The following is a 102,489-nucleotide window of genomic DNA, read 5'->3' as shown; positions in this document are numbered from 1 at the left end:
CTCCCGGCCCTGAAGGACCGGGCTTCCTCCGGTGGTCTAGGTGAGGGGCGCGTGGTCCGGGGAGGGCTCGGCATGGGCGACGTCGAGCGGCTGAACAAGACGCTGGCGGCCGAGCACGCGGCGCTGTACGCCTACGGCCTGGTCGCGGCGCGCGTCACGGGAGCCGTGCGGGCGAGGATGGCCGCCGCCTTCGAGGCGCACCGGGCGCGGCGTGACCAGCTGCGTTCCATGATCGCCGCGCGTGGCGGGAAGCCGGTGGAGACCGAGGCGTCCTACCGGCTGCCCGCGACGCCCTCCACGGCCGGGCAGGCGATCGCCGTGGCCGCGCAGGTCGAGGACGGCGTCGCGGCCGCCTACCTCGAATTGGTCGCCGCCGACGACGCGGAGCTGCGCCGCTATGCCGCGCTGGCCGTGCAGGAGGCCGTCACGAGGGCGTACGGCCTGCGCCGCCGGGTGGAGGCGTTCCCGGGTCTGGCGGGCGTCCTGCCTACGCCCACGACGACCGGCTGAGGCGCCGGGAACCCGACATAACGCCCACTCGTTGCCGTGACATGGGCTGGCACTACAGGAAGACCATCAAGGTCGGACCGTTCCGCATCCACCTGACGCCCCGCGGCGTCGGCCACAGCATCGGCGGCCGGAAGCTGCACCTGACCACCACTCCCGACGGCCGGCGGCACGTGACCGTGCGCCTGCCGGGCGGGTTCCACCTCAGCAAGACTATCGGCGGGCGGCGCAAGCACTATTACTGATCCGATTTGTGGGCAGTTGCCGGGTCATGGGACTCAGTTATCGCAAGTCGATCAAGTTAGGCCCGTTCCGCATCAACCTGTCCAACCGCGGGGTGGGTCACAGCTACGGAAACCGTCTGTTCCGCGTCACCAACCACCCCGACGGCCGCCGCACCGTCTCGGTGAACCTTCCGGGCAACTTCACCTGGCGAAAGACGACGAAGCGGAAGTAGGGCGCGCCGCCGTCCATGCGTGTCGCCACACGGGCGCGATGGCGGCAGGGCGCACGGGCGGGCGGAAACGCCCGCCCTGGCGGCCCCCACTGCCCTTTCCCGCCGTCCCGGCTCAGGCCCGAGGGGTTGAGGGACTTATGGCCGCTTTTGGGCGAGAGGGCTTCGCGACCGCGGTGAGGTGAGGCGCCAACGCGCCGTCCGCGTCAAGCGTGGCGGCAGGCCACCACCAGGACGACAAATCCGCCTCCGAGTGGCAGACGTCCTGAAAGGACAGGCCCACCCCGGGAGGTGACTCGCCATCGAAAAGGACGGACTCGCCGGGGGGCGGCAGGCCCATCCGTGGAGGACAGGGCCGCCCCACGTGGTGATTCGCCCGCCCTGGGGTGGCGGTGGGCCCCCCAGGAAGAGTCTCGGACGACGGCCGGGTGAAGGCGGCCGAGGCGAGGCGGCGCAGACGAGGCGGCGCAGGCGAGGGGCCGAGGACCGCAGGCGAGGACCTCAGACGAGGGCGGCCACCCGGTCCACGGCCTCGGCCAGCGGGATCTCCTCCTTGGTCCCCGAGGCGCGGTCGCGCAGCTCCACGACGCCCTGGGTGAGTCCCCGGCCGACGACCAGGATGGTCGGCACGCCCAGCAGCTCGGCGTCCTTGAACTTCACGCCCGGCGACACGCCGGGACGGTCGTCGACGAGGACCCGGACGCCGCGCGCCTCCATCTCCCTGGCCAGGTCGAGCGCGACGTCGACCTGATTGTCCTTGCCCGTGCCGACGATGTGGACGTCCGCGGGCGCCACCTCGCGCGGCCAGACCAGGCCGAGCTCGTCGTGCCACTGCTCGGCGATGACCGCCACCGCCCGGGAGACGCCGATGCCGTAGGAGCCCATGGTGATCCGGATGGGCTTGCCGTCGGGGCCGAGCGCGTCGAGCTGGGCGGCGTCGGCGTACTTGCGTCCGAGCTGGAAGATGTGGCCGATCTCGATGCCGCGGTCGATGGACAGCGCAGAGCCGCAGCGCGGGCAGGCGTCGCCGGCGCGCACCTCGGCGGCCTCGATCGTGCCGTCGGGAACGAAGTCGCGCCCGGCGACCACGTTGGCCGCGTGCTTGCCGGGCTCGTTGGCGCCGGTGACCCACGAGGTGCCCGTGACGACGCGCGGGTCCACGAGGTACTTGACGCCCAGGTCGCGCAGCGCCTGCGGGCCGATGTAGCCGCGCACGAGCCCCGGGTGCCTGGCGAAGTCCTCGGCCTCGAAGATGGCCGGCTCGCCGGGGGCGAGGGAGGCCTCCAGGCGCTTGAAGTCGACCTCGCGGTCGCCGGGCACGCCGATGACGAGCACCTCGGCCTTGTCGGAGCCGGGCGTGGTGACCTTGACCACGATGTTCTTGAGCGTGTCGGCCGCGGTGATGGCCATGCCGTGGTGCCGGTTGACGTGGTCGACCAGCGTCTCGATGGTGGGCGTGTCGGGGGTGTCGAGCACCTGCATCGCAGGCAGCCCGTCCACGGGCCGGGCGGGCGGCGCGGGCGTGACGACCGCCTCGGCGTTGGCGGCGTAGCCGCAGCTGTGGCAGGCCACGAAGGTGTCCTCGCCGGTCGGCGTGGGGGCCAGGAACTCCTCGGAGGCCGAGCCGCCCATGGCGCCGGAGGTGGCGAAGCAGATCCGGTAGCGGATGCCCAGCCGGTCGAAGGTCTTGATGTAGGCCTCGCGGTGCAGCTCGTAGGAGCGCTTGAGGCCGTCGTCGTCGAGGTCGAAGGAGTAGGAGTCCTTCATGAGGAACTCCCGGCCGCGCAGGATGCCGGCGCGGGGCCGGGCCTCGTCCCGGTACTTCGTCTGGATCTGGTAGAGGATGACCGGGTAGTCCTTGTAGGAGGTGTACTCCCCCTTCACCATGTCGGTGAAGAGCTCCTCGTGGGTCGGGCCGAGCATGTAGTCGGCGCCCCTGCGGTCCTTCAGGCGGAACAGCGTGTCGCCGTACTCCGTCCAGCGCCCGGTGGCCTCGTAGAACTCGCGGGGCAGCAGCGCCGGGAACAGCACCTCCTGGGCGCCCATCCGGTCCATCTCCTCGCGCACGATCCTGGTCACGTTCTCCAGGACGATCTTGCCCAGGGGCAGCCAGGAGTAGATGCCGGGCGCGACGCGGCGGATGTATCCGGCCCTGACCAGCAGCTTGTGGCTCGGCACTTCCGCGTCCGCCGGGTCGTCCCGCAGGGTGCGAAGGAACAAGGACGACATACGCAGCAACACGGCCACTCCCTGCGGTTCGGTTCGGATGGATGGGTGAAGGACTACAGGCTATCGACTCCCCGGGCCGCCCGCCTCGCGTTGCGCCGACCGCCGGCCCGGCGGGCTCACCGGAGCACGAGGAGCACGAGGAGGGCGAACGACCCGGCGAGGGCGGCCGTCACGGCCAGCGCGCGCAGCACGCCCATCCCGTGCCTCCTGCGCAGCAGGATCACCCCGGCGGCGGTCAGGACGCCCACGACGAGCGCGGGCCAGGGCCAGAAGCCGCGCTCGTACGCCACGAGGCCGGGCGTCGCCCGGTCGATCACGTCGCCGAGCAGCACCGCGCCGACCAGGCCCGCCGCCGCGTCACCCCACGCGCCGGCCCGCCGCGCGAGGTTCGCGAGCAACCCGACGATCACCAGCTGCAGGAGCAGCAGGTTGAGCCCGCGGGCGTCGTCGCCGACCAGCTCGAAGCCGGGGTGGCCCTGGATCGCTCCAACGGCCATGCTCGTCACGATGCTGGAGGCGCCGGCCAGGAACGCCGTCAGCAGCGCCCAGGGGATGCCGCTGGCCGTCGCGCCCACGGCCACGGCCAGCCCGAGCACGGCGTACGGATCGTAGACGGCGGACAGGGGGCCGGGCAGGGCCGTGACGAGCCCGCCGACGGCCAGTCCACCGAGGAAGGCCGTCAACACGTGCCGCTCGATGCCGCGTTGCCTGCGGTCGTACTCGAGGTAGTCGGCGTAGTTGGCTGGCGTCTGCTGCATCGCTCTACCCGGCCATCAAAATCCCCCAAAAGCGACAGACCACGCATCAGTATAAGTGGACTTACACAAAAAGTAAATTTGGGTCAACCCTAAGTTACTAAAGCAAACGCTTGGCTAAGATGCTCGCGTGACCCACGCCGACCTCCGCGCGACCGTCCGCTCGTACCTGTCCGCCCGCCCCGCCGCCTCCTGGCGCGCCTTCGCGGGCGACCTCGGCGCCGCCGGGCTCACCGTTCCCGAGCAGTACGGCGGAGCCGCCTGCGGCCTGGAGGAGGTCGCGGTCGTCGCCGAGGAGCTGGGCCGGGCGCTGTCGCCCCACCCGTTCCTGCAGACCTTCCTCGCCGTGGAGGCGCTCAAGCACGGCGGCTCGGCCGAGGCGACGGCCCGGCTGCTGCCCGAGCTGGCCGAGGGCGCGCGAAGCGCCACGGTGGTGTTCCCCGGCCCGCTGCGGCTGGAGGGCGGGCGGCTGTCCGGGGTGGCGCGGCACGTGCTCGACGGCGAGCTGGTCCTGGCCTACGCCGGGGGCCGGCTGGTCGAGGCGGCGCCCACGCGACGCGTGCCGTACCGGACCATGGACGAGAGCCGGCCGCTGAGCGAGCTGACCTTCGAGCGGGTCCCCGTCCGGCATGTGGGCACGGGGACGGTCTGGGAACACGTCCGCGACCTGGGGGTCATCGCGCTGGCCGCCGAGCAGGTGGGCGGTGCGGCGCGGTGCCTGGAGACCGCCACGGCCTACGCCAAGGTGCGCGTGCAGTTCGGGCGGCCGATCGGGGCGTTCCAGGCCGTCAAGCACAAGCTGGCCGACGTGTTCGTGGCGGTGGAGGCGGCCAGGTCGGCCGCGCTGGCGGCGGCGGCCGACCCGTCGGCGCGCACGGCGGCCGTCGCCGGGTCGTTCTGCACCGAGGCCTACCTGACGGCGGCGGGCGAGAGCATCCAGGTCCACGGCGGGATCGGGGTGACCTGGGAGCACGAGGCGCACCGCTACTTCAAGCGCGCCACCTCCGACGCCCAGCTGTTCTGCCCGCCGCAGGAGCACCGGACACGGCTCCTGCAGTACCTCTAATAACGGCACCTTTGACGGCACCTCTAGCCACCCAGCAGCTCCTCCCAGGCGCGCCGGGCGCCGGCCGGCCGCGAGGTGTCCAGCGCCTCGGCGAGCCGCCAGAAGTTCTGCCTGACGCGCAGCCGCTCCCTGCCCATGGGGTCGATCGCGCGCAGCTCGACGCGCACGCCCATGACGTCCAGCACCGCCGAGGCGGCGCCGGCCGGGCTCATCGGCGTGACGAGGTCGCCGTCGTTGTCGGGATCGTGGTCGGGGTCGCGCACCCGCTCCACCAGCAGCGCCGCGACCTCCGAGGCGGAGGGGCCGTCCCGCCACTCCAGGTGCCAGCTGTGATCGGCGCCGCGCCACCAGGTCAAGTCCCGGCAGGACTCGAGGACCTCGGCCTCGGTCGCCAGCGCCGCCATCACCCGGCCGAACGCCTCGTACCTGCGCGCGCTCGCCAACGCCGCCTCGTCGCCCGGCGGCCGTCCCTGGCGCAATCCCCTCATGTCAGGGAGCGTGCCATCTTTCGGCCGTCTCAGCGCGTGCTTTCGCTTCACGATCATCCACTCTCGTCGGCCGCCGTACTTCCCCGCAACCCCGCGGGCTGATACGCTCCCAAGCGAGCGCTTGCTCACACAGTTCTTTCCGTACGGCGGGACACCGGCAACCCTGACGAACGGCGGCCAGCCACCACGCGAGGGGCGCGGCCCGGCCTGGACTGAGGAGCGGTGAGGGCGCCCAAGCGCCCTCACCGCGACGAGGGAAGGCCGGGCCTTCCCGGCGCCCCTCGCACGGAGCGCCGAAGGCGCGACCAAAGAAGCACGGAGGCACCTATGCGGATCAGCCTGGGATACGAGCTGGAGGTGCGGGGGCGTACCCGGGAAGTCGAGCAACAGGCGTTCAGGAACGTGATGGACCAGGTCGTCCTCGGCGACCGCCTGGGCTACGACACCGCGTGGTTCGTCGAGCACCACTTCACCAGGGGCTTTTCCCACTCCTCCGCCCCCGACCTGGTGCTCGCCGCGATCTCCCAGCGCACCACGCGCATCCACCTGGGCCTGGGCGTGGTGCTGCTGCCGTTCCAGTCCCCGATCCGCACGGCCGAGCGCGTGGCCACCCTGGACGTGATCAGCGGAGGCCGGGTGGAGTTCGGCACGGGGCGCGGCGCCTCCCCTCTGGAGTACCAGGCCTTCCAGCGGCCGTTCGAGAAGTCGCGGCAGATCTGGGAGGACTCGCTGGAGGCGGTGCTGGCCATCTGGGAGGCCGACGGCGAGCCGATCACCAGGTCCAACGAGTTCTTCGAGATCCCCGACGTGGCCGTCTACCCCCGCCCGGTGCAGCGCCCGCATCCGCCGGTCTGGGTGGCCTCGACGTCCCTGGAGGGCTACCTGGCCGCCGCCAGGCACGGCTACAACCTGCTCGGCATGACCATGCTCAAGGGCATCGACGACGTGGCCGCCGACATCGCCAGATACCGGGAGTGCCTGGCCGACAGCGGCTTCGACCCCGCCGGCCGCCGCGTCGCGCTGATGATCCCCTGGTTCGTGGCGCCCACCCGGGACGAGGCCAACGCGATCGCCGCCGACGCCGTGCTGTGGTACATCCGCCGCCAGGTCAACCTCGTCACCCCGCCCGACTACTACGACGCCCGCCACGCCACCCACCGGGTCCTGGGCCAGCTGGCCGCCGGTATGCCGCCCGAGGAGGCGATGGCCACGCTCCGCGAGCACCTCATGGTCGTGGTCGACGACGTGGAGGGCTCGCGCAAGGCCGTGGCGCGCATCGCCGAGGCGGGCGCGACGGACCTCATCCTCCAGGCGCAGGTGGGCGGGCTGGCGCACGAGCACGTGTGCGACTCGATGACCCGCTTCATGGCCGAGGTGATGAAGTGACCTGGCTGACCCGCGACGACCTGGGGGCGGCCGGCCGTACCGCCACCGGCCTGCTGCTCGTCTCCCCCGACGGCGCGTCGGCGCTGCCTCTCACAGCGCATGACCGGGAACTGACCGGCGCGGCGCTGCGGGCGGCCGGGGTCGGGCCCGGCGACCGGGTGGCGGTCGCGCTGGCCGAGCCGGCGGGCGCGCTGTGGGCCGAGGCGGCCGCCGGCGTGGCGGGGGCCGCCGCCTCCGTCGGGCCGCGCGGCCGCATGCGCCTGCATCACCTGCTGACCACGCTGCGCGCCACGACGCTGGTGGCGACCCCGACCGGGGCCATGGACTTCCTCGCCCGGCTGCACCTGGAGTTCCTGCTCGATCCGCTGGACCTGGGGCTGCGGCACATCGTGGTGACGGGCGAGATCGCCTCCAGGGGCACGCTCGGGCACCTGGCCTCGGAGTTCGACGCGCAGGTCACCGAGGTGTTCGCCGGCCCGTTCACCGGAGGGGCGCTGGCGTGGCGGCGGGCCGAGGAGGAGCCCTTCGCCCCGCTGGCCGAGGGCGTGCTGGGGCTGGGCGCCCTGGACAAGGACGAGGCCGTCGAGCGCGGACCGGGCGAGGTGGTGGTCACCGTGCCGGAGGCGGGCGTGGTGCGCACCGGGTACGTGGTGCGCGACGTGGCGCCCGTCCACACCGTGGGCGACCACCTGCTGGTGCGCGGCGTGTGGCTGTCCCTCGGCCGGCTGGACAGGGCCCTGGCCAAGATCGACGGGGTGTCCGCCTGGACGCTGTCGGTCAGCAGGCAGGGCACGCTCGACCTGGCGACGCTGGCCGTGGCGTTCAACCGGGACAGCCTCGTGCGCAACCCGATGTGGAAGGCGCGCATCGAGCAGGCGGTCCAGGCCGTCACGCCGGTCAAGGTGGCCGTCGAGGTGGCTCCCGAGGTGGTGGAGACGCGCGCCCCGGGGGCGGTGAACGACCTGCGCGGCCAGCACCTGGGCCGCGACCGCGCGCTCGTGAATCTCTAGGGGGTGCTCGTGGAGCCGGTGCCCGCCTGGGGGACGATCCCCCGCATGCTGCGCGACCTGGCGGAACGCCATCCCGGCGCCGTCGTGGTGTCCGACGGCGCGACCACGCTCACGCTGGCCGCGTTGCGCGCGCGGGCCGCCGAGGTGGCGCGCGGGCTGATCTCCCTGGGCGTACGGCGGGGCGACCGCGTGGCGCTGTGGGGGGTCAACGACGTGTCCTGGGTGGTCAACGCGTTCGGCGCCTGGGACGCGGGGGCGGTCGTCGTGCCGCTGTCGGCCCGCTACAAGGGCATGGAGGCCGAGGCGCTGCTGGCCAAGACCGGGGCCGAGGTGCTGCTCGCCGGCACGGAGCTCGCCGGGCTGCTGGAGCGGCGGCCACGGCACGTCGTGACGCCCCGGGGCGTCGGGGAGCTCGTCGAGCGCGGCCGGGCCGTACCCCGGCAGGAGGGCGAGGAGCGCGCGGCGGCGGTGCGGCCGGAGGACCTGTGTGAGCTGATGTCCACCTCCGGCACCACCGGCACGCCCAAGGCCGTCATGCTCGACCACGCCCAGGTGCTGCGCGGGTACTGGGACTGGGCCGAGGTCGTCACGCTCGGCGAGGGCGACCGGTATCCGGTGATCGCGCCGTTCGCCCACGGGTTCGGGCTCAACGCCGGGCTGCTGGCCTGCGTGATGAGGCGCGCGACCATGATGCCGGTGCCCGCGTTCAGCCCCGACGGCGTCGTCCGGCTCATCGAGTCGTGGCGCGCGAGCATCCTGGCGGGCCCGCCGGCCCTGTTCGCCAGGCTGCTGGACGAGCTGGAGCGGGGACCGCGCGACTTCTCCTCCCTCCGCGTGGCCGTCTGCGGCGCGGCGGCCGTGCCGGCGGCCCTGGTGCGGCGGCTGCTGGACCGCGTCGGCGTGGAACGGATGATCAACGCCTACGGGCTGATGGAGGGCACCGTCGTGTCCATGACGAGGGCCGGGGACCCGGTGCCGGTGATCGCCTCCACCACGGGCCGGCCCATGCCCGGCATCGAGGTCAGGATCGTCGACGACGACGGCGAGGAGGTGGCGCCCGGCGAGATCGGGGAGATCCTGGAGCGCGGCTACGGCGTCATGCGCGGGTACTGGGGCGAGCCCGAGCGGACCGCCGAGGTGGTCGACGCCGGCGGCTGGTTGCACACCGGGGACGTCGGCTACCTCGACGACCGGGGCAACCTCGCGATCGTGGACCGCAAGAAGGAGCTCTACATCGTCAACGGCTTCAACGTCTCCCCCGCCGAGGTGGAGTCGCTGCTGCTGCGCGAGGGCTCGCTGGCCCAGGCGGCCGTGGTGGGCGTCCCGGACGAGCGGGCGGGCGAGTGCGGGTGGGCCTTCGTGGTGCCCCGGCCCGGCTGCCGCGTGGACCCCGAGGCGCTGATCGCGTGGGCCCGGGCGAACATGTCCTCCCACAAGGTGCCCAGGCGCGTGGTCGTCGTGGACGCGCTCCCGGTCAACGCCAACGGCAAGGTGGACAAGATCGAGCTGCGCGCGCGGGTAGGGTTGGCGCCCCAGGGGTAAGAAAATGGGACGCGCCTACCCTCCGGAGCCGCCATGCTGCGCCTGCTCGCCGGAGAGGCCGCACGCAGGTTCGGGGCGCGCGCGGCGGTCGTCTCCGGCGCAACGTGCCTGACCTACGCCCAGCTCGACCGGTTGTCCGACGAGGTCGCCGCCGGACTCGCCCACCGCGGGATCCGCATCGGCGACGTCGTGGCGCTCATCCTGCCGGACGGGCCGGAGTTCGTCGTCTGCTACCTGGCCGCCGCCAAGATCGGCGCGATCACGGCGGGCATCGGCACCGACCGGCCGCAGCTGCTGGCCAAGCTCGACCCGGCCATCGTGGTCACCGTGCCGGGCGTGCTGCCGCCGCTGGCCGGCGTGGACGTGGTCGTGCTGCACCCGGGTGACGACCTGCGGATGGGCGGGCTGCGCCGCGCCGAGCCGCCACCCCCGCCCTTCCCTCCCGACCCCGACCGGCACGTCGTGATCACCTTCACCTCGGGCACGACCGGCCCGCCCAAGGGCGTCCTGTTCGGCGACAGGCAGCTGGAGGCCATCCGCGCGCACGGCGCGGGCGCCCGCTGGGGCGTCGGCGACGCGCGGCTGGTGACGCATCCCTTCTGGCACATGGCCTTCGCCACGCGGCTGCCGGTGTTCCTGCAGACCGGCCGCACCAGCCACATCCTGCCCCGCTGGGACGCCGAGGCGGCCGTGCGGATGATGCGCGAGCGGGAGCTGCGGGTGCTGCAGGGCACGCCGCGCCAGCTGGCCGAGATCCTCAAGACGGGAGCCGCCCTGCCCGCGCTGACCCTGGCGCTCTCCAGCGGCGCGCCCGCCCCGCCGGAGCTGGTGCGGGCGCTGCGGGAGAAGTACGGCGTGCCGGTGTGCAACCGCTACATCTGCACCGAGGCCGGGCTCGGGCTGGGCACCCGGCCGGAGGACCCGCCGGAGGACGCCGAGCAGACCGTCGGCCGGCCTCGCGCGGGCGTGGACGTCTCCATCCGCGACACCGGCGGGCGGATCCTGGAGGCGGAGGAGGAAGGGGAGGTGCTGCTGCGGTCCCGCGCCGTGATGAGCGGGTATATCGAGAAATCTCTGGATCGGTGGGTGTTTGCCCGGGATGGGTTCGTCAGGACCGGCGACCGGGGATATATCGACAGCAGCGGCCGGTTGCATCTGGTGGGACGAGTCGCCAAGGAGGGCCCGTGACGTTACGAGTGGCGGTGGTCGGCTCGGGTCCTGCCGGGATCTACGCTGCCGAGGCGCTGGTCAAGCAGTGCCCCGAGCCGGTGAGTGTCGACGTACTCGAACGGCTGCCCACGCCGTACGGGCTGGTCAGGTACGGCGTGGCGCCGGATCACACCTCGATCAAGTCCATCGCCAACTACCTGCGCAAGGTGCTGGAGCTGCCCGAGATCCGCTTCCTGGGCGGCCTGGCGCTGGGCGAGCACGTGTCCGTGGCGGACCTGCTGGCCTGCTACGACGCGGTCGTGTACTGCACGGGCGCGATGGTCGACCGGCGGATGGGCATCCCCGGCGAGGACCTGCCGGGCAGCGTCGCGGCCACCGACTTCGTCAACTGGTACTGCGGCCACCCCGACGTCTCCGCCGACCGCTTCACGCTCGACAGCACGGAAGTGGCCGTGATCGGCGTCGGCAACGTGGCCGTGGACGTGGTGCGCGTCCTGGCCAAGACGGCCGAGGAGCTGCGCTCCACCGACGTCCCGCCCGAGGTGCTGGAACGGCTGGCGCAGTCCCAGGTGAAGGTCATCCACATGATCGGCCGCCGGGGTCCCCAGCACGCCAAGTTCACCCTCAAGGAACTGCGCGAGCTGGGCGAGCTGGCCAACGCCGACGTGTGCGTGCGCCCCGAGGAGGCCGTGGTGCTCGGCGGCGACTACCCGCGCCAGGTCCGCGGCAACATCGAGGTGCTGCGGTCGTGGGCCGCCCGCGCTCCCGTCGGCCGCCCGCGCCGCCTGGACGTCCGCTTCTGGCTGCGCCCGGTGGAGGTCCTCGGCGCCGACCGGGTGGAGGGCATCCGGCTGGAGCGCACCCGGCTGGACGAGGACGGCAGGGTGGTCGGCACCGGCGAGTTCGAGACGTTGCCGGTGGGCATGGTCCTGCGCTCGGTCGGCTACCAGAGCGTGCCGCTGCCCGGCGTGCCGTTCGACGAGCGCACCAAGACCGTCCCGCACGAGCAGGGCAGGGTGCTCGGGCGCGAGCGGGAGTACGTGGCCGGGTGGCTCAAGCGCGGCCCCACCGGGGTGATCGGCACCAACAAGTCGGACGCGGCTGAGACCGTGCGCACGCTGCTGGCCGACCTGGCCGGCCGGGAGCCGGTCGAGCGCCCGCCGCTGGACGACCTGCTGAAGGCCCGCGGCGTCGAGCCGGTCGGCTACGCCGACTGGCTGGCCATCGAGGCGGCCGAGGCGGAGCTGGCCAGGAGGCTGGGCCGCGGCGAGCGGGTCAAGCTGGCGGGGCTGGAGGCGATGCTGGCCGCCTGCGGGCGGCGACCGCGATGACGGCCACGCCCAGCAGCAGGACCAGGGTGGTGGCCACGCCGCCCTCCGGGCCGAACATGCCGCCGGTCACCGCGTCCGGGCCGGTCTCCCTCAGGTCGAGGACGGCCAGCGTGCCGGTCGGCTGACCGCTGACCGGGAAGCCGAACAGGCTGCCCTGCGCCCAGTTCCACACCGCGTGCCACAGGCACACGCCCCACAGCGCGCCGTCGTAGAGCGCGTAGAGGCCGAGCAGCACGCCGACGAGGACCAGGTTGACGACGCTGAGCGGCGTGACGTCCGGGTTGAGCAGGTGAAGCGCCGCGAACAGCAGCGCCGACGCGGCGACCCCCGCCGGGGCGCCCCACTGCGCGCCCACGACCGGCAGGACGAAGCCGCGCGCCAGGATCTCCTCGGTCGAGCTCTGCAGGATCCAGCCCACGAGGACCAGCAGCGCCGTTCCCGCGGCGGCCCAGCCCTGCGGGCGGTCCTCCCTGACCACGTAGCCGAGGGCGGCCAGCAGCAGCGTCACCGCCCCGAAGGCGGCCAGGCCGGTCAGCGCGCCCCTGGCCGCCTTGGCCGCCGCCCGGTGGCGCGTGAACCCGAGCGTGGCGAAGCCGCGCCCCTCGTAGGCCGCCACCCACGCCCACACCAGCAGCGCGATCGGCACGAAGCCGACGATCAGCGTGGTCAGCTGCCGCCAGACCGGGTCGGCGGGGCTGAGGAGCGCCAGGACGATGGCGGCGAACAGCTGCCCCACGAAGACCGCCATGAGGGCCACGAGCAGGGCGAGCAGGGGGTGCGTGCGGTTGCGCCCCGACCGGGCGAGGGCGAGCAGCGGGTTGTCGGCGCCGAGCATGGTCACGCCGGGCAGCGTAGCCGCTGCGCCGTACGGCGGGCATGCGGGGCGCGGACGGCCTGTGACGAGCCCCGTGAGGGGCGCCGTGATGGGCGCCGTGAGGGGCGCCGTGAGACGATCGCGGGATGCGCCTCACGCTCTCCGACGTCGGCACGCTGCCGCCGCCGGCGCCGCAGCCCGCCCCGCGCGGCCGGCAGCCGGTGCACACGGTGTACGTGCCCGCCGACCGCTTCACCGCCGGCACCGTCTCGCACTGGGGCCAGGAGGCCCTGGCACTGGTCAAGGCGCACCTGCCCGGCCCCGAGGAGCTGGCGGCGGTCTTCGGGGTGCCCGTGGAACCGGCGCAGGCCGTCCACCCCCGCGTCGTGGCCAAGCTGGCCGCCGAGCCGGTGGAGGACCTGCGCATCGACTTCGAGGACGGGTACGGCAGGCGGCCCGGCGAGGAGGAGGACCGCCACGTGGTCGCGGCGGCCGAGGCGGTCGGGCGCATGCACGAGGCGGGGACGCTCCCGCGCCGGTGGGGGCTGCGGGTGAAGTCGTTCGCCGACGACGCCGCGCGGTCGGTGCGCACGCTGGACGGGTTCCTGACCGAGCTCGGCACGCCGCCGCCCGGCTTCACCGTGACCTTCCCCAAGGTGCTGGAGGAGTCCTACGTCCACCGGTTCGCCGAGCTGCTCGGCCGGCTGGGCCCGGACCTGCGGTTCGAGTTGCAGGTGGAGGATCCGCGGACGCTGACGTTCCTGCGCGGCGACCTGTGCGAGCGGCTGTCGGCGGCGCACTTCGGAGTGTTCGACTACACGGCGGCGCTGGGGCTGCCGCCGCACGAGCAGCGGCTGGACCACCCGGCGTGCGACCACGCACGGCACGTCATGCAGACGGCCTTCGCGCACACCCCGGTGGAGCTGTCCGACGGGTCGCTGGCGGCCGCTCCCGCCTCCGGCCGCGCCGAGGACGTGCACGCGCTGTGGGCGCGGCACGCCTCCCTGGTGAGGCACTCCCTCGCCCACGGCTTCTACCAGGGCTGGGACATGCATCCCTCGCACCTGGTGAGCCGGTTCGCCACCGTCTACGCCTTCCACCTGGCCACCTATGACGAGTACGCGGCGAGGGTGCGGGCCTGGGAGGAGCAGCGGCAGGTGGGCGGGGTGATGGACGAGCCCGCGACCGTCAGGACGCTGGCGGCGGCGTTGCGCAGGGCGGACTCGGCGCTGGGACGCTGACGGTCAAGGGCGGCCGGGGCGGCCGCCTCGCCCGCGTCAGGCCGGGGGCGGCCCGCTCACAGGCGGTCGACGATCGAGCGCCATTCGGCGACGAGGCCGGGGTCGACCGGCTCCTGCCAGGAGGGCCGGACGGCGCTGCCGACGTGGAAGGCGCGGATCCCGAGCGCGAGCAGCACGGGGACGTGGGCGGGGCGCAGGCCCCCGCCGGCGAGGATGAGCGAGGCGTCCCCGGCTTCGGCCCGCGCCCTGAGCACCGGCAGGCCGTGGGCGACGCCCTCCGGCGAACCGGAGGTCAGCACCGTGGCCAGGTTGGGCAGCAGCCGGACGGCGCGCCACGCGGCCTGGACGTCGGCCGCGTGGTCGACCGCCCGGTGGAAGGTCCAGGGCAGCGGCGAGGCGGCGTGGATGAGCGCCTCGGTGGCGGCCAGGTCCACGGCGCCCTGCTCGTCGAGGAAGCCGAAGACGAACCCGGCCGCGCCCGCCTCGGCCAGTTCCTTCACATCGCGCCGCAGCGACTCCAGCGCCTCGGCGTCGGCGGTGAAGCCGGCGCCGGCGCGGACCATGACCATCTGCGGCAGCGCGCACTCGGCGGCGATGGCGGCGACCGTCTCGGGCGAGGGCGTGAGCCCGTCGGCCGACATGTCCGCCACGACCTCCAGCCGGTCGGCGCCTCCCCGTTCCGCGGCCACGGCGTCGCGCACGTCCAGCGCGATGACCTCAAGCAAGGAACCCATGGGGCAAAAGTATCGTCACGTCTGCCCCCTTCCGGTGGGGAAGGGGGCATTTGACGCTTCTTGACACCCGGGGTCAGGCGCCCACGAGCTCCTCGGCGGTCAGGTCGCGGAACAGGCCGTCGCGGCCGGTCCGGTAGCCCGCCGGCCGCTGGAACAGCGCGCCGGAGGCGCGGTGGGGCAGGTCGACGGTGCGCACGTGGGTGAAGCCGCGCCGCCGGTAGTAGTCCTGCAGCCGGGGGTTGTCCTTGGCGCAGTCGAGCCTGAGCCAGTCCCGCCCGGCGTCCCCCACGCTCGCGCCGGCCCAGTCCAGCAGGGCGTCGCCGAGCCCGGTCCCCGCGTACGCGCGGCTGACCGCGAGCTTGTGGACGTACAGCGCCGACCACGGCCGGTCCGCCGGGGTCCAGAACTCCGGATCGGCGTGAGCGTCCAGGGCGATGGTGGCCACCGGCCCCGCCCACTCCAGCTCGCCGGCCTCCAGCACGTACAGGACGCGCTCCCGGATGAGCGGTTCGATGCGGTCGGCGCCGAAGCCGCCGCGCGGCCACTGCCTCACTCCCCGCGAGTGCAGCCACTCGGCGGTGTCGGCGAGGAGGGCGAGGACTCCCGGCAGGTCGGCGCGTACGGCCCGGCGCAGGGTGAGCGGGTGAAGGAGGGTGTTCGAGTGCATAAGCCATCCCTTCGTTGCGGTGGGTGTGCGCGTGAACACCGAACGTGTTCACGTGATGGCATAAAGCTGTTATCCGGATATATATGGATAAATCGAATTTTCGGGAGTATGGCACTACCCCCCACCCCACGAGGCAAGTCCTAAAAGGCTCGCAGGGCACCGGCCGGAGCGATCACCCCCAAGCGAGCCCGGCCGCCGCGACGCCGGTCAACGACCGTCGAGCTCGTATCTGATCAAGTGCTTGTCGGCGGGAAGCACCGACACCGCGACACGGACCGGCGTGTCCGCGCTGTCGTACCCGACGCGCACGTGAACGAGCACGGGCGTGCCGGGATCGAGCCTGAGCCGCTCGGCTTCCTGCTGGGTGGGCATCCGGCTCCAGATGTCGTCCACCACGCGGACCTGCTTGTGCCCGAGCTCTTCCAGCACCCGGTTGGCCCCGCGCTTGATGTCGCCGGGCCCCTCGATCTCCGAGCCGGCCACCAGCGAGCGGGGGAAGTAGGAGTCGTTGGTGTTGTACGGCTGGCCGTCGACGAAGCGCAGCCGTTCGCGCACCACGGCGACGTCGTCCTCGCCGAGCTCCAGCCGGCTGGCGATCTCGTCCTCGGGGCGGACGATCCTGACCGTGATCTCCTGGCTGAAGGTCCGGCCCTCGGCGTGGACGGCGGTGGCGAAGGCCTCCTGCCGCTGTCCGGCGGGCTGGCGCAGCTCGCGCTGCGGGTGCATCAGCAGGGCCCGGCGCTCGCGGACGTGGCTGCCGCGCTTGGGGGAGCGGGTGATGAGCCCCTCGTTGACGAGCTCGGCGAGTGCCAGCCTGATGGTGTTGCGGCTGACGCCGTACCTGTCCTGGAGTTCCGCCTCGGTCGGTAACGGGTCGCCGGGCTGGAGGCGGCCGGAGTAGATGGCCTGTCGAAGCTCCGTGGCCACCTGCTGATACAACACCGACCTAGGCACTACCACCCCTTTTGTTCCAACAATTTAGACGATCTGGTTCTAGCAAGCCACAACCCCTTGACCCGGTGGCATTGACAGCCGCATCATCCATTCGTTGGTACAAATCCATCCAATGGCCGGTAAGGGGGTGAGGGTCTGGTGCTACCGGTCACCGCGGGCACGCCACGCCTGCCTTGGCACGATCCCCGCGAGGCAACACGTTTACTGCGTTACGCGCTGCATCGCCAGGGGTTCACCCACACCTACCAAAGCAACGGCAAGGGCATGTCCGTGTTGTCGGTTCTCACCGAGGTGACCGTGTGGTGCAAGGACGGATCGTTCGTCTGGACCCACGAGGGCGCCACCTTCACCCACCCAGGCGACGATCCGGTCGGCGCGGCCGAGCGCATCGCCGGGCACTTCCCGCGCCGGCAAGAGCACCAGGAGGATCACTCCCCCACAGCCTCCGTGCGCGAGCACCCGGGCTAGGACTCCTTCCCTCGCCGGAGTCCTCGCTCGACGCGCACGGGGAAGGAGGCGCGTCCTGGCGGGTCCCCCACGCCCGCCAGGACGCGCTTTCCGTTCCCTGGCTCTTCCCTCACTCCATCGGCGCCCAGTCCACCAGCGTGCGATCCGCCCCCTGAGAGAAGATCGCGCGCACGAGCTCACCCGCGCGCGGCTCGCGACCGGCCAGCCAGCGCCCGTACATCGCGCACTCGCGCGCCGCCGCCAGCCGGACGCGGACGACGGTCCCCGGACCCGCCCCGCCGAACGCCCGGTGGCTGACGATCCAGCTCTCCACCTCGGCCACCGGCTCGACCGCGCGCCATCGCCAGCCCTCGGTCCGGCACGCCGGGCAGAACGCCCGCGCAGGGAAGCGCGGCGTGCCGCAGGCCGCGCACTCCTGCACGGCGAGCTCCCCGCCCGCCACCCGCTCCCACCACTCGCGCGAGTCCCGGTCCACGCGGCCTCCCCTCCGTCGTCCCCTCCGTGCGCTCAGCCCCGCCGCAGGATCAGGGCCGAGGTGGCGGGCAGCACGTACCCGGGCTGGGCGGTCGACAGCGCGACCTCGGCCCCGGCGACCTGCCGGTCCCCGGCCTCCCCCCGCAGCTGCGAGACCGCCTCGGCGATGTGGTTGATGCCGTGCACGTAGCCCTCCGACAGGAACCCGCCGTGCGTGTTGACCGGCGGCCCCTCGCCCGAGGCGACGTACGGCCCGCCCTCCCCCTTGGCGCAGAAGCCGTAGTCCTCCAGCTGGACGAGGACCGAGTAGGTGAAGCAGTCGTACAGCTGGGCCACATCGACGTCGGCCGGGCCGAGCCCGGCCATGCCGTACAGCCGGGGGGCGAGCCGCGCGGCGGCGGTCTCGGTGGTGTCCATGTGCCCGCCGGACAGGAACGACGCCCCGCCGCCCCACGCGGCGGCGGAGATCAGGACCGGGGTACGGCGGAGCGACGCGGTCCGCTCGGCGGTCGTGACGACGAGCGCGCAGGCGCCGTCGGTCTCCAGGCAGCAGTCCAGCAGGCGGAACGGCTCGGCGATCCACGGGCTGGCGCGGTAGTCGTCGAGCGTGATCGGCGTGCGCATCCGCGCCCGCGGGTTCTTGACCGCGAAGGCGCGCTGGCGGACCGCGATCTGCCCGAAATGCTCCTCCTTGGTGCCGTACTTCAGCATGTGCAGCCGGGCCTCCATGGCGAAGTGCTGCAGCGGGGCGGCCAGGCCGTACGGGACCTGGTACTGCGCCTCGGGACCGGCCGAGGCCGCCTGGCCCATGCGGAACTCCGACCTGGCGTTGATGGCGCGGTAGCAGACGACCGTCTCGGCCATCCCCGCCGCCACGGCGAGCACGGCCTGGGCGACGACCGCGTGGGAGACGCTGCCGCCGCCGAACTGGTCCAGGTGCCAGGACGGGTCGTGGATGCCGAGCGCGGGGCCCACCACGCCGGGCGCCACCGAGTCGCCCACCCGGTGGGTCGCCAGGCCGTCGACGTCGCCGGCCGTCAGGCCCGCGTCCTCCAGCGCCGCCAGGACGGCACGGCAGGCCAGGGTGAGCGTGCTGACCCCGGAGTCCTTGCTGAACTCGGTGTATCCCACGCCGGCGATCGCCGCGCGGTCGCGGAGCGGGGAAACAAGCAAGCGCTTGGCCACAAGCTCACGCTAGGCGCTTGACACGTTTCCGGCAACCCGCCTACGGTCCAAGCAAGCGCTTGGTATGATTCGGAGGAGGAGGTGGAGGATGCGAGCCAACGGCCATCTCGACGGCCGGGTCCCCGGCGCCCTCGGCGGGCTGGACGACGGGCTGGGCGATGGGCTGGGCGATGGGCTGGATGGCCGGCGCTTCAGGTCGGTGCTGAGCCGGTTCGCCACCGGCGTGGTCGCCATCACGGCGCTCGACCCCGCCACGGGCCGCCCGTGCGGCCTGGCCGCCAACTCCTTCACCTCCGTCTCCCTCGACCCGCCGCTGGTGGCCTTCTGCGTCGCCTACACCAGCACCAGCTGGCCGCGCGTGCGGCGGGCCGAGGTCGTCACGGTCAACGTCCTGGCCGCCGGCCAGCAGCAGGTCTGCGCCCAGCTCGCGGCCAGGGGCGGCGACAAGTTCGCCGGGCTGACCTGGACCGTCTCCCCCGGCGGCAACCCCGTGCTCGACGGCGCGCTGGCCTGGATCGACTGCGCCATCGAGGCCGAGCACCCGGCCGGCGACCACGTCATCGTCGTGGCCCGCGTGCGGCAGCTGGACACCCACGCCGACGGCGGCCCCCTCGTCTTCTTCCGCGGCCTGTACGGAAGCTTCAGCGGAGCCGTCTGATGGGGCTGCGCGAGGAGGCCCGCGCCTGGCTGGAGGAGGCGCTCAGCGGCGAGTTCGCGCACGCCCGCGGCCTGGGCGGGCCCGGGCGCGAGCATGAGGGTTTCGAGGTGCGCCGGGCGTGGGAGCGCCACCTGGGCAAGGCGGGCTGGACGTGCCTGGGCTGGCCGGTCGAGTACGGCGGGCGCGCCGCCTCCCTGGCCGACCAGGTCGCCTTCCACGAGGAGTACGCCAGGGCCGACGCCCCGGCCCGGGTGGGCCACATCGGCGAGAACCTGCTGGGCCCGACCCTCCTCGACCACGGCACCGAGGAGCAGCGGCGCCGCTTCCTGCCGCCGATCCAGCGCGGGGAGGAGCTGTGGTGCCAGGGCTACTCCGAGCCGGAGGCCGGATCGGACCTGGCCAACGTCCAGACCCGGGCGGTGCTCGACGGCTCGGACTGGGTGGTCACCGGCCAGAAGGTGTGGACGTCCCTGGCGCACGTCGCCGACTGGATCTTCGTGCTGTGCCGTACCGAACCGGGATCCACCCGGCACCGCGGCCTGTCCTACCTCCTGGTGCCGATGGACCGGCCGGGCGTCGAGGTGCGGCCGATCGTCCAGCTGACGGGCACCTCGGAGTTCAACGAGGTGTTCTTCGACGGCGCGCGCACCGACGCCGCCAACATCGTGGGCGCCCCGGGCGAGGGCTGGAAGATCGCCATGGCCACGCTCGGCTACGAGCGCGGCGTGTCCACCCTCGGCCAGCAGATCGGCTTCCGGCGGGAGCTGGACAAGGTGGTCGCGAAGGCCCGCGAGACCGGCGCCTTCGAGGATCCCGTGCTGCGCGACCGGCTGGTCCGCTCGTGGCTGGAGCTGGAGATCATGCGCTACACCGCCCTGCGCGACCCGCAGTCGCCCATCACCAAGCTCTACTGGTCGGAGTGGCATCGCAGGCTCGGCGAGCTGGCGCAGGCGGTGCAGGGCAAGGCCGGGCTGGTGGCCGAAGGCGGCGAGCTGAACGAGCTGCAGCGGCTGTACCTGTTCAGCCGCGCGGACACCATCTACGCCGGATCCAGCGAGATCCAGCGCACCCTCATCGCCGAGCGGGTGCTGGGGTTGCCGAAGTGAGGTCCCACGGCCTGCTGGAGGGCAAGACCGTGCTGGTCACGGCCGCGGCCGGGGCGGGCATCGGCTACGCCACGGCCCGGCGCTGCGCCGAGGAGGGCGCCACCGTCGCCATCGCCGACCGCCACGAGCGCCGCCTGGCCGAGGCGGCCTCCTCGCTGAAGGAGCTCACCGGGGCCGAGCCGCTGGCCGTACCGTGCGACGTCACCTCCGAGGAGCAGGTGCAGGCCATGATCCAGGCGGTGACCGGCGCCTGCGGCCGGCTGGACGTGCTGGTCAACAACGCCGGCCTCGGCGGCACGGCGGATCTGGTCGACATGACCGACGAGCAGTGGCACGCCGTGCTGGACGTCACGCTGACCGGCACCATGCGCTGCACCCGGGCGGCGCTGCGCGCGATGATCCCCCGGCGCTCCGGCGTGATCGTCAACAACGCCTCGGTCGTCGGCTGGCGCGCCCAGCGCGGGCAGGCCCACTACGCCGCCGCCAAGGCCGGGGTGATGGCGCTGACCAGGTGCGCGGCGATGGAGGCCGCGCCGTACGGGATCAGGGTCAACGCCGTGGCGCCCTCGCTGGCGATGCACCCCTTCCTGGAGAAGGTCACCTCCCCCGAGCTGCTGGCCGAGCTGACGGCCAGGGAGGCGTTCGGGCGGGCGGCCGAGCCATGGGAGGTGGCCAACGTCATCGTCTTCCTGGCCGGCGACTACTCCGGCTACATGACGGGCGAGGTGGTGTCGGTCTCCAGCCAGCACCCGTGACAGGCACGCCCGCGCGGCCTACGGTGAGTCATGAGCGACCGTGAGTCGTATGTGCTGGACGTGCTGATGACGGAGTTCGGCGACTCCATCAGGCGCGATCCGGCCGCCTTCGGGCGCAAGTTCAGGAAGATGGCCGCCTCGCCGTTCGCCTTCTACCGCGGCAGCGCGTGCCTGTTCTACGCCGACATGACCGGGCCGTACGCCGACGACGCCTTCACCGACGAGCGGACCCGCCGGGTGTGGATCCACGGCGACCTGCACGCCGAGAACTTCGGCACCTACATGAACGCCTCCGGCGTGCTGGTGTTCAACGTCAACGACTTCGACGAGGCGTACGTCGGCCCCTACATCTGGGACCTGCGGCGCCTGGCGGCCAGCGTCGCGCTGATCGGGTACGCCAAGGCCCTGTCGGACGCCGCCATCTCCGGGCTGGTCGGCCAGTTCGCCCGGGCGTACCTGGCCGAGCTGGCCGGCATCGCCGCGGGCGGGGACGACGCGATCGGCTCGCTCACGCTGGAGACCACCACGGGCGTGCTGCACCGGGTGCTGCAGACCGCGCGGCTGCGCACGAGGGTGGCCATGCTCGACGTCGAGACCGCCGTCCACGGCTACGACCGGCGGTTCGCGGCCGTCGAGGGCCGCGAGCGGGTCTCCCCCGAGACCCGCGAGGAGGTGCTGGCCGCGTTCGAGGCGTACCTGCGCACGCTGCCCACCCCCTCCAGCCCGGTGGAGCACACGGTCAAGGACGTGGCGCTGCGCAAGGGCGTCGGCATCGGCTCTGCCGGGCTGCCCTCCTACAACCTGCTGCTCGAAGGCCACACGCAGGCGCTGGAGAACGACGTCATCCTCTACATGAAGCAGGCGCAGGTCCCCGCGGTGGCCAGGCACATCGCCGACGAGCGGGTGAGCGGCTACTTCCTGCACCAGGGGCACCGCACCGCCGAGTCGCAGCGCGCCCTGCAGGCCTACGCCGACCCATGGCTGGGATACACCACGCTGGACGGGGTAGGGCAGCTGGTGGCCGAGGTCTCACCGTACTCCGCCGACCTGGACTGGGACGAGGTCAACGAGCCCGAGGAGCTCACCTCGATCATGCGGGACCTCGGCAGGGCCGTGGCGCGCATGCACTCGGTCGCCGACGACGAGTCCAGCCACGACCTGGTGGACTTCTCCACCGAGGAGGCGATCGTGGCCGTCATCGGGCCGGACCGGGAGGGATTCGCCGAGACCCTGGTCGGCTTCGCGCACCGCTACGGCGACCAGGCCCGGCGGGACCACCGGCTGTTCGTCGACCTGTTCAGGAACGGGCGCGTGCCCGGGCTGTGAGCGAGGCCGATGCTGACGTTCCGCTTCGAGGACCGCGGCCGGCTCGCGGGGGTCCGCCTCTACCAGGAGGTGGGGCTGGAGGAGGTCGACTTCCGGCCCGTGCCCGGCGGCTGGGAGCTGACCGTGCCGCGCCCCGCCGTGCACCGCATGGAGTACCTCTTCGAGCTGCTGCACCGCGACGGCCGCCGGGAGACCGTGCTCGACCCCGGCAACCCGCGCCGGGTCGCGGGCGTGTTCGGCGACAAGAGCGTCATCGAGTTCCCCGAGTACTCCCCGCCCGGCTGGCTCACCGCGCCGGTCGCGCCCGGCGAGTACGCCACCGACCTGCCGGGCGTCACGCTGTGGGCGCCCGCGGACGGCTCCGGCGCCCTGCCGCTGCTGCTGGTCCACGACGGGCCCGAGTACGACGCCCTGGCCTGCCTGACCCGCTACCTGGCCGCGGGCCTGGAGGGCGGCTGGCTGCCGCCGGTGCGGGCCGGGCTGCTGCATCCCGGCGACCGCAACGCCACCTACTCGGCCGACGACAGCTACGCCGACTCCCTGGCGGCGCTGACCGCGAAGATCCCCGCCACGGTCCGGGTCGGCATGGGCACCAGCCTGGGCGCGCTGGCCATGCTCCACGCCCACCGCCGCCACCCCCGGCTGGTCGACGCGCTGTTCCTGCAGTCGGGCAGCTACTTCCACCCGCGCTTCGACTCCCACGAGCGGCGATTCCCCGGCTACGAGCCGATCGTCGCCTTCGTCCGCTCGGTCCTGGAAGGTACGGCACATCGGCCGGTCCCGACGGTCATGACCTGCGGCGCGATCGAGGAGAACATCCACAACAACCGCCTCATGGCCGCCGCCCTGCGTGCGCAGGGATACCCGGTGACATTCCGGGAAGTGCCAGATGTGCACAACTACACCGGATGGCGGGACGCCTTCCACCCCCACCTGACGCGGCTGCTGCGGGAGGTGTGCCCATGACCTCGGGAACGCGCGCCGATGAGACGTGACCTGGCCGACGGCCTGCTCGCCTACGGGCACTGGGGACGCCCCATGCTGGTCTTCCCCAGCGAGCAGGGCCACGCGGGCGACTTCGAGGCCAACGGCATGCTCGCCGCCGTCTCCGACCTGGTCGAGGCGGGCCGCGTCAAGATCTACTGCGTGCCCAGCAACGACGCCGCCAGCTGGTCCAACCGGCACATCCCGCTGGAGGAGCGGGCGAAGGCCCACGAGCCCTACGAGCGGTGGATCCTGGAGCGGGTCGTCCCGGCCGTCCACGCCGACTGCGGCGGGCCCCAGGAGATCATCGCCTTCGGCTGCAGCCTCGGCGCCTTCCACGCCGCCAACTTCGCGCTCAAGCGGGCCGACCTGTTCCCCCTGGCCATCTGCCTGTCGGGCACCTACGACCCGTCCCAGTGGCACGGCTGGGGCGAGCGGGGCGAGTCGGCGTACTTCAACAACCCTCTGGACTACGTTCCCCACCTGCACGGCGACCACCTGGAGTGGCTGCGCGGGCGGGTCAGCCTCCTGCTGGTCTGCGGCCAGGGCCAGTGGGAGGACACCACCGGGGCGCTGGAGAGCACCCGGCGCCTGGCCGCGCTCCTGGCCGAGAAGGGCATCCGGTACGAGCTGGACCTGTGGGGACACGACGTGCCGCACGACTGGCCGTCCTGGCGGGCCCAGCTCGCTCACCACCTGCGGAGATTCGTTTGACGTCCTCCCCCTCGTGAATGAGGGGGATTCCAACCCGTCAGCTCTACGTCGAGAGGAGGACAGGTTGAGGTTCGCGGTGCACCGGCCCGCCATCGCATGGCCCTTCCCGCGCAGACACGGCACGCCCTGCCGCCAGCTCGATGTTCCTGGCCGCGTTCACATCAGCATGTGCGGCGTAGCCGCAGGACCGGCAGGCGAAGACGGCTTGGCTCTTGCGCGCCTTCGCATCCACGATCCCGCACGCCGAGCACCGCTGACTCGTGAAACGCGGGCTGACCTTGACCACCCGTCCGGGTGCCTTGTGCTCCAGCCGGGCCACCAGCAGGCCCCACCCGGACGCAAGGATGCCCCGGTTCAACCCGGCCTTGGCCACAACGTTCCGGCCGGGCACCTCCACGCTGCCGCGCGCCGACCGGGTCATGCCCCGAATGTTGAGATCCTCGACGGCGATCACGTCGAAGCGACGGGCCAGATCGGTGCTGGTCTTCTCCACCCAGTCCTTTCGCCGGTCGGCCTCCCGCGCCCGCAGCCGGGCGATCGCGAGTTTGACCTTGGCGCGACGGCGGGAGCCGTGCCTGGCCCGAGACAGCTTGCGCTGCAACATGCACAGCCGCTTGGCCTCGGCGGGGCGCAGGCCGGGAGCGTGCAGCAGCTCGCCGGTGGACAGGGTGGCGGAGACGGCCACCCCGCGGTCCACGCCGACGCTCTGGCCGTTACCGGGAGCTGGGGTCGGCTCCGGCACGGCGGCGAAGGCGACATGCCAACGCCCCGCCCGGTCACGGGTGACACGGTAGGACTTCACCCCGTCCGGGATGGGGCGCGACCAGCGCAACCGCACCCACCCCACCTTCGGGATCCTCACCTCGCCCACCTGGCGCGACAGGCGACGCACATCCCACTGCCGTCCCCGCACCCCGACGATGCGGAACCCCTCGTGCCGCCCGGCCTTGCGCCAGCTCGGCCTGCCGTGTGTCCCGTTGAAGAAGTCGGCCATGGCCTGGGCGAAGTCCCGCAGCGCCTGCTGCTGCACGGTGTGCGACCCGGCGGCCAGCCAGGCGAACGCCGCACGCGCCTCGGTCAGCTGACGCGACTGCTCGGCGTAGCCCGGCGCGCCGGCGCGTCCCGGCCGCCAATGGCTGTGCTGCTCCACCGCCAGATTCCACACAAACCTGGCGTGCGCGCAGTGCTCCAGCAACGCCGCCTCTTGGGCAGGCGTCGGCTGAAGACGGAACCGGGGCACGCGATCAACCTAGCCAATCACACCGACAATTCCGAGGGAGGGAGGGGCGTGCTTCTCCGTCTGAAGGCGGAGAAGCACGCCCCAGAGATTCGATGACATACCTGGTCGGGTTGCTGCTGGGCACGGAAGAGGACTGGCCCACCGCGTTCGAGACGATCGTGCGGCGCGGGGTGCCGGAGTTCGAGGTGGAGCGCGTCACGATCGAGCCGTTCAACCTGCGCGCCAAGCCGCGGCACGACGTGGTGATCGACCGGCTCGCGTACTGGTACTACCACCCGCGCGAGTGGCTGAAGAAGATCGCCATGATGGACGACGTCTACGTCCTCAACAGCCCCTTCACCTTCCAGGCCATGGAGAAGCACACCGCCTACTGCGCGATGATGCGGCTCGGGCTCAAGGTGCCCGACACGGTGCTGGTGCCGTACAAGAACCCGCTCGACAACGCGCGGTACGCCTACACGGCGGCCCGCTACAACCGGCCCTTCGACCTGGACGCGATCGCCGAGTCCCTGGGCTACCCGCTGATCATGAAGCCCTACGACGGCGGGGCCTGGCGCGGGGTCTCCCTGGTGCGCACGCCCGAGGAGCTGCACGCCGCCTACGACGCCAGCGGCGAGATGCTCATGCACCTGCAGAAGGCGGTCGAGGACTACGACGCCTTCGCCCGGTCGCTGTCGATCGGCGCGGAGACCATGGTCATGAAGTTCCAGCCCGAGCAGCCCATGCACTCCCGCTACGCCGTCGACCACTCCTTCCTGTCGCCCGAGGTCGGCGAGGAGGTGGTGACCATCTCGCGGCTGGTCAACGCCTTCTTCCGGTGGGAGTTCAACTCGTGCGAGTCGCTGGTCAAGGGCTCGGACGTGCACCCGATCGACTACGCCAACGCCTGTCCCGACGTGGCGCTCACCAGCCTGCACTACTACTTCCCGTGGGCGATCAAGACGCTGGTCAAGTGGGTCGTGTTCTGCGCGGAGAGCGGGCGGCGGCCGCGCATCGACCTGGACACGCGCGAGTACTTCGCGGTCGAGGGATCCTACGGCGAGCGCCTCGCGGCCTACCGGAAGCTGGCCGACGACTACTTCGAGGTCGACCGGTACCACGAGTTCTGCGCGACGCGGCTGCCGCACCTGGACGAGGTGGTGCTGGAGTGGGTGGCCGGGCCGGACTTCGACCGGCTGCTCGTGGACACCGTGCGGGCCACCTATCCCCCGCACGAGCACGAGCGCTTCGTGGCTCACTTCCGCGGGCTGCTGGCGCTGTGGGTGAAGGATCAGGGCTGACCAGGCTGGAAACCGACCGGTTGGTATGGCATGCTGCCTGGGCATGAGCCTGTTCTCCGTGGAAGGCAAGACCGTCGTCGTCACCGGCGGCTCGCGTGGCATCGGCCGGATGATCGCCCAGGGGTTCGCCGACGGCGGCGCCACCGTCTTCATCTCCGCCCGCAAGGCGCACGAGGTCGCTCGGGCCGCCGAGGAGCTGGGCTGCGTCGGCGTGCCCGCCGACCTGTCCACCGCCGCCGGGATCGACACCCTGCTGGACGAGCTGCCCGAGCAAGTGGACGTCCTGGTCAACAACGCCGGGGCGACGTGGGGAGCGCCGCTGGAGGACTTCCCCGAGCACGCCTTCGACAAGCTCTGGAACATCAACGTCAAGGGCGTGTTCTACCTGACCACGAAGCTGCTGCCGCGGCTGCGCAAGTCGGCGACGCCCGAGGACCCGGCACGGGTCATCAACATCGGCTCGGTGGACGGCATCCGCGTGCCGTCGATCGAGAACTACCCCTACTCGGCCTCCAAGGCGGGGGTGCACATGCTCACCCGCCACCTCGCCAGGCAGCTGGCCGGCGAGCACATCACCGTCAACGCCATCGCGCCGGGCCCCTTCGAGTCGAAGATGATGGCCTTCGCCCTGGACGACCCGGAGGCGCGGCGGATGGTGGCGGCGAGCGTGCCGCTGGGCAGGATCGGCCGCCCCGACGACATGGCCGGGGCGGCGATCTTCCTGGCCTCCCGTGCCGGCGCCTACCTGACCGGCGCGGTGATCCCGGTGGACGGCGGCATCACGGCCTGACCGGGAAGTTCGCGCGCAGGACGGTACGCGGGTCGCGGGCCTGCTTGACCTCGCGCAACCGCGCGAGCGTGCCCGGCGCGAAGGCCTGCGCGGCGCTCTCCCCTGCGGCCAGGAAGGTGTACGGCTTGCGCCCCGACACCGCCCCGCCCAGCGCGGCCACCAGCTCGGCCTGCCGGGCCGCCACCGCGGGCGCCAGGGGCGGGATGCCCAGGCCGAACAGGTTGAGCAGGTACGGCTCGGCCACCGGATCGGCGGCGCCCGTGCCGGGCTCGGCCAGAGCGCCGCCGAGGTGGCGGAGCTGGACGCTGATGAGCGGGTCGATCGGCCCGTCCAGCAGCGTGTCGAGCGTGGCGTCGTCCAGGCCGGTCAGCAGCTCGACGCGGGAGGCGACCGGGCTGGGGTCGACCGGCTCGGCGGCGATGTCGCCCAGGTCGGCCACGGCGATCACGCCGCGCGTGTCGGCGACCGCGCCGTCGATCTTGTCCAGCCGGGACAGCAGCGCCCTGCCCTCCTCGGGCTCGCCCAGGTAGGCGACGTTGATCACGACCATCGGGGGCGCCTGGGGGGCCTCCACGCGGCTGACCCACAGCGACAGCTCGGGCGGCGCCTCCTCGGTCAGGTGCCTGAAGGCCTCCACCACCTCGCGCGTCCTGTCACCCGGCCAGGCGACGCGCCCGCCGTACACGACCGGCGCGGGGTAGAGGCCGATCTCGACGGTGGTGACGACCGCGTAGTCGCCGCCCCCGCCGCGCAGGGCCCAGAACAGGTCGGGGTCGGACTCGGCCGTCACGCGGACCTCGCGGCCGTCGGCGTCCACGGCTTCGAACGCGCGGACGCTGTCGGCGGCCCAGCCGTACCGGCGGCCGAACCAGCTCAGCCCGCCGCCGAGCGTGTAGCCGACGACGCTCACGGCCGGGGTGCTGCCGGCCAGGCCGGTCAGCCCGTGGGCGCCGGCCTCGGCCTGGACGCGCCCCCACATGACGCCCGCGCCGACGCGGGCGACGCACCGGCCGGGGTCGACCTCCAGGGCGTCCAGGCGGGCGGTGCGCAGCAGGATCACGCCCTCGGTGTCGCCGGGGGCGCCGTGGCCGCTCGGCTGGGCGGCGACGGTCAGGCCGGCGTCGCGGGCGAAGCGGACCAGGGCGGCCACGTCGGCGGCGTCGGCGGCCTCGACCACGGCCGCCACGGGCTGGGCGACTGAGAGGTTCCACGGCTTGGCGGCCTGGTCGAACCCGTCGTCGCCGGGGAGCAGGACGCGGCCGGTGACGGCGGTGCGCAGATCGGTGAAGGGCATCAGAATTCCTCGCATGGTGAATTTAGCGGGCCAGCTGAGGCCCGCCTCGGCTGTCTCGGCTTTCTCGGAAGGGTGCTACCAGGCCGCGCCGGCGACCTGCCGGGTGGCGGCGTTGAGCCGGTTCCACAGGTTGACGGTGGCGATCGCCATGATGAGCGCGGCGAGCTCCTGCTCGCTGTAGTGGTCGGCGGCCTCGTCCCAGACCTCGTCGCCGACCGTGCCGCCGTCGGCCAGCCTCGTGACGGCCTCGGCCAGGGCGAGGGCGGCGCGCTCGGCGTCGGTGAAGTACGGCGCCTCGCGCCAGGCGGCCACGGCGAACAGCCGCTCGTCGCTCTCGCCTTCCTTGCGCAGGTCCTTGGCGTGCATGTCGACGCACACGCTGCAACCGTTGATCTGGCTGGCGCGCAGCAGCACCAGGTCCAGCGTCGCCTTCGGCACCCCGGCCTGCCTCATGGCCTTGTCCAGGCCCATCAGCGCCTGCATCGCGCCGGGCAGGACCAGGGCGGGGTTGTTCATCCGGGCTTGCATCGTCTTCTCCCCTCAGAGCGGTTCGTCACCGACATGACGGATCCCGAGGGAGAAGTGTGACCGCGCTAGATCAGCTCGCTGAGCGCGCGGGCGAAGTCGCCGGCCGCGGCGCCCTCGCGCAGGTACAGGTAGGGCTCGGTCAGCTCCAGCTCGATGACCGCGGGCGTGCCGTCGGGTAGCCGGACCAGGTCGACGCGGGCGTAGAGAAGGGCTCGGGGGATGGCGGCAAGCACCTTCTCGGCCAGCTCGACCTGGTCCGGGGCTGGGTCGCGCAACTGCGCCAGTCGGTTGTCCCGCTTGGTCTCGCCGTGGGCCAGCATGGGCGTGCGGCGGACGGTGTGGCTCAGGCGTCCGTTGAAGTACAGCAGTGAGGTCTCGCCCTCGTCCTCCACCATGGCCAGGTACGGCTGGACCATGGGGGTGCGCCCGGACGCCTCCAGCCGGGCGGCGTGCGCGGCGGCGGCCTGCCGGTCGGCGGTGCGGACGGTGTCGCGGGCGCCGGCGGAGACGGTGGGCTTGACGACGTACTCGGGCCAGTCGGGCAGATCGGTGCTCGACCAGTGGGTGGGGACGATGGGGACCTCGAGGGTCCGCAGGTAGGTCTTGTCGGTGTTGGCGGCGATGACGTCGGCGGGGTTCAGCAGGCGCGTGACGGCGGAGACGCGCCGGGTCCAGTCGAGGAACTCCTCACGCCGGTCCACGTAGTCCCACGTCGAGCGCACCACGACGGCGTCGAAGGCGCTCCAGTCGGCGTCGGGGTCGTCCCAGCGCACGGCCCGGCCTTCGATGCCGACCTCGCCCCAGGCCTCGATCGCGAGCTCCTTCTCGTCGTCAGGACCCTCATAAGTCGCATAAGCACATAGAGTCACACATTCGATGATATTTCCCGCTTCTTTACCCGCTCCCCGCGCACCCGCTCCGGGAGTCAGGGGCTGGACGGCTCCGGCCCCTTTGGCTCGGGTTGACCTCGAAGGCCGAAGTCAAAGCGATCATATAACTGACAGTCACTAAATGGCAGCTCTCAGTAATAAGAACTTTCTTCGGTCGAGACACTGTCACAACATGTCAGCGATATGCGCTTACCGTCCCCGCATGATCTATGAGCTTCGTCAGTACACCCTGCGGCCCGGGGTGCGCGACGCCTTCGTCGAGCTCTTCGAGCGCGAGATGATCGACGGCCAGGAGGAGGCGGGGATCTCGGTCCCGGGGGTCTTCGTCGACGTCGATCGGCCGGACATGTTCGTGTGGATGCGGAAATTTCCTGACATGGAGTCCCGCCGCCTCGCCCTCGAAGCCTTCTACTTCCACAGCCCGGTCTGGAGGGCCCACCGCGACGAGGCGAACTCCATGATGATCGACTCCGACGACGTCCTCCTCCTCCACCCGGTGCAGGACCCGTCCGAGCACCCGGCCGGGCACCCGGCCGAGGCCGCGCCGCCGTACCGCCACGAGTTCTCCGGCTCCGCGGACCGCCACGCGCTCTACGTGGCCACCGTCTGCCCCGTCAAGCCGGGCTTCCCCGCCGCCCAGGCGGCACGCGAACTCGGCGCCGTCGCGGCCTTCGAGACCGAGCACGCCGAGAACACCTTCCCCAGGCTGCCGGTCAGGGCCGGCGAGAACGTCTTCGTGTGGTTCGCCCTCTTCGAGCGAGCCGCCGGCGAGGATCCGGCGATGCCCACCGGCCCGGCGATGCCCGGCCTCGGCGACTGGCTCACCGCTCCCCCGCAGCGGCTGCGCCTGGCCCCCACGCCTCGATCGGCCCTGCGGTGACCGGCCCGTTCGCCCCGCCGTACCACCTGGCGGTCTTCGTGAGCCGCCGCACGGGCGAGGACGCCGAGGGGTACGGCGAGACCGCGCGCCTCATGCTGGAGCTGGCCGCCGGGCAACCGGGATACCTGGGCGTGGACTCGGTCCGGGGCGCCGACGGCCTCGGGATCACGGTGGCGTACTGGCGCGATGAGGAGTCGCTGGTCGCCTGGCGTGAGCACGCTCAGCACGCGGTGGCCAGGCGGACCGGGCGGGAGAGGTGGTACGAGGAGTTCGTGGTCCACGTGGCGAGGGTCGAGCGGGCCTACGGGTTCACGCGCGAACCGTAGACCGGCTCGGGCTCGGGCGCGTGCTCGATCAGCTCGGCCACGGCCCCGCCCACCTCGGCCGGGTCCCAGCGCGAGCCCCGCTCGACGCGCGGGCCGTGCCGCCAGCCGGTGGCCAGCGAGATGACGCCGCCCTCCACCTCGAAGACGCGGCCGGTCACGTGCCCGGACGCCGCCGAGCCGAGCCACACGACGAGCGGCGCGACGTTCGCCGGGTCCATCGCGTCGAACCCCTCGCCGGGAGCGGCCATGGCCTCGGCGAAGACCTCCTCGGTCATGCGGGTGCGCGCGGCGGGGGCGATGGCGTTGACGGTGACGCCGTAGCGGCCCAGCTCGGCGGCGGCCACCAGGGTGAGCGCCGCGATCCCGGCCTTGGCGGCGGCGTAGTTGCCCTGGCCGACGCTGCCCATGAGCCCGGCTCCCGAGGAGGTGTTGATCACCCTGGCGGCGACCGGCCCGCCGCTCTTGGCCTGCTCCCGCCAGTGCCGGGCCGCGTGGCGCAGCGGGAGGAAGTGGCCCTTGAGGTGGACTCTGATCACCTCGTCCCACTCCTGCTCGGTCATGGATACCAGCATCCGGTCGCGGAGGAACCCGGCGTTGTTCACCAGCACGTCGAGCCTGCCGTACGCGCTGAGAGCGGTCTTCACCAGGCGGGCGGCGCCGTCCCAGTCGGCGACGTCGTCGCAGTTGGCCACCGCGTCTCCGCCCATGGCCCGGATCTCCTCGACCGTCCCCAGGGCGGGCTCGCCCGACCTGCCCGAGCCGGTGCGGCCGGTGCCCAGGTCGTTGACGACCACCCTGGCGCCCTGCCGGGCGAACTCCAGGGCGTGCGCCCTGCCGATGCCGCGCCCGGCTCCCGTGACGATGACCACTCGCCCGTCGCAGATTCCCACGCGAACCTCCCGATGAGGATCATGTCGTGTCCGGGCCCGGCGGCGCCACAGCGTGCCGCCAGGCGGGCGTCTCGCCGCCGCCGTGCAGCAGGATCTGCGCGCCCGTGACGTAGGCGGCGCCCGCCAGCCACAGGCAGGCGTCGGCGACGTCCTCGGGCAGGGCCAGCCGCCCGGCCGGGACGGTCGCGCGCACCCGTTCGGCCGATCCGCCGTAGTGCTCCAGCGCGTCGGGCGTCTCGGCCAGGCCCACGACGACGGTGTTCACCCGCACGTCCGGCGCCCACTCGGCGGCCAGGCAGGCGGCCAGGTGGTGCAGGCCCGCCTTGGCCGCGCCGTACGCCGACGTGCCGGGCGACGGGCGCGTGCCGCTCGTGCTGCCGATCATGACGATCGAGCCGCGTGAGGCGGCCAGCAGCGGATGGGCCGCGCGGGACAGCAGCAGGGGCGCGACCAGGTTGAGCTCGACGACGCGCGCGTGCAGGCGGGGCGAGGCGGCGGCAAGGGGGGCGTACGGCGAGCCGCCCGCGTTGTTGACCAGCACGTCGAGCCGGTCGAGCGCGCCCACGAGCCGCTCGACGTCGGCCGGGTCGCGCACGTCGGCCTGGACGAAGCGGCCCGCGGCCGCGCCGGGCTCCTTGCGGGCGCAGACGACCACCTCGGCCCCGGCCTCGGCGAAGCCGCGGGCGATCCCCGCGCCGATGCCCCGGGTGCCGCCGGTCACGAGGACGACCTTGCCGGTGAAGTCGTAACGCGCGCTCACGGATGCTACCGTACCAAGCAAGCGTTAGGTAAACCATGGGAGCGGGATGGGAATCGAGCTGACACCCGGGCCGATCGCCGAGATCGTCATGGACGTGCCGCCGGTGAACGCGCTGACCGTGCGCGGCTGGCACGACCTGGCGCGAGCCGTACGGCAGGCGGGCGAGGACCCCGCGACGCGCGTCGTGGTCCTGCGCGGCGAGGGCCGGGGGTTCAACGCCGGGGTGGACATCAAGGAGATGCAGTCAGATCGCGGGCACGCCGTCCTGGTCGGCGCGAACCGCGGGTGCTTCGCGGCGTTCGCGGCGGTCTACGAGTGCGAGGTGCCGGTGATCGCGGCCGTGCACGGGCACTGCCTGGGCGGCGGCGTGGGCCTGGCGGGCAACGCGGACATCGTGGTGGCCGGCGACGACGCCTACTTCGGCCTGCCGGAGGTGGACAGGGGCGCCCTGGGCGCGGCCACGCACCTGGCCCGGCTCGTCCCCCAGCACCTCATGCGCGCCATGGTCTACACCTGCCGCAACGTCACCGCCCAGGAACTGCACGCCTTCGGCTCGGTGCTGCGGGTCACCTCCAAAGACAAGCTGCGCGAGGCGGCGTTCGAGGTGGCCGCGCAGATCGCGGGCAAGGACCCCTACGTCATCCGCCGCGCCAAGGAGTCGCTCAACGGCATCGACCCGGTGGACGTCAGGCGCAGCTACCGCTTCGAGCAGGGCTTCACCTTCGAGCTCAACCTCATGGGCAAGGGCGAGGAGCACAGGAGGCGGTTCGGGTGAGCCGGGCGGGCAAGGTCATGCCGGTCGAGGAGGTCGTCGCCGGGCTNGCGGCAAAAGCCGATGGCGCTGATCGGCGGCATCCTCCGCTCGCCGCTGAAGGACCTGACGGTCATCTCGTACGGCGGGCCGGACGTGGGGCTGCTGTGCGCGGCCGGCAAGGTGCGCCGGGTGGTCGCCCCGTTCGTGACGCTCGACACGATCCCGCTGGAGCCGCACTTCCGCAGGGCCAGGCAGGAGGGGCTGGTCGAGCTCACCGAGTACGACGAGGGCATGTTCATGTTCGGGCTGCTGGCGGCGGCGCACCGGCTGCCCTTCCTGCCCACGCGGGCCGGGCTCGGGTCCGACGTGATGCGGATCAACCCGGGCCTGCGCACGGTGCGCTCGCCGTACACCGACGAGGAGCTCGTCGCGGTGCCCGCGCTGGCCATGGACGTCGCGCTCGTCCACCTCAACCGGGCCGACGCGCGCGGCAACGCCCAGTACCTCGGCCCCGACCCCTACTTCGACGACCTCTACGCCAAGGCCGCCGCCAGGACTTACGTCTCGTGCGAGCGCATCGTGGACACCGCGGAGCTGCTGAAGGAGGGGCCGTTGCAGTCGTTGCTGATCAGCCGGTCGATGGTGACCGGCGTGGTGGAGGCGCCCGGCGGGGCGTGGTTCACCGGCTGCGAGCCGGACTACGGCAGGGACGAGGCGCTCCAGCGCCGCTACGCCACCGTCCCCTGGCAGGAGTTCGTCGATGAGCAGGGCTGACGTGTGCGTGGTCGCCCTGGCGGAGGCGTTCAGGGGCGACGGCGAGATCCTCGCGGCCGGGGTCGGCGGGCCGATCACCATGCTGGCGGCCCGCCTGGCGCGGCTGACGTTCGAGCCCGACCTGCTGACCAGCGACGGCACGTGCCTGCTGACCGGCGACGTCCCGCCCCTGGGCGCGGCGCCCGAGGTCGTCGAGGGCTGGCTGCCCTTCCGCGAGCACCTGTGGCTCGTGCTCAACGGCCGCCGCCACGTCATGCTCGGGGCCTCGCAGATCGACCGGTACGGCAACACCAACATCTCGTGCATCGGCGACTGGGCCCGGCCGACCTCACAGCTGCTCGGCGTGCGCGGCGCGCCGGGGAACACGCTGTGTGACCCCACCAGCTACTGGATCCCGCGGCACTCGCCGCGCGTGTTCGTGGAGAAGGTGGACCTCGTCAGCGGCCTGGGCACCGACCGGGGCGCCTTCGACCTGCGGCGGGTGGTGACGAACCTGGCGGTGCTGGACTTCGGCGGCCCCGGCCGGTCGATGCGGCTGGTGTCGGTGCATCCGGGGGTGAGCGTGGCGGAGGTACGGCAGGCGACCGGGTTCCCGCTGGCCATACCGGAGGCGGTGCCCGAGACGCGGCAGCCGGCGGGCGAGGAGCTGGAGGCGCTGGCGCGGCTGGACCCCGGCGGGCTGCGCGAGCGTGAGGTGCCGGGATGAGGACGGCGAGATGAGGACGGCGGCATGAAGACGGCACTGACGGAGCTGGTGGGGTGCCGCCACCCGATCGTGCAGACGGGGATGGGGTACGTCGCGGGGGCGCGGCTGGCCGCCGCCACCTCGGCCGCGGGCGGGCTGGGGATCATCGCGGCGGCGACCATGTCGGTCGGGCAGATGACGGCGGCCATCCGGGAGGTGAGGGAGCGCACCGGCGCGCCGTTCGGGGTGAACATCCGCTCCGATGCCGACGACGCCGCCGAGCGCGTGGAGGTCATGATCCGGGAGGGGGTGCGGGTGGCGTCCTTCGCCCTCGCGCCGCGGCGGGAGCTGGTCGAGCGGCTGCGCGACGCCGGGGTGGTGACCATCCCGTCGGTGGGGGCGCGCCGGCACGCGGAGAAGGTGGCGGCGTGGGGCGTGGACGCGGTGATCGTCCAGGGCGGGGAGGGCGGCGGGCACACCGGGCCGGTCGCGACCACCGTGCTGCTGCCCGAGGTGGTGGACGCGGTCGACATCCCGGTGATCGCGGCCGGGGGCTTCTTCGACGGGCGCGGGCTGGTGGCGGCGCTGGCGTACGGCGCGGCGGGGATCGCCATGGGGACGCGGTTCCTGCTGACGCGGGACTCGCCGGTGCCCGACGCGGTGAAGAAGGCCTATCTGGCGGCCGGGGAGACCGTGGTGACGACGAAGGTGGACGGGGTGCCCCATCGGGTGCTGCGGACGCCCTTCGTCGACTCGTTGCAGCGGGGCGGTCCGGGGGGCTTCGTGAGGGCGGTACGTAACGCCATGAAATTTCGGCGTATTTCCGGCATGTCCCTCCCGGCCATGCTCCGCGAGGGCCGCCGCATGAAGCACGGCCGCGACCTCGCCTGGGCGCAGGTCCTCCAGGCGGCCAACACCCCGATGCTGCTCAGGGCGGCCATGGTGGACGGCCGCGCCGACCTGGGGGTGATGGCGTCCGGCCAGGTCGTGGGGGTGATCGAGGACCTGCCGTCGTGCGAGGAGCTGATCGGGCGCGTCATGGCCGAGGCGGAGGAGGTGCTCAAGCGGCTGCCGCGGTGAGGGCGCCCCGCCGTACGCGGCCGCTACAGCACCGTGACCCCTGCGACAGGTCCAGCCCCTCGAACTCCATCCGAGGATCCTAGAGGCCTCCGCCGACGGTCTCGGGCGCGTGAACGCCGGTGAGGAGCTCGGCCGCCGCCTGGCCGCAGACGCGGGCCGAGCCGTACGTGGCGATGTGCACCGCGCCGAGGTCGGCGCGCACGGGCAGGCCCATCTCGACGACGACGGCGTCCGGGCGGGCGCACAGGAGGTGGCGGATGGCCTCCAGCTGCCACGGGTACCGGTGCGCGTCCCGCGCGACGATCACCAGGGGGCGGTCGCGGGCGTCGGCGAGGAGGGACTCCAGCAGCGGGCCGTCGGCGGTGCGCAGGCGGGTGACCGTGGTGCCGGGCAGGAGTTTCGTGAGCGGGTCGCCGACGCCCCAGGGGGTGGACTTGTCGATGGCGAGGTTCATCTCGGGGGCCAGCTCGACGACCTGGGGGGCGGCCTTGAGGGGGAGCACCGGGGTGGAGGAGCGGCGGGTGACCCTGAGGGCGCGGCGGGCGGCGAGGAGGCCCAGGTCGTGGTGGCCGTCGTGGTGGCCGTCGTGGTGGCCGTCGTGCTCGGGTGGGGCGCTCGCCGGCGTGGGGCGGCCGCCGATGCGGGAGCCGGGATGAAAGGGCTGGTCACCGTTGCCGGAAGCGCTCCCAGCCAAGGCGGCGTGGAGGTCCGGGATCGGGGTGGCGGTACGGCGGGCGGCGGCGCTCCAGGCGGCGAGGTCGGCGACCCGGCGGGCCGCGTCGGCCAGGCGCTCCTCGGGCAGCCACCCGGCCAGCACGGCGTCCACGATCGCGTCGCGCACCGCGACGGCGGTCGCCTCGTCGGCGTGCTCCCCGCCCACGCAGATCGCGTCCGCGCCGGCCGCGACGGCACGGGCCGCCGCGCCGCCGATGCCGTGGACGCGCGACACGGCGGCCATCTCGATCCCGTCCGTGATGATCATCCCGTCGAAGCCCAGTTCCTCCCGCAGCAGCGAGGTCAGCACGCGGGGGCTCAGCGTCGCCGGCAGCCGGTCGTCGAGCTGGGGGACCAGCAGGTGTCCCGTCATCACCGACCGCACCCCGGCGGCGATGGCGGCGCGGAACGGCGCCAGCGCCGCCTCCAGGTCCTCCCCCACGACCGGCACCCCGTGGTGCGAGTCCACCGACGTGTCGCCGTGGCCGGGGAAGTGCTTGACGCACGCCGCCACCCCCGCCGCCTGCATGCCGCGGACGAACGCCACCGTGTGCCGGGCCACCAGGGCGGGGTCGGCCCCGAAGGAGCGCAGGCCGATGACCGGGTTGTCGGGGTTGGAGTTGACGTCGGCGGAGGGGGCGAAGTCGATGGTCACGCCGGCGGCGGCCAGGTCGTGGCCGAGCCCGCGGGCGATCTGCTCGGTGAGCGCGACGTCGTCCACCACGCCGAGCGCGTACGGCCCGGGCCGGCTGCTGCCGGTGGCCACCTCCAGCCGCGTGACCTCCCCCGACTCCTCGTCCACGCCCACGAGCACCGCCGGGTTCTCGGCGCGCAGGGCGGCGGTCAGCTCGGCCACCTGGGCGGGCCCCGCGATGTTGCGGGAGAACAGCACCACTCCGGCCAGGCCGTCGCCGATGCGGCGCAGCAGCCAGTCGGGGGGTGTCCTGCCTTCGAAGCCGGGGAGCAGGACGGAGTCGGCCAGCCTCTGCAGGCTGCGGTCACGCGTGGGCATGACCCGCAATCTAATAGGAAACTTTCCTATTTGCTAGAGCGATCCTCAAACGTCAGACCGCCGCATTCCCTGGCCCTCCGTGACGAACTCCGCCACGGTCCGGACGGGCGCGCCAGGGCGGTCCACGAAGTCGACCGCGCGGAACGCGAGGCGGAACTCGGTGGCGCTCGCCGTGCCGCTCGCGTAGCCGCGGCGGCCGTCGAAGAACCTGATGTGCGGGTTGGCCCGCAGGACGGCGTCCGCGTCGGTCGCGGGCGGGCGGCTGGAGACCGCGGTCGTGACGAACTCCGAGCCCACGATCGGCGAGCCCGGGTCGAGGAAGTCGGCCTTGAGGTCGCAGGCCCACGTGTTGTGGACGTCGCCGCTGAGCACGACCAGCCCGGGAGCGCGCACGTCGAGGACGCGCCGGCGCTGCTCGGGAAAGCCGTCCCAGGCGTCGGGCCGCAGGCCGGAGCCCGGGATGAGCCTGCGGGCGAAGAACAGCGGCTGGACCAGCACCTTCCACCGCACCGGGCTGGCGCGCAGGCGGGCCAGCAGCCAGTCCTCCTGCGCCTGGCCCAGCATCGACACGCCGGGCACGCGGTACTGGCGTGAATCCAGCACGAGGAAGTCCGCGATCGTGCCGTAGGTGCGCCGCCGGAACATCTGCAGGCTGTGTCCCTCCGGCCGGACGCGCAGCGGCAGGTGCTCGTAGTAGGCCCGGTAGGCGCGGGCGCGGCGGGCGAAGAAGGAGGACGCGCCGGTGTAGTTGTCGGCCACCTCGTGGTCGTCCCAGGTCGGCACCCACGGCGCGGCGGCATGGGCGGCCTGGAGGTCCCTGTCCAGCTTGTAGCGGGCGTAGCGCAGGCGGTATTCGTGCAGGGTGTCGGCCTCGCCGGTCAGGGGCAGCGTGCGCACCGGGTCGGCGGCCTGGCGGGACTCGTAGACGTAGTCGCCGACGAAGAACACGATGTCGGGGCGTTCGGCGGCCAGGTGCCGGTGGGCGGTGTAGTGGCCGTGCTCGAACCGCTGGCAGTTGGCGAGCGCGAAGCGGACGGGCGCGGTGGAGCGCGGGTCGGGGGCGGTGCGGGTACGGCCGGCGGGGCTGAGGTGGCCGCCGCTGCGGAAGCGGTAGAAGTAGTCGGTGCCGGGCCGCAGGCCGTCGACCCTGACGTGGACGCTGAACGCCCACCGGTGCTGGGCCTGCGTGGCGCCCGCCCGCACGATCCGGGCGAAGCGCTCGTCCTCGGCCACCTGCCAGCGGACCTCGACGGGCCGGTCGGGCAGGCCGCCCGGCCGGGCCGGGTCCAGGTGCAGGGGCGAGGGGGCTAATCGGGTCCAGATGATGAGGCTGTCGGGGAACGGTTCCCCCGACGCCACGCCGAGCGTGAATGGGTTGGCCATAACCCGACAATACGGTCAGTGTCTGGCCGCGAGCCGCTTTCCGAGAACACTGTCCAGCGCCAGCGCCCCGCCCCCGGTGAAACCTGCCGCCAGCGTCGCGGCGGCCAGCGCCATCGGCCACTCGATCCCGCCGTCCCTGGCCCAGAAGCCGCTGTCGAGGTGGGCGAAGACGATCGCGCCGATCATGTCGACGGTCAGCAGCACGGCGAAGATCGGCAGCAGGGCGCCCAGGATGAACGCGAGCCCGCCGAGGACCTCCACCACGGCGACGACCGGCGCGGCGAGCCCGGGCAGCGGGATGCCGATCCGCTCGAAGAAGGCGGCGGTCCCCGAGATGCCGCCGGTGAACTTCACCAGGCCGTGGGCCAGGAAGATGACGCCGACCACGAGCCGGGCCAGGAGCAGGGCGACGGGCCTGAGCTGATCGAAGAGCCTGATCTGATCGAGCATGACTCCTCCTTCCCCCTGCTTGTGACCCTAGCAGTCAGAGGCGCTCGACGATGGTCACGTTGGCCTGGCCGCCCCCTTCGCACATGGTCTGCAGGCCGTACCTGCCGCCCGTCCTGTCCAGCTCGGCCAGCAGCGAGGTCGCCAGCCGCGCGCCGGTCGCGCCGAGCGGGTGGCCGAGGGCGATGGCGCCGCCGTTGGGGTTGACCCGGGCGGGGTCCGCGCCGGTCTCCCGCAGCCAGGCCAGCACGACGGACGCGAAGGCCTCGTTGATCTCCACGACGTCGATGTCGTCGATCTTGAGCCCGGCCCTGGCCAGCGCGTGCGCGGTCGCCGGGATGGGCGCGGTGAGCATCATGATCGGGTCGTCGCCGCGCGCCGACAGGTGGTGGACGCGCGCCCGCGGCGTGAGCCCATGGTCCCGTACGGCTCGCGCCGACGCGACCAGCAGGGCGGCGGCGCCGTCGGAGATCTGGGACGCCAGCGCGGCGGTGATGCGCCCGCCCTCGACCAGCGGCTTGAGCGCGGCCATCTTCTCGGCGGAGGTGTCGCGGCGCGGCCCCTCGTCCACCGCCGCCGCCCCGACCGGCGCGATCTCCCCCGCGAAGCGGCCCTCGTCGATGGCGCGCAGCGCCCTGCGGTGCGACTCCAGCGCGTACCGCTCCATCTCGTCTCGTGAAATATCCCATTTCGCGGCGATCTGTTCCGCGGCGGCGAACTGCGAGACCTCCCGCGTGCCGTACCGGCTCTCCCACCCCCGCGAGCCCGCGAACGGCGTCTCGAAGCCGAGCGCCCGCCCGGCGGTCATGGCGTAGGAGATGGGCACCATGCTCATGTTCTGCACGCCGCCCGCCACCACCAGGTCCGCGTGCCCCGACTGCACGGCCTGCGCGGCGAAGTGGAGGGCCTGCTGGGAGGAGCCGCACTGGCGGTCGACGGTGACGCCCGGCACGTGCTCGGGCAGCCCGGCGGCCAGCCAGCACGTGCGCGCGATATCCCCGGCCTGCGGTCCGACGGTGTCGACGCAGCCGAAGACCACGTCCTCCACCGCGCCGGGGTCGACCCCGGTGCGGCGCATGAGCGCAATCAGCACGTGCGCGCCCAGGTCGGCGGGATGGACGCCGGACAGGCCGCCGCCCCGCCGCCCCACGGGGGTCCTGACCGCGTCCACGATGTAGGCCTCGCCCATGGCCGCAGTCTAACAAGCGCTTGGTTCACATCGGAACCGCGCGTGAGCTGCGCGAGTATGTGAACAAGCGATTGTGTCAGGGCCCATAATGGTCTCGTGCCTACCAGAAAGAACACCGGTCCGGCCCCGGCCGCGCGCCGCCAGCGGCCGGCGAGCGGGTCCGCCTCCGAGCGCCGCGAGCACCTCGTCAAGCTCGCCGCCGAGCTGTTCGCGCGCAAGGGATTCCAGGCCACCACCGTACGCGAGATCGCCGACGAGGCGGGGATCCTGTCCGGGAGCCTGTACCACCACTTCGACTCCAAGGAGACGATCGTCGACGAGGTGCTGTCCACCTTCCTCGACGACCTCATCGGGCGCTACCGCGAGGCCATCGCGACCGGCGGCTCGCCGCGTGACGTGCTCTCGGAGATGGTGCGCATCGCGTTCGGCACGCTGGAGCCGCACCGCGCCGCGATCACGGTCATGCAGAACGACTGGAACTACCTGCGCTCCCTGCCCGGCAACCGCTTCGACTACCTCGTCAAGGCCGAGGACGAGGTCGAGCGGATGTGGGTGGAGCAGATCAAGGCCGGCCAGGCGGCCGGGCAGTTCCGCGCCGACGTCGACCCCAAGCTCACCTACCGGATGATCCGCGACACCATCTGGGTGGCCGTGCGCTGGTTCCGCCCGGGCGGCCGGCTCAACACCGCCGGGCTGGCCGAGCACTACATCACCGTGCTGTTCGACGGCCTGGCCACCGGCGAGCGGACCTCGCAGCAGCGGGCATGAGGCTCGTCGAGGCGGTCAGGGAGGCCCTGCGGAAGGCCGCCGATCCCGGCAAGGCCCCCGCCATGCAGGCCTACATGAAGTCCGCCATGCCGTTCCTGGGCGTGCAGGCGGCGCCGCGGCGCGCGGCGCTGCGGAAGGTGTTCGCCGAGCACCGGCTGGGCAGCGCGCCCGAGTGGCGGCGGGCGGTGCTGGAGCTGTGGCGCGAGGCGGAGTTCCGCGAGGAGCGCTATGCCGCCGTGGAATTAACGGGTTTTCGCTACTACCGCGACTACCAGACCCTCTACACGATCCCGATGTACGAGGAGATGATCGTCACGGGCGCGTGGTGGGACCTGGTCGACGAGCTGGCCACGCACCGTGTCGGGGGGCTGCTGGCCGCCTACCCCGAGACGATGCGCCCGCTGATGCTGGAGTGGGCGCACGACTCCGACCTGTGGAAGCGGCGCACCGCGATCCTGTCGCAGAACCGCTTCAAGGAGCGCACCGACAGCGCGCTGCTGTTCGCGTGCATCGAGCCGAGCCTGTCCGACCACGACTTCTTCGCCCGCAAGGCCATCGGCTGGGCCCTGCGCGAGTACGCCAAGGTCGCCCCGCGCGAGGTCGTCCGCTACGTCCAGGCCAAGGGCATCACGGGCCTGAGCCGCCGCGAGGCGCTGAAGAACCTGCCCGTCACCTAGACCGGTCACCTGGTCCACAGGGCGTCCTGGACGGCCTGCACCACGGCCACGAGCTCGGGCGAGACGCGCCCGGCCGCCCACACCACGCCGTAGGCCAGGCGCAGGCCGTCCTCCTCGATCGGCACGAACCGCACGTCGTCCCTGCGCACGGTCCTGGTCAGCAGGGACGGCACGGGCAGCGCCCCCTGCCCGGCCGCCACGAGGTCCAGCGCCGGGCCGAAGTCGTCCAGCTCCTCGGCGACGGTCCGGTGCCGTGCCGCGGCCAGCCGCGCCCACGCGCTGCCGGCCGGGCGGTGGCGGGGCAGCAGCAGGGGCAGGCTGCGCGGGTCGCCCCGGTGCGCGGCGGGCACCGCCAGGTGGTCGACCGTCACGTGGAACCGGGTGGCCGTGGTCAGCCCGGCCGGGGCGGGCAGGCCCAGGATCGCCACCGACACCTCGCCCTCCCGCAGCGCCCGCGCGGCCCCGCCGCGACCGGCTGCCTGCAGGTCCACGGCCACCGCGGGGACGCGGGCGGCCAGGCGCCGGGCGATCCGGGCGGCGAGCGGCCCGGCCAGCGGTGGATAAGCCAGGCGAATAGCCGGGCGGGACAGCCGCGCGGCCTCCTCCTCCAGGGCGCCGACCGCGTCCACCACCCGCACCGCGTGGCCGAGCAGCGCCCTGCCCTGCGGCGTCAGCCGTACGGCACGGGCCGACCGCTCGAACAGCCGGACGCCCAGGGCCTTCTCCAGGCGCGTGACGGCCTGGCTCACCGCGGGCTGCGACATGCCCAGGTCCGCGGCGGCGCGCGAGAAGCCGAGCCGGTCGGCCACCCGGACGAAGCACTGGATCTCGCGCGGCATAAGCAGCATCAATAGATGATGCACGACTTCGGGCGGCGGCGACAGCATGCGTACCCATGGTGAAGAAGCGCACTTTCCCGTCGTCGACCGTGCTGGGATATCCGCGGATCGGGCCGGACCGCGAGCTGAAGCGGGCCCTGGAGGCGTACTGGGCCGGGCGCGTCCCGCGCTCGGAGCTGGAGGAGACCGGGGCACGGCTGCGCGAGCGGACCTGGCGGCGGCTGGCGGAGCTGGGCCTGGAGGGCCTGCCGTCGAACACCTTCTCCCTGTACGACCACGTCCTGGACACGGCGGTGCTGCTCGGCGCGGTGCCCGAGCGCTACCTCGCCGCGCGGGACCCCTACTTCGCGATGGCCCGCGGCACCGACGAGCTCGCGCCGCTGCGCATGACCAAGTGGTTCGACACCAACTACCACTACCTGGTGCCCGAGCTTGGCGAGTCGTTCCACCTGGACGCGAGCAAGCCGCTGGCGGAGGTGCGGCAGGCGCGCGAGCTGGGCCTGGCCACCCGCCCGGTGGTCGTCGGGCCGGTGACGTTCCTGCTGCTGGCCGGGGCGCTGGAGCGGCTGGAGGAGGTGCTCCCCGTCTACGAGGAGCTGCTGGCTGTGCTGGCCGCCGAGGGCGTGGAGTGGGTGCAGCTGGACGAGCCCGCGCTGGTGGCCGACCGCTCCCCCGCCGAGCTGCAGGCCGTGGAGACCGCCTACAAGCGGCTGGGCGCGCCGGCGGATCGTCCGGGGTTGTTCGTGGCCTCGTACTTCGGCGACCTGGGCGAGTCGCTGCCGGTGCTGGCGGGCACGCCGGTCGAGGCGATCGGGGTGGACCTCGTCCGTGGCGCATTTCCCGATATTTCCGGGAAGATCGTGGTCGCCGGGGTGGTGTCCGGGCGCGACGTGTGGCGCACCGACACCGATCGCGCGCTGGGCCTGCTGCGCGCCCTGGAGGCGGGGGCCGAGCAGGTGGTGGTGAGCACCTCCTGCTCGCTGCTGCACGTGCCGTACTCCCTGGAACCCGAGCGGGACCTGGACCCTGCGCTGCGGGCGCGGCTGGCCTTCGCCGAGGAGAAGGTGGCCGAGGTGGTGGAGCTGGCCCGGCTGCTGGCTTCCGGAGCCGGTACGGCCAGCGTTCCGCCCGCCGCCCCCGAGGAGCGCCGCCCGGTGCCGCAGGAACGGCGCAGCCCCTACCCGGTGCGGGCGGCGGCTCAGGCCGAGCACCTGCGGCTGCCGCCGCTGCCGGTCACCACGATCGGCTCCTTCCCGCAGACCGGCGAGCTGCGCGCCGCCCGCGCCGGTCAGGACCCCGAGGCCTACGAGGTCCTGGTCCGCGCCGAGATCGAGCGCGTGATCCGCCTGCAGGAACGGCTCGGCCTGGACGTGCTGGTCCACGGCGAGCCCGAACGCAACGACATGGTGCAGTACTTCGCCGAGCACCTGGACGGCTTCGCGGTCACCAGGCACGGCTGGGTGCAGTCCTACGGCTCCCGCTGCACCCGGCCGCCCATCATCCACGGCGACGTCTCCCGTCGCGGCCCGATCACGGTGCGGTGGGCCGCCTACGCCCAGTCGCTCACCGGCAAGCCGGTCAAGGGCATGCTGACCGGGCCGGTGACGATCGTGGCCTGGTCCTTCCGCCGCGAGGACCTGCCGCTGCGCGATGTGGTCTTCCAGGTCGCCGAGGCCGTCAGGCAGGAGGTGGCGGACCTGGAGGCGGTCGGGATCTCCGTCATCCAGGTGGACGAGCCCGCCCTGCGCGAGCTGCTGCCGCTGCGCCGGGCCGAGCAGGAGCACTACCTGGCCTGGGCCGTGGCCGCCTACCGGCGCGCCACCTCGGGCGCCGCCGACCGCACCCAGATCCACACCCACCTGTGCTACTCCGACGCCGACCAGATCCTGGCCGCCGTCGACGCGCTGGACGCGGACGTGACCTCCATCGAGTCGGCCCGCTCGGGCGGGCGCATCCTCGGCCTGCTCGGCGGCTTCGAGCGCGGCATCGGGCCGGGCGTGTACGACATCCACTCCCCGCGCGTGCCGAGCGTCGAGGAGGTCACCGCGCTGCTGCGCCGGGCGCTGGAGACGCTGCCCGCCGACCGCCTGTGGGTCAACCCCGACTGCGGCCTCAAGACCCGCGCCTACGAGCAGGTCGAGCCCGCCTTGGCCCACCTGGTGGCCGCCGCCGCAGCGCTGCGGCGATGACCAGGTACGGCAGGGCCGCCAGCACGAGCAGCAGCCACATCGGCAGCCACGCGGAGCCCACGCCGATGGCCGCGTAGAGCGCGATGGTCACGACTTCGGTGCCGAACCCCGACAGCGAGGTCACGGTGGCCCGGGTGGCGTCCTCCAGCCGCTCCTGCAGCCGGGTGTCCGCCCAGGCCACGGCCCAGCGGAAGATGCCGAAGGCCGCCGCGAGGAGGACGAAGCCGGCCGGGTGGCGCAGCGCCGCCCCGCCGGCCAGGCACAGCGCGGCCACGGCCAGCAGCGGCCCGGCCCACCTGGTGCCCCGCCCGGCCAGCCAGCCGCCGGCCGCCTCGCCCACGGTGACCACCAGGACGAGCAGCGGCAGCGTCGCGCCGGTGGCGCCGGCGTCGCGGGCCAGCAGCGGCAGGTACTCGTCGCTCGCGGTGAAGCCGTAGACCATGATCGCGACGAGCAGGGCGCGGCGGGTCGCGGGCGCCCGCCGTACCAGATCCATGCCGCTCCGGAGCACCCGCCGGACGGACGGCTCGTCCTCGTCCTCGCCGGGGGCGGAGCGGTGCTCCGGCAGCGTGCGGGCGATGGCGGCGGTCACGAGCGGGACGGCGACGCTGGCCACGCCCAGGGCCGGGTAGCCGCCCGCGGCCAGGACGGGGGCCGCCAGCGCGGTGGCGGCCAGGACGGCCAGCGAGCTCGCCACCTCGCAGCGGCCGATGACGCGGGCGTAGTCGCTCTCGCGGCCGAGCCTGGCCAGCTCCTCATACGCCAGCGCCTGGAAGGAGCCCGAGGCCAGCGCGCCGGCCGCGCCCCACAGCACGAAGCCGGCGGCGAAGGCGGGATAGGACGGCAGGAAGGTCCACAGCGCGTAGCCCGCGCCCTGCAGCAGCGGCGCGATGACCAGCAGCGTGCGCCGGGAGAAGGCGTCGGCCCACGCCCCGGAGGGGATCTCCAGCAGGAAGCCGGTGACCGACCAGATCACCAGCAGGGAGGAGATCTGGCCCGGCGACAGCCCGGCGTCGGCGAACAGCACCGCGTACACCGGGTAGAGCAGGATCAGGTCCTCGAAGAAGGCGTAGCCGTAGAGCTTGGCCGCCAGCCTCGCGCCAGGTCTGGGGGTGGATGCGGATCAATGTCGCCATGTCATGGTTTGGACACTACCAAACCGTGCCGCTGCGCGAACTCCTCGACCGTCATGCCGAACAGCAACTCGTCGTCGAAGCGGCCGCGGGAGTAGCGGGCGCGGCGCCGCCTGCCCTCCTCCGCGAACCCCAGCCGCCGGTGGAGGGCGATGGACGGCTCGTTGGAGGAGTAGACCTGGACGTCGCACTTCTGGAAGCGGCGCTCGCCGAACATGTAGCGGAGCAGCAGGACGACGGCCTCGGCGGCGGCGTCAGCAGCCAGCCCTCGCGCTGGTCGTCGGAGTGCTCGTCGAAGGAGCTGAAGGCCTCCCAGTCACCCAGCTCGGCGCCGCGCAGCCGAACCCGCGTGCCTACCCATGCCGATGTCATGCCCGGCAGCCAACCAGACCCGCCGGGGGCCGCGCGAGCGAGTTATCGCCCGTTCCCGCCGGGCTCGCAGGACGCCTGGCCGGAGTACGCCCGCACCTTGCGGGTGATCCGCTCCAGCGACGCGCCGAGCGCCTCGATCTGCTCGCGCACGCGCTCCTGGTGCTCGCGCAGCAGCCGCAGCCGCTCGTCCTCGGTGCCGCTGCCCTGCCTGACCAGCTCGGCGTAGCGGCGGATCTCGGGCAGCGGCATCCCGGTGGCCCGCAGGTTGACGCACATCGCGAGCCACTCGAGGTCGTCCTCGCCGTACACGCGCCGCCCGCCCGGCCCCCGCCGCACCGGGGTGAGCAGCAGGCCCTCCCGCTCGTAGAACCTGAGCGTGTGGACGCTCAGCCCGGTCCGCTCGGCGACCTGCCCGATGCTCAGCATGCCGCCCACGATAGACGTTGACCTAGAGTCGGCTCTAGATCCTAGGGTGCCGCACATGACCATGCGTTATCGCGCCCTCGGCGGCACCGGCATCGAAGTCAGCGTCCACTGCCTCGGGGCCATGATGTTCGGCGCCGCCGGGAACCCCGACCACGACGAGTGCGTCCGCATCATCCACGCCGCCTTCGACCAGGGCGTCAACTTCGTCGACACGGCCGACATGTACTCCGCCGGCGAGTCCGAGGAGATCGTCGGCAAGGCCCTCCGTGGCCGCCGCGACGACGTCGTGCTCGCCACCAAGGTGCACTTCCCGATGGGTGAGGGTCCCAACAGAGGCGGCAACTCCCGCCGCTGGATCGTCAAGGAGGTGGAGGAGAGCCTGCGCCGCCTGCGCACCGACTGGATCGACCTCTACCAGGTGCACCGGCCCGACCACACCACCGACATCGAGGAGACGCTGTCGGCGCTGAGCGACCTCGTCCACCAGGGCAAGATCCGCGCCTTCGGCTGCTCGGCCTTCCCCGCCGAGGAGATCGTCGAGGCGCACCACGTCTCGGAGCGGCGCGGCCTGCTGCGCTTCCGCACCGACCAGCCGCCCTACAACCTGCTCGCCCGCGGGATCGAGGCCGCCGTGCTGCCGGTCTGCCGGCGGTACGGCATGGGCGTCCTCACCTACAGCCCGCTGGCGTGGGGCTTCCTGAGCGGGAGGTACCGCAAGGGCCGGCCGGTCGACTTGTCCAGCGGACGCCCGGCGATGAGGCCGGATCGCTTCGACCCGGCGATCCCCGCGAACGCCACCAAGTTCGACGCGCTCGAGCAGCTGATCGAACTCGCCTCCGACATCGGCTGCACGCTGCCCGAGCTGGCGGTGGCCTTCCCGGCCGCGCATCCGGCGGTGACCTCCGTGATCATCGGCCCGCGGACCATGGAGCAGTTGGAGTCGCTGCTCAAGGCGGCCTCGCTCGCCCTGGACGACGCGACGCTCGACCGGATCGACGAGATCGTCCCGCCCGGGACCGACCTGTACCGGTCCGACGGCGTGTGGCAGCCGCGCCCCCTGGTGGAGCCCGCGCTGCGGCGCCGCCCGGCCGGCGACAGGGCGGCGGCTACTTGAGCGCCCCGGCGGTGAGCCCGGACTGGATCTGCCGCTGGAAGACCGTGTAGACGACCAGCATGGGCAGGATGGCCAGGGTCAGCGCGGCGAACAGCGCCGCCCAGTCGGCGTCGTAGCCGGCCGCGGTGGAGATCTCCGCGATGCCCTGCGTCAGCACCCACTTGTCCCGCGCCGAGGTCAGCAGCACCAGCGGCAGCTGGTACTGGTTCCACTGGCCGATCACGTTGAAGATCGTGATGCTGACCAGGCCGGGACGGGCCATGGGCAGCATGATCTGGAAGAACACCCGGCTGTGCGAGGCGCCGTCCACGAACGCCGCCTCGGCCACCGCGGTCGGCAGGGTCCTGAAGAACGCGGCCAGGAAGAACACCGTGAACGGCAGCGAGTAGGCGATGTAGACCAGCACCAGACCGCCGTGGGTGTTCAGCCCGATGAACGGCCCGATCAGCGGCAGCGTGCCCATGTTCTGCACGACGAAGAACAGCGGGGTGAGCGCCAGGTAGACCGGGAAGGCCAGGCCGGAGACGAACAGCAGGTAGACGGCGCGGTTGCCGCGGAAGGGGTAGCGGGCCAGCACGTAGGCCGCCATCGAGCCCAGCAGCATCGTGCCGAACGTGCTGAAGAACACGACGATGACGCTGTTGAGCATGTACTGCCCGATGTGGGCCTGCTCCCAGGCGCGGGCGAAGTTGTCCCAGCGCGGCGTGGCCGGCAGGGACCAGGCGTCGCCGAAGATCTCGTCCTCGGTCTTGAAGGAGGCCAGGAACGTCCACAGGATCGGCACGATCACCAGGACGGTCCAGAAGGCGAGCGCGACGTGGCTCAGGACGCCCAGCGGTCCGAGCCGCCGGCGGCGGTCGCGGCGGGCCTGCTTGCGGGACGTGGCGATCGCGGGTGAAGTCGTCGTCGTCACGAGAGCTCGATCCGTTCGCGGCGCGACAGCCTCAGGGAGAGGATCGCGAAGCCGATGGTGAAGAAGAACAGCACCACGCCCATGGCGGAGGCGTAGCCGAACTTGAAGTACTCGAAGGCGTTGCGGTAGATCTCCGCCGCCATGACGGTGGTGGAGAAGTCCGGACCGCCGTGCTCGGCCGTCATCACCCACACGATGGCGAAGATGTCCAGCGCGAGGATGCCGAGGTAGATCCAGGCGACCTGGATCGTGTCCCACAGCAGCGGCAGCGTGACGCGGAAGAACAGCGCGGGCCGCGACGCGCCGTCGATCGCCGCGGCCTCGAACAGGTCGCGCGGGATCGACCCGATGCCGGCCGAGAACAGCACCACGTAGAAGCCGACGGCCTGCCAGACCAGCACCCCGAGGATGGACCACAGCGCCACCCGCGTGTCGGACAGGAACCCGATCGGCTCCATGCCCAGCGAGATGAGGGGCGCGTTGAGCATGCCGCTCTTGTCGGGCCGCAGCACCTGCTGGAACAGCACGGCGACCACGGCGACCGCCAGCACCTGGGGGAAGAAGAAGACCACGCGGTAGACCTTCGACCCCGCGACGCCGCCGCGGTCGCCGCCGGCGTTCAGCAGGAAGGCGAAGAACAGGGCGATCACCAGGACGATGATCGGCAGGAGGACGAGCAGGATGAGGTTGTGGGAGACCGCCTTCCACCAGATGCCGTCGCCGAAGAGCCGCTGGAAGTTCTCCAGCCCCACGAAGCGTGGGGAGGCGTTGACGCCGCGCCAGTCGGTGAGCGCGATGTAGAACGCCTGGACGTATGGTGCTATGACGTAGATCAGGTACAAGGTCACCGGAAGCACCAGGAATCCGGTGATGAACCTCATCCTGCGGTATCTCATCGCTTGAACTTCTTCACCGAGGAGTCGTTCTTGATGGCGTCCGCCTTCTTCTGGATGCGCTCCAGGTAGGCCTCGGGCTTGAGGTTGCCGCTCATCAGCTGCCCGGACGCGGCCTGGACCTCGGTGTGCAGCTCGGCGTACCACTGCCGCCAGCGGAAGTAGACCTTGTTGTCGCCGGCCGCGGTCAGCGCGTCCGCCGCGCTCTTGAGCCCCGGCTTGAGCTGGAGGCCCTCGCCGACCCCGTTGACGACGGTGAGCGTGGAGACCATCTCCATGAACTTGCCCGCGCCCTCCTTCGACAGCATGGCCCGCATGTACTCCAGCCCGGCGCGCGGGTTGGCCGACCTGGCCGAGACCATGTACGGCTCGCCGGGCTGGGAGTGCAGCGTGCCGTACGGCATGGCGTCGGACTCGGTGACCGACGGCCAGGGGAACATCGCGTAGCCGAAGTCGGCGGGCGTGGTGTCCTTCTGCTCGTTCTCCAGCCACGAGCCGCAGGGCAGCAGCGCGACCTGGTACTTGTTGTGCGCGGTCTGCGTCTGGATGTGGTCCAGGCCCGCCGTGCCCTGCATGAGGTACTTGGCGCCCAGCTCGGCGAAGAGCGTGGCGGCCTGCTTCATCGGCTCGACGGTCCAGGCGCCGTCCTCGAGGTTGTCGATGTTCTTCATGATGTCCGCGCCGCCGATCTTGGCGGCGACGGTGAGCAGCGCCTCGTAGATGTAGTACGGGTGCTTGCCCGCGTAGGTGAACGGCGCCATCTTGCCGGACTTCTTGATGTCGTCCATGAGCTTGGTGAACTCGTCCCACGTCTTGGGCGGCTGCCAGCCGTTCTCCTGGAAGACCTTCTGGCTGTACCAGATGCCCCAGACGGTGTTGACGTAGTTGAGCACCCGCGGCGTGCCGTCGTAGCTGCCGATCTCGATGGCGAGGGGGTCGATGGTGTCGCGCACCTTCTTGCTCGGGTCGTCCCAGCTGGGGGCGTCCAGCAGCGGCGTGAGGTCGGCCACCTGCCCGTCGGCCACCAGCGCGCCGAAGTCCATCTGGTTGGCGCCGGAGTTGTTGATGAACTCCGGCGGGTTGCCCCCGGCGAAGCGCGGCTGGAGGGTCTTGGCGACCTCCTTGGTCGCATTGTGCTTGATCTCCAGGTTGGGGTACTTCGCCTTGAGCATCGGCTCGTGGATCTCGCGGGCGTAGGCGTCGCCGAAGCCGCCGTCGAAGATCCATATCTCCAGGGGCTTGTCGGCGGCCACGCCGAGCGGGTTGGCCGCGCTCGTGGCCGCCGCGGTGGCCTGCGGCGCGGGGGTCTGCGCGGGGGTGGCGCACGAGGCCAGCGCGCCCGCGGCCGGGATGAGGGCGGCGGCGCGGAGCAGCTCACGTCGGGACAGGGACATATCACGACCTCCTAATGCGCCCGGCGTAGCGGGCTTCAAGTGCACGATTGTGCTCGTCCCCGCCGGTCACGTTGGCCGACAGGTAGATGGGCGGGGTCTCGCCCAGGGCGATCAGGCGGTCGATGGTCTCGGTGACCGTCATCTGCGCGAGCAGCGCCGAGGTGATCGTGGAGACCGCGCCGTACCTGCCGCCGCCGGGCAGCTCGAGGATGGCGTCGCCGTACGGCGCGCCGTTGTCCAGCACCACGTCGGCCAGGTCGAGCAGCTTCAGGCCGGAGGGGTGCCGCGAGGTCATCTGGGTGCTGTGCCGGATCGAGGTCAGGGCGATCAGGGGGTGGCCGCGGTCCTTGACGATCCTGGCCAGCTCGACGACCGCGCCGTTGACGCCGGAGCTGGAGATGAGCACGAAGGCGTCCTCGGGCGCGACGGGCGCCAGCTCGTAGACGCGGTGGGCCACGTCCGGGTCGCGTTCGAGCTCGGGGGTGAGGATGTCGAGCGAGGCTCCGCCGTACAGGACCAGGTCGCGCGGGGTGAGCCGGTTGCTGGGCACCAGTCCGCCGGCGCGCCCGGCGATCTCCATGGCGATGGCCTCGGAATGCCCGGACCCGAAGGCGTTGACCACGCCGCCGGCCCGCAGGCTGGCGACCAGCAGGCCCGCCGCCTTGCCCACCGCCTCCGCCTGGGACTCGGCGACCTGACGCGCCAGCTCCAGCGCCCTTTCCGCGAACAAGCTAGCCCCTTTCCACTCGGTGGCTCTCCACGGCCCTGATCGTCTGCTTGAAGGCCTCGTTGGTGCGTTCGTAGGTGCGCTGCGCGACCGCGATGTAGACGGCGTCGAGCACGAACAGCTGGGAGTGGACGGCGGCCAGGCCGCCCAGGCGGAAGGTGGTCTCGCGGGAGGCGGTGGTCAGCACCAGGTCGGCCAGTTCCGCCAGCGGCGAGCGGGCGAAGGAGGTGACGGCCACCGTGGTGGCGCCGTGGCCGCCCGCCTCGGCCAGCGACTCCATCACCTCGCGGGTGCGGCCCCGGTGACTGATGCCGATCGCCACGTCGCCCGGGCGCAGCAGGGCCGCCTCCGACAGCGCGACGTGCGCGTCGCCGGTGGACCAGCAGGGCAGGCCGATGCGGCGCAGCCGGCCCTCCAGCATGGCCGCCACGTCACCGCTGGTGGACACGCCTACCAGGAGGACCTTGGAGGCCGCGGTGACCGCGTCGGCGACCTTGGCCACGGTCTCCAGGTCGAGCTGGGCCGCGGTGTCCTGGATCAGGCGGGTGTCGGCGGCGGCCATCACCTGGATGGCCACGTCCAGCGGGTCCTCCGGGCCGATCTCGTGGCCCACGCCGGCGCCCCACCCGGCCTGCGCGGCCCGGCCGGTCTCGGTGGCGAGCATGACCCGCAGGTCGGCGTAGCCGGCGAAGCCGAAGGCCCGGCAGAAGCGCGTCACGGTCGCGGGCGAGCTGCCGGCCCGCTCGGCCAGGGCGATGATCGTGGACCTGGCCGCCTCCGCCGGGTCCTCCAGGATCACCTCGCCCACCCGGCGCAACGCCTCGGGCAGGCTCGGCAGCTCCGTCTCGATCCGGCCGAGCGCGCCCGCGCTCATGGCACGTCCCTCGGGACGCCCCGGCAACCTCTGCGGTGCTGAACCACGGACCCTCCTCGGGGCCGCGAACATTCCTTCCGAATGCTCGATGTTTCGGTGAAAATTATTCTTGCTCCATGGTCGCGTCAAGACCCAGAATCGGACCGTGATGAAAGCGTTCGTCCTCGGCGTGGACGCCGGCTCCACCTCCACCCGGGTCGCGGTGCATGCCCTCGACGGCACGCGGATCGGGTACGGCACGGCCGGCCCGGGCAATCCCACGGCGCACGGCCTGGACAACGCCGTGGCGGCCATCGGCACGGCGTTGGAGGCGGCCCTGTCCGGCGTCGATCCGGCGCAGGTGGCGGCCTCGAGGGCGGGAGTGGCCGGTCACGTGCCCGCGCTGGAGGAGGCGCTCGCCAAGCTGTGGGCGGCCCATGGGGTGCACGTCCCGCCGCGCGTGACCGGGGACGTGACCGTCGCCTTCGCTGCCGGCACCGCCAGCCCCGACGGGTCGCTGCTGCTGTCGGGGACGGGCGCGGTGGCCGCCAGGATCGCGGGCTTCGAGCTCGACACGATCGCCGACGGGCTGGGCTGGCTGCTGGGCGACGCCGGGTCGGGGTTCTGGATCGGCCGCGAGGCCACCAAGGCGGTCGTGCACGCGCTCGATCAGGGCGAGCCGGGCGGCGCGCTCGCGGCGGCGGTGGTCCGCCACTTCCTGGGCGAGGCGGCCGGGGTGTCCGGGCGGGAGCTCGCGCTGCGGATCGTCCGGCTGGTCCAGGCCGAGCCGATGCGGCTGGCCGCCGTCTCGGCGCTGGTCAGCGCGGCCGCGGCGGAGGGCGATCCGGCGGCGGTCCGCGTCGTGGAGGAGGCCGCCGAGCGCCTGGCCGCCACGGTGGCCGTCGTCCACCGCGGCGGGCCCGTCGTGCTGGCGGGCAGCGTGCTGACGAGCGAGTGCCCGGTACGGCGGGCCGTCCTGGACCGGCTGGGCGACCAGGAGGTGGCCGAGGTGGCCACGGCGGCCGACGGCGCCGGAGCGGCGGCCTGGCTGGCCGCACGCGGCCTCCTCGGCCCCGGCGAAGCGGACGCGGCGCACGCGGCCTTCGTGCGGCCGGTCACCCTTTGACGGCACCCGCCGTCGCACAGGCGGTCACCCTTGACGGCACCCGCCGTCGCACAGCCGGTCAGCCTTTGACGGCTCCCGAGGTCATGCCGACGCCGACGCGGCGCTGGAGGAACAGGAACAGCGCCAGCGCGGGCAGCGCGAACAGCGTCGCCGCCGCCATCGTCGCGCCCCAGTCGGTCCCGAAGACGTCGCGGAAGGACGACAGCCAGACCGGCAGCGTCCGGTTGGCCTGGTCCTTGATGATCAGCACGTTGACGAACGCGAACTCGTTCCACGCGGTGATGAAGCCGAACAGCGAGGTCGCCATGAGCCCCGGGGCGAGCAGGGGGAACACGACGCGCCGGAACGCCGCCGCGCGGGTGCAGCCGTCCACCAGCGCGGCCTCCTCCAGGTCGGCGGGGATGGCCTCCAGGAACCCGCGCAGCGTCACGATCGTGAACGGCAGGGTGATCATGAAGTAGACGCCGGTGAGCATGGCCAGCGAGTCCAGCAGCTCGGTGTCGCGGGCGATGACGAACATCGGCACGAGCAGCGCCTCCCACGGCGCCATCTGGGCGGCGAACACCACGACGACGAACGCCCCCCTGCCGCGCCAGCGCAGCCGGGCCACGGCGAAGGCGGCCAGCAGGGCGACGACCAGGGCCAGCACGACGGCTCCGGCGGTGACGAGCAGGCTGTTGGCCCAGAAGCGCCAGAACCCTTCGGCGCTCATCGCGGTGGCGAAGTGCCGGAGCGTGGGATTCGCCGGGATGAACGTGGGCGTCTCGGCCTGGATCTCCTTGGCGGGCTTGAACGCGGTGACGACCATCCAGTAGACGGGGAAGATCGTCACGGCGAAGGCGACGATCGCGGCGGCGTTGAGCGCCCACCTTCTCATCGTCTTCCTCCTCATCGGGCGCCCTCCTGCCTGAGCATGCGCCGCAGGTTGGCGACGAGCGCGACGGCCAGGAGGAGGACGGTCACCATCGCCGCGGCCGAGCCGAGGTCATAGCGGTGCAGGACGCGGGCGACCTTGAAGGCGTAGACCGGCAGCGTCGTGGTGGCGCCGTCGGGCCCGCCCTGGCTGAGGACCCAGATCTGCGGGAAGCACTTGACCACCCAGATGATCTCCAGGGACGTGATGAGGGCGAACAGCGGACGCAGGATCGGGAAGGTGATCCGGCTGAACACCTGCCAGCCGGTACCGCCGTCGATCCTGGCCGACTCGTACAGCTCCGCGGGGATCGTGGTGAGGCCCGCGTAGAGGGTGAGGGCGACGAACGGCACCGACTGCCAGACGACGAGCACGACCAGCACGGCGAACATGGCGACCGGGTCGGCGAACCACGTGAAGCCGCGTGTGCCGAGCAGCCAGTTGACGACGCCGAGCTCGGACTGGAAGAGCCACTGGAAGACCGTCGTGGCGGCGATCACCGGGGTGGCCCAGGCCAGCGCGAGGGCGCTCATCAGCAGCAGGCGCATCCGGCGGCCGAGCCTGACCAGCATCAGGCCCACCGCGGTGCCGAGGACGACGATGAGGACCACGTTGATCGCCGTCCAGACGGCCGTGCGGTTCAGCACCTGCCAGAACTCCTCCTTGGCCAGCAGCTCGCGGTAGTTGTCCAGGCCGACGAACTCGGCGCCGCCGCGGATGGGCTCGCCCATGCGGAAGTGCTGGAAGGACATCAGGGCGGCCTTGAGGAGCGGGTAGAGGAGGAGGAAGACGCCCCCGGCCACGGCTGGGGCGATCAGCAGGTAGGGCCAGAGGGTTGGTCTGGTGGACATGGTTCCTTCCGGGAGACGGCGGGCCGGGGGCGTCGGCGGGTCACGACCCGCTGTTCAGCGTCTCCGTGATCACCTGCGACGCCTTGCGTGCCTCGGTCAGCGGATCGCCCCCGGTCAGCACGGCCGTCATGTACTGCTTGATGACCCCGGTCGCCTCCACGGCCGCCCAGTTGGGCGTGTTCGGCGTCGCCCGGCCGTTGGCGGCGCCGGCCGCCATCGCCGCGGTCCCCTCGTCGCCTGACAGCACCTTCGCCAGCGAGGTCCGGTTGGGCACGAACTGCATGGTCTGCGCCAGCCGCGTCTGGAACGCCTCCCCGGCCAGCGCCTTGACGACCTGGTAGGCCTCCTCGTGGTGCTTGGACGCCGCCGGGATGATCAGATCCGATCCCCCGGTGAAGACCGCGCCCGGCTTGTCAGCCGTCTTCCCCGGAATCGTGAAATATCCGATCTTGTCCTTCATGTCCGGCTCGACCTCCAGCACCCGGGCCGCGATCCCCGGCACCGCGATGATCTGCGCCACCTTGCCCTGCGCGAAGACCTCGTGCTGCGGCGGGTTGGCCTCGTCGGCGTCCTTCGGGCCCTTCCCCAGCGCCTGGAGCTCCTTGTAGAAGGCCATCCCGGCCAGCGCCTGCGGCGTGTCCAGCGCCCCGCGCCACTTGCCCGAGGCCTCGCGCACGGCCAGGTCGCCGCCCTCGTCCCAGACGAACCCCGCGAGCGCGTACCAGGTCTGCCCGGTCAGGTAGATCCCCTGGTCGCCGCCCTTGTTGAGCTTGCGCGTGACCTCGATCCACTCCTCGCGGGTCCTGGGCGGCTCGTCCAGCCCGGCCGCCGCCCACAGGTCCTTGTTGTAGACGACGACCCGGTTGGCCGCGTACCACGGGATCCCGTACTGCCTGCCGTCGACGCGGCCCGGCTCGGCCAGCCCGGGCAGCCAGTCCTGGCCCTGGAGGTCGGCGACCTTGCCGGTGAGGTCGAGCACGCCGCCGCTGGCGGAGTACTGCGCGACCTGGGTGTTGCCCACCTCGATCACGTCGGGGGCGTCGGTGCTGGCCAGGGCGGCGGTGACGCGCTCGCCGATGCCGTCCCACGCCTGGATCTGGATGTCGAGGTCGACTCCGGCGTGCGCGGCCTCGTACTCCTTCTCGAAGCCGGCCAGCAGCTCCTTGGTGGCGCTGCCGTCCATGATCCAGACGGTCAGCTTCGCGGGCGCGGCGGAGGAAGGGCCCTTCTCGGCGGCGGACCCGCACCCGGCCAGGGCGAACACGGCCGCGAGGGCCAAGAGGCGGTGTTTCATGGCGATCTCTTTCCGGGGGTGGTACGGCTCGCGCCGCCCGGGTGGCGGCGCCAGCCGTACGGGAACTAGGGGGTGGGGACGGTGTCCACGAAGGCCGTGCCGGCGGACCGGTAGGCGCCTACCCGGCCGGTCACCTCGGCGGGCGCGACGACCTCGCCCGCGGCGTGGTAGACCCAGTCGACCTGCTGCCGGTAGGTGCGCGGCGTGGTGGAGCCCTGCAGGTCGATGAACCACTGGTTGAACATGATCCACATCGGCGTCTCGGGGTAGTAGATGTCCCCGTGGTCGGCGAAGAGCCGGCCGTCGACGTAGTAGCGGATGCGGCCGCCGGAGACCTGGATCACCAGGTCGTGCCAGCCCGCGAAGCCGGCGCGCTCCTCGGTGTGGACGTTGACGGCCTGCCAGGGGTCGGCCTGGTAGGTCTCCCAGCTGGTGGCGTAGAGGATGTTGGACGGCTCGCCCCAGCCGCCGTTGGGCAGGTACTCGAAGTCGAGCTCGCCGTAGTCGGGGTCCATGTTGTAGCGCAGCGGGGTGATGGTGAAGAACGTCTGGACGACGTGCTCGCCGTCGGGGCCGCTGAGCGGGGCGTCGCTGAAGCGGACGCGGGCGGCGTAGGTGCCCTCGAAGAACTTGCGGTTGGCGGTCGACAGCTCGGTGTGCACGGTCCCGGCGGCGGTGCCGTTCGTCGAGGAGTCCATTTGGAGCAGGCCGTTCGGGAACGACACGGCCGAGGGCGACCAGGTGGCGCCCGGCACGCCCGGCCCGCCGGAGCTGGAGCGCACGGTCCAGCCGCGCTGGGCCAGCCTCGGGTCGCTGGAGGAGGTGTAGGAGAAGTCGTCGAACAGCACGCCGCGCGGCTGGCCGGTCGGGGTCACGGTCGGGCTGGGCGAGGGCGACGGCTCGCCGCCGTCGGGCGGGATGCCCCACACCAGCGTGCCGCCGACGTAGACGGCCACCTTCGTCCAGTCGGCGTAGCTCGTCTGGGCGCCGAAGGAGTAGTCGTCGCTCTGCGTGAAGTTCTGCCAGTCGGCGCGGTGGAAGCGCAGCTGCATGTCACCGGTGTTCGCGCCGGGCGCGAGGCTGCCGGAGGTGAAGCCGACCTCCAGGTACTGCCTGCCGCCGGGCAGCGGGGCGAACCGCCCGGTGATCGTCGAGCAGCCCACCACCGCCCACGAGCAGGCGAAGCGGTAGGTCTCCGTGCCGGTCAGGTAGTAGCGGATCTTGACCTGGGCGAGGGAGACGGGCGCGGTCCCGTCGTTGAAGAGCCGGAACCACGGCTCGGCCTGCGGGGTGGTGGCCCCGGTCGAGCTGTTCCTGTACTGCAGGCGCAGGCCGGGCGCGGCGGCCTCGGCCCGGGCGACGCCGAGCAGCGCCAGGGGCAGGGTGAGCGCCAGCAGGATCTTCCACAGATGTCGGAGCATGGTGCTTCTCCTCGTAGGCATGCCGAAGACGGCGTTGGGGGGTGTTGCGAGGATCAGGCGCCGCGGCGCAGGCGGCCGGCGTAGCGGGCCTCGAGCCGGAGGTTGTGCTCGTCGCCGCCGGGGACGTTGGCCGACAGGTAGACGGGCGGGACGCGCCCGGCCGCCAGCTGGTCGGCCACGACCTGGGCGACCACGAGCTGGACGAGCAGGGCCGAGGTGATGGTCGAGACGGCGCCCACGGCGCCGCCGTCGGGGAGGGGCAGGACGGCGTCGCCGTACGGGGCCCGGTTGTCGAGCACGACGTCGGCGAGGTCGCTCAGCTTGCGTCCGGAGGGGTGCCTGGCCGGCACGGCCGAGCTGTGCGCGCGGGAGGTGATCGCGATCAGGTCGTGACCGCGGTCCTTGACCAGGGTGGCCAGCTCGACGACGACGCCGTTGACGCCCGAGCTGGAGATGACGACGAACAGGTCGGCCTCGTGGACGGGGGCCGCCTGGAGGATCTCGTGCGCGATCGCGGGGTCGCGTTCGAGGTCGTAGCGGTCGAGGATGGCCCGGTCCGCTCCGCCGTACAGGACGATGTCGCGCAGCGCGAGCCGGTTGGTGGGGACCAGGCCGCCGGCGCGTCCGGCGAGCTCCATGGCGACGGCCTCGGAGTGGCCGGATCCGAAGGCCTGGACGATGCCGCCGTTGTCGAGGGCCCGGCCGATCAGCGTGGCGGCCCGCCGGATGGGCTCGGCCTGGGTGCGGGGGATGTCGGCGATCAGGTCGGCGATGTGCCCGGCGTAGGAGTCCGGGCCCCAGGCCTGGTGGGTTAAGTACGGGTCCGTCGTCACTTGTCTCCTTACTTGTCTCCCTCGGGCAGCCGGTGTCCGGCGACGGCCTGGACCGTCAGGTCGAACGCCTGCTTCGTGCGCTCGTAGGTGCGCTGCGCGACCGCGACGTAGACGACGTCCAGGACGAGCAGCTGGGAGTGGATGGCGGCGAAGCCGTCGCCGCGGAAGGTGGTCTCCCGGCCGGCGGTGGTGAGCACGAGCTCGGCCACCTCCGCCAGCGGCGAGCGCGGGTGCGAGGTGACGGCGACGGTGATCGCGCCGTGGCTGCCCGCCTCGGCCAGCACCTCGATGACCTCGCGGGTCCTGCCGCTGTGCGAGATGCCGATGGCCACGTCGCCGTCGGCCAGCAGCGCGGCGTCGGTGAGAGCGCTGTGCGCGTCGGACCTGCTCCAGGTGGGGACGCGGATGCGCTGCAGGCGGTACTCCATCTCCTTGGCGACCGCCGCGCTGCTGGCCACGCCGAACAGCAGCACCCGCGAGGCGCGCGAGATGGCCTGGGCGGCCTTCTCCACGGTGCCCAGGTCCAGCTGGGCGGAGGTCTCCTGGATGAGCCGGATGTCGCTGTTGGACACCACGCCGAGCACGCGCTCCAGCCCGTCGGTCGGCAGGATCTCCTGGCCGATGTCGGTGTCCCAGTGCCGCCGGGCGGCCCGGCCGGTCTCGGCGGCGATCGTGACGCGGAGCTCGGCGTAGCCGCCGAACCCCAGGGCGCGGCAGAACCGGGTGACCGTCGCCGTGGACGTGCCGCTGCGCTCGGCCAGGTCCACGATCGTCAGCCGGGCGGCCTCCGCGGGGTCGTCGAGGATCACCTCGGCCACCTTGCGCAGCGCCTCCGGCATGTCGGGCCGCTCGGCTCCGATCCGGGTCAGCAGATCCATGGGTGAAAATTATGCTCAAGACTTGGCAGCGTCAAGGGTCTAGTTGATAATTTTTGACATGACCTTGGTCTTGGGCGTGGACGCGGGCGGCACGTCCTCCCGCGCCGTGGTGGCGACGCTGTCCGGTGAGGTGGCGGGACGCGGGCGCGCGGGCCCCGGCAATCCCGCGGTGGATCCCCGGCAGGCCGCCGCCAACCTGGGCCGGGCCGTCCGGGAGGCGCTGACCTCGGTGAACCCGCGGGAGGTGAAGGCGGCCAGCGTGGGGCTGGCCGGGCTGACCGCCGCGACGGAGGAGCTGTGGCGGGACTTCCCGGTGCCGCCCCGGGTGGTGGGCGACGTGGCGGTGGCCTTCGCGGCCGGTACGGCTCGGCCGTCCGGCACGGTGCTGATCTCGGGCACGGGCGCGATAGCGGCGAAAATTATTGACCACGAGGTCACGCGAACGGCCGACGGCCACGGCTGGCAGCTCGGCGACGAGGGGTCGGCCTTCTGGATCGGGCGGCGCGCGGCCAGGGCGGTGGTGCGCGGCGCCCGGGGACCGCTGGCCGAGCTGGTGCTGCGCCACCTGGGCGTCCGGACGCCCGAGGAGGTCCCGGCGGCGGTCCAGGCCCGTCCCCCGCTGGCGCTGGCCGAGCTGGCGCCGCTGGTCAGCGCGGCGGTGCCCGACCCCGTGGCCGTCGAAATCGCCGAAGAGGCCGCGGCCCGGCTGGCGCGCACGCTCGCCGAGGTCCACGTTCCGGGGACGCCGGTCGTGCTGGCCGGGAGCGTGCTGACGCGCGAGGGGCCGGTGCGGCGGGCGGTCCTGGACCTGCTCGCCGAGCACCGGCCCGGCACGGCGGGCGACGGCGCGGGGGCCGCCGCCTGGCTGGCGGCGCGCGAGCTGCTGCCGCCGGCCGAGGCGGCGGCCCGCCACGCCCGCTTCACCCGCGAATGCGGCTGGACGAGTGAGTCCTAAGTCGTCTAGCCCGCGTCGTCCGCGGCGCAGCCCCGCAGGACGTAGGCGATGACGTCGTCGAGACCCGTCTCGGCCGCCTCCTCGGGGAGCAGGCCGCGCGCGACGAGGCTGACGTAGCCGTGCAAGGTGGCGAACACCGGCATGCCGATGCGCTCCACCGAGCCCTGGCGCACCTCGCCACGTCGCTGACCGGTGACGATCGGCTCCACGGCCAGCGCCGCCATCTTCTGCCCGGCCGCGACGAGGGCCTCCGACGCGGCGGGGTCGTGCTTGATCGAGTACATGAGGTCCAGCAGCTCGGCGTTGGCCGTGGCGAACTCCACGTAGGCGCGGGCGAGAGCGGCGACCTGGTCGGCGAACGAGTCGCCCGCCCCTTCGATCGCGGCCGACAGGTGCCGGTTGAGACGCTCGAACCCCGCCAGGGCCAGGGCGTCCAGGAGCTCCTGCTTGTCCTTGAAATGCCGACTCGGCGCGGCGTGGCTGACACCGATGTCACGGGCCAGCTCCCGCAGTGACAGCGCGCCCGGGCCCTTCTCGCGCAACGTCTGCTCGGCCCGTGTCAGCAGCGCGGCACGCAGGTCTCCGTGGTGGTAACGACGAGTCCGCATGTCAGCCAGCCTATCGCTCATGTAATCGATGCCAACATTGTAGTCATTGACAACATTGTTGGCATTGTCTACATTGAGGACATGCCCAAGACATCAACCTGGAACGCCACCGCCATGCCCGATCAGACGGGACGCACAGCTGTCGTCACCGGGGCCAACAGCGGGCTGGGCCTCGCCACCGTCGACGCCCTGGCCCGGGCCGGTGCGCATGTCGTCCTCGCCGTCCGGGACGTCGGACGCGGCCAGGCCGCCGCCGACACCGTCCGGCACGCCCGCGGCACCGTGGAGGTGCGGCGTCTGGATCTGGCCGACCTGGCCTCCGTGCGCGAGTTCGCCGCCTCCTGGGAGGGCGACCTCGACCTGCTGATCAACAACGCGGGGGTCATGAACATCCCGGAATCCCGTACCAAGGACGGCTTCGAGACGCAGTTCGGCACCAACCACCTCGGCCACTTCGCCCTGACCAACCTGCTGCTGCCGTTCATCACCGACCGCGTGGTGACGGTGTCGTCCCTCATGCACAAGGCGCCCGGCGCCCGGATCCACTTCGACAACCTGAACCTGAGCGGCGAGTACACCCCCACCAAGGCCTACAGCCAGTCCAAGCTGGCCAATCTGCTGTTCACCCTGGAACTGCAGCGCCGGCTCACGGCGGTGGGCTCACCCGTGCGCGCCCTCGCCGCACACCCCGGCTGGTCCGCCACCAACCTCCAGGGCCGTGACGCCAACCCCCTGCGCCGCGCCCTGAGCCTGGTGGGCAACCGGGTGCTGGCCCAGGACAGCAGGGCCGGCGCGCTGCCGACGCTGTACGCCGCGACCCAGGACCTGCCCGGCGCCGGCTATGTCGGCCCCGACGGCTTCGGCGAGGTGCGCGGCGCGCCGACGCTGGTCGGCAGGACGGCCGCGGCCAGCGACCCGGACAGCGCCCGCCGGCTGTGGAGCGTCTCCGAGGAGATGACCGGCGTCACCTTCCCCGACCTGTCCAGCGCCACGGCAACGGGCCGTCGGGCATGAAGGCCATCCTGTTGGGACGGGCGATGATCGCGGTGGCCCGCGGCGGCGCGCCCCGCCGCGTCCTGGAGGTCCGCGACATCGACGCCGCGGCCCTCCCCCGGGTGTGAATCGTCAGGATGGCGCACAGACGCCGGTGCCGATCGAAACGCGCCCTAGTCGCCGGAGTCCTGGGGCTTCGGCCCGCCGTACACCGGGTTCTTGTCCAGGCGGTGCTCGCTGACCAGCAGGCGGACCGCCCCCTTGCGGGCCTCCTCGGCGTCCCAGACGATCCAGTGGTCCCCGACCGGGGTGGACTGCTTGCCCGGGTCGACGCCGAAGCCGTCGCCGTCCGGGTTGGGGTCGATGATCTGGAAGACCACTTCCAGGCCGCGCCCGCGGATCTCGGGGAGGACCTCGCCGACGGTCTTCTCGTCGACGCGCAAGCCCTCCAGCTGGCCGCCCTTGCGGGTCGCGTCGGCGTGGTCCTGGTAGTCCTCCCCCGGCTTGGCGGGGCGGCCCATCTTGACGAAGAACCGGCCGGATGTGTCGACGGGCAGCTTGACGACCATCGCGCAGCCGGGCTCGAGGGCGTCGCAGTTCTCCGGATCGGTGCCGACGTAGGTGAAGCCGCCCTCCGGGGTGTGGGCGCCTCCGGTCTGGAACACCCTGCCGATGCTGCGCGGGGAGGAGGGCGCGAGCTCCAGCCGCACGTCCAGGCCGACCGCGCGGAAGACCTCCGCGAACCTCTCGGGGTTGGCGTAGGGGTCGGTGATGCGGCCCACCCAGTGGTCGCCCTCCCGCACGATCTCCATCGCCGAGTTGGCGTAGGAGGTCGGCTCGTGCCCGATCACAATGGGCGCGGCGACCGCGACGGCGGTGGCCACGGCGGCGACGGCCACCCAGCGGACCACCCGGCGCGGGCGGCGGCGCTCCGGCGCCGGTTCCTCCGCGACGACCGCGTTCAGCAGCGCCCGCGCCCCCGCGCCGGACGCCGCGCCCCTCAGGTCCTCGTCTCGCACTCTGGCGAGCTTGTCGATGCTCACAGCGACTCCATCACGACGTGGTTGACGGTGACCCCGCCACGGGCCAGGGCCTTGGCGAAGCGCCTGCGTGCCCGGTGCAGGCGGATGCGTACGGCGTTGCGCGAGATGTCCAGCACCTTGGCGAGCTGGGCGTGGTCCAGCCCCTCCCAGGCGACCAGGGACAGCAGCTCGCGGTCGCCGTCCGACAGCTCGCGGAAGGCGCGGGCGATGTCGCGGAACTCCACGCCGTCGCCGCCGGACGTCCCGGCGTAGACGTCGGCGATCTCGGCGGTCAGCTCGGCGACCCGCTCGCGTCTGAGCCGGCCGCGGCGGTGGTTGGCCAGCACGTTGCGCGCCACGCCGTACAGCCACAGCCGCGCCTCGTCGCCCTCGGGGAGCCGGTCCAGGCGGCGCCAGGCGATCGCGTAGGTCTCGGCGACGACGTCCGCGGCGTCCTCCGGCCGCTCGCAGCGGCGGACGGCGTAGCCGAGGATCTGGTCGTAGGTGTCGGTGTAGACCGCCTCGAACCTCGCCCTGTCGGTTTCTGTCCTCACGTTCCATCCATGTCGCGGATGGGGGAAGCATTTCAGGACGTTTCTAATTTCAGGACATTTCTAGAAGTGCGGCGCTGCCGTACGAGCCGCCGAAGCCGGTCACCAGCGCGAGCCCGCGCCCGGCCCGCAGCTCCCGTACGGCCTGCGCCACGTTGTTGAGCCCGTGCACGTAGCCCTCCGACAGCAGCCCGCCGTGCGGGTTGACCCAGGCGTGACGGCGCTCCAGCAGGTAGCCGCCGGGGTCGTCGGTCAGGCCGAAGTCGGTCAGCTGGCGCGGCACCAGCCAGGAGTAGGCGTCATACAGCAGGGCGGCGTCCACGTCGGCGGGCCTGGCGCCGGACGCCTCCCACAGCCGGGGCGCGACATACGCGGAGAAGATCGCCGACACGTCCGGGGCGACGTCCATGGTCGAGCAGCCGGGCCCGCCCCCGCGCACCACCGCCCTGACGCGCGGCCCGTCCAGGACGCCGCTGACCAGCAGGGCGCAGGCGCCGTCGGTCTCCTGGCAGCAGTCGGCGGTGCGCAGCGGGGTGCAGACGTACGGCTTGGCCAGGTACTCCTCCAGGCTCAGGGGGTCGCGCCGGACGGCGCGGGGGTTGGCGCGCGCGTTGTCCCGCGACTGGGCGACGACGGCGTGCAGGTGCTCCTCGGTCAGGCCCGTGTCGTGGAGGTAGCGGGTGGCGGCCAGGGCGAACAGCGGGAGCGGGCCGGCCATGCCGTACGGGAGGGTGAAAAGCTCCTGGGGACCGGTCGAGAGGGTGGTCATGCGGCGGCCGGAGCGCCCGTTCAGCGCACGGTAGACCAGGACGTTGCGCGCCAGGCCGCCGCAGACGAGCATGGCCGCCTCCCCCAGGAGGGAGGCCGCCTGCGTGCCGCCGCCCCAGACGTCGTCGTGCCAGCCGAGCTCGGCGATCCCCAGCGCCCTGGCGACCTGGACGGCGAGCGCGGAGTCCCCCAGGTGGTAGCTCAGGATCCCGTCGACCTCGGCGGGCGCGATCCCGGCGTCCGCGCAGGCCGCCCGGCACGCCTCCAGCGCCAGCGCCAGCTCGGTGCGGCCGGACCGCCTGGTCAGCGCCGTCATGCCGATCCCCGCGACGGCCGCCCGGGCGAAGTCGCGCATGTCNGCCCCCCCCCCCGCCCCCCCCGGGGCGCCCCCCCGCCGGCGCGGGGCGCGATCCACACCGGCGGGCGGCCCGTGGCGCCACCGTAGCACACAAGCGCTTGCTCGGTTAGACCTCCTCGCCTGCATGGATAGCGGTATTATCCAGTGATGCGCATGTCAGAGCTGAGCGCCAAGTCGGGCGTGCCGATCGCCACGATCAAGTACTACCTGCGCGAGGGCCTGCTCCCCCAGGGCCGGCAGCTGGCCGCCACCCGCGCCGAGTACGACGAGTCCCACCTGCGCCGGCTCCGCCTGATCAGGGCGCTGCTGGAGGTGGGCAGGCTCCCGGTCGCCGCGATCAAGCAGGTCGTCGCCGCCGTCGACGACGAGTCGCTGCCCCTGCACACCATGCTCGGCACCGCGCACTACGCCCTCAGCCCGGCCGTCGAACACGAGCACACCGAGGAGTGGGCGAGCGCGCTGCAGGCCGTCGACCGCCTCATCGCCGCGCGGGGCTGGCACATCACCCCCGGGGCCCCCGCACGCGCCGAGCTCGCCCAGACCGTCGTCCGCATGCGGCACCTGGGCCTGCCCGTCGACCTGCACCCCTACGCGGAGGCGGTCGACAGGCTGGTCAAGGAGGTCGAGATGGACAAGATCCCCTTCGACGCCCCCCGTGACACCGCCGTCGAGGCGCTGGTGCTGGGCACGGTCCTGTACGGCAGGGCCCTGGACGCGCTGCGGCGCCTGGCCCAGGAGTCGGAGTCGGCCCGGCGCCTGGGCGTCAGTCCCCCACCTGCACCGGACGCTTCAGCAGCCACAGCGCCGCCCGCTTGAGCATCGCCCGGTGGATCTCGTTGCCGTAGGAGCGGGTGTCGTGGCCGAGCGCGTCGTAGAACACGCGGCCCCGCCGTACCGGCCGGGCCCAGACCAGGGGCTGGCCGTTGGCCGAGGCCAGCGGCTTGACGTCGGGCAGCACGCACAGGTCGCTGTAGATCTCGTCGACCACGTCGAAGTCGCGCAGCCCCGCCACGATGGGGTCGTCGCCGTGCACCCTCACCCCGGCCCAACCCAGCTCCGGGTGGTAGGACCTGGACCAGTCCCAGCAGCCGCCGAGCACGCGCGACCAGCCCTGCCAGTCGTCGAAGCAGATCGTGGCCGCGTGCATGGCCAGCAGACCCCCGCCCTGCTCCAGGTGGTCCAGCAGCGTGGTGCGGGCCTGCGCCGGCAGCTCGAACCGCCATCGCCCGCGCAGCCCCGCGAAGCGCTCCGACCTCATCGTCCAGCGCATGGCGTTGACGGTGATGAGCTGGTACTCCGACGGCTCGGCCAGCGCCCCCGCGATGTCCTCGGTGATCTCCGACTCCACGCCCACCTCGGCGAGCACCTCGGCCAGGGCCGCGGACGTGGCGTCGAAGTCGTGGTAGGGGCCTCCCGACAGGATCAGATTTCTCGCCACACCGACCACCTCATCATGTGAGCCACCTCACTGTCACGAGTGTCACGCCCTGTCCCGCTGCCCCGTCAAGGAGCCGTAAGCACGCACGACAGGAGGCGGTACGGCGGGCCGCCCCCGGCGCGGTCGTCCACCTGCTCACCGCGATCCCCAAGACGATCAACCCCAGGACCTTCGCCAGGGACTTCGAGCCGATCAACCGGCTCGCACCGTCACGACGGGCGGCCAGGAGCAGGTCGTGGCGCTGAGCTTCCGCGACGGGCTCGTGCACGACATCTACACGGTGGCCAACCCGGACAAGCTGGGCCACGCACTGGGGGTTGACTTATCGAATTTCGATGTTTATGTTTCTCGATAACATCGATAGTCGATAAGGAATGTGCCATGGCCAGGAATCCGTTGCGCCCCATCACGATCGTCGCCGACGTCGCTCTCACGCTGTCCATGCTGGCGACGGTGCCCTTCCTCACGCTGAGGATCATCGGCGGCCTCAACGCCCAGACGATCTGCGTCCACGACCCGTCCTATGGCACGGACGGCAACGGCCTGCCCGGGATCGAGCGCGGCCCCGGTGTGAGCGTCTACGTCGTCGGCGTCCGCCTCTGCGACGACTCGGCGTCGACCGCCCAGAACCTCCTGGACCTCCTCAGCCACGTGACGGGCGTGGTGTTCGCCCTGGGCTCGGCCTACCTGCTGTGGCGGCTGGTCCGCTTCGCCACGACCAGGGGCGCCTACACCCCGCAGGTCGTCCGTGCGATGAGGCTCCTGGGCTGGTGGCTGGTCGTGGGCAGCGTGCTCGCACCGGTCACGGTCGGCCTCGCCGAGCAGGCCCTGCGCGCCAGCATGGTGGGCGACGCCGTCTGGTATCCGCCGGAGTTCCCGGTGGCCATGCTGATCACCGGGTTCGGCCTGCTGACCTTCGCCCGCATCATGCGCATCGGCACCCGCATGGCGGAAGACCTCGAGGGACTGGTGTGATGTCGCCCGCCGAAGTCGAGCACCACGCGATAGCCGTCCACCTCGACGAGCTGCTCAAGGCGCGCGGCATGACCCTGGCCGAGCTGGCCGACAGGGTCGGCGTCACCAACGTCAACCTCTCCATCCTCAAGAACGGCCGCGCCAAGGCCATCCGGTTCAGCACCCTCACCAAGCTGTGCGAGGTGCTGGAATGCCAGCCGGGCGACCTGCTCACCTACGAGCCGCCCGCTCTATAGTCGGCCTATGGATCTCGGCATCAAGGACAAGGTCGCGCTCGTCACGGGCGGCAGCGCCGGGCTGGGCCTGGCGGCCGCCAAGAGCCTGGCGCGCGAGGGTTGCCACGTGTGCGTCAGCGCCCGCAACCCGCAACGGCTCGCCGACGCGGTGGTGGAGCTGCAGGAGTACGGCACGACCGTGCACGGGATCCTCGCCGACGTGGAGGACCCGGCCGCGGCCGAGCGGGTGGTCGCCGAGACGCGCGGGGTCCTCGGGCCGGTCGACATCCTCGTGGCCAACGCGGGCGGGCCGCCGCCGGGGCGGTTCACCGAGGTGGACCTGGCCGACTGGGACGTGGCGGTGCAGCGCAACCTCCTGGGCACGGTCCGCATGATCCGCGCGGTGCTGCCCGACATGTGCGAGCGGGGCTGGGGCCGGATCGTGACGATCACGAGCAGGTCGGCGCGGGAGGCGATCGACGGGCTGGCCCTGTCCAACGCGACCCGCTCGGCCGTCGCCGGGGTGGTCAGGACGCTCGCCCGCGACGTGGGCGCGAAGGGCGTGCTGATCAACAACGTGCTGCCGGGCCCGGTCGACACCGACCGGCTCAGGAGCCTGGCGGGCGGCGAGGAGGGCCTGCGCGCCTACGCGGGCGAGGTGCCCCTGGGGCGCGTCGGGCGGCCCGAGGAGGTGGGCGACGTGATCGCGTTCCTGGCCAGCGAGCGGGCCTCGTTCGTCACCGGCACCTCGATCCTGGTCGACGGCGGGGCCAGCCGGGTCATCGCCTGAGCCCGGGCAGCAGCCCGGCCAGCAGGGTGGTCACCACCGAGCGCGCGTAGCCGGGCGTCGTGCCGGGCAGGTCGAGCATGTAGGTCAGGTTCGCCCGGTGGTAGCAGGCGCCCATGAGCAGCGCCGCGGCGGCGTCGGCGTCGACCTCCCTCGACAGCCGGCCGGCCTCCTGCTCGGCGCGGAAGTAGTCGGCCAGCACCCCGATGGGCACGTGCGGGCCGATGCCCCTGCTCTCCAGCATGGCGCGGAAGCTCGCCAGCAGGGCCGGCTCGCCGACCAGGCCCGCGGCCATGGGAACCGCCCGGCGGTAGAACTCGGTCGCCGTGACCGCGAACTCGGTCAGGTTTTCGACGAGGTCGCCCACGCCCACGCGGGCGTGCAGCCGCGCCAGGGCCGGGCCGAGCGCGGGCAGGCGGCCCAGCAGCGCGGCGAGGAAGAGCTCCTCCTTGCTGCCGAAGTGCTTGTACAGCAGCGCCTCTGAGCAGCCCGCGCGGGCCGCGATCCGCTTGGTGGTCGCGCCCGCGACGCCGTGCTCGTCGATGACGGCCGCGGCGGCCTCGACGATGCGCTCCCGGGTCTCTTGACGGTGAGTGGGCACTCACCCATCATAGGGGTAAGTGAGCACTCACTCACCTGAGGAGGCGGCGATGAGGCTGACCGTTTTCGGAGCGACCGGCGGCACCGGCCGCCACTTCGTCAGGAAGGCGCTGGCCGAGGGGCACGTGGTCACGGCGGTGGCCCGGCGCCCCGAGGCGGTGACCGAGAGCCATCCCGGCCTGTCGGTGGTCCAGGGCGACGTGCTGGGCCCGGTGACGATCGAGCCGGACAGCCACGCGGTGGTCTTCCTGGCCGGGCCCACCCGTCCCGGCCCGAGCACGATCTACTCCGAGGGCGGCCCCAACGTCGTGGCCGCCATGCTCGAAGCCGGCGTCAAGCGGCTCGTGGCCGTCACCACCGCGCTGGCCAACACCCCCGCCGACACCCCCGTGCAACGGCTCAGCAAGATCCTTCTGCACTCCACGGTCCTGCGCCACCCGTACCGGGAAAGCGAGCGGCTGCTGCGCTTCCTCCAGGACGCTCCGCTGGACTGGACGGTCGTCCGCCCGCCGCGCCTGAGCGACAGGCCCGCCACGGGCCGCTACCGCATGGCCGTCGGCACCGGCCTCCGCTCCGGCTACGGCATCGGCCGCGAGGATCTGGCCGACGCCGTCCTGCGGGTCCTGCCCGACCCGGCCACGCACCGGCGGACCGTGGACGTGGCTTACTAGCCCGCATGACATCCTTCTAGGGTGAGCACGGACAAGCCAGTCATCGTGACCGTGGACGACGACCCGGGTGTCTCGCGGGCCGTGGCCCGGGACCTGCGGCGCCGGTACGGCCGGCAGTACCGGATCGTCAGGGCGGAGGAGGCGCGCAGGGCATCGAGGCCCTGCGGGAGATGCGCCTGCGTGGCGACGAGGTGGCCGCCGTCCTCGCCGACTACCGGATGCCGCAGATGAACGGCGTTCAGTTCCTCGAGCGGGCGATGGACATGTATCCCTACGCGCGGCGGGTCCTGCTCACCGCGTACGCCGACACCGACGCCGCCATCCAGGCCATCAACGTGGTCGACCTGGACCACTACCTGCTCAAGCCGTGGGACCCGCCGGAGGAGAAGTTCTACCCGGTGATCGACGGCCAGCTGGAGGCCTGGCAGCGGACCGACCGGGTGCCCCCTGCCGAGCTGCGGGTGGTGGGCGACCGCTGGTCGGCGCCCTCCTACAAGGTGCGGGAGTTCCTGGCGCGCAACCACGTCCCCTACCGGTGGATGCTGGCCGAGGAGCCGGAGGCCGCCCAGCTGGTGGCCGCGGCCGGGGGCGAGCAGTGCCGCCTGCCGCTCGTGGTCACCGCCGACGGGCGGTCCCTGCAGGAGCCCGACCAGGCGACGCTGGCCGCGGCCGTGGGGCTGTCGACCACCCCCGCCACGGACTTCTACGACCTCATCGTCATCGGCGGCGGGCCCGCCGGGCTGGGCGCCGCCGTCTACGGCGCCTCCGAGGGGCTCGAGACCGTTCTGGTCGAGGCGCACGCCTCCGGCGGCCAGGCGGGGCAGAGCTCGCGGATCGAGAACTACCTGGGCTTCCCCGACGGCGTCTCCGGCGCCCAGCTCGCCGACCGGGCCCGCAGGCAGGCGCTGAAGTTCGGCGCCGAGCTGCTCACCGCCCGCAAGGCGGTCAGCCTGGAACCGCGCGGCCAGGCCCGCGTGGTGCGTTTCACCGACGGCGGCGAGATCGCCGCCCACGCCGTCATCCTCGCCACCGGCGTCAGCTACCGCCGCCTGGACGCGCCCGGCCTGGAGGACTTCGTGGGCCGCGGCGTCTTCTACGGCGCCGCCCTGACCGAGGCGCCCAGCTGCTCCGGCAGCGAGGTCTACGTCGTGGGCGCGGCCAACTCGGCCGGGCAGGCGGCCGTCTACCTGGCGGGATTCGCCAGCACCGTGCATTTGTTGGTGAGGGGTGACGGGTTGGAGAAGTCCATGTCCCACTACCTCATCGAGCAGATCGCCGCCCTGCCCAACATCCAGGTGCACCTGGCCACGCAGGTCACCGGGGCCTCCGGCGACGGGCACCTGGAACGGCTGACGATCTCGGAGGCCGGGCGGGAGCGCACGGTCGACGCGCAGTGGCTGTTCGTGTTCATCGGGGCCGAGCCGTTCACCTCCTGGCTGGACGACACCGTCGAGCGCGACGCCAAGGGGTTCGTGCTGACCGGGCCCGACCTGGTGGCGGGCGGGCGGCGGCCGCGCAACTGGCCGCTGCGGCGGGAGCCGTACTTCCTGGAGACCAACGTCCCCGGCGTGTTCGCCGCGGGCGACGTCCGCGCCGAGTCGATCAAGAGGGTCGCCTCGGCCGTCGGCGAGGGCGCGATGGCGGTGGCGCTGGTCCACCGCTATTTGGAGAAGCATTGACGTCCTCCCCCTCGTGAACGAGGGAGATTCCAACCCGTCAGCTCTGCGTCGAGAGGAGGACAGGTTGAGGTTCGCGGTGCACCGGCCCGCCATCGCGTGGCCCTTCCCGCGCAGACACGGCACGCCCTGCCGCCAGCTCGATGTTGCGGGCCGCGTTCACATCAGCGTGATCGGCATATCCGCAGGACCGGCAGCGGAACAGTGCTTGGCTCTCGCGACTGTTCCGCTCCACGGTCCCGCACGCCGAGCACCGCTGGCTCGTGAACGCGGGGTTGACCTTCACCACCCGGCCGGGCGCCTTGTGCTCCAGCCGCTCTGCCATCTGTCCCCAGCCGGAGGCCAGGATGCACCGGTTCAGCCCCGCCTTGGCCCGCACATTCCGGCCTGGCGCCTCGACGGTGCCGCGCGCCGAGCGGGTCATGGCCGAGATGTTCAGGTCTTCCACGGCGATCACATCGAACCGGCGGGCCAGGCCGGTAGAAGTCTTCTCCACCCAGTCCTTGCGCCGGTCGGCCTCCCGGGCCTTCAGCCGGGCGATCGCCGCTTTCACCTTGGCGCGGCGGGCCGAGCCGCGCCGGGCGCGGGCCAGCTTGCGCTGGAGCCTGCGCAGCCGGGCTTGCTCCGTTTCCCGCAGCGTGGGCGCGGTCAGCAACTCCCCGGTGGACAAGGCGGCGCTGACGGCGACCCCGCGATCCACACCGACCGCCTCGCCGGTGCCGGGCGCGGGGATCGGGGCCGGGATCGCGGCGAAGGCCACATGCCAGCGCCCGGCCCGGTCCCGGGTGACGCGGAAGGACTTGGCGCCCTCGGGTACCGGGCGCGACCAGCGCACCCGCACCCACCCCACCTTCGGGATCCTCACCTCGCCCACCCGCCGCGACAGGCGGCGCACCGCCCAGTGCCGTCCCCGCACCCCGACGATGCGGAACCCCTCGTGCCGCCCGGCCTTACGCCAGCTCGGCCGGCCGTGGGTGCCGTCAAAGAAGTTCGCCATGGCCCGGGCGAAGTCCCGCAACGCCTGCTGCTGCACGGTCTGCGATCCGGCGGCCAGCCAGGGAAACGCCGCCCGCGCCTCGGTCAGCTGACGCGACTGCTCGGCGTAGCCCGGCGCGCCGGCGCGTCCCGGCCGCCAGTGGCTGTGCTGCTCCACCGCCAGATTCCACACAAACCGCGCATGCGCGCAGTGCTCCAGCAGCGCCTGCTCTTGGGCAGGGGTGGGCTGGAGGCGGAACCGGGACATGTGATCAACCTAGCCGACCCCACCGACAAAACCAGGGGAGGGAGGGGCTTGCCCGCCCGCCTGAAGGCGGGGGTCTCCGCCCCGGATATCCGATGAACGCAGATGAGCTGCGCAAGCTGTTCCTGTTCGAGAAGCTGAGCGACGAGCAGCTGGCGATGCTGCTGGCCAAGGGCGAGGAGCGCGCCTACGCCAAGGACGAGCTGGTGGTCAGGCAGGGCGAGGAGGCCACCTGCTTCTTCGTCCTGGTCGAGGGCGAGGTGCAGATGATCACCGAGACCACGGCCGGGACGGTCTCCCAGCCGCGCACCTCCCAGCCGGGGGTGTACGCGGGCGCCACCTCCGCCTGGCTCGGCCCGCAGGCCCCGCCGTTCTACACCCACTCGCTGCGCGCCACTGCGCCCTCGCGCTTCTTCGTCCTGCCGGCCAAGAAGTTCGCCTACATCGTCAGCGAGTGGTTCCCGATGGCGACGCACCTGCTGCAGGGCATGTTCCTGGGCGGCAGGACGCAGCGGGAGGTCATCGACCGGCGGCAGCGGCTGGCCGCGCTCGGCCAGATCACGGCCGGGCTGACGCACGAGCTCAACAACCCCGCGGCGGCCGCCCGGCGGGCGGTGGGCGAGCTGCGCCAGCTCATCAGGAACTCCCGGATGCAGCTGGCCGCCCTGGCCGAGGCGGGGATCGCGCCGGAGCGGCTGCGCGCGCTGATCGACACGGTCGAGTCCTGCGCCGAGGCGGTCGGCAAGCTCCCCCAGCGCAGCCCGCTGGAGGTCTCCGACGCCGAGGACGAGCTGGGCGACGCGCTGGAGGCCATGGGCATCGGCGACCCGTGGGAGCTGGCCCCCGCCCTGGTCAACGCCGGCTTCGGGCTGGACACCCTGGAGAAGGTGCGGCACAAGGTCGGCGAGGAGCACGCCGGAACCGCGCTGCGCTGGCTGGCCGAGGCCGTGGAGATCTCGCAGATGCTCAACGAGGTCACCGAGGCGACCGAGCGGATCAGCTCGCTGCTGGCCTCCGCCAAGCAGTACTCCCAGATGGACCGGGCGCCGTTCCAGACGGTCGACGTGCACGACCTGCTCGACAGCACGATCGCGATCTTCCGCGGCAAGATCCCGCCGGGCGTCACGGTCGCCACCGACTACGACCGCACGCTGCCGCCCATCCCGGCCTACGCGGGCGAGCTCAACCAGGTGTGGACCAACCTCATCCACAACGCGCTGGACGCGATGGACGGCGAGGGCACGCTGACCATCCGCACGGCCCATGACGAGGACGAGGCCATCATCGAGATGGGCGACACCGGCCCCGGCGTCCCCGAGGCGATCAGGGACCGCATCTTCGAGCCGTTCTTCACCACCAAGGCCGTCGGCAAGGGCACGGGGCTGGGGCTGGACATCTGCTACCGCATCGTGGCGGGCCGGCACGGCGGCGAGATCAAGGTGCGGTCCGAGCCCGGCGACACCTGGTTCGAGGTACGGCTGCCGCTGCGCGAGACGGTCTAGGGTCCCGGTTAGATCCGCCCGGCGGCCATGTCCATGAGGCGGGCGGTGACCCGCTCGCCGTCGGCGCGGAAGCCGTCGTGCTCGTACTCGCTGGTCACCCACACCCTGAGGTTGCCCACGCGGCCGGCGGTCTCCAGCGACAGGCCGGCGTCGACGTACATGTCGTCGTGGTACACCACCGCGGCGACCGGCACCTCGTTGGCGGCCAGCCGTACCGGGTCGTAGAGGGCGGGCCAGTCGTCCTTGGCGGCCAGCAGTTCGGCCGCGCCGCGGAACGGGCGCAGGGCGCGCATGTCCTCGAACATCCAGGGATAGATCATTTCGCCGGTGAGCATCTCGGGCGCGGTGAAGTCGCCGGGCAGCAGCCGGTGCGCCGCCCACCGCGTGGCCGTTCCCTGCGCGTAGATCGACTCGTGGAGGACCGCGTACAGCGGGGCGCCGTGGAAGCCGGTGGCCATCATGACGTCGTAGAGGAAGACGTCGGACAGGCGTCCGCCGGTCCAGGCCTCCTCCAGCAGCCAGTGCACCTTCTCCAGGCCGTCGGCCATGCCGAGCCCGTGCCCGAGCGACTTGAACCGCGCGACCGTGAGCCGGTCGCCGTCGGGCAGCAGGACCTCCTCCCCGGCCAGGTGCTCGGCGATGCGCCGGACCGCCGCGGCGTCCTCGGGATAGCGCCGGTAGAGGGCGCCGACCTTGGCGCGGACGCGGGGGTAGGTCCGGGCGTAGACGTCGTCGGCCGAGGCGTCGAGCCCGGGCAGGCCGCCGGTGACGTGGCACGCCCTGAGGGACTCGGGCGCGAGCGACAGGTAGGTGAGGGTGATGAAGCCGCCGTAGCTCTGCCCCCACGTCTCCCACTTCTCGACGCCGAGCTCGCGGCGGATGTGCTCGCAGTCGCCGACGATGGCGTCGGCGCGGAAGTGCGTCAGGTAGCGGGCGATCTCGGCGTCGCTCCCGGCCAGCGTGGCGGCGGTCACCGGGGTGCTGCGGCCGGTCCCCCGCTGGTCGAGCAGCAGGACGCGGTGGGTCTTGAGGATGTGGCGGAAGTAGGCGGGGCCGGTCGGCCGCGGCGACCTGCCGCCCGGGCCGCCCTGCAGGAACACCACCCACGGCAGGTCCTCCCCCGCCCGGCCGGGGTCGGCGATCTCGCGGGCGAAGACCGTGATGGCCGGGCCGTCCGGAGCGGCGTGGTCCAGCGGCACGGCGAACTCGTGGTCGACGGTCTTCAGCCCCGGCATGGTCATGGCGACAATCTAGCCACCCCAGGACGCCCCTGGTACGCTTCCCAAGCGAGCGCTTGGTTAATCGACGAGGGGCCGCCGCATGAGGTTCTCGACCTTCCACCTCTTCCACCGGTTCGACGGGCAGAGCTTCAAGGACGTCTACGACTACCACCTGGAGCTCGTCGAGCTGGCCGAAGAGCTCGGCTTCGACGGCGTGCGCCTGGCCGAGCACCACTTCCGCGACTACGGCGTCGTCCCCAACCTCTTCACCATGCTCGCCCACGCCGCCGCCCGCACCTCCCGCATCCGCCTCGGCACCGGCATCGTCGTGCTGCCCCTCCACAACCCCGTCCACGTCGCCGAGGAGGCCGCGATGGTGGACGTCCTGTCGGGCGGGCGGCTGGACCTGGGCATCGGCCGCGGCTACCAGAGCTACGAGTTCGAGGGCTTCGCCGTGGACCTGGCCGAGGCGCGCGACCGCTTCAACGAGTCACTGGAGATGATCCTGGGCCTGTTCGAGCGCGACGGCTTCCGGCACGAGGGCAAGTTCTACCGCACCGGCACCGAGGTCTCCCTCACCCCGCGCCCCCTCCAGCGCCCCCACCCGCCCATCCACGTCGCCGCCGTCTCTCCCGAGACCGTCACCATGTACGCCGAGCGCGGCCTGCCCATCCTCGCCGATCCCGCGGCGCCGTACCGCAAGGTGGTCCAGGCGGCCGAGACCTGGCGCGAGACCGCCGCGCGGGCGGGCGTGCTCGCCGGCCAGGAGCTCGTGGTCGCCCGCAGCGTCTACGTCGCGCCCACGGTCGAGCAGGCCCGCGAGGACCAGGCGCGCTTCGAGGCCGCCTTCGACCGCTCGCGCATCTTCAACCCGCGAAGCGCCCCCATCGACCCCCGCACCGGCAAGGCCGCCCAGGGTTTCGAGTACTACCAGGACCGCTACCTCAGGGGCGGCGCCGTGTCGGCCGACTTCCGGTGGGAGCAGCTGGAGGTCATCGGCGACCCCCGCCGCGTGATCGAGCAGATCTCGGTGCTGCGCGAGGCCGGCTTCGCCCACCTGCTGTGCGACTTCGGCAGCACCCGGCCCCTGCCGCTGGAGGAGATGAAGAAGGTCATGCGGTTCTTCGCCGCCGAGGTCATGCCCGCTTTCCGCTGACGTCCCCAGACGCTGGAGGCCCTCCATGGATGCCGCAGTCCACTCCCTGACCCTCTCCGACGTCCTGGCCGAACACGCCCGCAGCCGCCCGCAGGCCACCGCCGTGGTGGACGGCGAGGTACGGCTGACCTATCCCGAGCTGCACGAGCGCGTCGGCCGCCTGGCCGCGGCGCTGGCCGAGCGCGGGGTGGGCGCCGGGGAGCGGGTGCTGTGGCTCGGCCGCAACTCGCACGCCGTCCTGGAACTGCTGCTGGCCTGCTCCCGCCTGGGCGCGGTCTGCTGCCCGGCCAACTGGCGGCAGACCACCGACGAGCTGCGGTTCGTCGTGGAGGACCTGCGGCCCCGCGTGGTGGTGTGGGAGCGGTCGGAGGCCGCGCAGCCGCTGGCGGACGCCGGGTGGATCGAGGCGGGGCGGGACTACGAGGACTTCCTCGCGGGCGGCTCGCCGCGCGGTTTCCCGGACGTGGACGACGCCGAGCCGGTGCTGGCCCTGTACACCGCGGCCTTCGACGGGCGGCCGAACGCGGCGCTGCTCAGCAGCGCGGCGCTGGTCGCCCACAGCACCTCGCTGCTGGTGGTGCGGCAGATGGAGCCGGACTTCGCGTTCCTGGCCAGCGGGCCGCTGTTCCACGTGGGCACGATGATGTTCTGCCTGGCGACCTTCCAGATCGGCGGCAAGAACGTCTTCATGCCGGCCTTCGACGCCGAGGAGCTGTGCCGCCTGGTCGACGCCGAGAAGGTGACGCAGGCGTTCCTGTTCGGGCAGATGATCGACTCGGTGGTGGCGGCGAACGCCGGGGGCAAGTACGACCTGTCGTCGCTGCGGTTCGTCTCGCACTCGCCGGAGTGGGACGCGATGATCACGGTGGACGACTCGCCGTGGTGCCGGTCGAAGATGGGCGGGTACGGCCAGACCGAGGTGGGCGGGATGCTCACGTTCCTCGGCCTGGCGCAGGGCGGCACGGGGTTCGCGGGGCGGCCGTCGCCGCTGGTCCAGGTGCGCATCCTCGGTCCGGACGGCGCCGAGCTGCCGCCCGGGGAGGTCGGGGAGATCTGCGCCCGCGGCAAGACCCTCTTTTCCGGATATTTCGCCCGGCCGGAGCTCAATGCCCGTAAGTTCGCCTACGGCTGGCATCACACGGGCGACCTGGGCCGCCGCGAGCCGGACGGCACGATCACCTTCATCGGCCCCAGGCTGCGGATGATCAAGTCGGGCAACGAGAACGTCTACCCGGCCGAGGTGGAGCGGGCGCTCAAGACCCATCCCGCCGTCGCCGACGCCGCCGTGATCGGCGTGCCCGACCAGACCTGGCACCAGGCCGTCAAGGCGATCGTGGCGCTGAAGGAGGGGGCCCGGGCCACGGCCGAGGAGATCGCCGGCCACGTCAGGGGCCAGATCGCCGCCTACAAGAGGCCGCGCCACGTCGTCTTCGTGGACGCCATCCCCAAGAAGGGCTTCACGCCCGACTACGACGCCCTGGACGCCGCGCACGGCGGCGGCAACTACCCGGGGTCGTGACACACGTGGTGGCCGGCGCACGTGTCCCCCGGCGTCGCCGGCCACCGCACGGCCGCCCTCATGCCTGCCTCGGGGTGAGCTCCAGGTTGTGGGAGTAGTCGACCGGGACGACCACCACCGAGACCCCGTCGTACGCCAGGGCCTCGCGCAGCGTCGGCAGCAGCTCCTCCGCGCTGCCGACCCTGTAGCCGCGGGCGCCGAAGCTCTCGGCACACCCAACGAAGGGGGAGAAATCGGACCACGCGAAGCAGGGCAAGGGCGGGCGGACTACCGTTGCGAACACACGCGATCCTTAACTGATCATGCGGTATGTTGTGAGGCGTGGCGCAGATCGTGAAGCGGGCCTACAAGTACCGCTTCTACCCGATCCCCGAGCAGGCCGAAGAGCTTGCCCGGACCTTCGGCTGCGTCCGCTTCGTCTACAACCGGATGCTGCAGGAGCGCACCCGCGCCTACACTCTGCACGGCCGCCGCGTCTCCTACGTGGAGACCTCGGCCACGTTGACGGCCTGGAAACGCACGCCGGAGCTGGCGTTCCTGTCGGAGGTGTCCAGCGTGCCGTTGCAGCAGGCGCTACGGCACCTTCAGACGGCGTTCGCCAACTTCTTCGCCAGGCGCGCGAAGTACCCGGCGTTCAAGTCGCGCAAGAAGTCCCGCGCGAGCGCCGAATACACTCGCTCGGCGTTCCGATGGCGCGAGGGTGAGTTGACGCTGGCGAAGATGGAGACGCCGCTGGCGATCGTGTGGTCCCGTCCGCTGCCGGACGGTGCCGAACCCTCCACGGTCACCGTGTCGCGTGACGCTGCCGGCCGCTGGTTCGTGTCCATCCTGGTCGAGGAGACCATCGCCCCGCTGCCACCGAGTGAGAACGCGGTGGGGCTGGATGCAGGCATCACCACCTTGGCGACGCTTTCCACCGGCGAGAAGATCGTCAACCCGAGGCATGAGCGCCGGGACCGGCGCAGGCTGGCCAAGGCCCACCGGGCGCTGGCCCGCACGGAGCAGGGCTCCGCCAACCGGGCCAAGGCCAAGCTGCGCGTCGCCAGGGTGTACGCCCGGATCGCCGACCGGCGCCGGGATTTCCTGCACAAGGTCACCACACGGCTTGCTCGCGAGAACCAAGTGATCGCCGTGGAAGACCTCACTGTCCGCAACATGGTCAAGAATCGCAACCTGGCGCGTGCTATCTCCGATGCCTCGTGGCGGGAGTTTCGCTCGATGCTGGAGTACAAAGCCGCCTGGTACGGGCGGGATCTGGTGGTAGTGGACCGCTGGTTTCCCAGCTCCAAGTTGTGCTCTGCCTGCGGCGCGCTCCAGCGGTCCCTGCCACTCAACGTCCGGGAATGGGCATGCGCATGCGGCGCAACCCACGACCGCGACGTCAACGCGGCCAAGAACATCCTCGCCGCCGGGCTGGCGGAGAGGTAAAACGCCTGTGGAGCCGGTGTAAGACCTCAACGAGAGTCCTCTCGAGCGGGCGACTGGCGGTGAAGCAGGAAGGCCGACCGGCGACGGTTGGAATCCCCTCCCTTCAGGGAGGGGAGGAAGTCAATCCAGGACCTCAAGGGCGGCCAGCGCCCGGTCGATCTCGGCGGGGCCGTCCATGCCGGGGTCCTTGGCCCAGTCCAGCCACACGGCGAAGATCACGCCGACGACCGCGCCGGTGATGTCGCGCACCCAGGGGTCGGCCGGGTCGCGCCCGGCCCGCCGGGCGAGCGTGTCCCGGATCGTGGCGATCATCGACGTGACGTTCTTCAGGCTCGCCGCCCACAGCTCCGGCACGGTCAGCATCAGCCGCTCGCGTTCCAGCCCCTCGGCGAGCTCCTGCGGCGTACGGCTCGCAGCGAGCTCCCGCAGCGCGTGGCGCACGGCCGCGACGGGGCCCAGCTCGGCCGGCGCGGACTCCAGGGCCTCGAGGAACCGGGGGGCGTGGTCGAGCAGCACCAGGTCCTCCTTGGCGGGGAAGTAGCGGAACACCGTGCTGGTGGCCACCTCCGCCGCCTCGGCGACCTGCTCGACCGTGGTGGCCTCATACCCCTGCTCGCGGAACAGCCGCAGCGCCTCCCGCTGGATCAGCGCGCGGGTCTTGGCCTTCTTGCGCTCGCGCAGACTCATGCCCCGAATTCTCGCACCCTCCAGCCAAACGCTAGTCAACTCTCAAATAGGAGTCTACTCTCATAAATATGCGACGCATCCGATCGGCCGACGGCCACCTCGGCTGGCTGGCCTCCACCCACCGGGCCGCCCGCACCGTCCTCAGCGACCGGCGCCTGTCCAACCGGCAGGAGCTCAAGCACCCCCTGACGGAGCCGATCCGGCCCAACTCCCCGAAGGAACCGGCCGCGCCGGGCTGGTTCACCCACATGGACCCGCCCGAGCACACCCGCTACCGGCGGCTGCTCGCCGGCGCGTTCGGCGCCCGCCGCATGCGGCTGCTCGAACCGCGCGTCGAGGCGATCGCCCAGGAGCTGCTGGCGGCCATGGCCGGGCACGGCCCGCCCCTGGACCTGGTCGCCGCCTACGCGCTGCCCCTGCCCTCGCGCGTGATCTGCGAGCTGCTCGGCGTGCCGTACGAGGACCACGACTTCTTCGAGGAGCAGACCAGGAGGATCGTGCGCGGCGAGCGGGCCGGGATGACCGAGCTGGTCGCCTACCTCGGGAAGCTGGTCCGTCACAAGGAGCCGGGCGAGGACGTCCTCAGCGACCTCAGGCACCTCACCGAGGAGGAGGTCACCAACATCGCGCTGCTCCTGCTCGTGGCCGGGCACGAGACCACCGCCAACATGATCGCGCTGGGCGTCCACGAGCTGCTGACGCGCCCCGGCCTGGACCCGCGTGCGCCGGAGACCGTCGAGGAGCTGCTGCGCCACCTGACGATCCTGCGCGTCGGCGCGCCCAACCGGGCCGCCCTGGAGGACCTGGAGCTGGACGGTGAGCGCGTCGCGGCCGGGGAGACCGTCACGGTGGACCTCATGGCGGCCAACCACGACCCGGCCGTGTTCGCCCATCCCCACGAGCTGCGCCCCGACCGGCCAGAGGTGCGCGAGCACCTGGCCTTCGGGTACGGCATGCACCTGTGCCTCGGGCACAACCTGGCGAGGATGGAGCTGCGCGTCGCCTACCGCGCCCTGTTCGACGCCTTCCCCGCCCTCCGCCTGGCGGGCGAGGCCAGGATGCGGGAGAACACGGTGGTCGCGGGCATGGAGGTGCTGACCGTCGGCTGGTAGGCGGCGGCCGCCGGGAGGCTAGAGGATCGCCAGGGGGTTGACCGGGCTCGCCGTGCCCCCGGTGATCCGCAGCGGCGCCACCACGAGCACGAAGTCCCTCCTGCCCGTCGCGGCCAGCTCCTCCAGCCACAGCAGCTCCACGAGGTGGACGCCGTGGCGGTGCAGGAGGATCAGGTGCAGGTCGTCGGCCAGCGGTTCGTCGGCCAGCTGGCGGGCGTTGAGCCCTCCGATGGCGGCGTTGTCGCTGGCCACGATCGCGACGTCGCGGGCGGCCAGCCAGCGGCCGGCGTCGGCGGCCAGCCCGGGCTGGCCGGACCAGTACTCCTCGGGCGAGCGCCGCCACACCAGCGGCCAGCCGGTCCTGACCAGCGCGGCGTCGCCGGGCCCGACCTCCCCGATCTCCTCCAGCAGGCCGGCGTGGACGCGGAAACCGGCGGGCAGGTGCTCCAGCCCCAGGTGCGCGGGGACGTCGAACAGCACGCCGCGGGTCACCACGCCGCCCGCCTGCTCGATGCCGCAGTGCCTGGCGCCGTAGGAGTGGACGCGGGCGGCGGGATAGCCGTTGTACAGGGCCTCGCCCTCCCACATGTGGCACAGCGCGTCCATGTGCGTGGTGGTCCCGTGCGGGGAGACGATCAGCGCGTCGTCGGCCATCCGCAGCCCGGCGCCCACCGGCCGGGCGCCCGCCGCGAAGTCGGCGCCGTCGATCGACATGTAGTGCTGGGGCTCGGGGCGGCCCCTCAGCCGGGGCGCGCGGCGGTCGACGGGCATGCCCAGCTGGAGCACCTGCCCGGTGACCGCGTGGGACAGGGCGGCCAGCACCCGGTCGCCGGTGACCAGGTTGAGCGTGCCACGCTGATCCTCTGGGCCGAAGCGGCCCCAGTTGTTAGGCTCGGTAACCAAGTAAGCGCTCGCTTCCTGAAGAGACCCGGCGAGGATTCCGGCGAGGAGAGGTGTGGACGGTCACTGCGATCCCCGGTTCGCGCGGGTGCGCGAGCAGTTCGGCAGGCAACTGGAGTCGGGAGAGGAGCTGGGCGCGGCCTTCGCCGTCTACCGGGACGGCGAGCTGGTCGTCGACCTGTGGGGCGGCGTCGCCGACCGCCACACCGGGCGGCCATGGGAGCGCGACACCCCGGCCTTCGCCTACTCCTGCACCAAGGCGGTCACCGCGACCGTCCTGCTCCAGCTCGTCGAGCGGGGCCTCCTGCGGCTCGACACCCCGGTCGCGGAGGTGTGGCCCGAGTTCGGCAAGCCCGCCATCACGGTCGAGCACCTGCTGACCCACCAGGCCGGGCTCCCGGTGATCGAGGAGGAGGTGCCGGTCGAGGAGTTCGAGGACCAGGCGGCCATCGCGGCCCGGCTGGCCGGCCAGCGGCCGCTGTGGGAGCCCGGCACGGCGCACGGCTACCACGCGCTGACCTACGGGTTCCTGATCGGCGAGGTCGTGCGGCGCGTGGCGGGCAAGTCCGTCGGCGAGCTGACGGCCGCCGAGATCGCCGGGCCGCTGGGGCTCGACCTGTGGATCGGCGCCCCCGACGACGTGATCGAGCGCGCCGCCCGGCTCACGGCCGGCGACCGTGCCGGGGGTGACCGTGCCGCTGGTGACCGTACGGCTCCCGCCGCGCCCCCGGACCCGCCCGGCGCGCTCGGGGAGATGGCGCGGGCCTTCCGCGACCGCGACAGCCTGGCGAACCGGGCCCTCGGCAATCCCGGGATGCAGCGGCTCAAGGGCGGCGCCAACCATCCGGTCATCATGCGCGCGGGCTGGCCGGCGGCCGGCATGGTCACCACCGCACGGTCGCTGGCCGGCTTCTACCGCGCGCTGGTCGCGGGCGAGATCCTGCGCCCCGGCACCCTGCAGGACGCGCTGCGCCGCCGCGTCACCGGGCCGGACCGCGTGCTCCACGTCGAGAGCTCCTTCGGCCTGGGCTTCATGCGGCCGGCGCTGACGTTCTTCACCCCGCGACGGGGCGCGGAAACCGCGTTCGGGCACACCGGCATGGGCGGCTTCATCGGGCTGGGCGACGTCGCGAACGGCCTGGCGGTGGGCTACGTCATGAACCGCATGTCCAGCGCCTTCTCCGGCGGCCTGCGCGGCTACCTGCTGCTGGAGGCCGTCTACGACTCGCTGTGAGCTCATCGCGCTCACTGCATGGTGATGCCGCCGCTCACCGACATGGTCTGGCCGGTGATGTAGGCGGCGCGCTCGGTGCACAGGTAGGCGACCAGGCCGGAGACGTCCTCGGGGGTGCCCAGGCGGCGCAGCGGGATGCTCTGGGCGAGCCTGTCCACCAGCCCCGGCTTCTCGGCGCCGATCTTGCGCAGCATCGGGGTGTCGGTGGGGCCGGGGCACACCACGTTGACGGTGACGCCCGCCCTGGCGACCTCCCTGGCCAGGCTCTTGGCCAGGCCGAACAGCCCGGCCTTGGTCGCGGCGTAGGCGCCCTCGCCGCCCGAGCCGGCCCGCGCGCCGTCGGAGGAGACGAACACCACGCGGCCCCATCCGCGCTCGGTCATGCGCGGCAGGAGCAGCTTGGTCAGCAGCATGGGGCCGCGCAGGTTGACGTGCCACATCAGGTCCCAGTTCTCGGGGTCGGCGGCGGTGAAGGGCTCGACGACCGACACGCCGGCGTTGTGGACGAGGATGTCCACGGCGCCGACGGCTCCGGCGAACTCCTCGATGGACTTGGGCGAGGCCAGGTCCAGGGCCGTCGCGCGGCCGAGCCGCAGCCTGGCGGTGCCCTCCAGGTCGACGGTCAGCTCGCCGGCCACCTTCTCGGCGCCCGGGAGGTCGACGTCGGCGACGACCACGTGGGCGCCCAGGGAGGCGAGGTCACGCCCGACGGCCGCCCCGATCGCCCCGGCTCCCCCGGTCACCACGGCCACCCTGCCGTCCAGCCGCATGCCTTCCATCAGCCCGCTCCTTCCGGCGGCTCGCCCGCTCCCGGTGCCGGGGCCCTGCCTCTGGAGGGAAGCCTTCCCTGGCCTGCGGCCGGGCTATCCGCCGTCGCGCCTCCCGGCTGGGCCGGGGCGGGTGGCGTGGCTTGGTGCCATCGCGCCATCAGGTCATCGGCCGTGACGCGCGTGGCCAGCAGGCTGATCGTGTTCCGGAGGACGGCACGCGCGTACTCCTGCGGCGTCCCCGAGACCGCGTCGGTCACCACGGTGACGCGATAGCCGAGGTTCACGGCCTCCAGCGCCAGGCCCGGGATGCCGAGGTTGAGCGACACCCCCGTCGCGACGACGTGCGAGACGCCCAGCGAGCGCAGGGTCACATCGAGCGACGTCCCGGTGAACGGCGAGAAGCCGTGGTAGCGGCGGCTCTCCAGGTCGCCCGGACCCAGCAGCGGAGCGAGCACCTCCACCGCCGCCGTGCCCTCCAGCATGTGGGCGGGGTCCTCCAGCAGGCGCACGATGAACGGGCAGTTGCCGACGTGCGAGCCCGCCCGGTCGGCGCGGAAGGCGGCGGTGCAGTGGATCACCGGGACGCCGGCGGCGCGGGCGGCGTCCAGGAGCATCGCGAGCGTGGCGACCATGCCGGGAGCCGCGAGGTCCGGAAATTTCTCGACAACGCCGCGCTGCATCTCCATCACGAGCACCGCCGTACGGCCCACACCTAGCCTCCCGAGCGCTTGCTTGGGAAATCTGCCACCGCAAACCCTAACACCCCATTCCCGCTCCGAGAATCTGTCACGAAATGTCACCCGAACACCTCGAAGGGTGAAATTTCAAGAATCGTGACAACCCACGCCCCGGGTGAGACCGTCGAATCCAAGACGGGCGACTCTGATGGGAGTTGATCTTGGTCCCGGGGTACCGAGAAGTACGCCAGCTGGGCGCCGGCCGTACCGGAAGAGTGTTCCTCGCCACCTACCAGGAAACGGGCGCGTACGTCGCGATCAAGTATCTCAACGCCGCCCTGCGCCGCGACTCCGAGTTCATGGCCCGCTACACCGCCGAGACCCCCCGGCTGGTCGAGCTCGACGACCCCCACGTGGTCAGGCTCCACGAGTACGTCGAGACCCCCACCCGCGCCGCCGTGGTCATGGAGCTGGTCGACGGGGTGCCGCTGCGCACGATCCTCGCCGAGCGCGGCCGGATGAGCCCCGAGGCGGCCCTGGTCGTCCTGCGCGACGTCCTGCGGGCGCTCGCCGCCGCGCACGCCAAGGGCGTCCTCCACCGCGACCTCAAGCCGGAGAACGTCCTGGTCCAGGCCGACGGCGCCGGCAAGGTCACCGACTTCGGCGTCGTCGGCTACGTCGAGGAGCCCGGCGTGCCGCCGGGCACGCCGCCGTACCTGGCCCCCGAGCTGTGGCGGGGGGAGCCCGCGAGCCAGGCCTGCGACCTGTACGCCGCCGCCTGCCTGCTGTTCGAGTGCGTCATGGGCCGCCCGCCGTACCGGGGAAGCACCGCCGAGGTCCGCGACAGGCACCTGAGCGCGCCCGTCCCGCTGGAGCCGGCCCCCGACACGCTGCGCGACCTGCTGCGCCGCGGGCTGGCCAAGGACCCCGCCGGCAGGTACGGCTCGGCCGCCCGGTTCGCCGCCGAGCTGGAGGAGGACGCCCTGGCCGGGTACGGGCCCGACTGGGCCGACCGCGGCCGGCGGCATTTAGCCGAGCTGGCCACGCTCCTGGCCCTGCGCTTCCCGCTGGCCAAGGCCGACCAGGCGACCGCCGCGACCACGGTGGCGCGCACGCGGCGCTCGTGGGTGAGCCTGGTGCCGCGGATGCCGCCGCACCTGTGGATCGCGGGCGGCGCGGTCGTGGCCGTGCTCGTCGCGGTGCTGGTCTCGGGCGGCGGCCGGGGCGGGCCCTTCCTCATGCCCCCGGCGGAGTCCCCGCACGCGATCGACCCCGACCCCGCCGACAACAAGTCGCCGACCTCCTCCTTACCGCCCGGAACCGCCCAGCCCGGGACCACACGGCCCGGGGTCACGCAACCTGGGGCCACACGGCCCGGGACCGCGCCGCCGGAAACCCGGGGGCCCGCCCCCACGCCGACCGGCTCCCAGGGCCTGCCGGCCACCGTTCCCCCGGTCCCCACGCCGACGTCCGCTCCGACGGCCTCGCGGTCGCCCGGCCCGGCCGGCGGCCCCGCCGTACGGCAGGCGAGCATCATGGGGTGGAGCGGCTCGGCCGGGGCCGTGCGCGTCGACGCCGTCAGCGCGGCCCCCATCCGGCTGAAGCTCGCCTACACGCGGCGCGACGGCGACGGCCCGGCCAGGACCGTCCACACCGAGACCCACACGCTGAGCGGGCAGACGGCCTACACGCACCCGTTCACGCACGACCTGGGCGACGTGCCGTGCGGGCGGCGGGCGTACTTCGGCGTCATCGTCGCCACCGAGCCCGCCTCGGCCCAGGGCCCGCAGGTCAGGGAGGTCCCCATGGACGGGCCCGCCTGCCCGGCGCCGACCTCGACGGACGCCACGGGCTCGGGCACGCCGGGGCCGTCGGCGGCGCCCTCGGCCGGCCGCACCTCGGAGCCCGGCGTCGCCGCCCCGACGTCCGAGGCGGCCTCGCCCACCGCCGAGGCCGCGGCTCCCGACGAGGACGCCGCGGGCGTCGAGGAGACGCCCGCGCCCGACTAGGCTTGCCGCCTAACCAAGCGTGCGCTAGCTTGGCTTGCGATGGACCCCCACCGGGCCGCGTGCGAGCTGGCCATCCGGCACTGCACGGCGTGCGGTCACCGAGCGCAGGAACCCCCGCCCGGCGCCCACGCCGCCACCGTCCACGACCAGAACCATGAACCGGCCGGCCGGAGCCCGGGCCCGAAGCACGACCGTCCAGCCGCGACCGGCGACCCAGCCTACGGCCAGGCGGCCTCCTGCCCCTCCTGCGGCGGCGAACTGGTCACCCGCCTGCTGTCCGGCGCCGGCACGGTGCACACCTTCACGGTCGTGCACCGCTCCTTCGCCCCCGGCTTCCGCGGGCGCGAGCCGTACGTCCTGGCCTGGATCGACCTCCCCGAGGGCGGCAGGGCCTTCGGCCAGGTCGTGGGCTGCCCGCCGGAGCGGGTGCGCGTCGGCCTGCCGGTCCGGGTGACCTACCTCGACGACCTACCCCACTGGAGACCCGCGTGATCAAGCTGGGCAACGTGCTCGTCCCCGTCGCCGACCTGGACCAGGCGATCGCCTTCTACGGCCTGCCGGTGAAGTTCCGCGACGGCGACCGCTTCGCCGCGCTCGACGCCGGAGGGGTGACCGTGGCGCTGGCCGGGCCGGCCGAGCACGTCGCCGCCCAGGCAGCGCCGTCGTACAAGGTGGAGGACCTCGCGCGGGCCGTACGGGAGTTCACCGAGCGGGGCGCGGCCGTCGAGCGGGCCCCCGAGACGGGCCCCCACGAGCGCAGGGCGGTCCTGCGCGACCCGTCAGGCAACGTCTTCGTGCTCTACCAGCCCCTCTGACCCGCGGAGGCACCCCCATGACGCCATCACCACAGCGATCCCCCTACGGGAACTACGGCTACGCGGTCCTGACCGCGGGCGCGCTGCGCACGCCCGACCGGGTGGCGCTGACCTACTGCGGCGAGCAGAGCTTCACCTACGACCAGCTCAACCGCGTCGTCAACCGCCGCGCCCACGCGCTGCTGGCCGCCGGGATCGCCCCCGGCCAGCGGGTCGCCGCGCTGCTCAACGAGACGCTCCAGGTCGCCCAGATCTACCTCGCCCAAGCCAAGCTGGGCGTGGTCACCGCGGCGCTGAACCCCTACTGGCCGGTGGAGACGCTCCAGGCCGTGGTGGCGGGCTCGGGATGCACGGCCTTCGTCCACGACTCGACGGTCGCGGAGGTGGTGGAGCGGATCAAACCCGCGCTGCCCGCCGTACGGACCTGGATCGACGCCGCGACGCTCGACTCGGCGAGGGAGGACGAGCCGCCGCTGGGGGCCTTCGGCGACGACCCGGTGGCGCTGTACTACACGTCCGGCACCACCGGGCTGCCCAAGCCGGTCGTGCACACCCACGACTCCTCCCTGGCGACCGCGCGGATCTGGCTCGACGTCCCGCACTCGGAGGACTCCGTCTTCGGCACCGGCGCGATCATCTGGGGCATCGGCTTCCCGGCGATCGCCGGGCCCGCCCTGTACGCCGGGATGCGCCTGGTCCTGGAGCAGGACTGGGGCCCGTCGAACTTCCTGCGGGTGGTGCCGCGCGAGCGGGTCACGCACGTCTCGCAGATCCCGTCCTTCTACGCCGCGCTGCTGGGCTCCTCCGAGCACGAGGGCGTGGACCTGTCCTCCATCCGGGTGATCATGCTGGGCGGCGAGCCGCTGACGGCCACGATGCTCTCGCGGATCAAGGAACGGCTGCCCGACGCCGGCGTGTACTCCTACTACGGCCAGACCGAGGCCCCCTACACGTGCATGGGCCGCGTGGACGACGGCTCGATCCCGCTCGGCTCCTCCGGACGGGCCCGGATGGGCAACGCCGTCCAGATCACCGACCCCGCCGGCAACCGGGTCGTGGGCCGGGCCGGCGAGATCAACCTGGCCGGGCCGCACCGCATGGCGGGCTACGACGGGCTGCCGGACAAGACGGCCGAGGTGCTGCGCGGCGAGTGGTACGTCGGCGGCGACCTGGGCGTCCTGTCGGAGGACGGCGTGCTGACCGTGCTGGGCCGCCGGGAGGACGCCATCCTCAAGGACGGCCTGTGGACCCAGCCGGTCGTCATCGAGGAGGCCGCCGCGGCGCTCGACGGCGTCGCCGAGGCCGGGGTGGTCGGCGTCCCCGAGCACGCCGAGACGGCGGTCGAGCAGAAGATCCTCCTCGCGGTCGTGCCGCGCGCCGGGCACTCGCTGGACGCCGCCAAGATCGGCCAGGCGCTCGCCGAGACGCTGCCCGCCCACCAGCGGCCCGACCACGTCGTGGTCGCCGAGTCGCTGCCGCACTTCCAGGACGCCTCCGGCGGGCCGGGCAAGCTGCTGCGCCGCGAGATCAGGCAGCTGTATGGCCACCTGGTCTGAGCCGGAGGTCAAGGCGCTGCTGCGGGAGGCCGGCATCCCGGTCCCCCGCGGCGTGGCGGGCCTGGCGTGCGAGGGGCTGGCCGAGCCGCTGGTGCTCAAGGCCGTCGGGCCGCTCCACAAGTCCGACGTGGGCGGCGTACGGCTGGGCCTGCGCGCCGGCGAGGTGGCCGGCGCCGCGGCCGACATGCTGGCGCGCGGGGTTCCCGCCACGGGCTTCCTGGTCGAGGAGCAGGCGCCGCCGGGCGTCGAGCTCATCGTGGGCCTCGTGCGCGACCCCGGGTTCGGCCCGGTGCTCCTGTCCGGGCTGGGCGGGATCTGGACCGAGGCGCTGGACGACACCGCGCTGCGGCTGTGCCCCGTCACCGAGGACGACGCGCGGGCGATGATCGGGTCTTTGCGCGGGTCCAGGCTGCTGTACGGCTTCCGCGGCGCCGGCCCGGTCGACGTGGACGCCGTCGTCAAGCTGCTCATGGCGGTCGGCGGTCCGGGCGGCCTGTGGGAACGCCTGCGGCTCGGCGAGTTCGAGCTGAACCCGGTCATCGCCTCGCCGTCCGGCGTGGTGGCCGTCGACGCCCGCTACGTCGAGGGCCCGGCCGCGCCGCCGCGCGAGAGCCGCGAGAGCGACTTCACCCGGCTCTTCGAACCCAGGGCCGTGGCGGTGGTCGGCGCCTCGGCCGCCAAGCCCAACTTCGGGACCATGTTCCTGGACTTCTACAAGGCCGCGGGAACCCCCGTGGTGGCCGTGCACCCGGAGGGGGACCGGGTGGCCGGGGTTCGGGCCGTCCGGTCGCTGGCTGAGGCGGAGGTGGACTACGCCCTGGTGGCGGTGCCCGCCGAGCGCTGCGCCGAGGTGGTGCGGCAGGCGGGCGGCGTGCCGTACGTGCAGGTGATGAGCGGCGGCTTCGGCGAGGCGGGCCATCCGGAGCGGGAGGCGGAGCTGGTCGCGGCGGCCCGGGAGGCGGGCACGAGGCTGCTGGGCCCGAACTGCATGGGCGTCTACTGCCCGCGGGGGCGGCAGACGTTCGTCGGCGGCGGGCTGGGCCCGCCCGGCGGGGTGGCGCTGATCTCGCAGAGCGGTGGGCTGGCCGGGGAGGTCGTCAAGGTGGGCGAGCGGCGTGGCCTGGCGTTCAGCCGGGTGGTCACCGTGGGCAACGCCGCCGACGTGACCCCGGCCGAGCTGCTGCGGTGGCTGTCGCGGGACGAGCACACCACGGCCGTGGGGATGTACCTGGAGGACCCGCGCGACGGCAGGGCGCTGTTCGAGGCGCTGTCGGCCACGAGCCTGCCCACGGTGCTGCTGGTCGGCGGCCGGACGCGGCAGGGCGGGCGGGCGGCGGCCTCGCACACCGGGAGCATGGCGGGCGACGGCCGCGTGTGGCGGGCGCTCGCCGAGCAGACCGGGACGGCGCTGGTGACGAGCCAGGACGACCTGATCGGGGTGCTGGCCTACTTCCAGGCGTACGGCGGAGCCGCGGCGGACGGCGGGGCTGGCGGGAGCGGTGGGGCGGGGAACGGCGGTGTGCTGGTCGTCGGCCCGAGCGGAGGGGCCGGGGTGCTGGCGGCCGACGCCTTCGACGCGGCCGGGCTCGTCCTCGACCCCCTGCCGGAGGACGCCGCCGACGAGCTGCGGGCGCTGGCCACCGCGCCCGGCGCCGGGCCGGGCAACCCGCTGGAGATCCCGGTGGGCCCGCGCGGCCGTCCCTCGCTGGTGCGCGAGGTGATCGAGGCGGTCGTGCGGCGGCAGCCGTACCGCGACGTCGTGGCGCACGTGAACGTGCAGAGCTTCTTCACCTACGGCGACGCCTCTGGCGACGCGGCCGGGCCGCTGTACGCCTACGTCGCCGAGCTGGCCGCGACGCGCGGCGCGAGGATCACGCTCGTGACGCGGAACGCCGACGTCGCCCCGCCGGGCGTGGAGGACCGGGTGCGCGAGCTGGCCGCGGGGATGCCGGTGTACCGGACGATGGAGGCGGCGGCCGTCGCGGTGGCCGCGGGAAGGAGAGCCTGATGGGGCTGCTCGACGGCAAGGTGGCGCTGATCACCGGCGGGGCGCGGGGCATGGGGGCGGCGCACGTGCGGCTGTTCCTGGAGGAGGGCGCTCGCGTGGTGTTCGGGGACGTGCTGGAGGAGGAGGGCAAGGCGCTGGCCGCCGAGACCGGCGCGGTCTTCGTCCGGCACGACGTGACCGACCCGGGCGAGTGGCGGGCCGCGGTGGACGCCGCGCTGGAGGCGTACGGCAGGCTCGACGTCCTGGTCAACAACGCCGGAATCCTGAAATATCGGCCTATAGAGGAGATGACCCTCGAGGAGTTCGACCGGGTCCTCGACGTCAACCTCAAGGGCACCTGGCTGGGGATCAAGTCGGTGATCGAGCCGATGAAGGCCATGGGACGCGGCTCGATCGTCAACATCTCCTCCATCGAGGGCTTCATCGGCGCGGCGGGCCTGTCGGCCTACTCAGCCTCCAAGTTCGGCGTGCGCGGCGTCACCAAGGCCGCGGCCCGCGAGCTTGCCCCCTTCAAGATCCGCGTCAACAGCGTCCACCCCGGCGCGATCCACACCCCCATGGCCGTCGACCCGGACCTGATGGCCAAGGTGGACGGCGAGGCGTTCCTGAAGTCCATGGTGATCAAGCGCTTCGCCAAGCCGGTGGAGGTCTCCCACGTGGTAGCGTTCCTGGCTTCGGACCGGGCCAGTTACTGCACCGGCAGCGAGTTCACCGTGGACGGCGGCCTGCTCACGGGTGCGGGCTACTGAGCTTGTCTTTTGGAGCCTGCCGACGAAGGGTTTGGCCGGCGTGGCTGAGTCGGGTGATCTCAGCGGTCGTTTCGGCGTGTCACGCCTGCGAGCGGGAGCGCGCCCTGATAGCCGAGGTGTTGTCGACGCATCTCGGCAGCCAGGAGCCCGTGGTTGTCTGTTGACACGCCGCGCCCGAACTCGATTGGGCCACCTCTGTGATCTTGAAGGCGCGCGGTGAGTCGTGGGCTACGCACCTGGATGCCGGCCAAAGTCGAGCTTGAACTCTTCGGAGTAATTCTTGCCTGCCACTCGTTCCCTTTCCAGCTCGCCTGCGCCATGGCGGGCACCGCGTCCGGAAGGTTCGGGGCACCTCAAGTCACAGGTCCAAGGGCTCTCCGTCCAGCGTCGCCTTGCCGCATCGGATTGTCAGCCCAGCCTCTTCCACCCACATCACCATGTCGATGTGTATGAGGTCACCAAGTCGCTCGCCCCGTACTTCCGTGAGCTCGGCGAGATCCCATTCAAACGGGCGTTCATCGAAGAAGCGAAACTCCTGGACCTCCTCCAGGAGGAGGGTGCAATCCACCCGCCTGCCTTCCTTGGTGAAGAATATTCGGAGTTCTACTTTATGCTTGAGTATATCAATGGCCATGGAGGCCAGATATGTTCCCCACAGCCGATCAAGGGATCCCACTTCAGGCCCCCTGGATCTTTCGGACGATGGCCCGTATCTCATCGATGGAGTTTTGGGAGAGGTCGATATGCGTCGCCGCAGGGTCGTTCGACGGCACCCCGTCCTTTCCGTAGGTGCCCTTACCTGGAACGCTGATGCGATAATAATCCCGCCGCTCCCCGCCTGAGCGCATAATCCTGATCACGATTTCGCGCCTGCCATACTTGATACGAATAGTATAACCGTCCTTATTCTCCGTCTTGACGCCGCCGAACTCCTCCGCTATGGCGTCGGCGATACCTTCGTAATTGAAGCAGTTGTGGACCAGGACGTTGGCCCCCCGACACCTGTACTCACATGGTAGGTGTGGGATCCATCGACAGCGAGGTTGCAGGCCTTTCGATCGCCGACTGTCCACTTCCGGGCTGCGACGATCTGGACGTAGGTGCCGGCGCTGGTCCGCAGCCAGGCGCCGGGCAGAAGCTGGTCGGCGTTGAACCAGTGCCGATCCGCCGTCCAGAAGGGTGGTCGTCGGTGGCGATGATGGCGCCCGTCTTACCGCCTTGGTCACCGTTGAGGTCCACGGTGATGTGGACGAGCGTCTTGTCACCGTTGCCGCCGATCACCGCCAGAACGGGTTGCGGGCTGGTTTCGCCGGTGACCGGGTCGGCGGCCAGCACCAGATCGCCCACTTTGACCTGGTCGATGGGCTTGTAGGTGCCATCGGCCATCAAGACGAGCGTGCCTGATACAAAGCTGTTCTTGCACTTCTTGACGGCGGCCTGGTAGATGTTCTCGGCCTTCTTCGTCAGGTCGTTGGCTTGTGCCCATTTGTCGAAGGCTTCCTTGGCGCGTTTGCCGAGGTCTATAACCTTCTTAGCGATCTTGGCGCCTTCGGCCCACTTCCATGGCACGCCGTACTTGAGAGCCAGTCTGCCGACGGCGCCGCCGATGAAGCTGGTGATGATGTTGATCGCGGTGTCGCCACAGGCTTTGAGGTCACCCTTCAGCACGCAGTCCAGTCCGGACTTGATGCCCATCTCTTCGAGGATCACATCACCCAGCTGCTTGAGGATTTGGATGAAGGTGTTCCAGCATCCGTTCTCGGCGGCCTTGGCCTGCTTCAGCTTGGCTTCGGCGCAGGCCAGGTCGCCGAACTTCTTGACGCAGGTGTTGTAGTCGTAGCTGGCGCACTGTGCGGCGGTGTGACAGGCGCCGCCCCCACCGTCCTTGACCACCGCCAGGCCGCTGGGGTCCGAAAGCCCGATCGGGTTGTTCCCGGCGTAGCTGTAGGGGTTGGCCCACCCTGGTTTGGTCAGATCGAGGAGCGGGTCTGGGGAGACGAACCGGGCAGACGCGGGGTCGTAGTAGCGGGCGGAAAGGTAATCCAGTCCGGTCGAGTCGTCTTCGACTTTGCCGAGGAAGCCTCGGTCGGTGAACGGCAGATCATCCCTGCCGCCGCGTCGCTGCCCGTAGGGCAGGTAGCGCTGACGTGACACCTTTCCGATGGCGTCATCAATGGCCAGCTGCATGCTCCCATGCAGGCCGGCGGCCAGCCAGGCCAGCCCTCTCGGGTGCGCATTGCCGACCGCGTCGTAGGCATAGGTCTGGCTGGAGGGATCCAGGCCGAGCCCGTCGCCGCCGGATCCGCAGGCGTTGCCGGTAGTGGTGTATGCGACGGTCAGGCGGCGCAGCCCGTCGTAGGAGAAGCACTCCGCTCGGCGCCTGCCCGCTGTGTCGTCAGACCGTCACGCGCGCCCGGCTCTTCGCTGCCCTCGCATGATCATGACAAAGTACTACTAGTGGCACCGTGCGCTATCCCAAGGCAGCGCAAGCATGTCAAGAAGATCATCGGTAGGCCGTATGCTGTCATGCGCTCCGCCTGATCAGGGCCTAGCAGGACGGTGGATACGACCGGGCTTGGCAGAGTCCGTTGCACGAAGCCGTTCCCTGTAAGCCCGAACGGCCGGTCGCGTCAGGTCAGGCAGTTCTTCTGCCGCCTCGATGGCTGGATCACGACCGAGCGTGAGCGGCCACGAGCAGACGAGATATTCCTCGACTGGATCGTCGGTTGCGACGTCACCCATGCGGGGCCGATCGGAAGCATGCACCCTTAAGGCGTAGACCCCCGGCCCCTGCGGCGTGAGCGAGGGAAGATCTGGAGTCGGGGCATCGCTCATGAAGCCAAACAGGCGCATGTCCCCAAGCGAGACAGGAAACACCACCTCCTCCACGTTGGCCCACTTCCGCGCCCCCTCTAGGGAGGGCGCGGTAGCGGAGGTCCACACTGTGACAGTCACATAACCGTCACGCACCCCGGTGAAGATTGCAGCGGCATTCAGGTGAGCAGCCACCAACCCGTTCGGGGCATAGCTGGGAGGATCGGTGTACTCCACCTCGCCAAGAGCCTTGATGAGGATCTTGCCATAGGATACGGACACCTTTGCAGTGGCCGCCATCGGTGCGTTGTCGTTCATATAGGAATCATAAGCGAGGAGTAGAGACGGCGCAGGCGCGACGTCGCCCTGTAATAGGCTACGTTTCGACCTCGACGTAGAATGGATCTTTTTCGATTATTCGGTGATAGCGATAGAACCAGGACAACTGTTCTCCGCCATCTTGGTTTTCGCTTTCCGGGATAAGATCTGAGAACGTGTGCTCAGGGTCGCCGGTATAGGCTCCCTGCCACGTTGACCGGAATGGATATTCGTCACATTCTTCGCCCGGTGGGCGTGGTGACGGCCACATCTCGCAAGCTTCCTGGCCATTCTTCTTCTTCTTCAGCGTTTCATCCATGAGCCTAGTGAGGGGCTCATCCCCTGGAGCGCCTGGCGCATCGCGATGGTTCTGGGCGGCCGTGATGACTTCGGCGTGCCCAGGAAGTTCTGCCCACACGACGACGTGCACGGGCCATACTTCCTTGAAAACGCATCCATAGTGGGGAGCATCTCCACCGGCGGAGAGATAGTCGCAGCGGATATCCCACTCTTCCGGATCGAGCCACATCTGATCCTCAACCAGAGCAGGCGTGTTTGGATTGCCGAATGCCAAGTCCGTGTACGGCTGGATGCCACTTTTCCAGGTATTGGCCGGAACTCCGCTAAGCCGCCCCGCGAACTCGAAGGAGGCAAACAGCCACCCTTCCTCGCCAGGGTCCGTCGGAAGCGCCCTTGGCGCGACGGGCTGGCTATAAGGGTCACACGGGCCATCACAGCCTGTGGTCGCGGAAACAGTGGTGCCCTTGGCCAGGTTGGTGACGTCGAAAGCACCAAACCACTGCTTCCAAATGACCTGGTTCTTGGCGTTGTGGGTCTGTAGCAGGTTCCACACATAAATCGTGGCCCGCCCCCCGACCGTTCCCGTCTCGGGGTTTATTAGCTGGTAGTTCCAGCTCCATAACGAGCAGGCGGTGAGCCTGTCGCCGCCCCACACACCATAGTCAAAAGAGCACCAATCAGGTATCTCCCTTGGCCTCGATGTGGGTCTAGCGAGTTGGACGTCGCCCGAATTCTTGGGGGTGAGGCAGGCGATGAGCTGGTCCTTAGTTGCGGGAGAGGCCTTCCTGGCGGGCGTGCATCGTTCGCTCCCGCGCTGGTGGCTCGCTCCTCTCGGCTGACCCGGCCTCGCCAGTACCCTGTCGCGATACTTTTTCACTACATCGCTCAGGGCTTCGTCTTGCGGCGCTGGATCGGCGCTTGCCCGCCCGGTCGAACCGATGAGGGCTGAGAGTGAAAGAAGGAGGGCGGATAACAGGCTAAGGTGACGGAGTATCTTCCGACGCCATGTCATGTTTTTTTACTCTTTGTCATGAAGTTACTTAACAACAAGCTTCGTGATCGTGACATCCACGTCAAGACTTGACATTGGTCACAGATCCCCGTATGGGTCACGCCTGGGCCCTTGTGGAATGGTCATCGGGTTAGAGGGTTGACCAGGGGATACGCCGGAGCTCCGTGTGGCAATACACTCGGAGATGTGTCCGCGGATCGCATTGCCCCATGACCAGGCCGTGGGATTGGACTGCTTCGTAAAGCAATGGCTACCCGGCGTGGCTAACGATGAGATGCGGAAGAGCCAGCGTTCGGCCTCGCACCTGGCCCACGGACTCGCGTAGGCGTGCTGTGGCGTGTCGGAATGGGTCAGCCGGTGCACCATGTAGACGAATGGAGTCCCGCCAAGTGATGTACAGGACTCTTGGAATGGCCCCTGGCCACCAGGCGGCCACCGCGCGACTCTCCGAGTAGAGGAAGCCCGTTCAAGCGAGAGGCAGCGCGATGGCCGCATCCCGGCATGACTTACTCCGGCTGCTGGAGTCACTACGGACGGCCGAGGGGGTCGAACTGATCCGTGTCTTGGCCCAGCAGATCCTGCAGGAGTTGATCGAGGCCGAAGCCGCGCCCACATCGGCGCCGCGCCCGGAGAGCACACCGACACTCGCACGACCTTGCGTAACGGGCACCAGGCCAGGACGCTCAACACGCAGGCCGGGGACCTGGAGGTAGCCATCCCCAAGGTGCGCACCGGCAGTTTCCTCCAGCCTGCTCCAGCGCAGGCGCCGCACCCGGCCGGGCGCTGTATGCGGTCATCATCGCGGCCTACGTGCACGGGGTCTCCACCCGCAGCGTGGATGAGCTGGTCCAGGTCTTGGGCGGCGACGACGGCATCTCCACAAGCGAGGTTTCCCGGATCTGCTCGGCCTGGATGAGCAGCTGGCCGTCTTCCGCGCCTGGCCGCTGGACCACACCCGCCTCCCCTGCGGGTACCTCGACGCCGTCTACGGCAAGACCGTCCCCACCATCAGATCGTCTCCCAGGCGGTGGTCATCGCCACCGGCATCACCGAAGAGGGCGGGCGCGAGGTTTTGGGGCCGATGGTCGGCGACAGCCAGACCGAAACCTTCTGGAGCCAGATCCTGCGCTCCCTGCGCGAACGCGGCCCGCACGGCGTCCGCCTGGTGATCGCCGACCACCACGGCGGCCTGATCACCACGGTGCGCAAAGTCATGCTGGGCGCCGGCATGGGAAGAAGATCCAATCGACCAATCCCCTGAAGCAGATCAACCGTGAGATCAAGCGCCGAGCCGACGTCGGGCAGATCTTCCCCACCCCGACGCCCGCCAACGGCTCACCACCGGCGTGCTCATCGAGAGGCACGACGAATGGATCGCCTTCCCCCGCCGCTACCTGCCCGAAGGCAGTATGGACCAGCTCTACCCCGCCAACCACGAACTGATAGCGAGCCAGCACCCCACATGATCCCGGCTACGCCACTCCACGGGATATGACCCTGGCGGACCAGGGCATCGGCGTAGACGTCCACGACGGGTACGGCCTGGCCGTCGTCTCGGTCCGGGCCGGGCTGCTGGTCTGGTGCAACGGTGACCGGTTCTGGTGGGGCTCCGGCTGGGAGGAGCGGCGCAAGAGGCCGGTGTACTCCTGGCACCCCGCCTGCGAGCCGGACCGTGCCGCCCGCCGTATCGCCTTCCGCTACCGGGATCTGCGCGCCACGCATCCCGTGCCCGCAGTGCTCCAGCAGGGCCGTCACTGATGTGCGCCGTGCCCATGCCGCTGCCGGGACTGCCTGATCACTTTTCTCGGCTCCTGGGAGAACGCGATGGCGAGCGAGGACGGCGGCGCGGTGATCCTTTCCGCCTTCCGGGTGGCGGAAAGCATGCCGCATCCCGCGCCGCCGTACCCCTCCTCTGGCACGGGTCGGATCACCACACGGCTTGCTCCTTGTCCGGTCCAGGCGAACGGCGAGAACGCCGGCTCGTCACCTCTCCACGCAGATCACGTAAACCAGGCCCTCCGCGCCGTTCTGGATGCTGACGCGCCAGCCGGACGGACTGCCGGTGCCGCCGAGCGGGTAGCTGGAGACAGCCCTGGTCTCCGGGCCCAGCCGGGTCAGCTCGAACCCGCCGCCCACGGCGATCTCGTCGGAGTTACACGCGACGTCGTGATGCTGGAAGAAGACGTCCTGGTCGAAGGCGACCCGCTTGATCCTGACGTTGCCCATGCCGTCGCCCTTCTCGCCCTTCGGTCCGGGAGGCCCGGCAGGGCCCGGCTCGCCCTTCTCGCCCTGCGGTCCGCGCTCGCCCTGAGGGCCTTTCTCGCCCTGTGGCCCGCGCTCGCCTTGGGGTCCGCGCTCGCCCTGTGGCCCGCGCTCGCCTTGAGGACCCCTTTCACCCTGTGGTCCCCGCTCGCCCTGCCGGCCCTGCGGACCCGCCGGGCCCTGCTGTCCCTGGGGGCCGGTCCGGTTCCACCACTCCTTGCGCTCACCCGTGCGGCACTTGGTCTTCGCGCTCACGATGCGGACCGCGCCGTTCTTGGCCACGCAGGCGTAGACGACCTCCGAACCGGCCTGGCTCGCCGCCGCCGCTCCCCCGCACACCAGCAGGCTCGCCGCCAGCAACGTGACGCTCGCGACCTTCCCGTACATCGGCTTCCTCTCTGCTCGTCGATGGACAGGAAGCAGCATCCGGGACAGGTCACATCCGCCACATGAGTAGCCCCCTACTCAACCGCGCAGCGACGTCGGGCACTGCGCGTCCATCCACGCGGTCGGGGTGACGAACAGCCCGCTCGCCTCGACCAGCGGCGTGCCGTCCGGGAGGGCGATCCGGCCCTCGGCCCACGCCTTGCGCCCCTCCGAGCGCGCATGCTCGGCCGTGGCGACCAGTGGCGTGCCGTACGGCACCAGCCTGCGGTAGCGGACGGTCAGCGTGCCGGTCATCCCCGGGAATCCGGCGGCCGCCACGGCCTGGCCCAGCAGGTGATCCAGGATCATGGCGGTGATGCCGCCGTGGACACCCTCCGGAGGCCCCTCGTGCAGGGGGCGGAAGGTCACGTCGGCGCGTACGCCGTTGCCGTCGAGCTCGACCACCAGCGGGAGCGCGTGCGGGTTGGCCGCGCCGGTGACGGCGTTGCCCAGGTGCCGCAGCGTGCCGTCGGGGGCCAGTTCCAGGGGCTGCGGCGTGGGCCGGGCCGCGGCGCGCAGCCGTCCGGTCAGCGCGGCCAGCTCGGCGGTGACGGCCTGCAGCTCGCCGTCGGCCACATCGGTCAGCGCGACCGCGTCCATCAGGTCGCGCGTCTGCTGGGCCAGGCGACACAGGGCGGTCACGCGCTCAGGGCTGATCGTCATGACGGTATTCTAGAACGTGTTCTACCGAACTCTATTCGGTCTGGCGGCTAAACCTCTCGCAGGTAGATCTTTTATGCATTTTGCCGCCGATTTCTGACATATCTGGCACGCTCTTGACCTGCGGTTTCCCCGGGAGGCGGACCGTTGACGGTCGCTTGGGCCGTCCTTGACCAGGTCACGGCCCAGGTAGCCTCCCATGTCACAGCAGACTACCGGCAGCTCGGAAGGCGCCTCACGCTTCTATGTCACCGGAGATGAAGAAGTACCTCGAGCTCCTGGAGAGCGAGCTCGGCTACGCCGAGAAGGCAAGCGGTCACACCAAGTTCGGCGAGTGGTACGGCAGGACCGTCGAGTTCGACTCCGACTACAGCAAACAGCCCTGGTGCGACATGTTCCTGTCCTGGGCGGCGCACAAGCTCGGGTACGAGGAGTGGATCGGGCAGTTCGCCTGGACCGTCGCGCACGCCAAGTGGTTCAAGAAGCAGGGCGCCTGGGGGAACGTTCCCAAGCCGGGCGCCTTCGTCTTCTACGACTGGAGCGGGTCCAAGGACCTGGACCGGATCGACCACGTGGGCATCGTGACCAAGGTCGAGGGCGGCCGGATCCACACCATCGAGGGCAACATCGACGGGGGCGTGGCCAAGCGCAAGGTGCGCGACACCGACAAGGTCGTCGGCTACGGCTACCCCGAGGAGATCAAGGCCCGGCTGGAGAAGGCGGAGAAGCAGGCCGAGGCCAACCGGGAGGAGGGGACGCTGCCCCAGGGCACGCCGTTCCTGTCCGAGCAGGGCACCACGAACGAGCTCCTGACGCACATCCCGCGCGTCGAGCCCAGCCGCCCCGCGGAGGGCCCGGCGGCGAGCCGGACGGCCGGCCCGGCTCGGCCCGCCCAGCAGTCCGACGGGCGGGCCGCCGAGCCCGGCCAGACCGTGGAACGCGCCACGACGACCCAGCAGGCCGCGCCCAGGAAGCCGGGCAAGCACGCCAAGCCCGTGACGGCCGACACCCAGGAGGCCACCACCCAGCCGATGCCGGTGGTCGCCGACACCCCCACGCATGCCGCGCTGCCCGCCGTGGACTCCCCCGCCCTCGTGGGCTCGGCGCTGGTGGCCGCGCTGGCGGTGCTCGCCGTGGCGACGACCAAGCAGATGCGGGTACGGCTGGCGTCCGCGGGCCCGCTGCGCGACGAGGCGCCCGTGCGCGGCCGACGCCGTCGCCGCAGGGGCGCGCCCCGCCCGGCGACCGCCGCCCTGGCGGAGGTCGCGCCCGCGACCGCCACTCCTGCGACCGCGGTTCCCGCCGTTCCCGCGGCCGTCGTCCCGGCCCCGGCGGCTGCGGTGCCGTCCGCACCGGCCGCCGAGTCCCCCCGCGGCCCCAGGATGGTCCGCATCGAGGACACCGACGCCTTCGCCGCCATCGTCCCGGAGACGATCAGGCCCTCGATCCCGGGCGAGGAGCCCGTGGGCGTCACGACGGCGTCCTCCGGCCCCTCCGGCCCCGACCCTTCCAACCCCTTCGAGCCCTTCGACGTCCTCACCCCCGGCCCGCAGGACGCCGAGCCGTTCGACTTCTTCACCCCCAAGCTCCCGCCCCGCCGGACCCGCTTCCGCCCCCTCGACGCCGCCTCCCGCGACCTGGCCGCCGAGGCGACGGTGTCGGCCCTGCCACCGATCGACAGGGACGTGCTCACGCCACGCCCCTACCGGGGCCGCCGCCGCAGGAGCGAGCAGCCCGCCGACCTGCAGGGCTTCCGCCAGGACGCGCCCCTGCGCGGCCGGCGCCACCGCGCCCCCGCCCAGCGGCCGTTCCTGGAGGCGTTCGCCGAGGCCGTCGCCCCCGACGTCCCGCTGCGCGGCCGGCGCCACCGCCGCGAGGCCCCCGTGCCGGCCATGGCCGGGGTCTACCGGCTGGAGGAGCCGCTCAGCCGCGCTCCGGGCAGCTCGTAGT

At 72.0% G+C, this 102,489-nt stretch carries 106 protein-coding genes and 2 pseudogenes (1 of these 108 running past the window's edge); 54 read left to right on the top strand and 54 right to left on the bottom strand.

Annotation, left to right across the window (positions count from 1 at the left end; all coding sequences use genetic code 11):
* The 3 genes from BSB02_RS13645 to BSB02_RS13635 form a co-directional block, all read left to right on the top strand.
* On the top strand, nt 1–510 hold a 510-nt coding region (locus tag BSB02_RS13645; protein WP_240506408.1), incomplete at its 5' end, for a ferritin-like domain-containing protein.
* A gap of 41 nt (nt 511–551) precedes the next feature.
* Nucleotides 552–752, top strand: a complete 201-nt coding sequence (locus tag BSB02_RS13640; protein ID WP_084959148.1) for a DUF4236 domain-containing protein — start codon at nt 552–554, stop codon at nt 750–752.
* 26 nt (nt 753–778) lie between these two features.
* Nucleotides 779–964, top strand: a complete 186-nt coding sequence (locus tag BSB02_RS13635) for a DUF4236 domain-containing protein (protein ID WP_084959147.1) — start codon at nt 779–781, stop codon at nt 962–964.
* Between the two features lie 498 nt (nt 965–1,462).
* Here BSB02_RS13635 and BSB02_RS13630 read toward each other — a convergent pair whose 3' ends face one another.
* Nucleotides 1,463–3,202, bottom strand: coding sequence for a proline--tRNA ligase (locus tag BSB02_RS13630; RefSeq protein WP_143590610.1), 1,740 nt, complete (start codon nt 3,200–3,202; stop codon nt 1,463–1,465).
* 104 nt (nt 3,203–3,306) lie between these two features.
* Nucleotides 3,307–3,948: a hypothetical protein gene (locus BSB02_RS13625; protein ID WP_084959145.1), complete on the bottom strand. Its 642-nt coding sequence runs from the start codon at nt 3,946–3,948 to the stop codon at nt 3,307–3,309.
* 127 nt (nt 3,949–4,075) lie between these two features.
* Here BSB02_RS13625 and BSB02_RS13620 point away from each other — a divergent pair, with 127 nt between their 5' ends.
* Nucleotides 4,076–5,011 (top strand): acyl-CoA dehydrogenase family protein, encoded by a 936-nt coding sequence (locus BSB02_RS13620; RefSeq protein ID WP_084959144.1) that lies wholly within the window; start codon nt 4,076–4,078, stop codon nt 5,009–5,011.
* Nucleotides 5,012–5,034: 23 nt separating this feature from the next.
* On the opposite strand, the gene BSB02_RS13615 is transcribed toward BSB02_RS13620, so the two are convergent.
* Nucleotides 5,035–5,499 carry a hypothetical protein gene (locus BSB02_RS13615; protein ID WP_240506407.1) on the bottom strand — a complete coding sequence of 155 codons (465 nt, stop codon included), beginning with the start codon at nt 5,497–5,499 and terminating at the stop codon, nt 5,035–5,037.
* A gap of 327 nt (nt 5,500–5,826) precedes the next feature.
* Between BSB02_RS13615 and BSB02_RS13610 the strand changes: the two genes are divergently transcribed.
* The 5 genes from BSB02_RS13610 to BSB02_RS13590 are packed head-to-tail and all read left to right on the top strand — an operon-like array spanning nt 5,827 to nt 11,938.
* Nucleotides 5,827–6,885 carry an LLM class flavin-dependent oxidoreductase gene (locus BSB02_RS13610; protein ID WP_084959142.1) on the top strand — a complete coding sequence of 353 codons (1,059 nt, stop codon included), beginning with the start codon at nt 5,827–5,829 and terminating at the stop codon, nt 6,883–6,885.
* The gene (locus BSB02_RS13605) at nt 6,882–7,895 is read left to right on the top strand and encodes a hypothetical protein (RefSeq protein ID WP_084959141.1); all 1,014 of its coding nucleotides are present in this window, start codon (nt 6,882–6,884) and stop codon (nt 7,893–7,895) included. The genes BSB02_RS13610 and BSB02_RS13605 overlap by 4 nt, the downstream gene beginning before the upstream one ends.
* Before the next feature lie 3 nt (nt 7,896–7,898).
* Nucleotides 7,899–9,437 (top strand): AMP-binding protein, encoded by a 1,539-nt coding sequence (locus BSB02_RS13600; RefSeq protein ID WP_338064341.1) that lies wholly within the window; start codon nt 7,899–7,901, stop codon nt 9,435–9,437.
* A gap of 33 nt (nt 9,438–9,470) precedes the next feature.
* The gene (locus tag BSB02_RS13595; protein ID WP_084959140.1) at nt 9,471–10,625 is read left to right on the top strand and encodes a class I adenylate-forming enzyme family protein; all 1,155 of its coding nucleotides are present in this window, start codon (nt 9,471–9,473) and stop codon (nt 10,623–10,625) included.
* Nucleotides 10,622–11,938: an FAD-dependent oxidoreductase gene (locus BSB02_RS13590; RefSeq protein ID WP_084959139.1), complete on the top strand. Its 1,317-nt coding sequence runs from the start codon at nt 10,622–10,624 to the stop codon at nt 11,936–11,938. Before BSB02_RS13595 ends, BSB02_RS13590 begins: the two co-directional genes overlap by 4 nt.
* Here BSB02_RS13590 and BSB02_RS13585 read toward each other — a convergent pair.
* Complete coding sequence (locus BSB02_RS13585) at nt 11,883–12,773, bottom strand: CPBP family glutamic-type intramembrane protease (protein WP_084959138.1); 891 nt, start codon at nt 12,771–12,773, stop codon at nt 11,883–11,885. The two genes, BSB02_RS13590 and BSB02_RS13585, sit on opposite strands and share 56 nt — an antisense overlap.
* Before the next feature lie 125 nt (nt 12,774–12,898).
* Here BSB02_RS13585 and BSB02_RS13580 point away from each other — a divergent pair, with 125 nt between their 5' ends.
* On the top strand, nt 12,899–13,993 hold the full coding sequence (locus BSB02_RS13580; RefSeq protein ID WP_084959137.1) for a DUF6986 family protein: 1,095 nt from the start codon (nt 12,899–12,901) through the stop codon (nt 13,991–13,993).
* Nucleotides 13,994–14,049: 56 nt separating this feature from the next.
* Here the strand turns inward: BSB02_RS13580 and BSB02_RS13575 are convergent, their stop codons facing one another.
* From BSB02_RS13575 to BSB02_RS13565, 3 genes are all read right to left on the bottom strand, one after another.
* Nucleotides 14,050–14,727, bottom strand: a complete 678-nt coding sequence (locus BSB02_RS13575) for a copper homeostasis protein CutC (protein ID WP_084959136.1) — start codon at nt 14,725–14,727, stop codon at nt 14,050–14,052.
* A gap of 73 nt (nt 14,728–14,800) precedes the next feature.
* Nucleotides 14,801–15,394, bottom strand: coding sequence for a GNAT family N-acetyltransferase (locus BSB02_RS13570; RefSeq protein ID WP_084959135.1), 594 nt, complete (start codon nt 15,392–15,394; stop codon nt 14,801–14,803).
* A gap of 207 nt (nt 15,395–15,601) precedes the next feature.
* Nucleotides 15,602–16,321, bottom strand: a complete 720-nt coding sequence (locus tag BSB02_RS13565; protein ID WP_240506406.1) for a GntR family transcriptional regulator — start codon at nt 16,319–16,321, stop codon at nt 15,602–15,604.
* Between the two features lie 297 nt (nt 16,322–16,618).
* Here BSB02_RS13565 and BSB02_RS13560 point away from each other — a divergent pair, with 297 nt between their 5' ends.
* Entirely contained in the window at nt 16,619–16,816 is a 198-nt protein-coding gene (locus BSB02_RS13560; RefSeq protein ID WP_143590605.1) for a hypothetical protein, read from the top strand.
* Nucleotides 16,817–16,925: 109 nt separating this feature from the next.
* Here the strand turns inward: BSB02_RS13560 and BSB02_RS13555 are convergent, their stop codons facing one another.
* Nucleotides 16,926–17,291 carry a Zn-ribbon domain-containing OB-fold protein gene (locus BSB02_RS13555; protein ID WP_084959132.1) on the bottom strand — a complete coding sequence of 122 codons (366 nt, stop codon included), beginning with the start codon at nt 17,289–17,291 and terminating at the stop codon, nt 16,926–16,928.
* A 32-nt stretch (nt 17,292–17,323) separates the two neighbouring features.
* Nucleotides 17,324–18,475: a thiolase C-terminal domain-containing protein gene (locus BSB02_RS13550; protein WP_206184673.1), complete on the bottom strand. Its 1,152-nt coding sequence runs from the start codon at nt 18,473–18,475 to the stop codon at nt 17,324–17,326.
* Nucleotides 18,476–18,563: 88 nt separating this feature from the next.
* Between BSB02_RS13550 and BSB02_RS13545 the strand changes: the two genes are divergently transcribed.
* The 6 genes from BSB02_RS13545 to BSB02_RS13520 are packed head-to-tail and all read left to right on the top strand — an operon-like array spanning nt 18,564 to nt 24,018.
* Entirely contained in the window at nt 18,564–19,133 is a 570-nt protein-coding gene (locus BSB02_RS13545) for a flavin reductase family protein (RefSeq protein WP_084959131.1), read from the top strand.
* Nucleotides 19,133–20,239, top strand: a complete 1,107-nt coding sequence (locus BSB02_RS13540; RefSeq protein WP_084959130.1) for an acyl-CoA dehydrogenase family protein — start codon at nt 19,133–19,135, stop codon at nt 20,237–20,239. The genes BSB02_RS13545 and BSB02_RS13540 overlap by 1 nt, the downstream gene beginning before the upstream one ends.
* Nucleotides 20,236–20,994 (top strand): SDR family oxidoreductase, encoded by a 759-nt coding sequence (locus tag BSB02_RS13535; RefSeq protein WP_143590603.1) that lies wholly within the window; start codon nt 20,236–20,238, stop codon nt 20,992–20,994. Before BSB02_RS13540 ends, BSB02_RS13535 begins: the two co-directional genes overlap by 4 nt.
* A gap of 30 nt (nt 20,995–21,024) precedes the next feature.
* On the top strand, nt 21,025–22,320 hold the full coding sequence (locus tag BSB02_RS13530; RefSeq protein WP_084959129.1) for a DUF2252 domain-containing protein: 1,296 nt from the start codon (nt 21,025–21,027) through the stop codon (nt 22,318–22,320).
* A gap of 9 nt (nt 22,321–22,329) precedes the next feature.
* A complete protein-coding gene (locus BSB02_RS13525; RefSeq protein WP_084959128.1) occupies nt 22,330–23,286 on the top strand; it encodes an alpha/beta hydrolase in 957 nt (318 codons plus the stop codon).
* An 18-nt stretch (nt 23,287–23,304) separates the two neighbouring features.
* Nucleotides 23,305–24,018 (top strand): esterase family protein, encoded by a 714-nt coding sequence (locus BSB02_RS13520; protein WP_084959127.1) that lies wholly within the window; start codon nt 23,305–23,307, stop codon nt 24,016–24,018.
* Nucleotides 24,019–24,061: 43 nt separating this feature from the next.
* Here the strand turns inward: BSB02_RS13520 and BSB02_RS13515 are convergent, their stop codons facing one another.
* Nucleotides 24,062–25,258, bottom strand: a complete 1,197-nt coding sequence (locus BSB02_RS13515; RefSeq protein WP_084959126.1) for an RNA-guided endonuclease InsQ/TnpB family protein — start codon at nt 25,256–25,258, stop codon at nt 24,062–24,064.
* 92 nt (nt 25,259–25,350) lie between these two features.
* Here BSB02_RS13515 and BSB02_RS13510 point away from each other — a divergent pair, with 92 nt between their 5' ends.
* Together BSB02_RS13510 and BSB02_RS13505 are read left to right on the top strand one after the other, a co-directional pair.
* Nucleotides 25,351–26,538: an ATP-grasp domain-containing protein gene (locus BSB02_RS13510; RefSeq protein ID WP_084959125.1), complete on the top strand. Its 1,188-nt coding sequence runs from the start codon at nt 25,351–25,353 to the stop codon at nt 26,536–26,538.
* A 43-nt stretch (nt 26,539–26,581) separates the two neighbouring features.
* Nucleotides 26,582–27,328 (top strand): SDR family oxidoreductase, encoded by a 747-nt coding sequence (locus BSB02_RS13505; RefSeq protein ID WP_206184672.1) that lies wholly within the window; start codon nt 26,582–26,584, stop codon nt 27,326–27,328.
* Here BSB02_RS13505 and BSB02_RS13500 read toward each other — a convergent pair.
* From BSB02_RS13500 to BSB02_RS13490, 3 genes are all read right to left on the bottom strand, one after another.
* The gene (locus BSB02_RS13500; RefSeq protein ID WP_084959123.1) at nt 27,318–28,622 is read right to left on the bottom strand and encodes an FAD-binding oxidoreductase; all 1,305 of its coding nucleotides are present in this window, start codon (nt 28,620–28,622) and stop codon (nt 27,318–27,320) included. The two genes, BSB02_RS13505 and BSB02_RS13500, sit on opposite strands and share 11 nt — an antisense overlap.
* A 75-nt stretch (nt 28,623–28,697) precedes the next feature.
* Nucleotides 28,698–29,150: a carboxymuconolactone decarboxylase family protein gene (locus tag BSB02_RS13495; protein ID WP_084959122.1), complete on the bottom strand. Its 453-nt coding sequence runs from the start codon at nt 29,148–29,150 to the stop codon at nt 28,698–28,700.
* A gap of 65 nt (nt 29,151–29,215) precedes the next feature.
* Nucleotides 29,216–30,019 (bottom strand): ATP-grasp domain-containing protein, encoded by an 804-nt coding sequence (locus BSB02_RS13490; protein WP_084959121.1) that lies wholly within the window; start codon nt 30,017–30,019, stop codon nt 29,216–29,218.
* A gap of 223 nt (nt 30,020–30,242) precedes the next feature.
* Here BSB02_RS13490 and BSB02_RS13485 point away from each other — a divergent pair, with 223 nt between their 5' ends.
* Both BSB02_RS13485 and BSB02_RS13480 read left to right on the top strand, forming a co-directional pair.
* A complete protein-coding gene (locus tag BSB02_RS13485; RefSeq protein WP_084959120.1) occupies nt 30,243–30,920 on the top strand; it encodes an NIPSNAP family protein in 678 nt (225 codons plus the stop codon).
* Entirely contained in the window at nt 30,917–31,246 is a 330-nt protein-coding gene (locus BSB02_RS13480; RefSeq protein ID WP_143590601.1) for an antibiotic biosynthesis monooxygenase family protein, read from the top strand. The genes BSB02_RS13485 and BSB02_RS13480 overlap by 4 nt, the downstream gene beginning before the upstream one ends.
* Here the strand turns inward: BSB02_RS13480 and BSB02_RS13475 are convergent.
* Both BSB02_RS13475 and BSB02_RS13470 read right to left on the bottom strand, forming a co-directional pair.
* Nucleotides 31,222–32,136 (bottom strand): SDR family oxidoreductase, encoded by a 915-nt coding sequence (locus BSB02_RS13475; protein WP_084959119.1) that lies wholly within the window; start codon nt 32,134–32,136, stop codon nt 31,222–31,224. The two genes, BSB02_RS13480 and BSB02_RS13475, sit on opposite strands and share 25 nt — an antisense overlap.
* 19 nt (nt 32,137–32,155) lie before the next feature.
* A complete protein-coding gene (locus BSB02_RS13470; protein ID WP_084959118.1) occupies nt 32,156–32,896 on the bottom strand; it encodes an SDR family oxidoreductase in 741 nt (246 codons plus the stop codon).
* A 46-nt stretch (nt 32,897–32,942) separates the two neighbouring features.
* Between BSB02_RS13470 and BSB02_RS13465 the strand changes: the two genes are divergently transcribed.
* From BSB02_RS13465 to BSB02_RS13450, 4 genes are all read left to right on the top strand, one after another.
* A complete protein-coding gene (locus tag BSB02_RS13465) occupies nt 32,943–33,671 on the top strand; it encodes an enoyl-CoA hydratase family protein (protein ID WP_084959117.1) in 729 nt (242 codons plus the stop codon).
* 47 nt (nt 33,672–33,718) lie between these two features.
* On the top strand, nt 33,719–34,424 hold a 706-nt coding region (locus BSB02_RS13460), incomplete at its 5' end, for a CoA transferase subunit A (protein ID WP_240506405.1).
* Nucleotides 34,411–35,130, top strand: coding sequence for a CoA-transferase subunit beta (locus BSB02_RS13455; protein WP_084959115.1), 720 nt, complete (start codon nt 34,411–34,413; stop codon nt 35,128–35,130). The genes BSB02_RS13460 and BSB02_RS13455, both read left to right, overlap by 14 nt.
* Nucleotides 35,131–35,154: 24 nt before the next feature.
* Complete coding sequence (locus tag BSB02_RS13450) at nt 35,155–36,189, top strand: NAD(P)H-dependent flavin oxidoreductase (RefSeq protein WP_084959114.1); 1,035 nt, start codon at nt 35,155–35,157, stop codon at nt 36,187–36,189.
* A 79-nt stretch (nt 36,190–36,268) separates the two neighbouring features.
* On the opposite strand, the gene BSB02_RS13445 is transcribed toward BSB02_RS13450, so the two are convergent.
* The 4 genes from BSB02_RS13445 to BSB02_RS13430 are packed head-to-tail and all read right to left on the bottom strand — an operon-like array spanning nt 36,269 to nt 40,934.
* Nucleotides 36,269–37,915, bottom strand: coding sequence for a glycoside hydrolase family 3 protein (locus BSB02_RS13445; RefSeq protein ID WP_084959113.1), 1,647 nt, complete (start codon nt 37,913–37,915; stop codon nt 36,269–36,271).
* Nucleotides 37,916–37,960: 45 nt separating this feature from the next.
* Nucleotides 37,961–39,298 (bottom strand): alkaline phosphatase D family protein, encoded by a 1,338-nt coding sequence (locus BSB02_RS13440; RefSeq protein ID WP_206184671.1) that lies wholly within the window; start codon nt 39,296–39,298, stop codon nt 37,961–37,963.
* Nucleotides 39,299–39,313: 15 nt separating this feature from the next.
* Nucleotides 39,314–39,748, bottom strand: a complete 435-nt coding sequence (locus BSB02_RS13435) for a DoxX family protein (RefSeq protein ID WP_206184670.1) — start codon at nt 39,746–39,748, stop codon at nt 39,314–39,316.
* 34 nt (nt 39,749–39,782) lie between these two features.
* Nucleotides 39,783–40,934 carry an acetyl-CoA C-acetyltransferase gene (locus BSB02_RS13430; protein ID WP_084959112.1) on the bottom strand — a complete coding sequence of 384 codons (1,152 nt, stop codon included), beginning with the start codon at nt 40,932–40,934 and terminating at the stop codon, nt 39,783–39,785.
* 96 nt (nt 40,935–41,030) lie between these two features.
* On the opposite strand from BSB02_RS13430, the gene BSB02_RS13425 reads away from it, so the two are divergent.
* The gene (locus BSB02_RS13425; RefSeq protein ID WP_084959111.1) at nt 41,031–41,702 is read left to right on the top strand and encodes a TetR/AcrR family transcriptional regulator; all 672 of its coding nucleotides are present in this window, start codon (nt 41,031–41,033) and stop codon (nt 41,700–41,702) included.
* Nucleotides 41,699–42,379 carry a DNA alkylation repair protein gene (locus tag BSB02_RS13420; protein ID WP_084959110.1) on the top strand — a complete coding sequence of 227 codons (681 nt, stop codon included), beginning with the start codon at nt 41,699–41,701 and terminating at the stop codon, nt 42,377–42,379. The genes BSB02_RS13425 and BSB02_RS13420 overlap by 4 nt, the downstream gene beginning before the upstream one ends.
* Before the next feature lie 5 nt (nt 42,380–42,384).
* Here BSB02_RS13420 and BSB02_RS13415 read toward each other — a convergent pair whose 3' ends face one another.
* A complete protein-coding gene (locus tag BSB02_RS13415; RefSeq protein WP_158088619.1) occupies nt 42,385–43,227 on the bottom strand; it encodes a LysR family transcriptional regulator in 843 nt (280 codons plus the stop codon).
* Nucleotides 43,228–43,274: 47 nt separating this feature from the next.
* Between BSB02_RS13415 and metE the strand changes: the two genes are divergently transcribed.
* Nucleotides 43,275–45,407 carry a 5-methyltetrahydropteroyltriglutamate--homocysteine S-methyltransferase gene (gene metE, locus BSB02_RS13410; RefSeq protein WP_084959108.1) on the top strand — a complete coding sequence of 711 codons (2,133 nt, stop codon included), beginning with the start codon at nt 43,275–43,277 and terminating at the stop codon, nt 45,405–45,407.
* On the opposite strand, the gene BSB02_RS13405 is transcribed toward metE, so the two are convergent.
* The 3 genes from BSB02_RS13405 to BSB02_RS13395 form a co-directional block, all read right to left on the bottom strand.
* Nucleotides 45,331–46,443 (bottom strand): MFS transporter, encoded by a 1,113-nt coding sequence (locus BSB02_RS13405; RefSeq protein WP_084959107.1) that lies wholly within the window; start codon nt 46,441–46,443, stop codon nt 45,331–45,333. The two genes, metE and BSB02_RS13405, sit on opposite strands and share 77 nt — an antisense overlap.
* Before the next feature lie 101 nt (nt 46,444–46,544).
* Nucleotides 46,545–46,757, bottom strand: coding sequence for a GNAT family N-acetyltransferase (locus tag BSB02_RS41395; RefSeq protein ID WP_206184669.1), 213 nt, complete (start codon nt 46,755–46,757; stop codon nt 46,545–46,547).
* A gap of 197 nt (nt 46,758–46,954) precedes the next feature.
* On the bottom strand, nt 46,955–47,338 hold the full coding sequence (locus BSB02_RS13395) for a MerR family transcriptional regulator (protein ID WP_084959155.1): 384 nt from the start codon (nt 47,336–47,338) through the stop codon (nt 46,955–46,957).
* A 55-nt stretch (nt 47,339–47,393) separates the two neighbouring features.
* Here BSB02_RS13395 and BSB02_RS13390 point away from each other — a divergent pair, with 55 nt between their 5' ends.
* Nucleotides 47,394–48,452, top strand: a complete 1,059-nt coding sequence (locus tag BSB02_RS13390) for an aldo/keto reductase (protein WP_338064340.1) — start codon at nt 47,394–47,396, stop codon at nt 48,450–48,452.
* Here BSB02_RS13390 and BSB02_RS13385 read toward each other — a convergent pair.
* From BSB02_RS13385 to BSB02_RS13365, 5 genes are read right to left on the bottom strand one after another with little or no spacing between them, the layout of a single operon-like run.
* Nucleotides 48,445–49,365: a carbohydrate ABC transporter permease gene (locus BSB02_RS13385; RefSeq protein ID WP_084959106.1), complete on the bottom strand. Its 921-nt coding sequence runs from the start codon at nt 49,363–49,365 to the stop codon at nt 48,445–48,447. The genes BSB02_RS13390 and BSB02_RS13385 overlap by 8 nt on opposite strands.
* Nucleotides 49,362–50,261: a carbohydrate ABC transporter permease gene (locus tag BSB02_RS13380; protein ID WP_084959105.1), complete on the bottom strand. Its 900-nt coding sequence runs from the start codon at nt 50,259–50,261 to the stop codon at nt 49,362–49,364. Before BSB02_RS13380 ends, BSB02_RS13385 begins: the two co-directional genes overlap by 4 nt.
* Nucleotides 50,258–51,652: an N-acetylglucosamine/diacetylchitobiose ABC transporter substrate-binding protein gene (gene ngcE, locus BSB02_RS13375; protein WP_084959104.1), complete on the bottom strand. Its 1,395-nt coding sequence runs from the start codon at nt 51,650–51,652 to the stop codon at nt 50,258–50,260. The genes BSB02_RS13380 and ngcE overlap by 4 nt, the downstream gene beginning before the upstream one ends.
* 1 nt (nt 51,653) lies before the next feature.
* A complete protein-coding gene (locus BSB02_RS13370) occupies nt 51,654–52,382 on the bottom strand; it encodes a sugar isomerase domain-containing protein (protein WP_084959103.1) in 729 nt (242 codons plus the stop codon).
* A gap of 1 nt (nt 52,383) precedes the next feature.
* On the bottom strand, nt 52,384–53,253 hold the full coding sequence (locus tag BSB02_RS13365; RefSeq protein ID WP_084959102.1) for a MurR/RpiR family transcriptional regulator: 870 nt from the start codon (nt 53,251–53,253) through the stop codon (nt 52,384–52,386).
* A gap of 148 nt (nt 53,254–53,401) precedes the next feature.
* Between BSB02_RS13365 and BSB02_RS13360 the strand changes: the two genes are divergently transcribed.
* Complete coding sequence (locus tag BSB02_RS13360) at nt 53,402–54,358, top strand: N-acetylglucosamine kinase (RefSeq protein WP_084959101.1); 957 nt, start codon at nt 53,402–53,404, stop codon at nt 54,356–54,358.
* Nucleotides 54,359–54,416: 58 nt separating this feature from the next.
* Here the strand turns inward: BSB02_RS13360 and BSB02_RS13355 are convergent, their stop codons facing one another.
* The 6 genes from BSB02_RS13355 to BSB02_RS13330 all read right to left on the bottom strand — a co-directional run bounded on the left by BSB02_RS13355 (nt 54,417) and on the right by BSB02_RS13330 (nt 60,548).
* Nucleotides 54,417–55,235, bottom strand: a complete 819-nt coding sequence (locus BSB02_RS13355) for a carbohydrate ABC transporter permease (RefSeq protein ID WP_240506404.1) — start codon at nt 55,233–55,235, stop codon at nt 54,417–54,419.
* A gap of 11 nt (nt 55,236–55,246) precedes the next feature.
* Complete coding sequence (locus tag BSB02_RS13350) at nt 55,247–56,122, bottom strand: carbohydrate ABC transporter permease (RefSeq protein WP_084959099.1); 876 nt, start codon at nt 56,120–56,122, stop codon at nt 55,247–55,249.
* A 40-nt stretch (nt 56,123–56,162) separates the two neighbouring features.
* A complete protein-coding gene (locus BSB02_RS13345; protein ID WP_084959098.1) occupies nt 56,163–57,416 on the bottom strand; it encodes an extracellular solute-binding protein in 1,254 nt (417 codons plus the stop codon).
* Nucleotides 57,417–57,481: 65 nt separating this feature from the next.
* Nucleotides 57,482–58,837, bottom strand: coding sequence for a cellulose binding domain-containing protein (locus tag BSB02_RS13340; RefSeq protein WP_206184667.1), 1,356 nt, complete (start codon nt 58,835–58,837; stop codon nt 57,482–57,484).
* Between the two features lie 53 nt (nt 58,838–58,890).
* Nucleotides 58,891–59,670, bottom strand: coding sequence for a sugar isomerase domain-containing protein (locus BSB02_RS13335; RefSeq protein WP_240506403.1), 780 nt, complete (start codon nt 59,668–59,670; stop codon nt 58,891–58,893).
* Nucleotides 59,671–59,678: 8 nt separating this feature from the next.
* The gene (locus BSB02_RS13330) at nt 59,679–60,548 is read right to left on the bottom strand and encodes a MurR/RpiR family transcriptional regulator (RefSeq protein WP_084959096.1); all 870 of its coding nucleotides are present in this window, start codon (nt 60,546–60,548) and stop codon (nt 59,679–59,681) included.
* A 58-nt stretch (nt 60,549–60,606) separates the two neighbouring features.
* On the opposite strand from BSB02_RS13330, the gene BSB02_RS13325 reads away from it, so the two are divergent.
* Entirely contained in the window at nt 60,607–61,503 is an 897-nt protein-coding gene (locus BSB02_RS13325) for an N-acetylglucosamine kinase (RefSeq protein ID WP_084959095.1), read from the top strand.
* Nucleotides 61,504–61,508: 5 nt separating this feature from the next.
* Here BSB02_RS13325 and BSB02_RS13320 read toward each other — a convergent pair whose 3' ends face one another.
* Nucleotides 61,509–62,111: a TetR/AcrR family transcriptional regulator gene (locus BSB02_RS13320; RefSeq protein WP_084959094.1), complete on the bottom strand. Its 603-nt coding sequence runs from the start codon at nt 62,109–62,111 to the stop codon at nt 61,509–61,511.
* A gap of 81 nt (nt 62,112–62,192) precedes the next feature.
* Here BSB02_RS13320 and BSB02_RS13315 point away from each other — a divergent pair, with 81 nt between their 5' ends.
* Entirely contained in the window at nt 62,193–63,125 is a 933-nt protein-coding gene (locus BSB02_RS13315; RefSeq protein ID WP_084959093.1) for an oxidoreductase, read from the top strand.
* 152 nt (nt 63,126–63,277) lie between these two features.
* Here BSB02_RS13315 and BSB02_RS13310 read toward each other — a convergent pair whose 3' ends face one another.
* From BSB02_RS13310 to BSB02_RS42175, 3 genes are read right to left on the bottom strand one after another with little or no spacing between them, the layout of a single operon-like run.
* Entirely contained in the window at nt 63,278–64,147 is an 870-nt protein-coding gene (locus tag BSB02_RS13310; protein ID WP_084959092.1) for a hypothetical protein, read from the bottom strand.
* Nucleotides 64,144–64,680: an RNA polymerase sigma factor gene (locus BSB02_RS13305; protein ID WP_084959091.1), complete on the bottom strand. Its 537-nt coding sequence runs from the start codon at nt 64,678–64,680 to the stop codon at nt 64,144–64,146. The genes BSB02_RS13310 and BSB02_RS13305 overlap by 4 nt, the downstream gene beginning before the upstream one ends.
* 49 nt (nt 64,681–64,729) lie before the next feature.
* Nucleotides 64,730–65,800, bottom strand: a complete 1,071-nt coding sequence (locus BSB02_RS42175; RefSeq protein WP_084959090.1) for a beta-ketoacyl-[acyl-carrier-protein] synthase family protein — start codon at nt 65,798–65,800, stop codon at nt 64,730–64,732.
* Nucleotides 65,801–65,950: 150 nt separating this feature from the next.
* Between BSB02_RS42175 and BSB02_RS13295 the strand changes: the two genes are divergently transcribed.
* Nucleotides 65,951–66,619 carry a MerR family transcriptional regulator gene (locus BSB02_RS13295; RefSeq protein WP_084959089.1) on the top strand — a complete coding sequence of 223 codons (669 nt, stop codon included), beginning with the start codon at nt 65,951–65,953 and terminating at the stop codon, nt 66,617–66,619.
* Here BSB02_RS13295 and BSB02_RS13290 read toward each other — a convergent pair.
* Nucleotides 66,567–67,241: a ThuA domain-containing protein gene (locus BSB02_RS13290; RefSeq protein WP_084959152.1), complete on the bottom strand. Its 675-nt coding sequence runs from the start codon at nt 67,239–67,241 to the stop codon at nt 66,567–66,569. The genes BSB02_RS13295 and BSB02_RS13290 overlap by 53 nt on opposite strands.
* A 17-nt stretch (nt 67,242–67,258) precedes the next feature.
* Between BSB02_RS13290 and BSB02_RS39560 the strand changes: the two genes are divergently transcribed.
* The 4 genes from BSB02_RS39560 to BSB02_RS13270 all read left to right on the top strand — a co-directional run bounded on the left by BSB02_RS39560 (nt 67,259) and on the right by BSB02_RS13270 (nt 69,221).
* A complete protein-coding gene (locus tag BSB02_RS39560; protein WP_143590597.1) occupies nt 67,259–67,486 on the top strand; it encodes a hypothetical protein in 228 nt (75 codons plus the stop codon).
* Nucleotides 67,487–67,622: 136 nt separating this feature from the next.
* Complete coding sequence (locus tag BSB02_RS13280) at nt 67,623–68,216, top strand: DUF2975 domain-containing protein (protein WP_084959087.1); 594 nt, start codon at nt 67,623–67,625, stop codon at nt 68,214–68,216.
* Entirely contained in the window at nt 68,216–68,452 is a 237-nt protein-coding gene (locus BSB02_RS13275; protein WP_084959086.1) for a helix-turn-helix domain-containing protein, read from the top strand. Before BSB02_RS13280 ends, BSB02_RS13275 begins: the two co-directional genes overlap by 1 nt.
* A 7-nt stretch (nt 68,453–68,459) precedes the next feature.
* Nucleotides 68,460–69,221: an SDR family oxidoreductase gene (locus tag BSB02_RS13270; RefSeq protein ID WP_084959085.1), complete on the top strand. Its 762-nt coding sequence runs from the start codon at nt 68,460–68,462 to the stop codon at nt 69,219–69,221.
* Here the strand turns inward: BSB02_RS13270 and BSB02_RS13265 are convergent.
* Nucleotides 69,211–69,819 carry a TetR/AcrR family transcriptional regulator gene (locus BSB02_RS13265; protein ID WP_084959084.1) on the bottom strand — a complete coding sequence of 203 codons (609 nt, stop codon included), beginning with the start codon at nt 69,817–69,819 and terminating at the stop codon, nt 69,211–69,213. The genes BSB02_RS13270 and BSB02_RS13265 overlap by 11 nt on opposite strands.
* A gap of 49 nt (nt 69,820–69,868) precedes the next feature.
* On the opposite strand from BSB02_RS13265, the gene BSB02_RS13260 reads away from it, so the two are divergent.
* A complete protein-coding gene (locus BSB02_RS13260; RefSeq protein ID WP_084959083.1) occupies nt 69,869–70,489 on the top strand; it encodes an NAD(P)-dependent oxidoreductase in 621 nt (206 codons plus the stop codon).
* A gap of 170 nt (nt 70,490–70,659) precedes the next feature.
* Nucleotides 70,660–72,168 carry an NAD(P)/FAD-dependent oxidoreductase gene (locus BSB02_RS13255; protein ID WP_206184666.1) on the top strand — a complete coding sequence of 503 codons (1,509 nt, stop codon included), beginning with the start codon at nt 70,660–70,662 and terminating at the stop codon, nt 72,166–72,168.
* 37 nt (nt 72,169–72,205) lie between these two features.
* Here the strand turns inward: BSB02_RS13255 and BSB02_RS13250 are convergent, their stop codons facing one another.
* Entirely contained in the window at nt 72,206–73,408 is a 1,203-nt protein-coding gene (locus BSB02_RS13250; protein ID WP_084959082.1) for an RNA-guided endonuclease InsQ/TnpB family protein, read from the bottom strand.
* A 92-nt stretch (nt 73,409–73,500) separates the two neighbouring features.
* Here BSB02_RS13250 and BSB02_RS13245 point away from each other — a divergent pair, with 92 nt between their 5' ends.
* Nucleotides 73,501–74,907 (top strand): ATP-binding protein, encoded by a 1,407-nt coding sequence (locus tag BSB02_RS13245; RefSeq protein ID WP_084959081.1) that lies wholly within the window; start codon nt 73,501–73,503, stop codon nt 74,905–74,907.
* An 8-nt stretch (nt 74,908–74,915) separates the two neighbouring features.
* Here the strand turns inward: BSB02_RS13245 and BSB02_RS13240 are convergent, their stop codons facing one another.
* Nucleotides 74,916–76,148 carry an alpha/beta fold hydrolase gene (locus BSB02_RS13240; protein WP_084959080.1) on the bottom strand — a complete coding sequence of 411 codons (1,233 nt, stop codon included), beginning with the start codon at nt 76,146–76,148 and terminating at the stop codon, nt 74,916–74,918.
* A gap of 79 nt (nt 76,149–76,227) precedes the next feature.
* On the opposite strand from BSB02_RS13240, the gene BSB02_RS13235 reads away from it, so the two are divergent.
* Together BSB02_RS13235 and BSB02_RS13230 are read left to right on the top strand one after the other, a co-directional pair.
* Nucleotides 76,228–77,283, top strand: coding sequence for an LLM class flavin-dependent oxidoreductase (locus tag BSB02_RS13235; protein ID WP_084959079.1), 1,056 nt, complete (start codon nt 76,228–76,230; stop codon nt 77,281–77,283).
* A 25-nt stretch (nt 77,284–77,308) separates the two neighbouring features.
* On the top strand, nt 77,309–78,802 hold the full coding sequence (locus BSB02_RS13230) for an AMP-binding protein (RefSeq protein WP_084959078.1): 1,494 nt from the start codon (nt 77,309–77,311) through the stop codon (nt 78,800–78,802).
* 58 nt (nt 78,803–78,860) lie between these two features.
* Here the strand turns inward: BSB02_RS13230 and BSB02_RS13225 are convergent, their stop codons facing one another.
* Nucleotides 78,861–79,085 carry a thiamine pyrophosphate-dependent enzyme gene (locus tag BSB02_RS13225; protein ID WP_084959077.1) on the bottom strand — a complete coding sequence of 75 codons (225 nt, stop codon included), beginning with the start codon at nt 79,083–79,085 and terminating at the stop codon, nt 78,861–78,863.
* Between the two features lie 38 nt (nt 79,086–79,123).
* Between BSB02_RS13225 and BSB02_RS13220 the strand changes: the two are divergent.
* A pseudogene (locus BSB02_RS13220) lies at nt 79,124–80,316 on the top strand (RNA-guided endonuclease InsQ/TnpB family protein); the annotation flags it as partial.
* Nucleotides 80,317–80,350: 34 nt separating this feature from the next.
* Here the strand turns inward: BSB02_RS13220 and BSB02_RS13215 are convergent.
* Nucleotides 80,351–80,917, bottom strand: a complete 567-nt coding sequence (locus BSB02_RS13215) for a TetR/AcrR family transcriptional regulator (protein ID WP_084959075.1) — start codon at nt 80,915–80,917, stop codon at nt 80,351–80,353.
* Nucleotides 80,918–80,985: 68 nt separating this feature from the next.
* On the opposite strand from BSB02_RS13215, the gene BSB02_RS13210 reads away from it, so the two are divergent.
* Entirely contained in the window at nt 80,986–82,029 is a 1,044-nt protein-coding gene (locus tag BSB02_RS13210) for a cytochrome P450 (RefSeq protein WP_084959074.1), read from the top strand.
* A gap of 18 nt (nt 82,030–82,047) precedes the next feature.
* Here the strand turns inward: BSB02_RS13210 and BSB02_RS13205 are convergent, their stop codons facing one another.
* On the bottom strand, nt 82,048–82,932 hold the full coding sequence (locus tag BSB02_RS13205) for a cyclase family protein (protein ID WP_084959073.1): 885 nt from the start codon (nt 82,930–82,932) through the stop codon (nt 82,048–82,050).
* A 52-nt stretch (nt 82,933–82,984) separates the two neighbouring features.
* Here BSB02_RS13205 and BSB02_RS13200 point away from each other — a divergent pair, with 52 nt between their 5' ends.
* Entirely contained in the window at nt 82,985–84,163 is a 1,179-nt protein-coding gene (locus BSB02_RS13200; protein ID WP_084959072.1) for a serine hydrolase domain-containing protein, read from the top strand.
* Between the two features lie 11 nt (nt 84,164–84,174).
* Here BSB02_RS13200 and BSB02_RS13195 read toward each other — a convergent pair whose 3' ends face one another.
* A complete protein-coding gene (locus BSB02_RS13195; RefSeq protein WP_084959071.1) occupies nt 84,175–84,942 on the bottom strand; it encodes an SDR family NAD(P)-dependent oxidoreductase in 768 nt (255 codons plus the stop codon).
* Nucleotides 84,942–85,643: a cysteine hydrolase family protein gene (locus BSB02_RS13190; protein WP_240506402.1), complete on the bottom strand. Its 702-nt coding sequence runs from the start codon at nt 85,641–85,643 to the stop codon at nt 84,942–84,944. Before BSB02_RS13190 ends, BSB02_RS13195 begins: the two co-directional genes overlap by 1 nt.
* A 188-nt stretch (nt 85,644–85,831) precedes the next feature.
* On the opposite strand from BSB02_RS13190, the gene BSB02_RS13185 reads away from it, so the two are divergent.
* From BSB02_RS13185 to BSB02_RS13160, 6 genes are read left to right on the top strand one after another with little or no spacing between them, the layout of a single operon-like run.
* Nucleotides 85,832–87,619 (top strand): serine/threonine-protein kinase, encoded by a 1,788-nt coding sequence (locus tag BSB02_RS13185; protein WP_158088618.1) that lies wholly within the window; start codon nt 85,832–85,834, stop codon nt 87,617–87,619.
* Between the two features lie 39 nt (nt 87,620–87,658).
* Nucleotides 87,659–88,111: a Zn-ribbon domain-containing OB-fold protein gene (locus BSB02_RS13180; RefSeq protein WP_084959069.1), complete on the top strand. Its 453-nt coding sequence runs from the start codon at nt 87,659–87,661 to the stop codon at nt 88,109–88,111.
* Entirely contained in the window at nt 88,108–88,434 is a 327-nt protein-coding gene (locus BSB02_RS13175; RefSeq protein WP_206184665.1) for a VOC family protein, read from the top strand. Before BSB02_RS13180 ends, BSB02_RS13175 begins: the two co-directional genes overlap by 4 nt.
* Before the next feature lie 17 nt (nt 88,435–88,451).
* Nucleotides 88,452–89,990 (top strand): class I adenylate-forming enzyme family protein, encoded by a 1,539-nt coding sequence (locus BSB02_RS13170; protein ID WP_084959067.1) that lies wholly within the window; start codon nt 88,452–88,454, stop codon nt 89,988–89,990.
* Nucleotides 89,974–91,998, top strand: a complete 2,025-nt coding sequence (locus BSB02_RS13165) for an acetate--CoA ligase family protein (RefSeq protein WP_084959066.1) — start codon at nt 89,974–89,976, stop codon at nt 91,996–91,998. The genes BSB02_RS13170 and BSB02_RS13165 overlap by 17 nt, the downstream gene beginning before the upstream one ends.
* A complete protein-coding gene (locus BSB02_RS13160) occupies nt 91,998–92,747 on the top strand; it encodes a glucose 1-dehydrogenase (protein WP_084959065.1) in 750 nt (249 codons plus the stop codon). Before BSB02_RS13165 ends, BSB02_RS13160 begins: the two co-directional genes overlap by 1 nt.
* Before the next feature lie 358 nt (nt 92,748–93,105).
* Here the strand turns inward: BSB02_RS13160 and BSB02_RS13155 are convergent, their stop codons facing one another.
* From BSB02_RS13155 to BSB02_RS13145, 4 genes are all read right to left on the bottom strand, one after another.
* Nucleotides 93,106–93,423, bottom strand: a complete 318-nt coding sequence (locus BSB02_RS13155; RefSeq protein ID WP_143590595.1) for a hypothetical protein — start codon at nt 93,421–93,423, stop codon at nt 93,106–93,108.
* A gap of 332 nt (nt 93,424–93,755) precedes the next feature.
* The gene (locus tag BSB02_RS13150) at nt 93,756–94,934 is read right to left on the bottom strand and encodes an RHS repeat-associated core domain-containing protein (RefSeq protein ID WP_084959063.1); all 1,179 of its coding nucleotides are present in this window, start codon (nt 94,932–94,934) and stop codon (nt 93,756–93,758) included.
* 354 nt (nt 94,935–95,288) lie between these two features.
* Complete coding sequence (locus tag BSB02_RS39555) at nt 95,289–95,879, bottom strand: hypothetical protein (RefSeq protein ID WP_143590593.1); 591 nt, start codon at nt 95,877–95,879, stop codon at nt 95,289–95,291.
* Between the two features lie 58 nt (nt 95,880–95,937).
* A complete protein-coding gene (locus BSB02_RS13145; protein WP_158088617.1) occupies nt 95,938–96,834 on the bottom strand; it encodes a NucA/NucB deoxyribonuclease domain-containing protein in 897 nt (298 codons plus the stop codon).
* An 842-nt stretch (nt 96,835–97,676) separates the two neighbouring features.
* On the opposite strand from BSB02_RS13145, the pseudogene BSB02_RS43495 reads away from it, so the two are divergent.
* Nucleotides 97,677–98,657, top strand: a pseudogene (locus tag BSB02_RS43495) (IS256 family transposase).
* Between the two features lie 25 nt (nt 98,658–98,682).
* Complete coding sequence (locus BSB02_RS13135) at nt 98,683–98,949, top strand: hypothetical protein (RefSeq protein ID WP_084959061.1); 267 nt, start codon at nt 98,683–98,685, stop codon at nt 98,947–98,949.
* Between the two features lie 225 nt (nt 98,950–99,174).
* On the opposite strand, the gene BSB02_RS13125 is transcribed toward BSB02_RS13135, so the two are convergent.
* Both BSB02_RS13125 and BSB02_RS13120 read right to left on the bottom strand, forming a co-directional pair.
* Nucleotides 99,175–99,840, bottom strand: coding sequence for a collagen-like protein (locus BSB02_RS13125; RefSeq protein WP_206184664.1), 666 nt, complete (start codon nt 99,838–99,840; stop codon nt 99,175–99,177).
* Between the two features lie 78 nt (nt 99,841–99,918).
* Entirely contained in the window at nt 99,919–100,542 is a 624-nt protein-coding gene (locus BSB02_RS13120) for a PaaI family thioesterase (RefSeq protein ID WP_143590591.1), read from the bottom strand.
* Between the two features lie 254 nt (nt 100,543–100,796).
* On the opposite strand from BSB02_RS13120, the gene BSB02_RS42165 reads away from it, so the two are divergent.
* On the top strand, nt 100,797–102,488 hold the full coding sequence (locus tag BSB02_RS42165) for a CHAP domain-containing protein (RefSeq protein ID WP_240506401.1): 1,692 nt from the start codon (nt 100,797–100,799) through the stop codon (nt 102,486–102,488).
* On the opposite strand, the gene BSB02_RS13110 is transcribed toward BSB02_RS42165, so the two are convergent.
* Nucleotides 102,443–102,489, bottom strand: the 3' end of a protein-coding gene (locus BSB02_RS13110; RefSeq protein ID WP_084959057.1) for a TIGR03619 family F420-dependent LLM class oxidoreductase. The gene runs 811 nt beyond the window's last position; the window shows 47 of its 858 coding nt (coding positions 812–858); its start codon lies off the right edge, out of view; the stop codon is at nt 102,443–102,445. The genes BSB02_RS42165 and BSB02_RS13110 overlap by 46 nt on opposite strands.

Origin of the sequence: Thermoactinospora rubra, assembly GCF_002093975.1 — a bacterium.
In the GTDB taxonomy this organism is placed as follows: domain Bacteria; phylum Actinomycetota; class Actinomycetes; order Streptosporangiales; family Streptosporangiaceae; genus Nonomuraea; species Nonomuraea rubra_A.
Note: the sequence above shows the minus strand (reverse complement) of the source record. Positions and strands in the feature narration are given on the sequence as shown.

Coding starts and splice junctions, on each gene's coding strand:
- BSB02_RS13640 (WP_084959148.1), top strand. CDS start 552: ATGGGCTGGCACTACAGGAAGACCATCAAGGTCGGACCGTTCCGCATC.
- BSB02_RS13635 (WP_084959147.1), top strand. CDS start 779: ATGGGACTCAGTTATCGCAAGTCGATCAAGTTAGGCCCGTTCCGCATC.
- BSB02_RS13625 (WP_084959145.1), bottom strand. CDS start 3,948: ATGCAGCAGACGCCAGCCAACTACGCCGACTACCTCGAGTACGACCGC.
- BSB02_RS13615 (WP_240506407.1), bottom strand. CDS start 5,499: ATGAGGGGATTGCGCCAGGGACGGCCGCCGGGCGACGAGGCGGCGTTG.
- BSB02_RS13610 (WP_084959142.1), top strand. CDS start 5,827: ATGCGGATCAGCCTGGGATACGAGCTGGAGGTGCGGGGGCGTACCCGG.
- BSB02_RS13595 (WP_084959140.1), top strand. CDS start 9,471: ATGCTGCGCCTGCTCGCCGGAGAGGCCGCACGCAGGTTCGGGGCGCGC.
- BSB02_RS13585 (WP_084959138.1), bottom strand. CDS start 12,773: ATGCTCGGCGCCGACAACCCGCTGCTCGCCCTCGCCCGGTCGGGGCGC.
- BSB02_RS13580 (WP_084959137.1), top strand. CDS start 12,899: ATGCGCCTCACGCTCTCCGACGTCGGCACGCTGCCGCCGCCGGCGCCG.
- BSB02_RS13575 (WP_084959136.1), bottom strand. CDS start 14,727: ATGGGTTCCTTGCTTGAGGTCATCGCGCTGGACGTGCGCGACGCCGTG.
- BSB02_RS13570 (WP_084959135.1), bottom strand. CDS start 15,394: ATGCACTCGAACACCCTCCTTCACCCGCTCACCCTGCGCCGGGCCGTA.
- BSB02_RS13545 (WP_084959131.1), top strand. CDS start 18,564: ATGCGAGCCAACGGCCATCTCGACGGCCGGGTCCCCGGCGCCCTCGGC.
- BSB02_RS13540 (WP_084959130.1), top strand. CDS start 19,133: ATGGGGCTGCGCGAGGAGGCCCGCGCCTGGCTGGAGGAGGCGCTCAGC.
- BSB02_RS13530 (WP_084959129.1), top strand. CDS start 21,025: ATGAGCGACCGTGAGTCGTATGTGCTGGACGTGCTGATGACGGAGTTC.
- BSB02_RS13525 (WP_084959128.1), top strand. CDS start 22,330: ATGCTGACGTTCCGCTTCGAGGACCGCGGCCGGCTCGCGGGGGTCCGC.
- BSB02_RS13520 (WP_084959127.1), top strand. CDS start 23,305: ATGAGACGTGACCTGGCCGACGGCCTGCTCGCCTACGGGCACTGGGGA.
- BSB02_RS13510 (WP_084959125.1), top strand. CDS start 25,351: ATGACATACCTGGTCGGGTTGCTGCTGGGCACGGAAGAGGACTGGCCC.
- BSB02_RS13505 (WP_206184672.1), top strand. CDS start 26,582: ATGAGCCTGTTCTCCGTGGAAGGCAAGACCGTCGTCGTCACCGGCGGC.
- BSB02_RS13500 (WP_084959123.1), bottom strand. CDS start 28,622: ATGCCCTTCACCGATCTGCGCACCGCCGTCACCGGCCGCGTCCTGCTC.
- BSB02_RS13495 (WP_084959122.1), bottom strand. CDS start 29,150: ATGCAAGCCCGGATGAACAACCCCGCCCTGGTCCTGCCCGGCGCGATG.
- BSB02_RS13485 (WP_084959120.1), top strand. CDS start 30,243: ATGATCTATGAGCTTCGTCAGTACACCCTGCGGCCCGGGGTGCGCGAC.
- BSB02_RS13465 (WP_084959117.1), top strand. CDS start 32,943: ATGGGAATCGAGCTGACACCCGGGCCGATCGCCGAGATCGTCATGGAC.
- BSB02_RS13455 (WP_084959115.1), top strand. CDS start 34,411: ATGAGCAGGGCTGACGTGTGCGTGGTCGCCCTGGCGGAGGCGTTCAGG.
- BSB02_RS13450 (WP_084959114.1), top strand. CDS start 35,155: ATGAAGACGGCACTGACGGAGCTGGTGGGGTGCCGCCACCCGATCGTG.
- BSB02_RS13445 (WP_084959113.1), bottom strand. CDS start 37,915: ATGCCCACGCGTGACCGCAGCCTGCAGAGGCTGGCCGACTCCGTCCTG.
- BSB02_RS13440 (WP_206184671.1), bottom strand. CDS start 39,298: ATGGCCAACCCATTCACGCTCGGCGTGGCGTCGGGGGAACCGTTCCCC.
- BSB02_RS13435 (WP_206184670.1), bottom strand. CDS start 39,748: ATGCTCGATCAGATCAGGCTCTTCGATCAGCTCAGGCCCGTCGCCCTG.
- BSB02_RS13430 (WP_084959112.1), bottom strand. CDS start 40,934: ATGGGCGAGGCCTACATCGTGGACGCGGTCAGGACCCCCGTGGGGCGG.
- BSB02_RS13420 (WP_084959110.1), top strand. CDS start 41,699: ATGAGGCTCGTCGAGGCGGTCAGGGAGGCCCTGCGGAAGGCCGCCGAT.
- BSB02_RS13415 (WP_158088619.1), bottom strand. CDS start 43,227: ATGCTGCTTATGCCGCGCGAGATCCAGTGCTTCGTCCGGGTGGCCGAC.
- metE (WP_084959108.1), top strand. CDS start 43,275: ATGGTGAAGAAGCGCACTTTCCCGTCGTCGACCGTGCTGGGATATCCG.
- BSB02_RS41395 (WP_206184669.1), bottom strand. CDS start 46,757: ATGTTCGGCGAGCGCCGCTTCCAGAAGTGCGACGTCCAGGTCTACTCC.
- BSB02_RS13395 (WP_084959155.1), bottom strand. CDS start 47,338: ATGCTGAGCATCGGGCAGGTCGCCGAGCGGACCGGGCTGAGCGTCCAC.
- BSB02_RS13390 (WP_338064340.1), top strand. CDS start 47,394: ATGACCATGCGTTATCGCGCCCTCGGCGGCACCGGCATCGAAGTCAGC.
- BSB02_RS13380 (WP_084959105.1), bottom strand. CDS start 50,261: ATGAGATACCGCAGGATGAGGTTCATCACCGGATTCCTGGTGCTTCCG.
- ngcE (WP_084959104.1), bottom strand. CDS start 51,652: ATGTCCCTGTCCCGACGTGAGCTGCTCCGCGCCGCCGCCCTCATCCCG.
- BSB02_RS13365 (WP_084959102.1), bottom strand. CDS start 53,253: ATGAGCGCGGGCGCGCTCGGCCGGATCGAGACGGAGCTGCCGAGCCTG.
- BSB02_RS13360 (WP_084959101.1), top strand. CDS start 53,402: ATGAAAGCGTTCGTCCTCGGCGTGGACGCCGGCTCCACCTCCACCCGG.
- BSB02_RS13355 (WP_240506404.1), bottom strand. CDS start 55,235: ATGAGAAGGTGGGCGCTCAACGCCGCCGCGATCGTCGCCTTCGCCGTG.
- BSB02_RS13350 (WP_084959099.1), bottom strand. CDS start 56,122: ATGTCCACCAGACCAACCCTCTGGCCCTACCTGCTGATCGCCCCAGCC.
- BSB02_RS13345 (WP_084959098.1), bottom strand. CDS start 57,416: ATGAAACACCGCCTCTTGGCCCTCGCGGCCGTGTTCGCCCTGGCCGGG.
- BSB02_RS13340 (WP_206184667.1), bottom strand. CDS start 58,837: ATGCTCCGACATCTGTGGAAGATCCTGCTGGCGCTCACCCTGCCCCTG.
- BSB02_RS13330 (WP_084959096.1), bottom strand. CDS start 60,548: ATGGATCTGCTGACCCGGATCGGAGCCGAGCGGCCCGACATGCCGGAG.
- BSB02_RS13325 (WP_084959095.1), top strand. CDS start 60,607: ATGACCTTGGTCTTGGGCGTGGACGCGGGCGGCACGTCCTCCCGCGCC.
- BSB02_RS13320 (WP_084959094.1), bottom strand. CDS start 62,111: ATGCGGACTCGTCGTTACCACCACGGAGACCTGCGTGCCGCGCTGCTG.
- BSB02_RS13315 (WP_084959093.1), top strand. CDS start 62,193: ATGCCCAAGACATCAACCTGGAACGCCACCGCCATGCCCGATCAGACG.
- BSB02_RS42175 (WP_084959090.1), bottom strand. CDS start 65,800: ATGCGCGACTTCGCCCGGGCGGCCGTCGCGGGGATCGGCATGACGGCG.
- BSB02_RS13295 (WP_084959089.1), top strand. CDS start 65,951: ATGCGCATGTCAGAGCTGAGCGCCAAGTCGGGCGTGCCGATCGCCACG.
- BSB02_RS13280 (WP_084959087.1), top strand. CDS start 67,623: ATGGCCAGGAATCCGTTGCGCCCCATCACGATCGTCGCCGACGTCGCT.
- BSB02_RS13275 (WP_084959086.1), top strand. CDS start 68,216: ATGTCGCCCGCCGAAGTCGAGCACCACGCGATAGCCGTCCACCTCGAC.
- BSB02_RS13270 (WP_084959085.1), top strand. CDS start 68,460: ATGGATCTCGGCATCAAGGACAAGGTCGCGCTCGTCACGGGCGGCAGC.
- BSB02_RS13260 (WP_084959083.1), top strand. CDS start 69,869: ATGAGGCTGACCGTTTTCGGAGCGACCGGCGGCACCGGCCGCCACTTC.
- BSB02_RS13255 (WP_206184666.1), top strand. CDS start 70,660: ATGCGCCTGCGTGGCGACGAGGTGGCCGCCGTCCTCGCCGACTACCGG.
- BSB02_RS13250 (WP_084959082.1), bottom strand. CDS start 73,408: ATGTCCCGGTTCCGCCTCCAGCCCACCCCTGCCCAAGAGCAGGCGCTG.
- BSB02_RS13245 (WP_084959081.1), top strand. CDS start 73,501: ATGAACGCAGATGAGCTGCGCAAGCTGTTCCTGTTCGAGAAGCTGAGC.
- BSB02_RS13240 (WP_084959080.1), bottom strand. CDS start 76,148: ATGACCATGCCGGGGCTGAAGACCGTCGACCACGAGTTCGCCGTGCCG.
- BSB02_RS13235 (WP_084959079.1), top strand. CDS start 76,228: ATGAGGTTCTCGACCTTCCACCTCTTCCACCGGTTCGACGGGCAGAGC.
- BSB02_RS13230 (WP_084959078.1), top strand. CDS start 77,309: ATGGATGCCGCAGTCCACTCCCTGACCCTCTCCGACGTCCTGGCCGAA.
- BSB02_RS13215 (WP_084959075.1), bottom strand. CDS start 80,917: ATGAGTCTGCGCGAGCGCAAGAAGGCCAAGACCCGCGCGCTGATCCAG.
- BSB02_RS13210 (WP_084959074.1), top strand. CDS start 80,986: ATGCGACGCATCCGATCGGCCGACGGCCACCTCGGCTGGCTGGCCTCC.
- BSB02_RS13195 (WP_084959071.1), bottom strand. CDS start 84,942: ATGGAAGGCATGCGGCTGGACGGCAGGGTGGCCGTGGTGACCGGGGGA.
- BSB02_RS13180 (WP_084959069.1), top strand. CDS start 87,659: ATGGACCCCCACCGGGCCGCGTGCGAGCTGGCCATCCGGCACTGCACG.
- BSB02_RS13170 (WP_084959067.1), top strand. CDS start 88,452: ATGACGCCATCACCACAGCGATCCCCCTACGGGAACTACGGCTACGCG.
- BSB02_RS13165 (WP_084959066.1), top strand. CDS start 89,974: ATGGCCACCTGGTCTGAGCCGGAGGTCAAGGCGCTGCTGCGGGAGGCC.
- BSB02_RS13160 (WP_084959065.1), top strand. CDS start 91,998: ATGGGGCTGCTCGACGGCAAGGTGGCGCTGATCACCGGCGGGGCGCGG.
- BSB02_RS13150 (WP_084959063.1), bottom strand. CDS start 94,934: ATGCAGCTGGCCATTGATGACGCCATCGGAAAGGTGTCACGTCAGCGC.
- BSB02_RS39555 (WP_143590593.1), bottom strand. CDS start 95,879: ATGAACGACAACGCACCGATGGCGGCCACTGCAAAGGTGTCCGTATCC.
- BSB02_RS13135 (WP_084959061.1), top strand. CDS start 98,683: ATGACCCTGGCGGACCAGGGCATCGGCGTAGACGTCCACGACGGGTAC.
- BSB02_RS13125 (WP_206184664.1), bottom strand. CDS start 99,840: ATGTACGGGAAGGTCGCGAGCGTCACGTTGCTGGCGGCGAGCCTGCTG.
- BSB02_RS13120 (WP_143590591.1), bottom strand. CDS start 100,542: ATGACGATCAGCCCTGAGCGCGTGACCGCCCTGTGTCGCCTGGCCCAG.
- BSB02_RS42165 (WP_240506401.1), top strand. CDS start 100,797: ATGAAGAAGTACCTCGAGCTCCTGGAGAGCGAGCTCGGCTACGCCGAG.